This window comes from Phycisphaerales bacterium AB-hyl4 (genome assembly GCA_041821185.1).
In the GTDB taxonomy this organism is placed as follows: domain Bacteria; phylum Planctomycetota; class Phycisphaerae; order Phycisphaerales; family Phycisphaeraceae; genus Natronomicrosphaera; species Natronomicrosphaera hydrolytica.
On the sequence record JBGUBD010000002.1, the window covers coordinates 285,905 to 400,618 of the forward strand.

At 63.2% G+C, this 114,714-nt stretch carries 99 protein-coding genes, 3 tRNA genes and 1 pseudogene (2 of these 103 only partly in view); 39 read left to right on the forward strand and 64 right to left on the reverse strand.

Annotation, left to right across the window (positions count from 1 at the left end; all coding sequences use genetic code 11):
• From ACERK3_03740 to rpmI, 4 genes are all read right to left on the reverse strand, one after another.
• Window positions 1–933, reverse strand: partial view of a Gfo/Idh/MocA family protein gene (locus tag ACERK3_03740; GenBank protein ID MFA9477403.1) — the 5' portion only. 195 nt of this gene lie to the left of the window's left edge; 933 of the gene's 1,128 nt are visible here — the first part of the coding sequence; it begins with the start codon at window positions 931–933; the stop codon falls past the left edge of the window.
• Window positions 934–993: 60 nt separating this feature from the next.
• A complete protein-coding gene (locus tag ACERK3_03745) occupies window positions 994–1,749 on the reverse strand; it encodes a TIGR00730 family Rossman fold protein (GenBank protein ID MFA9477404.1) in 756 nt (251 codons plus the stop codon).
• A gap of 169 nt (window positions 1,750–1,918) precedes the next feature.
• Window positions 1,919–2,296: a 50S ribosomal protein L20 gene (rplT, locus tag ACERK3_03750; GenBank protein MFA9477405.1), complete on the reverse strand. Its 378-nt coding sequence runs from the start codon at window positions 2,294–2,296 to the stop codon at window positions 1,919–1,921.
• 120 nt (window positions 2,297–2,416) lie between these two features.
• A complete protein-coding gene (gene rpmI, locus ACERK3_03755; GenBank protein MFA9477406.1) occupies window positions 2,417–2,629 on the reverse strand; it encodes a 50S ribosomal protein L35 in 213 nt (70 codons plus the stop codon).
• 152 nt (window positions 2,630–2,781) lie between these two features.
• Here rpmI and ACERK3_03760 point away from each other — a divergent pair.
• Together ACERK3_03760 and ACERK3_03765 are read left to right on the forward strand one after the other, a co-directional pair.
• A tRNA-Phe gene (locus ACERK3_03760) sits at window positions 2,782–2,854 on the forward strand.
• A gap of 124 nt (window positions 2,855–2,978) precedes the next feature.
• On the forward strand, window positions 2,979–3,560 hold the full coding sequence (locus tag ACERK3_03765; protein MFA9477407.1) for a hypothetical protein: 582 nt from the start codon (window positions 2,979–2,981) through the stop codon (window positions 3,558–3,560).
• A 12-nt stretch (window positions 3,561–3,572) separates the two neighbouring features.
• Here ACERK3_03765 and ACERK3_03770 read toward each other — a convergent pair whose 3' ends face one another.
• Window positions 3,573–5,810 (reverse strand): ATP-dependent DNA helicase RecG, encoded by a 2,238-nt coding sequence (locus ACERK3_03770; protein MFA9477408.1) that lies wholly within the window; start codon window positions 5,808–5,810, stop codon window positions 3,573–3,575.
• A 22-nt stretch (window positions 5,811–5,832) separates the two neighbouring features.
• The gene (locus ACERK3_03775; GenBank protein MFA9477409.1) at window positions 5,833–6,786 is read right to left on the reverse strand and encodes a YegS/Rv2252/BmrU family lipid kinase; all 954 of its coding nucleotides are present in this window, start codon (window positions 6,784–6,786) and stop codon (window positions 5,833–5,835) included.
• A gap of 145 nt (window positions 6,787–6,931) precedes the next feature.
• On the opposite strand from ACERK3_03775, the gene ACERK3_03780 reads away from it, so the two are divergent.
• Entirely contained in the window at window positions 6,932–9,466 is a 2,535-nt protein-coding gene (locus ACERK3_03780) for a recombinase family protein (GenBank protein ID MFA9477410.1), read from the forward strand.
• A gap of 451 nt (window positions 9,467–9,917) precedes the next feature.
• On the opposite strand, the gene ACERK3_03785 is transcribed toward ACERK3_03780, so the two are convergent.
• Genes ACERK3_03785 through ACERK3_03800 form a run of 4 tightly spaced genes read right to left on the reverse strand, consistent with a single transcriptional unit; the run spans window position 9,918 to window position 13,964 of the window.
• Complete coding sequence (locus tag ACERK3_03785) at window positions 9,918–11,438, reverse strand: hypothetical protein (protein ID MFA9477411.1); 1,521 nt, start codon at window positions 11,436–11,438, stop codon at window positions 9,918–9,920.
• 23 nt (window positions 11,439–11,461) lie between these two features.
• Entirely contained in the window at window positions 11,462–12,925 is a 1,464-nt protein-coding gene (locus ACERK3_03790; protein ID MFA9477412.1) for a hypothetical protein, read from the reverse strand.
• 23 nt (window positions 12,926–12,948) lie between these two features.
• Entirely contained in the window at window positions 12,949–13,482 is a 534-nt protein-coding gene (locus ACERK3_03795) for a hypothetical protein (GenBank protein MFA9477413.1), read from the reverse strand.
• Window positions 13,461–13,964: an RNA polymerase sigma factor gene (locus ACERK3_03800; protein ID MFA9477414.1), complete on the reverse strand. Its 504-nt coding sequence runs from the start codon at window positions 13,962–13,964 to the stop codon at window positions 13,461–13,463. The genes ACERK3_03795 and ACERK3_03800 overlap by 22 nt, the downstream gene beginning before the upstream one ends.
• A 284-nt stretch (window positions 13,965–14,248) precedes the next feature.
• Here ACERK3_03800 and ACERK3_03805 point away from each other — a divergent pair, with 284 nt between their 5' ends.
• A complete protein-coding gene (locus tag ACERK3_03805; GenBank protein MFA9477415.1) occupies window positions 14,249–14,581 on the forward strand; it encodes a PadR family transcriptional regulator in 333 nt (110 codons plus the stop codon).
• 3 nt (window positions 14,582–14,584) lie between these two features.
• Entirely contained in the window at window positions 14,585–16,456 is a 1,872-nt protein-coding gene (locus ACERK3_03810) for a hypothetical protein (GenBank protein MFA9477416.1), read from the forward strand.
• A 103-nt stretch (window positions 16,457–16,559) separates the two neighbouring features.
• On the opposite strand, the gene ACERK3_03815 is transcribed toward ACERK3_03810, so the two are convergent.
• Complete coding sequence (locus tag ACERK3_03815; GenBank protein ID MFA9477417.1) at window positions 16,560–17,360, reverse strand: PD-(D/E)XK nuclease family protein; 801 nt, start codon at window positions 17,358–17,360, stop codon at window positions 16,560–16,562.
• A gap of 259 nt (window positions 17,361–17,619) precedes the next feature.
• On the opposite strand from ACERK3_03815, the gene ACERK3_03820 reads away from it, so the two are divergent.
• From ACERK3_03820 to ACERK3_03835, 4 genes are all read left to right on the forward strand, one after another.
• Window positions 17,620–17,973: a hypothetical protein gene (locus ACERK3_03820; protein MFA9477418.1), complete on the forward strand. Its 354-nt coding sequence runs from the start codon at window positions 17,620–17,622 to the stop codon at window positions 17,971–17,973.
• Between the two features lie 68 nt (window positions 17,974–18,041).
• Window positions 18,042–18,968 carry a hypothetical protein gene (locus ACERK3_03825; protein ID MFA9477419.1) on the forward strand — a complete coding sequence of 309 codons (927 nt, stop codon included), beginning with the start codon at window positions 18,042–18,044 and terminating at the stop codon, window positions 18,966–18,968.
• A 157-nt stretch (window positions 18,969–19,125) separates the two neighbouring features.
• Window positions 19,126–19,365 (forward strand): hypothetical protein, encoded by a 240-nt coding sequence (locus tag ACERK3_03830; protein MFA9477420.1) that lies wholly within the window; start codon window positions 19,126–19,128, stop codon window positions 19,363–19,365.
• Window positions 19,366–19,483: 118 nt separating this feature from the next.
• Window positions 19,484–20,713, forward strand: coding sequence for a tyrosine-type recombinase/integrase (locus ACERK3_03835; protein ID MFA9477421.1), 1,230 nt, complete (start codon window positions 19,484–19,486; stop codon window positions 20,711–20,713).
• A 162-nt stretch (window positions 20,714–20,875) separates the two neighbouring features.
• Here ACERK3_03835 and ilvD read toward each other — a convergent pair whose 3' ends face one another.
• Both ilvD and ACERK3_03845 read right to left on the reverse strand, forming a co-directional pair.
• Entirely contained in the window at window positions 20,876–22,600 is a 1,725-nt protein-coding gene (ilvD, locus tag ACERK3_03840; protein ID MFA9477422.1) for a dihydroxy-acid dehydratase, read from the reverse strand.
• A gap of 107 nt (window positions 22,601–22,707) precedes the next feature.
• A complete protein-coding gene (locus tag ACERK3_03845; GenBank protein ID MFA9477423.1) occupies window positions 22,708–23,073 on the reverse strand; it encodes a hypothetical protein in 366 nt (121 codons plus the stop codon).
• A 369-nt stretch (window positions 23,074–23,442) separates the two neighbouring features.
• Here ACERK3_03845 and glsA point away from each other — a divergent pair, with 369 nt between their 5' ends.
• Entirely contained in the window at window positions 23,443–24,375 is a 933-nt protein-coding gene (gene glsA / locus ACERK3_03850; GenBank protein MFA9477424.1) for a glutaminase A, read from the forward strand.
• Between the two features lie 45 nt (window positions 24,376–24,420).
• On the forward strand, window positions 24,421–25,068 hold the full coding sequence (locus ACERK3_03855) for a MarC family NAAT transporter (protein MFA9477425.1): 648 nt from the start codon (window positions 24,421–24,423) through the stop codon (window positions 25,066–25,068).
• A 129-nt stretch (window positions 25,069–25,197) separates the two neighbouring features.
• Here the strand turns inward: ACERK3_03855 and ACERK3_03860 are convergent, their stop codons facing one another.
• From ACERK3_03860 to ACERK3_03870, 3 genes and pseudogenes are all read right to left on the reverse strand, one after another.
• Window positions 25,198–26,295, reverse strand: a complete 1,098-nt coding sequence (locus tag ACERK3_03860; protein ID MFA9477426.1) for a hypothetical protein — start codon at window positions 26,293–26,295, stop codon at window positions 25,198–25,200.
• Between the two features lie 56 nt (window positions 26,296–26,351).
• Window positions 26,352–27,371, reverse strand: a complete 1,020-nt coding sequence (holA, locus tag ACERK3_03865) for a DNA polymerase III subunit delta (protein MFA9477427.1) — start codon at window positions 27,369–27,371, stop codon at window positions 26,352–26,354.
• 170 nt (window positions 27,372–27,541) lie between these two features.
• A pseudogene (locus ACERK3_03870) lies at window positions 27,542–27,673 on the reverse strand (sulfurtransferase).
• A gap of 482 nt (window positions 27,674–28,155) precedes the next feature.
• Here ACERK3_03870 and ACERK3_03875 point away from each other — a divergent pair.
• Window positions 28,156–28,857: a hemolysin III family protein gene (locus ACERK3_03875; protein MFA9477428.1), complete on the forward strand. Its 702-nt coding sequence runs from the start codon at window positions 28,156–28,158 to the stop codon at window positions 28,855–28,857.
• A gap of 109 nt (window positions 28,858–28,966) precedes the next feature.
• Here the strand turns inward: ACERK3_03875 and ACERK3_03880 are convergent, their stop codons facing one another.
• The 8 genes from ACERK3_03880 to ACERK3_03915 all read right to left on the reverse strand — a co-directional run bounded on the left by ACERK3_03880 (window position 28,967) and on the right by ACERK3_03915 (window position 38,667).
• Window positions 28,967–29,164 carry a cold-shock protein gene (locus tag ACERK3_03880; protein MFA9477429.1) on the reverse strand — a complete coding sequence of 66 codons (198 nt, stop codon included), beginning with the start codon at window positions 29,162–29,164 and terminating at the stop codon, window positions 28,967–28,969.
• Window positions 29,165–29,405: 241 nt separating this feature from the next.
• Window positions 29,406–30,362: an amidohydrolase family protein gene (locus ACERK3_03885; GenBank protein MFA9477430.1), complete on the reverse strand. Its 957-nt coding sequence runs from the start codon at window positions 30,360–30,362 to the stop codon at window positions 29,406–29,408.
• Between the two features lie 36 nt (window positions 30,363–30,398).
• A complete protein-coding gene (locus ACERK3_03890) occupies window positions 30,399–31,445 on the reverse strand; it encodes a zinc-binding dehydrogenase (protein ID MFA9477431.1) in 1,047 nt (348 codons plus the stop codon).
• A gap of 14 nt (window positions 31,446–31,459) precedes the next feature.
• The gene (locus tag ACERK3_03895; GenBank protein MFA9477432.1) at window positions 31,460–33,610 is read right to left on the reverse strand and encodes an acetate--CoA ligase family protein; all 2,151 of its coding nucleotides are present in this window, start codon (window positions 33,608–33,610) and stop codon (window positions 31,460–31,462) included.
• Between the two features lie 62 nt (window positions 33,611–33,672).
• A complete protein-coding gene (locus ACERK3_03900; protein MFA9477433.1) occupies window positions 33,673–34,050 on the reverse strand; it encodes a Zn-ribbon domain-containing OB-fold protein in 378 nt (125 codons plus the stop codon).
• A 61-nt stretch (window positions 34,051–34,111) separates the two neighbouring features.
• Window positions 34,112–35,296 (reverse strand): thiolase family protein, encoded by a 1,185-nt coding sequence (locus tag ACERK3_03905; protein ID MFA9477434.1) that lies wholly within the window; start codon window positions 35,294–35,296, stop codon window positions 34,112–34,114.
• Complete coding sequence (locus ACERK3_03910; protein MFA9477435.1) at window positions 35,293–36,075, reverse strand: GntR family transcriptional regulator; 783 nt, start codon at window positions 36,073–36,075, stop codon at window positions 35,293–35,295. Before ACERK3_03910 ends, ACERK3_03905 begins: the two co-directional genes overlap by 4 nt.
• 147 nt (window positions 36,076–36,222) lie before the next feature.
• Window positions 36,223–38,667: a response regulator gene (locus ACERK3_03915; protein ID MFA9477436.1), complete on the reverse strand. Its 2,445-nt coding sequence runs from the start codon at window positions 38,665–38,667 to the stop codon at window positions 36,223–36,225.
• Between the two features lie 493 nt (window positions 38,668–39,160).
• Here ACERK3_03915 and ACERK3_03920 point away from each other — a divergent pair, with 493 nt between their 5' ends.
• Together ACERK3_03920 and ACERK3_03925 are read left to right on the forward strand one after the other, a co-directional pair.
• Window positions 39,161–39,709: a methanogen output domain 1-containing protein gene (locus ACERK3_03920; GenBank protein MFA9477437.1), complete on the forward strand. Its 549-nt coding sequence runs from the start codon at window positions 39,161–39,163 to the stop codon at window positions 39,707–39,709.
• Window positions 39,710–39,722: 13 nt separating this feature from the next.
• A complete protein-coding gene (locus ACERK3_03925; protein MFA9477438.1) occupies window positions 39,723–42,071 on the forward strand; it encodes a PAS domain S-box protein in 2,349 nt (782 codons plus the stop codon).
• Between the two features lie 430 nt (window positions 42,072–42,501).
• Here ACERK3_03925 and ACERK3_03930 read toward each other — a convergent pair.
• The 6 genes from ACERK3_03930 to ACERK3_03955 form a co-directional block, all read right to left on the reverse strand.
• Window positions 42,502–42,575 (reverse strand) — tRNA-Pro (locus ACERK3_03930).
• A gap of 137 nt (window positions 42,576–42,712) precedes the next feature.
• Complete coding sequence (locus ACERK3_03935) at window positions 42,713–43,798, reverse strand: DUF4432 family protein (GenBank protein ID MFA9477439.1); 1,086 nt, start codon at window positions 43,796–43,798, stop codon at window positions 42,713–42,715.
• 102 nt (window positions 43,799–43,900) lie between these two features.
• Window positions 43,901–45,088, reverse strand: a complete 1,188-nt coding sequence (locus ACERK3_03940; GenBank protein MFA9477440.1) for a carbohydrate kinase family protein — start codon at window positions 45,086–45,088, stop codon at window positions 43,901–43,903.
• The gene (locus ACERK3_03945) at window positions 45,085–46,296 is read right to left on the reverse strand and encodes a hypothetical protein (protein ID MFA9477441.1); all 1,212 of its coding nucleotides are present in this window, start codon (window positions 46,294–46,296) and stop codon (window positions 45,085–45,087) included. Before ACERK3_03945 ends, ACERK3_03940 begins: the two co-directional genes overlap by 4 nt.
• Before the next feature lie 114 nt (window positions 46,297–46,410).
• Window positions 46,411–48,036 (reverse strand): ribonuclease Y, encoded by a 1,626-nt coding sequence (gene rny / locus ACERK3_03950; protein ID MFA9477442.1) that lies wholly within the window; start codon window positions 48,034–48,036, stop codon window positions 46,411–46,413.
• Between the two features lie 624 nt (window positions 48,037–48,660).
• On the reverse strand, window positions 48,661–49,998 hold the full coding sequence (locus tag ACERK3_03955) for a beta-ketoacyl synthase N-terminal-like domain-containing protein (GenBank protein MFA9477443.1): 1,338 nt from the start codon (window positions 49,996–49,998) through the stop codon (window positions 48,661–48,663).
• A gap of 185 nt (window positions 49,999–50,183) precedes the next feature.
• On the opposite strand from ACERK3_03955, the gene ACERK3_03960 reads away from it, so the two are divergent.
• From ACERK3_03960 to ACERK3_03980, 5 genes are all read left to right on the forward strand, one after another.
• Window positions 50,184–50,600, forward strand: a complete 417-nt coding sequence (locus ACERK3_03960; protein ID MFA9477444.1) for a hypothetical protein — start codon at window positions 50,184–50,186, stop codon at window positions 50,598–50,600.
• A gap of 97 nt (window positions 50,601–50,697) precedes the next feature.
• Window positions 50,698–51,189 (forward strand): cupin domain-containing protein, encoded by a 492-nt coding sequence (locus tag ACERK3_03965; GenBank protein MFA9477445.1) that lies wholly within the window; start codon window positions 50,698–50,700, stop codon window positions 51,187–51,189.
• A 348-nt stretch (window positions 51,190–51,537) separates the two neighbouring features.
• Window positions 51,538–51,807 carry a 30S ribosomal protein S15 gene (gene rpsO / locus ACERK3_03970; protein MFA9477446.1) on the forward strand — a complete coding sequence of 90 codons (270 nt, stop codon included), beginning with the start codon at window positions 51,538–51,540 and terminating at the stop codon, window positions 51,805–51,807.
• Between the two features lie 442 nt (window positions 51,808–52,249).
• On the forward strand, window positions 52,250–54,397 hold the full coding sequence (gene pnp / locus ACERK3_03975; GenBank protein ID MFA9477447.1) for a polyribonucleotide nucleotidyltransferase: 2,148 nt from the start codon (window positions 52,250–52,252) through the stop codon (window positions 54,395–54,397).
• A 468-nt stretch (window positions 54,398–54,865) separates the two neighbouring features.
• Window positions 54,866–55,084 (forward strand): cold-shock protein, encoded by a 219-nt coding sequence (locus ACERK3_03980; GenBank protein MFA9477448.1) that lies wholly within the window; start codon window positions 54,866–54,868, stop codon window positions 55,082–55,084.
• Window positions 55,085–55,298: 214 nt separating this feature from the next.
• Here the strand turns inward: ACERK3_03980 and mamK are convergent, their stop codons facing one another.
• The 4 genes from mamK to ACERK3_04000 all read right to left on the reverse strand — a co-directional run bounded on the left by mamK (window position 55,299) and on the right by ACERK3_04000 (window position 59,811).
• Complete coding sequence (gene mamK, locus ACERK3_03985; protein ID MFA9477449.1) at window positions 55,299–56,426, reverse strand: MamK family actin-like protein; 1,128 nt, start codon at window positions 56,424–56,426, stop codon at window positions 55,299–55,301.
• Window positions 56,427–56,580: 154 nt separating this feature from the next.
• Window positions 56,581–57,423 (reverse strand): hypothetical protein, encoded by an 843-nt coding sequence (locus ACERK3_03990; GenBank protein ID MFA9477450.1) that lies wholly within the window; start codon window positions 57,421–57,423, stop codon window positions 56,581–56,583.
• A 287-nt stretch (window positions 57,424–57,710) separates the two neighbouring features.
• Window positions 57,711–58,559: a sugar phosphate isomerase/epimerase family protein gene (locus ACERK3_03995; protein ID MFA9477451.1), complete on the reverse strand. Its 849-nt coding sequence runs from the start codon at window positions 58,557–58,559 to the stop codon at window positions 57,711–57,713.
• Window positions 58,560–58,641: 82 nt separating this feature from the next.
• A complete protein-coding gene (locus ACERK3_04000; protein ID MFA9477452.1) occupies window positions 58,642–59,811 on the reverse strand; it encodes an ROK family protein in 1,170 nt (389 codons plus the stop codon).
• Window positions 59,812–59,959: 148 nt separating this feature from the next.
• Between ACERK3_04000 and ACERK3_04005 the strand changes: the two genes are divergently transcribed.
• The gene (locus ACERK3_04005; protein MFA9477453.1) at window positions 59,960–60,874 is read left to right on the forward strand and encodes a UbiA-like polyprenyltransferase; all 915 of its coding nucleotides are present in this window, start codon (window positions 59,960–59,962) and stop codon (window positions 60,872–60,874) included.
• Window positions 60,875–60,892: 18 nt separating this feature from the next.
• On the opposite strand, the gene aroF is transcribed toward ACERK3_04005, so the two are convergent.
• Window positions 60,893–61,921: a 3-deoxy-7-phosphoheptulonate synthase gene (gene aroF / locus ACERK3_04010; protein MFA9477454.1), complete on the reverse strand. Its 1,029-nt coding sequence runs from the start codon at window positions 61,919–61,921 to the stop codon at window positions 60,893–60,895.
• Window positions 61,922–62,381: 460 nt separating this feature from the next.
• On the opposite strand from aroF, the gene ACERK3_04015 reads away from it, so the two are divergent.
• A complete protein-coding gene (locus tag ACERK3_04015; GenBank protein ID MFA9477455.1) occupies window positions 62,382–63,161 on the forward strand; it encodes a hypothetical protein in 780 nt (259 codons plus the stop codon).
• Between the two features lie 6 nt (window positions 63,162–63,167).
• On the opposite strand, the gene fmt is transcribed toward ACERK3_04015, so the two are convergent.
• The 5 genes from fmt to ACERK3_04040 form a co-directional block, all read right to left on the reverse strand.
• A complete protein-coding gene (gene fmt / locus ACERK3_04020; protein ID MFA9477456.1) occupies window positions 63,168–64,127 on the reverse strand; it encodes a methionyl-tRNA formyltransferase in 960 nt (319 codons plus the stop codon).
• 12 nt (window positions 64,128–64,139) lie between these two features.
• Complete coding sequence (locus ACERK3_04025; GenBank protein ID MFA9477457.1) at window positions 64,140–65,582, reverse strand: glycosyltransferase; 1,443 nt, start codon at window positions 65,580–65,582, stop codon at window positions 64,140–64,142.
• Window positions 65,583–65,761: 179 nt separating this feature from the next.
• Window positions 65,762–67,174: a type I glutamate--ammonia ligase gene (glnA, locus tag ACERK3_04030; GenBank protein MFA9477458.1), complete on the reverse strand. Its 1,413-nt coding sequence runs from the start codon at window positions 67,172–67,174 to the stop codon at window positions 65,762–65,764.
• Window positions 67,175–67,272: 98 nt separating this feature from the next.
• Window positions 67,273–67,875 (reverse strand): hypothetical protein, encoded by a 603-nt coding sequence (locus ACERK3_04035; protein MFA9477459.1) that lies wholly within the window; start codon window positions 67,873–67,875, stop codon window positions 67,273–67,275.
• Between the two features lie 102 nt (window positions 67,876–67,977).
• On the reverse strand, window positions 67,978–68,187 hold the full coding sequence (locus ACERK3_04040; protein ID MFA9477460.1) for a hypothetical protein: 210 nt from the start codon (window positions 68,185–68,187) through the stop codon (window positions 67,978–67,980).
• 92 nt (window positions 68,188–68,279) lie between these two features.
• On the opposite strand from ACERK3_04040, the gene ACERK3_04045 reads away from it, so the two are divergent.
• Both ACERK3_04045 and ACERK3_04050 read left to right on the forward strand, forming a co-directional pair.
• Window positions 68,280–70,586: a hypothetical protein gene (locus ACERK3_04045; GenBank protein MFA9477461.1), complete on the forward strand. Its 2,307-nt coding sequence runs from the start codon at window positions 68,280–68,282 to the stop codon at window positions 70,584–70,586.
• Window positions 70,587–70,600: 14 nt separating this feature from the next.
• Window positions 70,601–71,530 (forward strand): ABC transporter ATP-binding protein, encoded by a 930-nt coding sequence (locus ACERK3_04050; GenBank protein MFA9477462.1) that lies wholly within the window; start codon window positions 70,601–70,603, stop codon window positions 71,528–71,530.
• An 84-nt stretch (window positions 71,531–71,614) separates the two neighbouring features.
• Here ACERK3_04050 and ACERK3_04055 read toward each other — a convergent pair whose 3' ends face one another.
• Window positions 71,615–72,208 (reverse strand): PH domain-containing protein, encoded by a 594-nt coding sequence (locus ACERK3_04055; protein MFA9477463.1) that lies wholly within the window; start codon window positions 72,206–72,208, stop codon window positions 71,615–71,617.
• Between the two features lie 50 nt (window positions 72,209–72,258).
• The gene (gene hpt / locus ACERK3_04060) at window positions 72,259–72,834 is read right to left on the reverse strand and encodes a hypoxanthine phosphoribosyltransferase (GenBank protein MFA9477464.1); all 576 of its coding nucleotides are present in this window, start codon (window positions 72,832–72,834) and stop codon (window positions 72,259–72,261) included.
• Window positions 72,835–72,967: 133 nt separating this feature from the next.
• On the opposite strand from hpt, the gene ACERK3_04065 reads away from it, so the two are divergent.
• The gene (locus ACERK3_04065; protein MFA9477465.1) at window positions 72,968–73,243 is read left to right on the forward strand and encodes a hypothetical protein; all 276 of its coding nucleotides are present in this window, start codon (window positions 72,968–72,970) and stop codon (window positions 73,241–73,243) included.
• Between the two features lie 15 nt (window positions 73,244–73,258).
• On the opposite strand, the gene ACERK3_04070 is transcribed toward ACERK3_04065, so the two are convergent.
• The 4 genes from ACERK3_04070 to ACERK3_04085 all read right to left on the reverse strand — a co-directional run bounded on the left by ACERK3_04070 (window position 73,259) and on the right by ACERK3_04085 (window position 76,459).
• A complete protein-coding gene (locus ACERK3_04070) occupies window positions 73,259–73,948 on the reverse strand; it encodes a phosphoribosyltransferase (GenBank protein MFA9477466.1) in 690 nt (229 codons plus the stop codon).
• Window positions 73,949–74,085: 137 nt separating this feature from the next.
• Window positions 74,086–75,468, reverse strand: a complete 1,383-nt coding sequence (locus ACERK3_04075) for an anthranilate synthase component I family protein (protein MFA9477467.1) — start codon at window positions 75,466–75,468, stop codon at window positions 74,086–74,088.
• A gap of 143 nt (window positions 75,469–75,611) precedes the next feature.
• A tRNA-Arg gene (locus ACERK3_04080) sits at window positions 75,612–75,685 on the reverse strand.
• Window positions 75,686–75,823: 138 nt separating this feature from the next.
• Window positions 75,824–76,459 (reverse strand): hypothetical protein, encoded by a 636-nt coding sequence (locus ACERK3_04085; protein MFA9477468.1) that lies wholly within the window; start codon window positions 76,457–76,459, stop codon window positions 75,824–75,826.
• A 552-nt stretch (window positions 76,460–77,011) separates the two neighbouring features.
• On the opposite strand from ACERK3_04085, the gene ACERK3_04090 reads away from it, so the two are divergent.
• Window positions 77,012–78,547, forward strand: coding sequence for a diguanylate cyclase (locus ACERK3_04090; protein ID MFA9477469.1), 1,536 nt, complete (start codon window positions 77,012–77,014; stop codon window positions 78,545–78,547).
• 120 nt (window positions 78,548–78,667) lie between these two features.
• On the opposite strand, the gene ACERK3_04095 is transcribed toward ACERK3_04090, so the two are convergent.
• The 4 genes from ACERK3_04095 to ACERK3_04110 all read right to left on the reverse strand — a co-directional run bounded on the left by ACERK3_04095 (window position 78,668) and on the right by ACERK3_04110 (window position 85,129).
• Window positions 78,668–81,064 (reverse strand): hypothetical protein, encoded by a 2,397-nt coding sequence (locus ACERK3_04095; protein MFA9477470.1) that lies wholly within the window; start codon window positions 81,062–81,064, stop codon window positions 78,668–78,670.
• 56 nt (window positions 81,065–81,120) lie between these two features.
• Window positions 81,121–81,954 (reverse strand): tryptophan synthase subunit alpha, encoded by an 834-nt coding sequence (gene trpA, locus ACERK3_04100; protein ID MFA9477471.1) that lies wholly within the window; start codon window positions 81,952–81,954, stop codon window positions 81,121–81,123.
• Window positions 81,955–82,048: 94 nt separating this feature from the next.
• Entirely contained in the window at window positions 82,049–83,407 is a 1,359-nt protein-coding gene (locus ACERK3_04105; GenBank protein ID MFA9477472.1) for a hypothetical protein, read from the reverse strand.
• Between the two features lie 177 nt (window positions 83,408–83,584).
• Window positions 83,585–85,129 carry a transglutaminase family protein gene (locus ACERK3_04110; GenBank protein ID MFA9477473.1) on the reverse strand — a complete coding sequence of 515 codons (1,545 nt, stop codon included), beginning with the start codon at window positions 85,127–85,129 and terminating at the stop codon, window positions 83,585–83,587.
• Between the two features lie 68 nt (window positions 85,130–85,197).
• Between ACERK3_04110 and ACERK3_04115 the strand changes: the two genes are divergently transcribed.
• Window positions 85,198–86,034, forward strand: a complete 837-nt coding sequence (locus ACERK3_04115; GenBank protein ID MFA9477474.1) for a ferredoxin--NADP reductase — start codon at window positions 85,198–85,200, stop codon at window positions 86,032–86,034.
• Between the two features lie 77 nt (window positions 86,035–86,111).
• Window positions 86,112–86,846 carry a DNA repair protein RecO gene (gene recO / locus ACERK3_04120; protein MFA9477475.1) on the forward strand — a complete coding sequence of 245 codons (735 nt, stop codon included), beginning with the start codon at window positions 86,112–86,114 and terminating at the stop codon, window positions 86,844–86,846.
• 13 nt (window positions 86,847–86,859) lie between these two features.
• On the opposite strand, the gene ACERK3_04125 is transcribed toward recO, so the two are convergent.
• Window positions 86,860–87,366: a hypothetical protein gene (locus ACERK3_04125; GenBank protein ID MFA9477476.1), complete on the reverse strand. Its 507-nt coding sequence runs from the start codon at window positions 87,364–87,366 to the stop codon at window positions 86,860–86,862.
• A gap of 160 nt (window positions 87,367–87,526) precedes the next feature.
• Here ACERK3_04125 and ACERK3_04130 point away from each other — a divergent pair, with 160 nt between their 5' ends.
• Both ACERK3_04130 and ACERK3_04135 read left to right on the forward strand, forming a co-directional pair.
• Entirely contained in the window at window positions 87,527–87,946 is a 420-nt protein-coding gene (locus ACERK3_04130; GenBank protein ID MFA9477477.1) for a hypothetical protein, read from the forward strand.
• Window positions 87,947–87,994: 48 nt separating this feature from the next.
• Window positions 87,995–89,002: a UDP-glucuronic acid decarboxylase family protein gene (locus ACERK3_04135; protein MFA9477478.1), complete on the forward strand. Its 1,008-nt coding sequence runs from the start codon at window positions 87,995–87,997 to the stop codon at window positions 89,000–89,002.
• 61 nt (window positions 89,003–89,063) lie between these two features.
• Here ACERK3_04135 and ACERK3_04140 read toward each other — a convergent pair whose 3' ends face one another.
• The 4 genes from ACERK3_04140 to ACERK3_04155 form a co-directional block, all read right to left on the reverse strand.
• Complete coding sequence (locus ACERK3_04140) at window positions 89,064–89,783, reverse strand: lactate utilization protein C (protein MFA9477479.1); 720 nt, start codon at window positions 89,781–89,783, stop codon at window positions 89,064–89,066.
• 96 nt (window positions 89,784–89,879) lie between these two features.
• On the reverse strand, window positions 89,880–91,346 hold the full coding sequence (locus tag ACERK3_04145) for a LutB/LldF family L-lactate oxidation iron-sulfur protein (protein MFA9477480.1): 1,467 nt from the start codon (window positions 91,344–91,346) through the stop codon (window positions 89,880–89,882).
• Window positions 91,347–91,410: 64 nt separating this feature from the next.
• Window positions 91,411–92,145: a (Fe-S)-binding protein gene (locus tag ACERK3_04150; protein MFA9477481.1), complete on the reverse strand. Its 735-nt coding sequence runs from the start codon at window positions 92,143–92,145 to the stop codon at window positions 91,411–91,413.
• Between the two features lie 112 nt (window positions 92,146–92,257).
• Window positions 92,258–93,064 (reverse strand): PilZ domain-containing protein, encoded by an 807-nt coding sequence (locus ACERK3_04155; protein MFA9477482.1) that lies wholly within the window; start codon window positions 93,062–93,064, stop codon window positions 92,258–92,260.
• Window positions 93,065–93,339: 275 nt separating this feature from the next.
• Between ACERK3_04155 and ACERK3_04160 the strand changes: the two genes are divergently transcribed.
• Both ACERK3_04160 and ACERK3_04165 read left to right on the forward strand, forming a co-directional pair.
• Window positions 93,340–93,552 carry a hypothetical protein gene (locus ACERK3_04160; protein ID MFA9477483.1) on the forward strand — a complete coding sequence of 71 codons (213 nt, stop codon included), beginning with the start codon at window positions 93,340–93,342 and terminating at the stop codon, window positions 93,550–93,552.
• A 124-nt stretch (window positions 93,553–93,676) separates the two neighbouring features.
• On the forward strand, window positions 93,677–94,936 hold the full coding sequence (locus ACERK3_04165) for an RnfABCDGE type electron transport complex subunit D (protein MFA9477484.1): 1,260 nt from the start codon (window positions 93,677–93,679) through the stop codon (window positions 94,934–94,936).
• Window positions 94,937–95,143: 207 nt separating this feature from the next.
• On the opposite strand, the gene ACERK3_04170 is transcribed toward ACERK3_04165, so the two are convergent.
• From ACERK3_04170 to argJ, 3 genes are all read right to left on the reverse strand, one after another.
• On the reverse strand, window positions 95,144–95,635 hold the full coding sequence (locus ACERK3_04170; GenBank protein MFA9477485.1) for a 3-hydroxyacyl-ACP dehydratase FabZ family protein: 492 nt from the start codon (window positions 95,633–95,635) through the stop codon (window positions 95,144–95,146).
• A gap of 114 nt (window positions 95,636–95,749) precedes the next feature.
• Complete coding sequence (locus ACERK3_04175; protein MFA9477486.1) at window positions 95,750–95,932, reverse strand: histone H1; 183 nt, start codon at window positions 95,930–95,932, stop codon at window positions 95,750–95,752.
• Window positions 95,933–96,081: 149 nt separating this feature from the next.
• Window positions 96,082–97,359 (reverse strand): bifunctional glutamate N-acetyltransferase/amino-acid acetyltransferase ArgJ, encoded by a 1,278-nt coding sequence (gene argJ, locus ACERK3_04180; protein ID MFA9477487.1) that lies wholly within the window; start codon window positions 97,357–97,359, stop codon window positions 96,082–96,084.
• 105 nt (window positions 97,360–97,464) lie between these two features.
• On the opposite strand from argJ, the gene ACERK3_04185 reads away from it, so the two are divergent.
• Complete coding sequence (locus ACERK3_04185) at window positions 97,465–98,538, forward strand: class I fructose-bisphosphate aldolase (GenBank protein ID MFA9477488.1); 1,074 nt, start codon at window positions 97,465–97,467, stop codon at window positions 98,536–98,538.
• Here the strand turns inward: ACERK3_04185 and ACERK3_04190 are convergent.
• A complete protein-coding gene (locus ACERK3_04190) occupies window positions 98,525–99,166 on the reverse strand; it encodes a MarC family protein (protein ID MFA9477489.1) in 642 nt (213 codons plus the stop codon). The genes ACERK3_04185 and ACERK3_04190 overlap by 14 nt on opposite strands.
• Window positions 99,167–99,398: 232 nt before the next feature.
• Here ACERK3_04190 and ACERK3_04195 point away from each other — a divergent pair, with 232 nt between their 5' ends.
• Entirely contained in the window at window positions 99,399–101,492 is a 2,094-nt protein-coding gene (locus ACERK3_04195) for a BCCT family transporter (protein MFA9477490.1), read from the forward strand.
• 10 nt (window positions 101,493–101,502) lie between these two features.
• On the opposite strand, the gene ACERK3_04200 is transcribed toward ACERK3_04195, so the two are convergent.
• Together ACERK3_04200 and ACERK3_04205 are read right to left on the reverse strand one after the other, a co-directional pair.
• Window positions 101,503–102,633 (reverse strand): LptF/LptG family permease, encoded by a 1,131-nt coding sequence (locus tag ACERK3_04200; protein MFA9477491.1) that lies wholly within the window; start codon window positions 102,631–102,633, stop codon window positions 101,503–101,505.
• A 126-nt stretch (window positions 102,634–102,759) separates the two neighbouring features.
• Window positions 102,760–103,743 (reverse strand): zinc-binding alcohol dehydrogenase family protein, encoded by a 984-nt coding sequence (locus tag ACERK3_04205; GenBank protein MFA9477492.1) that lies wholly within the window; start codon window positions 103,741–103,743, stop codon window positions 102,760–102,762.
• 171 nt (window positions 103,744–103,914) lie between these two features.
• On the opposite strand from ACERK3_04205, the gene ribF reads away from it, so the two are divergent.
• From ribF to dapB, 3 genes are all read left to right on the forward strand, one after another.
• Window positions 103,915–104,862 (forward strand): riboflavin biosynthesis protein RibF, encoded by a 948-nt coding sequence (gene ribF, locus ACERK3_04210; protein MFA9477493.1) that lies wholly within the window; start codon window positions 103,915–103,917, stop codon window positions 104,860–104,862.
• Window positions 104,863–104,930: 68 nt separating this feature from the next.
• Complete coding sequence (locus tag ACERK3_04215; protein ID MFA9477494.1) at window positions 104,931–105,971, forward strand: bifunctional oligoribonuclease/PAP phosphatase NrnA; 1,041 nt, start codon at window positions 104,931–104,933, stop codon at window positions 105,969–105,971.
• Between the two features lie 61 nt (window positions 105,972–106,032).
• Entirely contained in the window at window positions 106,033–106,821 is a 789-nt protein-coding gene (dapB, locus tag ACERK3_04220; GenBank protein ID MFA9477495.1) for a 4-hydroxy-tetrahydrodipicolinate reductase, read from the forward strand.
• A 27-nt stretch (window positions 106,822–106,848) separates the two neighbouring features.
• On the opposite strand, the gene ACERK3_04225 is transcribed toward dapB, so the two are convergent.
• Window positions 106,849–107,802: an ATP-grasp fold amidoligase family protein gene (locus tag ACERK3_04225; GenBank protein MFA9477496.1), complete on the reverse strand. Its 954-nt coding sequence runs from the start codon at window positions 107,800–107,802 to the stop codon at window positions 106,849–106,851.
• A gap of 152 nt (window positions 107,803–107,954) precedes the next feature.
• Complete coding sequence (locus ACERK3_04230) at window positions 107,955–109,391, reverse strand: MATE family efflux transporter (protein ID MFA9477497.1); 1,437 nt, start codon at window positions 109,389–109,391, stop codon at window positions 107,955–107,957.
• A gap of 358 nt (window positions 109,392–109,749) precedes the next feature.
• Here ACERK3_04230 and ACERK3_04235 point away from each other — a divergent pair, with 358 nt between their 5' ends.
• The 3 genes from ACERK3_04235 (at window position 109,750) to proB (ending at window position 113,415) form a co-directional block, all read left to right on the forward strand.
• The gene (locus ACERK3_04235) at window positions 109,750–110,793 is read left to right on the forward strand and encodes a deoxyhypusine synthase family protein (GenBank protein ID MFA9477498.1); all 1,044 of its coding nucleotides are present in this window, start codon (window positions 109,750–109,752) and stop codon (window positions 110,791–110,793) included.
• Between the two features lie 105 nt (window positions 110,794–110,898).
• Window positions 110,899–112,227: a 3-deoxy-D-manno-octulosonic acid transferase gene (locus ACERK3_04240; GenBank protein MFA9477499.1), complete on the forward strand. Its 1,329-nt coding sequence runs from the start codon at window positions 110,899–110,901 to the stop codon at window positions 112,225–112,227.
• Between the two features lie 45 nt (window positions 112,228–112,272).
• Window positions 112,273–113,415, forward strand: a complete 1,143-nt coding sequence (gene proB, locus ACERK3_04245; protein ID MFA9477500.1) for a glutamate 5-kinase — start codon at window positions 112,273–112,275, stop codon at window positions 113,413–113,415.
• Between the two features lie 36 nt (window positions 113,416–113,451).
• On the opposite strand, the gene trmD is transcribed toward proB, so the two are convergent.
• On the reverse strand, window positions 113,452–114,714 hold the 3' portion of the coding sequence (gene trmD / locus ACERK3_04250) for a tRNA (guanosine(37)-N1)-methyltransferase TrmD (GenBank protein ID MFA9477501.1). It continues 3 nt past the right edge of the window; only the last 1,263 of its 1,266 coding nucleotides appear in the window; its start codon lies off the right edge, out of view — the gene reads right to left on this strand; its stop codon occupies window positions 113,452–113,454.

The window sequence follows — 114,714 nt, forward strand, 5'->3', positions numbered from 1 at the left end:
GTGAGCCATGTCGGCGACGCCGAGGCTGCGGCCGTTGGGGTGATCGTGCTCGACCGTGACTTCGCGCCACTCTTTGTCGGCGACGCCGCACACGAGCACGCTACCGTCGAAATTGTTGGGGTCGGGCACTTGCATCGTGCCTTCCGTGCCGAAGATCGTGATGGGGTGTCGGCGATCGTGCGGCGAGTGAGCGGCGGCGAAGCTGGTGATGATCGTGCCGATCGCGCCTTGGGCGAACTCGATCGTGCCGGCCACGTGGTCGGGGGTTTCGACGTCGATGGTCTGTCCGTTGAGCGGCTGACTGGTAATGGTGCGCGGGTCGATCTGGATGCCGGCGGAGCCGGTGACGCGAGCGATGGGCCCGAGCAGGTTGATCAGCGCCGTGAGGTAGTAGGGGCCCATGTCGAACATCGGCCCGCCGCCGACCTTGTAGTAGAACGCGGGGCTGGGGTGCCAGGTTTCGTGGCCGCGGCAGAGCATGAACGCGGTGGCGGCGACGGGGCGGCCGATGACGCCCTCGTCGATCGCCTTGCGGCAGGCCTGATGCGCCGTGCCGAGGAACGTGTCGGGCGCACAGCCGATGCGGACCTGCTTTTGTTCCGCTGCGGCAAGCATCTGGTTCGCCTCGTCGACCGTGACGGCCAGCGGCTTCTCGTTGTAGACATGCTTACGGGCCTCGATCGTCTTGAGCGCAACCGAGGCGTGCGCCGCGGGGATCGTCAGGTTGATGACCAGCTCAATACGATCGTCGGCCAACAGCTGCTCGACGGTGCACGCTTGCGGCACGTTGTACTTCTCAGCTTGTGCTCGCGCGGCGTCGAGGTTCAGGTCGGCGCACGCGGCGATGTCGAGGATGGGAAACTGACGAGCGAGTTCGAGGTATTGGTTACTGATGTTGCCGCAGCCGATGATGCCGATTTTGACTGGGTCCATGCCGGAAACTCCTTGTGGCAAAAAAGGGCGGGACGTCCTGTCCCGCGCGGGGGGGGAAGGTTAGCGATTGACGCGGCCGTGCGGGCCGAGGTGGGTGATCGGGTCGATGCCCTGGCGTGTGCCCTCGGCGGTGGTGGTTTCGTCGAGGCTGGATTCGCCGACCTGGGTCATGCGTGCGCGATGGTCGACCATGATCTGGATCGCTTCGTCGACGTCGTCCGTGACGCGGAAGAGGTTCATGTCGGGCGGGCTGATGGTTTCATACTTTTCGAGCAGCGTGGCTCGCATCCAGTCGATCAGACCGTCCCAGAACGCGTGGCCGACGCAGACGACGGGGAACGGTTGAATCTTGAGGGTCTGGATGAGGGTGAGCGATTCGAAAAATTCGTCCATCGTGCCGAAGCCGCCGGGGAAGCAGATGAAGCCGGAGGCGTACTTGACGAACATGACCTTACGGACGAAGAAGTAGCGGAAGCTCAGTTCGTGGGTTTGGAAGTCGTTGGGCTTCTGCTCCATGGGCAGGGCGATGTTCAGGCCGATGCTCGTGCCGCTGGCTTCGAACGCGCCGCGGTTGGCGGCTTCCATGATGCCCGGCCCGCCGCCGGTGATGACGGAGAAGTCTTGCTCGACGAGCTTGCGGCCGCAGGCGGTGGCCTGGCGATAAAACGGGTCTTCGCGCGGCGTGCGTGCCGAGCCGAACACGCTCACCGCCGGTCCGATGTCGCTCATCAACTCAAAGCCATCGACGAACTCTGAGACGATGCGGAACAGCCGCCAGGTTTCACGGCCGAGTTGGGTGTCTTTTTCGAGGGTCATGGGGATGGGTCCTTGGTGAAGAGAGCGATTTTACCGATAACGGAAGATGAAGCCCAACAGGGTCGGCGATCATCCATGAAAGCCTGAGTCTTATGAAAAAAACCGCCGCACCTGGCAGCAGGCGCGGCGGTCATTAATTTTGGAAGTCAGCAAGCCGGGTTGGCTCGGCTCAGGCAGCCTTGGGCGCGGCGACGGGGAGGCCGGCCTTCGCCTGTTCGACAATCTTGTCGAACGTGGCGGGATCGTGAATGGCGATCTCGCTGAGCATCTTGCGGTTGAGGGTGATGTTCGCCCCCTTCAGGCCCGCGATGAATCGGCTGTAGCTGATGTCGCGCATCTGGCACGCGGCGCTGATGCGCGTGATCCAGAGCTGGCGATATTCCCGCTTGACCGTGCGGCGGTGCTCGTACTGGTACGCGCCAGCACGGTAGACCGTCTCCTTGACACGGCTCCAGTGGTTGCGGCGAGCGCCGCGGTTACCCTTTGTCTTCTTAAACCAGCGGACCTTCGACTGTCGTCGGGCCGCACCATTCGTGGCACGAGGCATGGCAATCTCCTTCGCGATGGCGGGGGTTCAGCTAGGCTGAACGCTTGTAGGCCCGGCTCGCAGATGGTGTAGGATTTCGAACGCTCGAAATCCGAAATCGTCCCCGGAATCGCCCCGGGGTCAATCCCGCGGGGTCAGCGGGCGATGCAGCATGGCACCGAGGCGCTTCATGTCGCCCTTGGCGGCAACGGAGCGCTGACGAAGCCGACGCCGTTTGTCGCCGCTTTTGTGGCTGAGCAGGTGGCCTGAGCCCACCCGACTGAACTTGACCTTGCCACGCGCGGTGACTTTGATCCGCTTGGCCAGGCCTTTATGAGATTTCAACGTCGGCATGATAAACACTCCAGTTCGCAAGTCGCGAGCCCAGTATTGTAAGCCGGTTGCCGACGGATGCAAGCCGGGGTGATTGAAGCGTGGTTGACAGGTTCTTCCGCCATGCTAGGCTTATCCGCTCGCAAGTCGTTGATCGGTATGATCGACGTCTCGGCCAGGTAGCTCAGTTGGTAGAGCACGGCATTGAAAATGCCGGTGTCGCCGGTTCGAATCCGGCCCTGGCCACTTTCTAAGGGCCGCTGAACCAAAGGTTTGGCGGCCTTTTTTATGCGCGGGTCGGCGTACGCGGGCCCGGCTGTTCAACGGCGCAATTGCCCGGCGAGGCACGCGCGTTGCATGGCTGTCATGCATGGATGCGCCGCAACCAACTCTGACGTGGCATCGCTGGTACTTCAGCGTGGCGGTGGTCTTTGGCGTGCTCGCGCTGTGCGCCATGGTCGCGGCGACGGCGTGGGCGCTGCTCGGCCAACCACGCACGGCGTTGCTGTTCACCGCGGTCGGCGGAGGTATGGTGGGTGTGTTGCTCGTGTGGCAGGCCTGGGTCTGCCCCTGGTGCCGAGCGGGGGATGGGCCCAGCGGGATGGTGGAATCGCCACAACACGAGTTGCGCGATTTACATTTTGCTATCTGGCTGCTGCCGATCAGCCTGGCGGTGGTGGGCGGGCTGGTCTGGTTCGGCGAGCCGAAGTTGCGGCAACATCTTGAAGCGTACTTCTTCTGGTGGGGCTACCTCGATCAGCTTGCGTTGCTGCTGCTGATCACCGCTGGAGCGCTGGCGATGGGGTCGGTGGGGTTCAGTTGGCTTGTCGCACGGCGGTACCGTCGGCGGACGGCGGCGATGCACGTCTGCTTTGACTGCGGCTACGACCTGCATGCGTCGCCCGGCGAGACTTGTCCGGAGTGTGGCGAGGCGCGACGGTCGGCGGTATGAGGTGGTGGGTGGTCAGCCGACGTCGATGAGGCCGAGCGCTTCGCCGTACTGTTGCAGGAGGATGCGGCGGAGCATGGCCCGGCCCTCGCGGGCGAGGTCGGGGTCGGCGTCGATCATGGCGATCGCGTCGCGGCGGGCGAGCATCAGCAGGTCCATGTCTTCGGGGATGCGGGCCACGCGCAGCGGCGGGAGGCCGCTTTGTCGCGTGCCGAAGAACTCGCCCATGCCGCGGATTTCCAGGTCCATCTCGGCGATGCGAAAGCCGTCGTTCGTGTTCGCGATCGCGTCGAGGCGTTTGCGGGCGTCGTCGGTGGTGGGGTTGGCGATGAAGACGCAGAGGCTGCGTCGGCCGTCGCTTGATCGTCCCACGCGGCCGCGTAGCTGGTGCAGTTGTGCGAGGCCGAAGCGCTCGGCGTGCTCGATGACCATGACGCTGGCGTTGGACACGTCGACGCCGACTTCGATGACGGTGGTGGCGACGAGGACGTGAATCTTGCCGCGGCGGAAGCGGTCCATGATGCGTTCGCGCGTGTCGCGTTTGAGTCGGCCGTGCACGGCGGCGACTTCGTAGCCTTCGAAGAAACGCTGTTCGAGCAGCTTCGCGTGCTCGCGCACGGTTTTGAGTTGGGCGGTGGTCTCCGTGCCCGAGGCGTCGATGGCGGGCACGACGACGTAGGCCTGCTCGCCGCGTTCGAGTCGTTGGCGGACATAGCTGTAGACGTCGTCTGCCTTGCCGGGGTCGACGAGGCGGTTGACGATGGGCGTTCGGCCGGGCGGCAACTCGTTGATGAGCGAGACGTCGAGATCGCCGAAGATGGTGAGGCTGAGCGTGCGCGGGATGGGGGTCGCGGTCATGACGAGTTGGTGGGGGACGTTGAGTTTCGAGTTTCGAGTTTCGAGTTTCGAGTTGGGGGGCGTGCCCGTGGTCGATGCGGGCGCATCGTCTGAACTCGAAACTCGAAACTCGGAACTCGAAACCCGCCGGAGTGCGGCGCGCTGGTGGACGCCGAAGCGGTGTTGCTCGTCGATGACAGCGACGGCGAGGTCGGCGAAGCGCACCGCGCCGCCGAGCAGGGCATGCGTTCCGACGAGTATGTCGAGCTCGCCGGCTGCGATCTTTTCAAGCAATGCTTTGCGTTCCGCGCTGTTGGGAGCGGGCTGGCTTCCGGTGAGCAGAGCGGTGCGGACGTTTGCGCCGTCGAGCATGTTGGTGATGGAAAGATGATGCTGCTCGGCGAGCAGTTCGGTGGGCGCCATGAGCGCGGCCTGTTTGCGTTCGGAGACCGCCATGAGCATGGCATAGAGTGCGACCACGGTTTTGCCTGAGCCGACGTCGCCTTGGAGCAGGCGGTTCATGGGGCGTGTTTCGCCGAGGTCGCCGACGATTTCGTGGACGACTTTGTCCTGGGCGCGGGTGAGCGGGAAGGGGAAGCGCTGGCGGATGTGCTGGTCGATCGCATCGTTGTGCTTGAGCACGGGCGCGGCGAGGTGCTCGCGCACGTGGGCACGTTTCATGGCTATGCCGAGCTGCAACAGCAACAGCTCGTTGTACGCCAGCCGACGGCGGGCCGCCTTCCACTGCTCTTCATGCTCGGGCATGTGCGACATGCGGAACGCGTCCGCGAGGCTGGGCATGTTGTGATGCTGGAGCAGGTCGATGGGGATCGGGTCGCGGACCTGGTCGATCACACTTGGCAGTACGTCACGGACGATCTGCTCGATGGCGGTGGAGGGCAGGTCTTCCGTGGCGGGATAGACGGGGCGGAGGCGTTCGTCCTCGGCGGGCGTGGTGTCGAGCTCTTCAAGCGGTTCCCACTTGGGGTTGACCATTTGCAGGTAGTCGCCGAAGCGTGTGACCTTGCCCTGCACGCGGAGGTGCATGCCGGCCATGATTCGCCGACGCAGGTGTCCGCCGCTGAACCAGGTGAGCTTGAGTCGGCCGTTGGGGTCGGCGAGGGTGGCTTCGAAGCGGCCTTTGCCGCGACCCCCGCGCCCGTAGCCGGGCACGAAGCGGGTGGCTTCGATCGTGCCGCGGGTCATGCCGACGCCTTCGACGGGCAGTTGGGCGATCTGGTCCTCGGCGGCCTCGAATTCGTAGCGCATGGGCAGGTGACGGAGCAGGTCGCTGACGATGTTGATGCCAAGTCGACGCAGCAGCGCCGCCCGCCGTTCGCCCACGCCGGTGATGTCGCGCACCGGCGAGGTGAGGCGAAGATCGCTTGCTGAGTTGTCCGTCGATGCGTCGGCCATGCGATGATCTTAATCACAAGATTCACGCTTGGCGCGGGCCCATCAGCACGGGCAGCACGCGGGGGTGGACCTGGAATTGGCAGCGGCGTTCGCTCGTCGGCTCGCCGTCGAGGTTGAGCGTGACGGGCTGCTCGGTTTCGACGGTGAGCGATGTGACGCGTTGCTGGATGACCGCTGGGTGGTGAGGTGTGCCGGTGGTGAGAGCCTGCGTGAGGACGTCGGCCAGATCGGCAGCGGGGGCGTTGGCGACGAGGGTGAGGTCGAGCTCGCCATCGTCGAGCTGGGCATGTGGGGCGATGACATGGCCGCCGCCGGCGGTGCGGGCGTTGGCGACGATGAGCATGAGCATGTCGCCTTGCCAATGGAGATCGGGGTTGGTTTCTGGTTTCCGGTTTGTGGCTTCTGGTTGGGGGGAGTTGGCGGTAACGGTGGCGGGGCGGTGTGCGTCGGTGGTGAGCTTGGTTAGTGCGTTAAGTGAGTAGGCTGCGCCGCCGAGCAGTTGCTTGAGCGACTTTGGGGTGTCGGCGGTGATCTCGGCGTTGAGGCCGACGCTGGCGGCGTTGATGAACCAGCGGTCGTTGACCCGGCCGAGGTCGATGGGGCGTGACGGAGCGGTGGCGATCAGTTGCAGCGCGGCGACGGGGTCGTCGGCGGGCATGCCGATGCCGGTGGCGAAGTCGTTGGCCGTGCCGTAGGGCAGCACGCCCACGGCCGGCGGGCGGTCGGGCGCGGCGGCCATGATGCCGTTGACCAGTTCGTTGAGCGTACCGTCGCCGCCGCCGACGACGATGGCGTCGAAGGTGTGATGCGTGGTGATTTCGTGGGCGAACTGCTCGGCCTGGCCGGACTCCCATGTGGGGCGGACTTCGATGCGGTGGCCGGCGGCACGCAGGCCGTGCACGGCGGCGCGGAGCTGCTCGTCACCGGCGGCGCGGGGGTTGAGGATCAGGCACAGCGATCGCGGCGAGGCGGGCATGCCATGACTTTAGGCGGGCGCGAGCGTGCCGGCAGGGGCGCAGAGAAAACCCACGGCTTCTACTGGCACGCCTGGGGATGTTTCGGAACATTCCGCGACCGATAGGAAAGCTCCTGAAAGTCAGAGGTTTACCGATTCAGGACCTTTGGGAGCAGATGCCAAAGAATCGGATCTTTTGGCATCGGACTTAGGCAATTTTCAGGAAAGCCCAGTCCTCGATAAATGGTCCGAGTGGGAGACACCAAGGCAACGCCGTGCCCGGACACGCGGGCTGCCCAAGGATGAGAACCTGCTCAAGCTGGCACGGGTTTGGCTGACCGCTCAGCACAAAGCGTGGCCGCAATTGGCCGAAGCTGGCCAGATTCCCGCGAATACTCCCGAAGCTGCCGGGCAACTCGTTGAACAATTCGTACAGCGGTTCAGTTCGCGGGGGGGCAAGCCGTTCGAGCATGGCTTGCCTCAGGTGCCCTGGAACTCGCTCGGGACGGTCTACCTCCGCTACTCCAGTGCGCACCAGAACCCCCGCTCATTGGACGACCAATTGCAGATTGTCCTCTCCCGGGCTGAGCAGGAAAGGGTTTTCATCCCATGGGAATACACGTTTGCGGACGCCAGCGTTACCGGGACAACCTCCCGGCGCACCGGTTATGTGATGGCCCAGCGCGTCCTCGAGTTCACCGGGACCGGGGCCATCTCCACGATCTACCTGGACGAAATTGATCGAGCTTCGCGTGACGGGCTCCAGATTCTGACCTTGGGCACCATTGTCCAGAATCATCGTAAGCGAATGGTCGGGGTCAGCAGCAATTTTGATTCAACGACCGAACAAAGCCGCATCATGCTCCATTCGGTGGCGATGTTCAACGATTACTATATCACGCAGCATCGGGCCAAAGTTGACCGGGGGAAACGCGGCGCTGCGAGGCGTAAGACCATCAATGGCAAGCCGCCGGTGGGGATTAAGGCGGTGCCAGCGTACGACAAATATGGCCAAGCGCTTCGGGGGCGCGCAGGGATGCACGCGAAGACCGCCGCCGTGGATGAGCAGTGGAGTTGGGCCATTGTTCTGCTCGCCGAGCTTTTTGTCGACAAACGCTGGTCGGCCAACCGGATTGCCAAGGAGTTCAATCGCCGTCAGATCGGTGGGAAAACGTCTTGGTACGCAGCGCTCATCACAAAGATGCTTCGAAACCGGGGATATGTAGGGATTTTCATCTACGGCATGAGTCGCCAGGTCAGGGACCCGCTGACCGGAACGATCCGCCATGTCCCCCAGCCACGGTCAGGCTGGATTGTCTCCCGCATCCCGGAGGCTCAGATTTGGTCTTGGGGCCGCTGGAAGCAGATCCAGGCAAGGCTCAAGGAAGTTTCCGAAACCTCACCGCATGCCCGAAACCGGAAAAGAAAACCCAAACCAGCGGGTTTGGTCTACCCCAAAACGCTCTTCAGCAACATCCTCCATTGCGGCTATTGCGGGCGGCGCCTGACACTCAGACGTGGCGGTGGATATCCATGCTTCTATTGTATGGCTGGTCCGGAAGGACGCGACAACTGCCAGTTAGGAACCTCAAAAGCCGCCAGCGTGTTCGAACCGTTTTTGCTCCGATTCATCCTCGATAGCATTTTGACGGATGAGCGAATGGCCGAACTGGTGGACCAAGCAAATCGGCATGTCAGTGCCGAAGCCGCAAAACCACCGGTCGATGTCGCCGGTCTGCAAACGTCGCTACGGGACGCAAAGGCGAAACGTGATCGGCTAATCGAGTTGGTCGCCGACGATGTGAGTGCCAACCTCTCTGCGGTGAGGACGCGCATCAGTTCACTGGAAAAGGAGGTCCGGGAGTTGACTACGGCCGTGCGTGAGGCCGAGCGTCAGAAAGAGGAGGAGGTCCCACCTCTCGACCTCGAACAGATGAAAGTGTTGCTCGCCGACCTGCGCCAGGTTCTGAATCAGCATGTGCCGGCGGCCAACGAAATGCTCAAAAAACTACTCGGGCGGGTGTACGTCACCCAAAAATCCGTCCCTGACGCTCGCAGGCCGGTCTGGGTGGCCCATTTTGACACCGATATGGTTCCGGCTCTGGCAGATCACGCTGCGCGGAGGTGTCTTCCATCCTCATACACTTTGATGAAGCTAACAGTATGGGAATGGAAAATGCCAATCAAAGGTGAGATCGAAATCGGCGGGCGAATGCCTGTTTACGAGCGATTAGCGAAAAAAGCAGGAGCGATGCGTGCTGAGGGCGCACTGATCAAGCAGATTGCTGAGGAATTCGGCGTTTCGGTGAACATCATAAGGAACGCTATCCGTTTCAACGACACCGGGATTCGACCTGCGAGAGCCAAGAAACAGCCACGGAAGAACATCTACCACTGGATTGCGAAGGAGACCGTGAGGCTTAAGAAGCAAGGGCTGACTTACAGACAAATCGCGGACCGACTTGGCGTCACGAAACGGCAGGTCGGCAACGCCTATCACAAGATGGTGGGCCGCTATCAAAAGCCTGCGATACCTGGCTACCAACGCATCGCCGAACGAGCCTACCAACTGCGTCAGGAGGGGATGACGCACGCACGAATCGGCACCATCCTCGGGTACAACAAAGTTACCGTAAAACGGGCGCTGCGATGGTTTTGCCGGCAGCAGCATAAAGGCGGCACCTACACCGACGCCGCTTGATGGCGACGCGACCTTTTACCCCCCCCCTTGGAGCCAGCCAACCGGCTGGCTTTTTTCATGCGCACAAACAGGGTGATCTCATGACGAAACCTACTGAAACCGAACCCTCGCCTGAACGTGAACGGCCTTCTTCTGATCAGCAATTGGAGCAGCAGTTTTTGACGCAACTTGCCAAGCTTCTGGCTCAGGAACATGTCCGACGTTGCCGGCGCAAACGGAACGGCGATTCGTCTCCGGAAAGAGTTGGAGGCACCGGCCAATCAAAGCCATGAGGGCGTTGCTACGTGAAACAGCGACTTGATCTTAAGCGCACGATCGTGGCGCTTCGGTCGTTCCGGCCACACCTTCACAAACGCGAAAACCGCTGACGTGGGACGGGTGCTACGTTTAAAAATTTGCGATTAGGCGTACTCGGGCCTGGTTGCCGACCGGCACTGCGGTGCTTGGCGTATCACTCGCTCGCTTCGTCCTGCCCTCGCTGTGCCTGCTGCTCGGCCAGTTCCTCCAGCGTCATGCCGGTCTGCTCCTCGATCAACGCCCGCGCCTCGTCGATGGGCACGTCGCGCACCCGGTTGTCGTTGAACACAACGGCGATGTGGCGGCCGTCGGTGACCTCCGGCTTCTCAAAGCCTGCGACGCGCGTCCCGTCGAGGTCTTCCACAAGCCCGGGGATCAGCACGTACGAGGCGTACTCGTTCACCCATTGCCGCCGCCGCTCATCAGACCATTGGTTGAAGTCGGCCGGTACACGTACATCAGCTAAAGGATGAAGGACGTATTCCGCAGTGAAGTAGTTGCCCAGCAGCAGGATGCCCGGTTCCGACGCCATCGGTCGGCGCTGTTCCCCTTCGCGTGGCTGCTGGCCCTGAGCCCAGACGACTGAAGCCTGATGCAGCCCGCGCAAATGAGTACGCGACTGCATCCGCATCGCCTCCAGCCTCACCTGCAGGAACACACCTGCGCTGGTCGTTGCAGCCTCCCGAAACGCTTCCGCATCCGGCTCCACCCGTAACTGTCGGCCCTCCACCGTTGGCTCGAGTTGTTCCAACAATGCCGACAGCGGCCCCACCATCGCGGGCGCCTCGCGCTCGACTTCGCGTTCCAGCAACGGCTGCACCTGCGCAATCAGATCCGCCAAGTCTCGCGCCGCTTCGGCATCCTCACCTTGCACACGCAATCGCAACGCCGGCTCCGGCGGCAGGTTCAGTCCCATCGCCAGCCACTGCATGCCGCGATCCACGATCGGCCCCGGGCGCGTGCCGTCAGGCAGGGCCGGCAGCAGTTCCCGCATCACCCGTCGCGTGTCCCCCGTCGGCACCATCAGCAGTTGCACCGCCCAGCCGTCCACCGCGCTGAACGCCTCTGCCAAGTCCGGCAGGGCATGGCCCGTCTGGTCGCGCAGCCGCGCGAGTGTGTGGTTCATGCCCAACACCACCGCGTCGTCGAAGGCCGCCGTGGTCCAGCCGGGCAGCAGCGGATGCCGCACCTCGTCCTCGGCCGCTTCCGGCCCGTCCACGTCTCCACTGAACAGCAGCCGTTGCACACGGGTGGCATCGACTTCGTCGACCATGGGCACGACCACGAAGAGGGCCGGCTCCAAGTTGGGAAAGAAATCAGCCAGCGAAAGCAGCACGTAGGCTTCCTCGACGCCTTCATTCGACAAGGCTTCGAGCCATGCCGCGGCGGCCTCGCGCATGGGCTCCGTTGGAAGCCCCCCCAGCAGCAGCGCCCGCTCCCGCTCATTCAGTTCGCTGGCTTCCAGCGTGCGACGGATTTCGTCGAACAGGGCAGGCATGTCAACCTGCCCGACAATCACACGGCCAACAAGCATGGTGGACGGGTCGGTGTACCGCTCCAGCAGCGCCGCTGCCGCGTCCGGGTCGCGTGCTTCGCCCTTGGCTGGGGTGATGCAGGTGGTCAGCAGCAGGGCCGTGATGGTGCCGGCCATCCAGATCGATCGGGCAAGTCGCATCGTGTCGCTCCACAGGTTAAAAGTCAGTTCTCATCATTCGCCACCGTCACGCGCAGGCGATCCCCGACCAGCATACGCAGTCTGGGACCTTCGCCCGGTTCAGGTTCGAGGGTGAACGTTCGGCCATTGTCCTCAAGGTGATAGCGGAATGGCAGATGACTGCTCGGATCGCGTGGTGCGGGGACGACGGTGATGTCATCGAGCGAGGCGGGCAACTGGCCGTCGTTTGCGGCTACGTGCATCCGCACCGCTTCGACACAGCGCAACAGGGCGAAGCGCCGCCGCATTCGCTCTTCGCTGCCGCGAGCGGCACCCAATGCCGGCAAAACGTTCAGGAATGGGTTGGTAGCTGAAGCGAGGCGACCTCGATGATGTTCAAATGCCTGGTCCGACCGGCGCGCGCCCTCCCACGCCTCCGCGTACGGCAGTTGATGCCACTTGAACAGTTCGTCCGCCCAATGCTCCAGCTCAATCAGCCAATGCAGCAGGATCGCCTGCTTGACGGGCATGGCTTCGACGGCCTCGGCGTCGTGGCCGCGCTCGACAAGGCCCGCTTTCGCCTCGCTATAGACAGCCGTGCCGAGCGCCATGGCCGGCAGCGGGTGTTCCCACGTGACTCCGCCAAACTCTGAAGCCAAGCCCGAAGTGAATACGTCATGCCAGAGCCGATCAGCCTGCTCGATGCTCATCGGCACGTCCGAGAGGTGACTCAACGCCGGAATGTTCCAGTGAACCCAGTACCGCTCGAACTCGGTCGCTGCCCGAAGGTCGATGTAGTCGCGTCCAACATCCGCCAGCGCCCAGTACAGGTTCGGACTGCCCGGCGAAGCCATCAGTTCGCGGGCTGCGTCGCTCATCATCACTGCAATGCTGATGCCCACAAGCCGGCTGATGACAATGGGTTCCTCCGCTACATGAGCCGCCATCGTATAGCCGGTACGAAGCGAAGCGATGGCTTGCTCATGATCGCCTTCACGGATGTGCACGCGGGTGCGCAATGCAAGCAGACGAGCGTGGTTCCGCATCTGGCCCAACTCTGGCAGCAGCGCGGCGACGCCATGCTGGCGGGCAGCGGTTTCCCACGCCGCATGATCGTATAGGGCTGCCTCATCAAGAAACGCCAGGTGTTGCCCGAAGATGGTCGACCGGATCTCGTCGACCGGAAGTTCGTCAAGCGCAAGCCCTTGCCAATCACGAACTCTCGGCCCCACATCCTCCCAGTCGACAAAGCCGAGGAATATCATGGCGCGAGCGTACATGGGGACCGCGTTGCCGCGCCGCTGGTCCTTGATCGGCGCCCGAAATCGGTGCTGTAACGCAGGGCTTGGCTCAGGGGCCGGGGTTACCGTCAATTCCAACCACTCCGGCTCGTCGACGGGCTCCGCATTTGCCTTCACGCCCATGCTGGACAGCAGCGCAAGGCACACAAACGCCACAGGCACGATCACACGGGGACGATCGATCCAATCAGAAATAATCTGCATCATCGTTGCTCCTGCCCAACATTCGGTCACAGCGTATTCCGGTCGGCCGGGTCGACGGTGAAACGAAGCGCCGGCTCCGGCAAAGCATCGATCCCATGTTCCTGCACCAGCCGACTGAGGTGACCGACACTCTGGCGAGGGGCGATCGGCGTATCGGTCGACGGCGGGCGCGACTCAGTGTGCCCCAGCCATGACCACGCGTTCGCCACCTCCGGTCGCGCATGCTCGGCATCCACCGATGGGTCGGCCGGCGGGGTCGAGGCGATGGCTTCCCGCTCGCGCTCGACCGTCGGCTGCGGGGCCGTGTGCTGGACCGCCATCATGCCCGCCTCCGGCGATCGCGTGCCGACACTCAGCACGTTCACACCCAGGCTCACCGCCAACAGCAGCCCCAACCCGCCCACGCCGGCCTGCCAACGTCGACAGCGTCGCCGCTCAGCCCGTCGCCCGAGTTCAAACATCAAGGCCGACGGATCACGCTGCGGCGACTGCGGTGCCAGCCCGGACAGGGCCGCCTCCATCTCGCGTTGCTCCGTTGTCAGTCGCTCGGCTTCCTGCATGGCTGCTCCAATCGTTGCCGGAGATTCTCAAGTCCACTGCGGTATTGGCTGAACGTGGTCGACACCGGCCGACCGACAAGATCCGCAATCGCCTGCCAGCCCAGTTGCCCCCAGATGCGAAGCACGATCACCTCGCGTTGCTCGTCGGGCAGGCGGGCAAGGGTGGCCTCGGCAGTGCGGGCGTCGAGCATCGCCGCGGGGTCCGCCTGGAACCAGTCGACCTGGGTGGTGGCGCGGGCGGCTTCGTGCCGGCTGCGTCGCCCTTGCGACCGTCGGGCGTTCAGGGCCGCATGGCGAGCCGCGCGAAACAGCCACGCCTGCACGGCGTCGGGCGGTCGACGTTGCCGCATCAGCTTCGCGAACACCTCCTGCACCACATCCTCCGCCGCCGCCGCATCGAGCCATTGCCGCACATAAAGCACCAGCGCCGGAGCCAACCGACCGTACCAGCAGGCCAGACTCTCCGGCTCAATTCCGCTCATCCGCCTCCTCGCTCTACCAGTAAGACACCGCCGAAGGTGTATTTTCCGAATGGTGACCGAAAAAATTTGGCTTGACCAACAAAATCAGGGGCGGAATATCTCGTGATGACACCCACATCGACATTGCGATTGTCACGCGTCGCAAGGCGATCATAAGTCGGCCGACTCCTGCAGGCAGATTCCAAGCACGCCCGATCACAACAGTGTGGAATCTCGACGGGTATTTTCAGCTTGCATCAATGCTACCGCCAGTATACTATGTATCGCATAGTCAGGAGCCGATCATGAAAATCGAACGCGAACTGATGCGTGGGGCCGGGCCGGTGGCGGTGCTCAAACTGCTGGCCACCGGCGAAAAGTACGGCTACGAACTGGTCGGCCTGCTCGACCAACGATCTGACGGCGTGCTCGCCATGGGGCAGTCCACGCTCTACCCCATGCTCTACAACCTCGAAGCCAAGGGCCTGATCGCCTCGCGCGTGCAGCAGGTCAACGGCAGTCGGCCCCGCCGATACTACCGCCTCACCGCCCGGGGCAAGAAGCAACTCGCCCGCGACGCCGCTCAATGGGAAGCGCTGTCTGTGGCGATGGGCAAACTCGGTGTCACCGGAGCCTGAACCATGAGCATGACCAGCGAGCAGACCCTCTGGCGACGGATGCGGTTCACGCCGGTGAGCGACGCGCTGCGCGGCCGACTGACCGGCCGACTCGACGTGGACCAACTGATCGCCGAAGCCCGCCTGCCTGCCGGGCCGGCCCAGCGCGTGCGGGAGGTGGTCCATCGCACCCGGCTGTGGCGCGGCGAGAAGATCGATGTGGCCCATGAGTTGATCGCCCACTTCCGGGACGGGCTGGATCACGAAGTGCCCGTCGAGGAACTGGTCAGCAGCTTCGGCGATGCGAAGCAGGCGGCCCGGCTGATTCGGCGGGCGAAGAAACGCAATCGACCCTGGCCGTGGCATGTCGCGCGAGCGATGAGCCTGGCGGTGTGCGTGCTGGTGGGCGTCTACGTGGTCGCGTCGCTCTTGCTGATGCTGGACCGGCCGGCGGTGACGGTGGATTACGTGACGCAGCTCAACGAGCGGGCGATGGCCGTGCCGGAGGAAGACCGGGCGTGGCCGATCTATCGGGAGGTGCTCCTGTCGGGCGTCTTGCGAGACGGTATCGATCCAATCACGGTCCGGCGGCAAGGCCGCAGTCGGTCCGTGATCCGTGCCGGTGAGCCGGGGTGGGACGAAGCGGTGGCGTTTTTGCATGATCGGCGCGAGGCGCTCGACATGATCCGCGAAGCGGCGGCGAAGCCGGGTTTGGGTTTGCCCATCGGGTACGTACGGGATTTCACAGGTCTGGATCGCGAGGCACTGTACGGGCCGGACCATGGGGGGTTGAGCCGACCTTCCGAAGGCAAGGCCAATGTCAGCTATGTCGACCAACTAGCGGACGAATCGATCGTCAACGTGATTTTGCCCCACCTTGGGTACATGCGCATGATGGCCCGCCTGCTCTCAGCAGATACGGAGCAGGCGTGGGAGCAGGGCGATCATGAACGTGTGCTGGTCAACCTCTCCACCATGTTCGGCCTGGCCCGCCACAGCCGCGAAACCCCGATAGTGCTCAACAGTCTCATGGCGGTCAGCATCATTTCAATCGCCCAGCAGCAGGTGGCCGACCTGTTGCACCGCGATGCGCAGCGATGGAGCCGAGCGGAACTGGCGAAGCTTGCTCATCTGCTGGCGGGCGTCGACCCGCTGGTGCAGCCGGCGTTCGAGGGCGAGCGGATGTTCATGTACGATTGGCTCCAACGGTTCTACAGCCAGCGGGGATTCGTCACCCGAGACGGTCTGCGTTTTTTTCATACAGCCGAATTTCATGGACCGCATCGCGAGGATACGCGACCGTATGCCTGGGCCATCTCCACAGCAGGGCTGCCACTAGCCAACATCCTGATGGCGTCGCGCAGCGAGGTGAAGCGCGAGTACGACGAGTTGATGACCATCCTCGAAGCCGAGTCAGCCATGCCGTATTGGGAGCGCATGCATCGCTCGCCAACGGACGAAGCCGTGGAGGCGCTCGTCACGGACACGTTCCGTGGCATACGCTATCTGCCAATCGCCATATTCATGCCCGCTCTTACAGCTTCGCTGGGGACGCGGGATCGTGTGCTCGCCCTGCGTGACGCCCTGCACGTCGTCATCGCCATGGAACTCCACCATCGCGACCACGGCGAGTACCCCGCCGACCTCGCCAGCCTCAGCCCGCGCTACCTGCCGACGCCACCGGTGGACCACTCCACCGGCGACCCGCTGCGCGTGCGCTACACCGACGACGGCGACTTCATCCTCTACGGCCTGGGCCACAACGGCGAAGACAACGGCGGCACGCTCAGCGACGACGGCCGAAACCGCTGGCCCGGCGTGTCCAACACCGGCGACTGGGTCCTCTACCCGCCGGTGATCCGACCTGTCCAAGCTGAGGACGATCCGCAATCCTGATTCAACCCTGCCGGACTTATCCATCCGGGTCCAAGGCAATCTTTCGCAGGAGCACGGAGATCCATATCCGTGCACTTGCGTTGAGCCTGCAATCATGCGTACCTCAGGCGGCTGACGTCGTTCGGACCAGCAATGTTTCACCCACTTGGTCGTGAATGCAGCACTCCTCTCCAACATCATTGCGATAGCCTGCCGTCGCCTGTTCATGAAGCGTCTCGTAAAGCTCCGTTAAGCGGGCGCAGTCCACACACCCGTCCTTCGCGTCTGGAGCGGATTGCTCGTTGAGCATGTTACGCACAAGGAGAGTGAGATCCGGGATGATCGCCGAATCGCGCTCGACTTCTACCGATTCCATTTTGAACCGCATGACAAAACCGTCATCCTGACGTGCTTCAACATCGGCAGCCGCCGTCGCATCGGCCTGAACGCGTGCAAAGACCAGGTATATCTTGCGTACCTTGAGGTCGTAGTTGCGTTCGAGAATGTGGGCGTAGGCATTCGTCTGTGCCGCATACCACCCGAACATCGCGTCGCCCGGCGTTTTTGGCTTGCTGGTCTTGAAGTCGATCAACATCGCGTCGCCATTATCAAGTTTATAAACACCATCGGGATGGCCGCGCACCTCAATGTTGCTTCCCGCAAATACATGCTCCAGACGTTTGGGCGTGATGTCAGCCCGCACTTCCTTGGCCAGCGGCATCCAAGGGGGTGCTTGGCCGTGCTCATCGATATACGCCTCGACGTGTTTCTTCGTGAACAGGTCGATCTGGTTGTAGATCGGGCCGAACTTCTCCCACACGCCCTTGAAGCCGACGCGAAGCGCCAGCCAGTAGCAGCGGGGGCATTGCGTGTCGGTCGCCAGCAAACCCAAGTTCTTCGCTGAGATTTTGAATGGAACACCCATATCCGTATTCCTCTTCGTGAATTGCGGACGGATGAAGCACAGGCCACAGGTCAATGGATGATCATGACTGTGATGGGGGCTTCGGCCAGTATCTACTTTCTTTAACGACGAAATGAGCCGGCACGTTTACTTACGAGGTAAACCTTTCGCTCGACAGGGGGGCGGTTAGTTTCGAAACATTCTCAACATTTAGGAACACCTGTGATCGTCAATGCCAGAGCGGTTCTGGCGTTGACGTGTTTTTTTAGGGAGACATGAAATGTCGGATGATCGTTTGGTGACTGAAGAACTGCTTAACATGGTGCGCGACGAGTGCGGTAGTCGATCGATTCGCAACCAGCTTGAAGAACTCGAAGCGATCGAACCCGAGTTAAAGAACTGGGTGGCGAGACGTACCTGCCATGTGACATTATTACTTGAAGCTTCCGGGATCGCGTCGGAATTGGTGAGTCAAGTTGACGAGCAGATGGAATGGATGGCCGTCGTTCTGATCGAGGCACTGCGGCGGGCGCACTACGAGTTATGGCTGGAAATGGCCATCGGCAGCCGAATCGAGCAGTTGGATCCGGAGCTATCCAAACGGGTTCGCAAACGTAAAGGGAGAGACCGCTGATACAATTGTGATCCATCGCCCACGACGTGAAAACGCAACCAGCATGTGGCCTTTACGGGATGAACCCAATGAGCAAGCATGAAGCCGAATCCACCGCCGGAGAGAGCCATCCGTTGGAGCCGGTGACGTATCGGATCGAGGAACTTCAGCCCAAGCGACCGATCACCCCCGCGTTGACGCGAGCACTCCGGATCCACCGCTCACTCGTGCTGTATTTTACGCAACCGCTCTGCAAGGAGCCCAATGGCAGGCGGACGTCTGGCCGACACGGTTTCGAATCCTGTGGCGGGCTTGATGGTTCCGCCGAGAAACCGGCCGGTGAAATCCTGCAGCACGAAACCTGCCTTCTGGATTATCTCGATCGCCTCGATCGCCTTGGTCGGCCGCTCGACCATCTGAGCACTTGGCATGGCAGTGAACCTGTACCGCCTGAAATTCCTGACAACGTACGGATCAATGTTGGCTGGCGCTTGCATCCCATCGGTGAGGAGCCGCTTGCTGTCAACGGCGCGCAGATCCGGCTGCTCGTGGATGTGTTGCTACAGGCCGAGCCGGACGAAACGATGCGTGCCATGCTTGACCTCATCAGCCACTTGGGCGAAAGCCGCCGTGGAACACCTATTGGCTGGGCGGGCGTGGAGGTATTTCGCTGGCAGTATCCCCATGAAATCAGCAGAGGCGTCGAACAGATGGATGAGGTGCTGACGTTCGAACAACAAATGACCATGGCCGGGTGGAAACCGCTCTGGCCGAATGATGGTGATCGTGCTCCCTCACGGGAGCACGGTGAGCCTGCTCCAGCGATGTCCACGCCCATGTCCAAAACAGAATGCGCGCGGCGTTACCTGAATAATCCATCAGCGCGAACCCGCGATTTCGACGATTATGTAATGTCGGCGTGCCGCGTCGAACAGGTTAGCAAGTACAAATGGTCGATCGATCTCAGCACGCTGGACGAGGCGACGCGACGTCGGGTGGAAGAGCCCTTGCGGTGACCGGTCGCATTTCAAACCCGAAGTTGATTTCAGCCGAATTCAACCAATTCCCGCCATATTCAGCCAACCTAAAGAAAACCTATTTCATTACTTACGAACTTCTCCGATGATTGGGGTGAAGCTTGGAACAGTCACCACAATCCTGAGGAGTTCACCGATGTCCGCCGATGATCTGGATCGCTATCTCGCCGAATACGCTTCGCAGTATCCCACCCTGATTACACTTAAGCAGGCCGCCGAGATTGCCCAGCGGCCGCTGGCGACGATCTACGACTGGTCGTCTCAGGGCTTCTTCGACGAGTTCAAAAAGCCCTGCGGCCGCGAGCGGCGATTGATCCGCGACCGGTTCGTCCGCTTCATGCTCGGCCTTGAACCCACGTCTGCATCGGCTGAATAGGCCTCCCCTTTACCTGAACCAGGTGTCTCGCATGAGGCACCGCTAACCCACGCAGCAGGCGTACCCCCGTCGCCCGTGCGCGATCGGTGCGCCCGTTGCCAGCGAAAGGAATGCCGCAATGGCACGACAGCAGCCCGAAAGGGTTCGTGAGCAGGTCGGCAGCGTCTACCTGATCAAGACACCTGCCTCCCCGAAATGGTACTTGGAGTGGTGCCACGAGGGGGACCAGTACCGCCAAACCACCCGCACCCGGAGTAAAAAACAGGCTCTCAAACTGGCCAAGGAGAAGGACGCGAAACTCGTGCTCGGCCAGTTGGAGGAGCCGAGGCGACGCGGCGTGACCATCGAGCAGGCAATCAGCAAGTACGTCGCGTCACTGCGCAGCCAGGACATCACCGAGAAGACGCTTGATCTTTATCAGCGGGATCTGATGCAGTTCCAACACTTTGCCGCCGGGCAGGGTGTGAAACGGCTGGATCGGGCCGACGCCGACCTGCTGGAGGCATTCGTGCAGCAACTGCGTGATGCAGGGGCGCCACGCACTGCACAACCGAAGAAGAGGCGAGGCAAGCGTTCCGGCCCCAACCGCCCCCGCACCATCCGGGGCAAGTTGAAGACCGTACGGCAGATGATCCGGTGGGCTGTCAAGCGCAGCCTGATCAAGAAGGATCCCGCTTCGGGCTACCGGCTCCCCCGACCCGTCAACACCTTGGCGCCGCACTTCACGTCCAAGGAGATCGCTCACATCCTGGAGGCCAGCGAGGAGCCGTACCGGACGATCTACGAGTTCCTGGTCCTGACTGGGCTGCGTTCCAGTGAACTGCAATGGCTGACGAAAGAAGATCTCGCCCCTGAAGTTGCCTACGTCCGCATTCGGGAGAAGACCTGTCCGTTCACGGGGCAGGTCTGGAAACCCAAGCATGGCCGTGAGCGGACGGTGCCGTTGCCTGCACGGGCGTCAGCGATCGCCCGCACGGCGGCGACCGCATCTCCAGGTCCGTGGCTCTTCTGCCGGGCCACGCCAGCAGACGGCGAGCCTGGTCGCTACGACTGCCAGCAGTTGCTGCGTCCTCTCAAGGCGGTGCTCAAGAACCTGAAGATCAAGCACGGTTCCGTCCACACGTTCAGACACAGCTATATCACGCACCTGGTCAACGCCGGCGCCAGCATCTTCGAGGTGAAGGAACTGGTGGGCCACGACAAGATCACCACCTTGGAGGCGTACTACCACCACCAGGCGGACCGCTTGTCCGAGACGATCCGCCGCGTCGACTTCGCCGGCCTCGTGGGCACCTCATCGAACGGCGATGACAGCCCCGCCGGCGGTTCCAGCAGTTCAAAACGCTAATCAGGCAAAAACCAGCCAACCGCCCGACGGTCGAGCGGCTACTCATGTTGAAAGTTTCAATACAGAAAGGGTTTACAGATGACTCACGACAATGAAAAGAAGAAGCCCACGGATGCAATCCGTGGGCTTTAAGGGTGGTTGGAGTTGGTGGTTTGAGGCGCGTTATTCGTCGGTGACGCAGCCTTCGCTGGCGCTTTTGACGTTTTTGATGTACTTGAACAGCGTGCCGCGCTTGGCTTTGTAGGGGGGCATCTGCCACTGGGTCTTGCGCTTGGCGAGTTCGTCGTCGGTGAGGTCGACGTCGATGCGGTTGGTCTCGGCGTCGATGGTGATCTTGTCACCATCGCGGACGAGGGCGAGCGGGCCGCCTTCCTGGGCTTCGGGCGTGATGTGGCCGACGATGAAGCCGTGGCTTCCGCCGGAGAATCGCCCGTCGGTCAGCAGGGCGACATCATTGCCGAGGCCCGCGCCCATGATAAGGCTGGTGGGGTTGAGCATTTCGGGCATGCCGGGGCCGCCCTTGGGGCCTTCGTATCGGATGACGACGACATCGCCCTTGCCGATCTTGCCTTCTTCGACGCCGCGCATCATGTCCTCTTCGCAGTCGAAGACGCGGGCGGTGCCGGTGAAGGCGAGGCCTTCCTTGCCGGTGATCTTGGCGACCGCGCCTTCGGGGGCGAGGTTGCCCTTGAGGATGGCGATGTGGCCGGTCTTTTTGATGGGTTTGCTGAGCGGGTGGACGATGTCCTGGCCCTTTTTCAGGCCGGGCAGGTTGGCGAGGTTTTCGGCGATGGTGTGGCCGGTGACGGTGGGCAGGTCGCCGTTGAAGTAGCCTTCTTCGAGCAGGTACTTCATGACCGCGGGCGTGCCGCCGACGTGGTGGAGGTCTTCCATCACGTACCGGCCCGAGGGCTTGAGGTCCGCGAGGAAGGGCACACGGTTGGAGACGCGCTGGAAGTCGTCGATGGTGAGTTCGACGTCGACCGCGCGGGCCATGGCGATGAGGTGGAGCACGGCGTTGGTCGAGCCGCCGAGGGCCATGACGATGACCATGGCGTTTTCGAACGCGGGGCGTGTCATGATGTCGCGGGGCTTGATGTCGTCTTCAAGCAGTTTGCGGATGGCTTCGCCGGCCTTTTTGCACTCGTCGATTTTCTCGGCGCTCTCAGCGGGGGCGCTGGACGAGTATGGCAGGCTCATGCCCATGGCTTCGATGGCGCTGGCCATGGTGTTGGCGGTGTACATGCCGCCGCAGGCACCGGCGCCGGGGCATGATTTGCGGACGATTTGTTGACGCTCGTCTTCGTCGATGCGGCCGGCGAGCAGTTCGCCGTAGCTCTGGAAGGCGGAGACGATGTCGCGTGGCTCTTGCTTGCCTTTGACGATGGTGCAGCCGGGCTTGATGGAGCCGCCGTAGACCATGAGGGCGGGGCGGTTGAGTCGGCCCATGGCGATGAGGCAGCCGGGCATGTTCTTGTCGCAGCCCGGGATGGTGATCAGGCCGTCGTACCACTGGGCAGCGGTGACGGTTTCGATGGAGTCGGCGATGAGGTCGCGCGACTGGAGGGAGTAGCTCATGCCCTCCGTGCCCATGGAAATGCCGTCGGAGACACCGATGGTGTTGAAGCGCATCCCCACGAGGCCCGCGTCGCCGACGCCTCGCTTGATGTCGGCGGCGAGGTCGTTCAGGTGCATGTTGCACGGGTTGCCCTCGTACCACATGGCGGCGATGCCGACCTGGGCCTTGTTCATATCGTCCGGCGAGAGGCCGGTGGCGTAGAGCATGGCTTGCGAGGCACCCTGGCTTTTGGGCTGGGTGATGCGGCGGGAGTATTTGTTGGTCTGGCCCTCAGCGGCGGGGGGCGTGGTGGCGTCGGTAGTGGTCATGGTCAGGCTCCGTGAATCGGGAGCCGACTATTGTAGCGGATTGGGGTGAGAGGTTGTGAGAGGCGTGGCTCAGAGACCCACGGCGGGACGCCGTGGGCGTCGAGTCCTCAGCTTTGGTCTTGTTTCTCGGCGGCGGCGAGCAGTTCGTCGCAGCGTTCGCGCGGCACGCCGAGCTGGTCGGCGAAGTGCTGCAGAATGACCCGCTGTTCGAGCGTGATCTCCTGATTGGCGGCGGCGACGTCGAACATCAGCTTCAGCGCCGCCTCCGCGTCCTTCTGCAGGACGAGGAACATCTCGCGGTAGAAGTTCGGGTCGTTCTTGGCACGGCTGAGCATCGCTTCGAGCGACGCCCGGCCGACGCCGGCTTCGTGGGCGAGGGCTTCGAGCAGCGGCCGTTCCTTTTCGCAGATTTCGCGGTCCAGGCCGGCGATACAGCAAGCGGCCCGCAGCAATTCCACCTGGCTTCTCGGCATGATGGAAACCTCCCGGTTGGTGTGGCGAACGCCATCAAGCGTATCGAGCCGCGGACGATCAGGCAATGGAGAAAGGCGGCCGGGCACGTCGGGCGGCGGCACAAACGGTCCGGCCCCACCGGGCGAGGACACGACGCGCTGAGGGGCGGGATGAGGCTGGCCAAGGAAACCGTTTAAGGTACTGCCGGGACCCCTGCGACCGAGAGTAAGACCGGGCCACTGCCTTGCAGAGCCTTTGATGCGTGTCTACGCAAGCTTCAATCCGCAGCCCTTGCACCTCGGGCCGATGCGGACGTCGCGTCTTGACCCATGGTCCGTGGGAATGAACAATGCCGGCACGCCTCAGGCGTAGGCAAAGGCGGTATAGCCATGGACCAGCAACACGACATTCACGCGATGCTCCGCGAGATCTACGATCAGGCGGCGACCGTGCAAGACGGCCAGCTTGCGTCGTACATCCCGGAATTGGCGGCGGTCGACCCTTCGCATTTTGCGATATCGATCTGTGACATTCACGGCAACACGTTCAACGAGGGCGCGCACGCCCAGCCGTTCACGCTGCAGTCCGTCTCCAAGGTGCTTGCCTATGCGTGCGTACTCGCTTGCCAGGACGAAGCGGTCATCATGCAGCGCGTGGGTGTGGAGCCGACGGGCGAGGACTTCGATTCGATTGGCAAGCTCGATCGCTACCGGCGGGCGTTCAATCCGATGGTGAACGCCGGGGCGATCGCCGTGACCGATCTGCTCATGTCCGTCTACGGGCGCGGTGCGTTCGACCGAACGCTGAACTATTTCGCCGCGGCCATGGGTTGTGACGCGCTTGAGATCGATGAGGCGGTCTTCCGCTCCGAGCAGCGTACCGGTGAGCGCAACCGCGCTATTGCGCACCTGCTGAACAACTACAAGCTGCTCGATCATCCGGTTGAGGATGTACTCGATCTTTACTTCCGGCATTGCTCCATCCGCGCCACCACGCAGGATCTCGCGCGTCTCGGTGGCACACTGGCTAACCGCGGCCGCGTTCCGGGCGCCGGCAAAGCGGTGCTTGAGCCTGACTGTGTGCGCAAGGTGTTGAGCGTGATGCTTTCGTGCGGCATGTACAACTCCGCCGGCCAGTGGGTGTACGAGGTCGGCCTGCCCGCCAAGAGCGGCGTGTCGGGCTGCTTGCTCATTGTCGTGCCCGGCCGCATGGGCATCGCCGCCTATTCCCCGCGCGTGGACGAGCGTGGCAGCAGCCCGCGCAGCGTGCTCGCTGCTCGCCTGCTCTCGGACAAACTCCAGTTGCACATCTTTGCCACCTGAGCGACATGCCACGTCCCCACCTGCCCGTAACGGAACCTATGAATCATGGTCGAACTGGTGTTCTTTACCGTTGCTGCTTTGCTGCCGATTGTGAATCCGTTCAGTACGGCCCCGCTGTTCCTGGCAATCACGGAGGGCTACGACCGCGAGACCCGCAATGCTCAGGCGAAAATGGGTGTGATCTACATGGTCGCGATTCTCGCTGTTTTTCTCGTCGCTGGCACGCTGATTATCACCTTCTTCGGTATTTCTTTGCCGGGGGTACGGATCGCCGGGGGGATTCTCATCGGCAGGGTCGCCTTCAGGATGCTCTATCCGCCGGACCAGGTCGGCCTGAGTCCGGAAGAAAAACGCGAGGCCAAAAAGATGGCCGACATTTCATTTTTCCCTCTGGCTATGCCCAGCCTCAGCGGACCCGGCTCGATCGCCGTGACCATCAGCCTTGCCACGCTCGCTCAGAACGTCTGGGAATACCTGGCCATCTTCGTCGGTATCCTCATCATCGCCGCCATCGTCTGGGGCACGTTGCGTCTCTCGGGCCACCTCACACGCTTCCTTGGTGTCAACGGTACAACGGCCATGACCAAGATCATGGGCTTTCTCATCTTCTGCATTGCCATCCAGTTCATCGTCAACGGCGTGACCGATCCGGAACTGCTGCGACTATTCCGTGAGCCCCTTTCGGCCGAGTGAAACGCTCCTCGTCGGGGCTTGCCCATTGGTCGTTCGCTAACCATGCGGGCACGCGACGTTCACGGATAAGGTCGACTCGATTCGCAGTACGGGTTGATCACCGCGAACCTGACGTCCTTGGCGAACGGCTCATTGGTTACGGCTACGGACGAGCGAGGCGTCGGCGACGAATTCCAGGGGAATGGTCGTTTCGTCCAAGCTGTTGCCGTGCTGGTCGGAGATGCGGACCTTCAGGCGATACTTGCCCACGGAGATGCGGGCCGGGAGCGTGATCATCTGCACGACGAAAAAGTCGCGGCGCGGGTTGCGCGACTCGTCGGTGATGCGGACCGGTTCGTGCCGCCACACCGCGAGGCCGTCGGACTCGTTGTAGAGCACGACTTCCTGTTCGAGTTCGACTTCGTAGTTGCCGTTGGCCAGGCGATTGTGGCGGAAGTGTTCGAGTTCGCTGTAGGCGATCACGCGCTGGTCGCGTCCGGCGAGGAAGGTTTTGCTTTCGAACGGCTCGTAGACGCCGTAGCCGGAGACGCGCCTGCAAAGGGCGAAGGTGCGGATCTCCAACGGACGATCGCGAAACAGTTCGTCGAGTCGGCGTTCGATGTCGTAGCGTTCGAGGTCGCCGCCCTGGGCGAGTTCCTGGCCGAGGGTCAGCAGCAGCTGCTGGAAAAGTTCGACGCGGTCGCGTTGCGAGCCGCTGAGCTGGCCGAGGATGGCGGGGTCGATTTCGTGATTGGGGTCGGCAAGGCTGATGGCGGCGGCGATGAGGGCCTTGGACATCGTGGAGTTGTCGCTCTCACGCAGCCGTTCGCGCAGCAGGGCGAGCAGCTCGCGGCGGGTGAGCGGGTCGGGCTCGTCTTCGATGTCGGTGACGGTTTTGGCAGACGAGGGGCCGTGTGCTTCGCCGCTACGGTCGGGTTCGTCTTCCGATTCTTCCGGCTCGGGTTGCTGCCGCGCCTGGCGGGCGGCGCGGATCTGTTCCCACTGCTCGTCGGTGAGCTCGAGGTCTTCGGGGAGGCCGCCGCCTTGCGTCAGCGCCTCGCTGAGGCGGTCGGCCAGGGCCTGTGTGGACGCGGTCACCTCATCGTCCTGATTGTCGGCTTCGGTGATGACGGTGCGTTCGCGCTCTTCGGGCTTCTCCGGGGCGACACAGCCGACGAGGGTCAACGTCAGGGCCACCGCTCCGGCGAGCGTCGGTCGCAGCCACGCGCGCGGCGAAAGATTCAACATGGTTCGTGCCTCCTGCACCTTGCACGGCCCGCTCCATGGGCCGAGATTTTCGAGTCTTATCGGGTGTTATCGGTCAACTGGACGCTGAAACATTCGAGATTTCGCACGGCCTCGCCCAGGCCCGACTTCGACCGCCGGTCGGCCTGGAGCACACCGTCGAACAGCGCCGCCGCCCGCGCCGGCGACATCTGCCGCAACGCATTGAAAAACAACGCCTGTCGCGGCCCCCACAACTTCAACTGCTTCGCCGCCGCCGCCTCCGGCACGCCCGCCTGCCGGAGCATCCACGCCACATTGAGCTTGCGCATCAGGTCCGCGAGGAAGTATGCCACCAACGCATCCGGCTGGCCGGCGAGGTCGATCAACTCCCGCAAGCTGGTGATTAACGCACCGGGGTTGCGCTGCTGCATCGCCTGGAGCGCCACCTCCTGCACCGCCCACGCCTGCTCTTCGCTGCTTCGGCCGACCACGTCCTGTACCAGCTTCGGCTCGATGGGCGAACCTTCGTCGACCATCAACGCGAGCTTGGCCAACTCCGTGTCCAACTGCATCAGCCGAGGGCCCAGCCGATCGATCAGCGCCTCGGCCGCGGCGGGGGTGATGGTGGTCTTGTGCTGCTTCTTTGCCCGGGCGACGAGCCACGCCTTCGCTTCGGCAGGGGAGGGCGCGTCGCATTTGATGATCGCACCGTGTTTGGCAATGAGCTTGTCGAGGTTGCCGCGATTCCACGTTCCGCTGCGAAGCAGCAGCGTCGCGTGGTCGACGGGGTTCTCAGCGTATCGCTCCAGGGCTTCGCGATGGGTTTTGACGAACAGGTCCGCTTCGTCAACGAGCACGAGCTTGTACGTCTGCATCAGCGAGTAGCCGCGCAGCTCATCGAGCACATCGGCGAGCGGGGCGGTCTTGCCTTCGAAGCTGAAGGTTTCGACTTCGCCATGCTCCGCTGCGAGGGCGGCGCGCAGCTCATGCAGGCGGGTCTGCTTGAGCATATCGTCGGGGCCGTGGAGCACGACGAGGCGCATGGACGCATCGAGCGTGACGTCGGCTTTGCGGGCTGGGGCGCGGCTGCGGGCCATGTGGAGGATTGTACCGCAGTCGAGCGAAGCCGACTTGAGCCGAAGTTGGTCGGTCGATGGGGCGGTCGTCGGCTCAGCGTGGCAGTGTTCGCAACGTCCCCGCTGCGGCGTCAGGCGAGGCCTGTTAAAGCTTGGGGCATTGCTTTAAAAGTGAGGAAGGTCGTGCCCGATTATTGCGCCGTTTTCAGTCCAATCGCATCACAGCTGACCAGGTTCCACGGCATCTTCGCCAGCACCATGGCCATGCCACAAAAGTCTGTGATGCCCGCGAACATCAGTCCGCCGCCCACAAACGCAGACAACCAGCCGCGTCGCCTCGTCCCGCTGCTGTTGTGCTGCCAACTGCTCGGGCTGAATCGTCTGCAAACTCATTGCGATCGCTCCAATCCGCTGGGCCTGCGCGTCGTTCATTTCACCCGTCCGCCCGGACTTAATGTGCCATGCTCCCGACGGAATGCATGATTTTAGCCGAATCAGAAGATTTACGAGCAGGTCATGTGTCGAGAGGTCGCAGTGATTGACACCTTTCCAAAGGTCATCTCCATGCCGACGCCAGATCAGGATTGAACTGCTCGAGCGTTGCATTTCACTGTCTTCAAGACGCCAAGGAGAAATAGGCATAGAAATGGGCGTACAATAAAAGGGACGGAAGGATGGAAAAACGGAAGCGATAGGGATTGAACTGCGGCCGAGGTTTGCATAAAGATACCCACAGGCCTGCTCTTTTTCGATGCGTCCTGACAAATGTGATGGACTTGGTTTAGTTGGACGGTGGTGGTGTTTGTTGTCTACGGTCCAACGTTGGTACAAGCCATTATTGAGGGGAGATAAGATTAAGGCTGAATACCAAGAGACCCGGCAGGAGGAGTGGGCGAGCGCGCTGACGCACGCGGTTGGCGTGGTGCTGGCGGTCGTTGCGGCGGTACTGATGCTGCAGCATGCACGTCAGCATGGAGATGCCTGGCATATTGTGACGGTGGCGATCTTTGGCATCACGTTAGTGGCCGTTTATCTCGCATCAACGCTCTATCACGGCGTATGTCACCCGCGATGGCGGCGGGCTCTGCTCACCTGCGACTACGTGTGCATCTATCTGTTGATCGCTGGCTCCTACACGCCGTTTGCACTGGTCACAATCGGCGGGCAGGTGGGGTGGAGCATCTTCGGCGTGATCTGGGGGCTTGCAATCATCGGCGTCCTGCTGAAGCTGCGATTCTGCGATCGCTTTCCGTTGGTGTCCACCGGCATCTACCTGGCCATGGGCTGGATGGCGGTGTGCTTCAGCGTGCCGGCCATCGAGGCTATGAGCACTACGGGCCTGGTCTGGCTGGGCGCCGGCGGCCTGGCGTACACCTTCGGTGTGGCTGTCTACCTCTGGCGTCACCTGCCGTTCAACCATGCGATCTGGCATCTGTTCGTGATCGCCGGCAGCGCCTGCCATGTCACGGCAATATTCCACGACGTTCTGCCAGCTCTGCCAGCATAGCGGCGACCGCGTTATCCCACCGATCATAGTAGGCGTGAACCTCCATCACCCGCCGAGCCAGGGGATGGAGCGGGATGGGCGATGCGATCAGCGTCCGGTGGACGCTTGTTCAGGCCAACGTGACGTTCTCGGCCTGTGGGCCTTTTTCGCTCCGCTGTTCGTCAAAAGTGACGCGTTGCCCCTCTTGCAGGTCTTCGAAGCGTGCATCCTGAAGACTGTTGGCGTGAAAGAATATTTCCTGACCGGACTCCGTCTGGATGAATCCGAAACCTCGGTCGGTCAACTTTTTGATCTTGCCTTCTGCCATGGTGTCTTCTCCTGAAGCGTGTTTGAGTGAATGCCCGGACCTGTCCTGACGTTATCGTATCAGATCGAGGTTCGTCGAGGCGCGGGCTCGATCAATACGGCGGCGATCCACGTCGAACTGTCCGAACCGTCCGAACCGTCCGAGTCGTCCGAGTCGTCTGGATCGCCGGATGCGCCACGGCCTCGACGTTCCGCGGCATGAGCCGGACGTGGCCGCGGGTCCTATTGCGTCGTTACGGGTATCAACTGGACGAAGTATCAATCGAGCCGAGCCATGCCAGCGTGTTCCGGTGACAAACCCGCTCGCGTGCGGGGGCGGGCAGTGCATCCAGGCAGGCTACCTCGCGGCGGTAGGAACTGCGGATCTGCAGCCGATCGTATTCGATCGAGTAGTAGGGCACATCACTACCCCAGATCAGCTTGTCCGGGTATGCCTGTGCCAGATCCTGCAGTACTCTTTCGGGCGACATATAGTCGGACTCGAAGCGGTCGACTGGTGCCGCAACGGCAGGCAGGTCTCGCTGAGCGCAGATGCAGTGCGTGATGAATGCGGAACAGTCGAACCACGCATTCGGCAACTGGGCCACACGATCCAGCGTGGGCTGATGAAATCGGCAGGAGTGGGCGAGTACGAACCGCACCTTCGGCCGCGACTCCACCACGCGAAGAATATCGCTGCACTGCGACCACTTATCTTCCGCTCGAATGCTCGTATGAATGAGCAGCGGCAGGTCATGCGCTTCAGCATAATCGAGCATGCACGCGCCCTCGTCGAGCAACGCCAGAATGGGCGATTGAATTGTGTGCGTCTGAAACTTCAGCCCATAGATTCTGTATTCCGACGGCAGCGCCTGCCATGCACGCACTTGCGCTTCGGGCTTGCGGGATGGGTCGGCAATGAGGAACGGCCACAACCGCGATTGCCAATCCGCTGGACAACGCAGGATGTCGTTGCACAGTCGACGATTCTCAAACTCATAAGGCACAGCGTCAGCATCGGCGGCGAGCTGGATTCGGTTACGCTTGATCGCCGCCATGTCCAGTGCCGTGTACGCGACGAATGGGAACACGACGAAAGCGTCGATGTTGAATCCATCCGCTTCGTTAAACAGCCGTGGCAGGTCGAGGCAGTAGGGCGACCAGCCCTGCATGTAGAACAGCGGGTCGAAGCCGACGTGCGTGTGGTTGTCAATCCGCATTAACGCTCTCCATCCGGAATCGCAAAACCAGCCAGCTCAGCCGACGTTCATGCCGATGGGAAGTACGACCGCTTTGATGATCGGCTCCGTGCGATCCGCAATCGCATGAAAGACCTTTTCGGCTTCGGCGGGGGCGACCTGGTGTGTCACCAGGTCTTTCGCAGGGATCAGGCCGCGCTTGAGCAGGTCGAGCGATACGCTGAAGTTGATCGCCGGCTCGGCGAAGACTGGGCGCAGCGTGATCTTGCGGAAGATGAGGTGGTTGATGTCGATCTCGATTCGGCTCCGGTCGCCGAAATGCAGGCCGTAGAAGGTGATGATCCCGCCGTAGGCGATCGCCTTCAGCGCGTCATGCATGCTCTCCGGCGGGGCGCTGACGATCACGCGATCCACACCGTCGGGGAATCGTTGCTTGATGACAGCTTCGACGTCCTCTTGCGCGGCGTCGATGACCTGGTCGATGCCCATCTTCTCCGCCAACGCGGTACGTGCTTTGCCGAGGGTGCTGTTGGTATTGATCTGCGTGGCTGCGACGAACCCGGCCCCCTGCAGCTTGGCGACCTTGGCTGACATCAGCCCGAGCGGTCCGCAGCCGATGACCAGAACGCTACCACCCAGCGGCACGTCCGCCTGGAGCACGGAGCTCAGCGACACCGCCAACGGCTCGGTGAGGCAGGCCGCCACGGGCGACAGGCCCTCGTACTTCACGAGATTGTTGCAGCGGACGCGCATGTACTGGCCCATGCCCGACTGCCCGCCGAGATCGTAGAAGGATACGCACAGGTCGGGTCGGCCGCCCTTGCACTTGTCGCACAGGCCACACATGGCGCAGTCTTCGACAATGACATGGTCGCCCGGCTGAACGTGGCTGACACCGTCGCCCACCGCCACGACCTCCGCGGCGATCTCGTGGCCGAGCGGCATGGCATCGTCCGACCACTGCTTGAGAAAGTTCATGTCCGTGCCGCAGACACCGCAGGCATGCACCTTGACCACCGCGTCGTTGAAGCCAGGCTCTGCGATGTCCACTTCACGGCGTTCGACGACCATGTCTTTCTTGCCGTACAGGCCGATGCTTTTCATATACCGCCTCCTTTTTATGCGGGGCACTGTTCAGCGCTGGACCCGACGGGTTGATCGGCCAGTGTGATCATCCGCGCGTCCAGCACGAGCAAGCCTTCAGCGTGCACCTTGATCGGGTTCAGATCCACCTCAGCGATGTAAGGATTGTCCATCAGCAACTGCGAAACCTTCATCAGTGCTTCGCGGATGGCTTCGAGATCGACGGGTCTCGTACCTCGAGCGCCGGTCAGCAGTGGGAAGGCTGCGATCTCGCGGATCATCGCGTCTGTTTCGGTGTGATCGAGCGGGCAGACACGGAAGGCGACGTCCTTGAGCACTTCGACAAAGATACCGCCGAGGCCGAACATCACCACCGGTCCGAACACCGGGTCGTTCAGGCCGCCGATGATGACCTCGACGCCATCAGTAACATCCATCCGGGTAACGAGAACACCCGCCAACTCGGCGGTTGGATCATATCGGCGTGCATTGGCAATGATGTCGTCGTACGCTTGCCTCACATCGTTCTCATTCCCGAGCGTCAGCTTGACACAGCCAGCGTCGGACTTATGCGAAATATCTTTCGAGATGATCTTCATCGCGACGGGGTAGCCAATGGTCTCGGCGTATCGCACCGCCTCGTCCGGCGTCTCGGCGATGCGCTCGTCAGGGTAAGGCAGGTCGTAGGCCCGCAGCAGTTGCTTCGCCTCGGGCTCAAGCAGTGAACCCCGCCGGGCCGATTCGCGGATAGCAGGGTCAATCTCGATAGCAGGTTGTTCATCCCGCTTCGCCAACCACGTTCCCTGCCTGGATTGATTTTCGTGCTGCTTCACCAGCGCAGCCATCGTGTTGACGGCATCGTGATGGCTGTAGAACAGCGGAACGTTGTGTTTCTGAAGAATGTCCACCAGTTCGCTGGGCTTGTACGAGGCGAAATAGGAGTAGATCAGAATCGGCTTGGAACTTCGGCCGATCAGGTCGCACATGCGTTCGACATAAATCCGTTCTTTGTCCAACTCTTTTGGGCTGATATTGAAAAAACCTGCAAAGCCGCCGACGATGATTACGCCATCAATCGAGGCATCATTGATGGCGGCCTCTGTCGCTTCGACCACGTTCTCCCAGCCGGCGAGATCGATCGGGTTGACGACCGAGCCGTTGGGCGGGATGAATTGCTTGAGTCGATCCTGCGTGGCTTGCGACAGTTCCGGAACGACCAGCCCTTTCTGCACGCACGCGTCGCTGGTCAATGCGCAGTCGCCGCCGCCTTCGGAGATCACGCACACGCGATTGCCCGCGGCTGTCTTTTGCTGATTAAAAGCCATCAGCAGCGAGGTGAACTCGGCGATATCGTGCACTTGGATCGCGCCCGCCTGCTTCAGTGCAGCGCTGTAAATCGCATCATTGCCGGCGATCGACGCGGTGTGGCTGGCGACCACCTTTGCGCCGGCTTCCGTGCGCCCGCTCTTCAGTACCACAACGGGCTTGACCTTTGCCGCCTCGCGAACCTCCTCCACGAACTGCCTTCCGTCGCGTAGTCCCTCGATGTGGATCGCGATGCTTCGCGTGTGTGGATCGTCACGAAAGTATCGGACGAAGTCGTGAACCTCGACGTCCGCCTGGTTCCCGAGGCCGACGACGTAGCTGAATCCGAGCCCGCGTTCCGCACCGGGGAAGGTCAGCGAGGTGGTCAGGTTGCCGCTTTGCGTGATCAGGGCCGTGTGGCCGGGCTTGATGAAGCCGGACATCAGCGCATCGAGTTTCGCTGGTGCGCTGTAGTAGCCGAGCGTGTTCGGGCCGACGATGCGGATCCCGCGCGTTCTGGCTTTCTCAACCAGCGCAGTCTGCAGCGCGCCGCCATCTGCCCCGTCCTCGGCGAAGCCGGCGGTGATGATCACAATGCCCTTCACGCCTTTGGCGGTACAGTCTTCGACGGCAGCGCTGGTGAGCTTCTTAGGCACCATGATCAGCGCGACGTCGACCTCGCCGGGCACGTCCAGCACGCTGTCGTAGCATTTCAGGCCGAGGATCATGTCGGCGTTCGGGTTCACCAGATGCAGTTCGCCCTCGTAGCCGCAGCGTTGCGCGATCTCAACGAGCGGATAGCCGAAGCTGTCCGGGTTTCTCGAGATGCCGATGACTGCGACGGACCGCGGGTTTAACAGGGCATGCAGGTTATCTGCCATGAGGGCACTCCGGTTGTGGGCTAGCTGGCTGTGTCATCGCGATGCTTACGGCATGCTGATTATTAAGCTGGGGTGAAGCGGGGAATGCTTATCGCCGGGGTGACGTCGTCGAACATCACCTTGACGGGCATATCAATGGTCACGGCCGCGGGTTCGACGCCGACGACGTTCGAAATCATCCGAATGCCCTCATCCAGATCGATAATCGCGTACACGTAGGGAACCTCTGACGCGAAGCTCTCGTGAGCCGCCTGATGAACGATCGTGTAGCTGTAGACCGTGCCGCGGCCGGCGGAAGGGATCCACTCCACATCCTTCGACAGGCATTGGTGACACATGAGCCGGGGGAAGTGCATTCGCTGCCCGCAGGCGCGGCACTGCTGAAACACCAGTTCATGTCGCTTGGCCGCTTGCCAGAAAGGCTCCGTCTCAGGCAGCATTTCGGGCACGGGCTTTGTGTTTGGCTGGGCCATGTTCATCACGTCCGTGATCCTTTATTCCTTACGGCGTTTCGTTGCCCAGGATGATGGTGCATTCGTTGGCCATGGAACCACCGTTGCCGCTGGCCAGCCCGAACCGCGCGTCTTTTACCTGTAGATCGCCCGCCCGCCCCATTAACTGCCGCACCGCTTCGACGATGGGCATGAAGTGGCAGGCGCCATACGGCTGACCTCGTCCGAGTTGCCCGCCATCCGTGTTCACGGGAAACGAACCGGTATACGTCAGGTCGGTCTTCTCGATGTATTCAGCGCCCTGTCCCTTTTCGCAGCGGCCGATGTCTTCCAATGCGATGACGACCGTAATCGTGTAGCAGTCGTACAACTGGGCGAAATCCATGTCGTTAATCGTCAGGCCCGCCATATCGAACGCCTTGCTGGTGGCCTGCTTGACGGGCGACGTGGTGAGCGACTGGTCTCGGCCGTAGGCGGGGTTCCACATGCCGCGGTCAATGCTCTGCCCGCCGCCGAGCAGGTACACGGGCGGCCGCTTCACATCTTTCGCCCGGTCGGCGGATGTGAGAATCAGTGCGGATGCCCCGGTGCATGGCATGACGATTTCAAACAGGCGAAGCGGATCGCAGATCATCCGCGAATCAACCACTTCCTCTGCCGTGATCGGTTTCTTCAACAGGGCGTTGGGAAACTTTGCCGCATGATGGCGGGCGTTGACGACCACCTGCGCGATCTGTTCATCGGTCGCATTGAACTCGTGCTTGTATCGCTGCTTGATGAGCGCGTATGCGGAGTTGTCGGTCATCGGCCCGTAGATGGTGTCAAAGTCGCGTTCAAACGGTGTCGCGACTTCCGAACCGAACTCGAACATTCGCTTGGGATCCATCGTCGAACCGCCGACGAGCAGCACGGTGCTGCATAGCCCGGCGTCAATCGCCGCGGCGGCATAAAGCATGCCCGCGGCACCAGACGCGCCGCCGAAGTAAAGGTTGTCGAGGAATGTCAGCCGAAGCTGCAGGTATTCGGCAAGATCCATCGACCAGCTGACCTTCTGGTCCAGCGGCGGGATCGCGATCAGGCCGTCGATGGCATCCTTGCTGATGCCCGCGTCTTGGATCGCGAGGCGAGCTGCGTCGCATTGCTCGGTGTAGTTGGAGCGTGTACCCGAATCGCGGTACTTGACGAACTCGGTCTCGCCGTATCCGATGATCGCGCTGTGACCTCGTAAACTCATGGACGCTTTTCCCTCGCCTCGGATTGATTGTTTCGCTTCGCGGCCGCAGTCTTGTCTGGTTCGTTCTGGCGGCGGTGACGGACGATGCTTTCGAGCCGAAAGACATCTGGTCGATAGTGCGTCACGAACAACCCGCCAGCGCGTTGATTGGTCAGGTAGGCCGTGCAGGTTTCGCGCAACGCCGGTCGGCCACGGCGCATCTGCAGCGACTGGGCCGTGGCGGTGGACGTCTGCACCGCCTCCACCGATTGGCGGACATATTCCAGTTCCACCTGCTGCACGTCTTGCCAGTGATTAAGGAAATCAACGTGGACCAGATCGTCCCGCGTGATGCGCGTGGCGACCGAGCCCTCCAGCCAGACCTCGTCGACCGCGACGGGATCGCCGCTGAGCAGGTCAACGCGTTCGGCCCAGAGCACGCTTTGCCCCGCCTTGATGCTCATGGCCGTCGCAATCGCTGGCGGCGCATCGACCCAGCGCATCGTCTTGACGCGCCGTTCGAGCTCATCGAGGTACGGCCAAACGCTGTCGAAGTAACCGCCGTGCACCAGCGGAATGTGCCGCTGCGGCTGTGCCGCGACACGGGAACCGGAGCCACGCCGGCGTTGAATCAGGCCCTGATCCTGAAGGATGCGAAGCCCTTCACGCACCGTCACCCGCGATACGCCGAACTTCTCGCACAGCATCTGCTCGGTCGGCAACTGCTGTCCGATGCCATATTCGCCGTGGAGAATCTGGCGGCGGATGACCTGGGCGACACGATGGCTCGCAACCTTCATGGGGGCTCGCTGTTCCTCGGGGTGGCAGCTATTCTGCACTAAGGTATAACACATCATCGATTGTATGACAAATTATTCGGCCGAGCACGGGGCCAGGGTTGACGCAGTGGGCACTGAGGGCTCCCTTCTGCGGATCGCGGAGACTCGTCACCTGGTCGGTGGTCCGGAAGGATGCGCTTGCGAAGCCGAGGGTTTCGTCGCCCCTGCAACGGTGCGAATCATCTCCACTAATGCGTCCCGATGGCCGGCCTTCGTGGTGTAGGCCACCGCGCCGGCATCCAGCATCGCGGCTGCGGTCTCCGGCTCTTCGTACATCGAGAGGCCAATGATGCACGTATCGGGCCGTTCAGCGATGATGGCGCGGGTTGCCTGGACGCCGTTGAGGATCGGCATGGAGTAGTCCATCAGGATGACGTCAGGCCGAAGGCGACGTGCCATCTTGACCGCCTCCTCGCCGTTGGCCGCTTCGCCGACGACTTCAATGGCGCTCTCGCCGGCGAGCATTGCCGAGAGGCCCTGCCGCATGACTGCGTGATCATCCGCCAGCATCAGGCGTATGGGGCCCGGCTGGCGATCGGGCCTCGCTGGTTCTGCCGCGGCGGGTGGGGAGGGTTGTCGCGGCGCAGCGCGGACCGCGTGGGCCAGTCCGCTCGATGGGGGGCCTTCGCCTTCGCCTTTGAGCTGTGCGGTTAGGGTGATGTGAGTCCCTTGGCCGGGCTTGCTCTGCATCTTGAAGGTTCCGCCGAGCAGTTCCAGCCGCTCGCGAATACTGAAGAGGCCGAAGCCGCCTGCCACGCGGCCAACGCTGTTGAACATCGACGCCGAGTCGAAGCCGCTGCCGTGATCTTCAACCGTCACCTGCAACTGTTGATCGTCATGCTGGGAAACGGTGACCTTAGCTTGCGAGACATCGGCATGTTTGGCGACATTAAAGAGCAGCTCTCGGACGGCTTGAAAGATCATCAGCCGTACGTCCTCGCGGTCGACGGCGATGTGGCCCTCCACTTTGAGGTTGACTGTCAGGCCGTGCGTTTCCTGCATCCACCGCGCCAGCCAGTCCAACCCTGCCGCGAGCCCCGCTTCGTGCAGAATCGGCGGCGATAATTCCACAGCCAGTGATCGCGAGACCTTGACCGATTCGTCCAGCAGCCTGTCGACCTCGTCCAGAGCCCGCTGCGGCTCCGGCGCCAGATGCTTGCCGATGCTTCCCAGGCCATACTTGGCGCCGACCAACAGCTGCTGGAGATGATCGTGAAGCACCTGAGCCAGCCGCCGACGTTCTCGCTGCTCGGTCATCGTCAGTTCCGAGGTGAGGTGGGCGAGCTGATCGGCCCGTTGTTTCAACTCGGCGGTGCGCTCCGCAACTCGGCGCTCCAACTCGTCGTGCGACTTGCGCAGGGCCTGTTCCTGCTGCTTGCGATCGCTGATGTCCCGGATGGCGGCGAACCATCGGGTCTGCTTGTTCAGGATACGCGTCTGGCTATGGGTTTCCACGCTGATCCGCTTGCCGTCTTTGCGGATTATTTCATGCTCGAAGGTGGCTTGGTGGGTCGATCGCATCGCCTGCACGATCCGATCGACCTGATCGGGGGGGATGAAATCCGTTAGCGAACGTCCGATCAACTCATCCAGATCGCAGCCGAGCATGTTCGCCAGTCGCTCGTTGGCGTCGCGGATCACCCCATCCTCGCTGATGGCGATACCTTCGGAGGTGGCGTCCGCCAAGGCCCGAAAATTCCCCTCGCTTTCGCGCAGCGCTGCGTGAAGTACGGCGTCCCACTCACCGTTCTTACTCGACGCCAGCCAAACCCCGACGAGCATGTAAATCGCACCGAGGTACGTCGCCGAGCGGCCCAGCCAGCCCACGAGACCGCCGATGACCGGGGCGATCAGCACCGCAAACAGGCCCAGTGCAAAGAGAGCCATCGCCATGGCGTACCAGCGGCCGAACGTCCAGGTCCGTTGTCGGCTGATCGACCCGACGACCACTGCGGCGAAAGCGAACATGCCCACCGCCGTCCCCAGCACCGTCTGTCGCAGGGGCGTGGGGCCCGTCACCGGATCGATGAACAGCGGTGTCGCCTCCACCGCCGCCGCGTAGGACAGTGCCGCGACGATCAATACCACGAGCGTGTACGCCGTGGTCACAACCATACGGGCATGACGTACGACGCGATTATCCCGGCCGAAGACAATCAGCACCATCAGGACGTGGCAGACGCCGGCGAACGCCATCCCCGTGTTGAAGACAGTCACCGCAAGGTTGACCTGCTGGAAGTGCACCGCCAGCCCCGACACCAGGCTGCTGACGCCGACTGTCAGCATGCCGCAGCCCAGCAGTAGCACGGACAGCGACCCGTTGCGACCGAAGCTGCGTGCCGCCAGGTAGGCGACGAACACGCTTGTCGCTGTGCGGAGGATGAAGTTAAGGATCGCGACAAGGTAGGGGGGCTCGATCGCGCGCGGAGCGCCCCAAAACCACACCGCCGCGATCGCAATCGCGAACAGTGGGATGGGGATCCACGCAAACCTCAGGGGGCGTGCCTTGACGCCTGAGGCCGTGGGCACAGCCAAGTCTACCCTCTCAAACATCGAGGCTTGGTCTCCTCCACGTGCTTCGCAGGGCTACTCGGCTGCCAGCGATGGCCGCTTCATGGTCGACCACGAGAGTTTGAAAGCGCAACAGCATGCCCTCCTCCCGGGTTCGACAATCTGAGGACACGTATCATAGCACCCTTATCGCCTGCACGAACGGAAGCGGAAGAAGTTGAGGGGAGCGTCGAACTGGCCCAGCTTCGTCATGTCTCGGCCCGACCGTACGGCTGTCCGCCCACGGTCACATGCGGCAGGGGGGAGCAACAATCTGAAACCGCAGTGTGTCGAATCAACTCGCTTTCCATCAACCACATAAGTGGTCACAAGGCAATTCTGGAATACAATGCTTGCTCACAACAGGCGCACCGCGCCATGGACCCACCGCCTGACCGGGGGCGTAGCTTCGATCCCATGAGCAGGGTCCGCGCCCCGGTTGTACCCTTACAACAGTTGTCCCTCAGCAGACCACCATCAGACCCAGGAGGCTCCTATGCCTGATTCGACATCATCAACCAGCAGCACGGCCGTGTCATTGGAGGTGCTGGATGTACCTTTGGAACGCGATGTGTTTTTGCGCACGCTCCTGCGTCACCTCGCCGGCACGTTGCAGGACGTGATCGGCCTGGACGATGCATCGGGCTTCGTCAGCGTGGTGGGGCAGGAGATGGGCGAGCAGATGGACCAGATGTACCGCAACGCGTTGGCGGTCGATCAATTGAGCGCGGATCAGGTCGCCGCAGTGCTGGTGGATCTGAAGCGGCGTATCCAGGGTGATTTTTACATCATTGAACACGACGATGAAAAGATCGTGCTGGGCAATCGCGCATGTCCGTTTGGCGACAAGGTCAAGGATCGGCCGGCGCTTTGCATGATGACGTCCAACGTGTTCGGCTCGATCACCGCAGAAAACCTGGGCTATGCCAAGGTACATTTGCAGGAAACCATCGCATCAGGCGACGACGGCTGCCGCATCGTTGTCTACCTGAAGCCAACGGATGAATCAGATAACGTGCATGGCCGCGTCTACGTGAAATCATAAAGGGTGTCCAAGCGTGAAACACCAGGCTTCATCCGCCGACTGGCTGCCATTGTTGAGCGAACCCGCGGTGGTGGTGACGACCGACGGGGAGATTGTGCGCGGCAACGATGCGTTTTCGTCCCTCGTTGGCGCAAAGACCAACTCACACGCCCGGCTTGACGCGTTCGTCGTCAGCGATGACCACAGCCTTCAACGGCAACTGCGCAAGTGGGCGCGAACCAAGCACCCCGTGCCCGGCGCCTTTTGTTTGCGCACGGCCAGCGGCGATACGCACGTCGCCGTCGAGGCGGGCCGACTCTCGCCCGCGGACGCCCGCGAGGGACCGGTGACGGTCCTGATTCGTTGCAAGTCCAACACCGGCGCGGTCACCCGATTTCGCACGCTGGGCGAAAAAGTCGATGCGCTGACACAGGAAGTGCTCGCCCGCCAGAAGGCCGAGCAGGACGCTGTGACAGAGCGCGAACGCTGGCGGATCACGCTCGCCAGCGTCGGCGACGCCGTCATCACGACCGACTGCGACCAGAAGATCACGTTCATGAACGAGGTCGCCGAGCATCTGACCGGCTGGACCTTGGCCGACGCCACGGGTCAGGACAGCGCCACGGTTTTCAACATCGTCAACGAACAGTCGCGCCAGCCTGTCGAGAGTCCCATCGTCCGCGTGCTGCGCGAGGGGGTCATTGTCGGTCTGGCCAATCACACGGTGCTCATCGCCCGCGACGGCCGGGAGATTCCCATTGATGACAGCGGCGCGCCGATTCGTGACAGCCACGGCGAAATAGTCGGCACGATCCTGGTCTTCCGCGACATCAGCGAACGCCATGCCGCCGACCAGACCCGCGCACGACTTGCAGCGATCGTGGAAAGCTCCGAAGACGCGGTCATTGGCATGGCCCTCGACGGCATCATCACGGAATGGAACCCGGCGGCCACGGAAATGTTCGGCTATACGACGGAAGAAATCGTTGGACAATCGGTGTTTTCAACGTTGGTCCCCGACGATCGCGAGAGTCAGGAGCAGCAGATTCTCAGCGCCATCCGCGACAGCCGACGGATCGAGCCCTTTGAAACAAAGCGCTGCCACAAAGACGGCCACCTGCTGGATATTTCGCTCTCCGCTTCGCCGATCAAGGACACCTACGGCCGCGTCATCGGCATCGCTACGATCACCCGCGATATTACTTTTCAGAAGCAGGCCGAACGCCAACTGCAAACGCTGAATCAGCAGTTGGAACAGCGCGTGGAGCATCGCACCAGCCAACTGCGCGAGCTGACGCAACAACTCACACGAGCCGAGCAACGCGAACGGCGACGCATCGCCCAGGCGTTGCACGACAATCTTCAGCAGATGCTGGTCGCAGCACGCATGCGTGTGGAGACGCTGGTGAATCACTCAACCGAGCCAAAGGTGGCGTCCGTCGCGCGGCATGTACAGACGCTCATCGACCAGTCGCTTGACGCGTCGCGGTCGCTGACGCTGGAGTTGAGTCCGCCGGTGCTGTATGACGGCGGCCTCAACGCGGCGCTGCCGTGGCTGGCGCGGCACATGAAGGAGCAATACGGCCTGAAACTCGCGGTGCAGGTGGCCACGGATGCGGAGCCTATCGATGAGGATGTGCGTGTGGCGTTATTTTTTGCAGCGCGCGAGCTGTTGTTCAACATCATCAAGCACAGCCGAACCGACCACGCCCATGCATCGCTCGCAACGGCGGAAGGCGGACAGGTTCGCCTCGTCGTGCAGGACGAGGGCGTTGGCTTCGATCCGCAGGGGATTCGGAATCTGAAGGATGAGGCCACCGGCTTCGGCCTGTTCAGTCTACGCGAGCGGATCGAGTTCATGGGCGGGCGGATGACCATCGAAAGCGCGCCGAGCCAGGGCACGCGCATTGACATCATCGTGCCCCAGCGCCAGTCCATCGCCGACGCGCCACCCTCCATTCGCGCTGCCGAGCGGCGGAAGCAGGCAAAGGGCGATCCGATACCACGCGCCAACACTTCCATTCGCGTCCTGCTGGTCGATGATCACCAGATCCTGCGCGAAGGCATCGCTGGCATTTTGATGGAGTACCCGGACGTTGAGGTCGTCGCGGAGGCGGCGGACGGAGAGCAGGCGGTGGAACTGGCTGCCGAATACGAGCCCGATGTGGTGATCATGGATATTACGCTGCCAAAACTCAACGGCATTGAGGCGACCCGTCTGATTACGCAGCAATTGCCCCACGTTCGCGTCCTGGGCCTGTCCATGCATAACAGCCAGGACATGATGGAGGCCATGACCGCCGCCGGCGCCGTTGACCTGCTCGTCAAAGACGGCCCCTCAGACGAACTGATCCAAGCCATCCGCAATGCAGTCGCCGACTGAACATTCGACCTCCTCCCCCGAGAGCTTCCGTCGTCGATGATGGATTGCGTCGATCGTACCCCATCCGTACCTGATCGCCCGAACGTTTGACCCGGTGAGCGCTGTTGCTCAGTGAACACCTGCATTGAAATTCCCGCACGGCTAGCCACGAAAGAGTATGCGCGCGCATTGTAGATTGTCAGTCACGCTCCGGTGCAGGGTTCGGCGGGGGAAGCATGAACTGTTCGATCACGCCGGTGAAGTCTCGGCGGCGATGATGCGTTGGTTGGCACACATCACGAGCTACGACGCACTGGCCGACCGCTACAGCGGCGAAAAGACCAAAGCCCACCCGCCTAAAAAGGATACGCCGGGGGATACGGGGCCAAGGGGATACGCTTTCAGGCCATCAAAAAAGCCCTTAAACCTTGAGGTTTAAGGGCTTAATAAATCGGGGCGACACGATTCGAACGTGCGACCTTCGCGTCCCAAACGCGACGCTCTGCCAAGCTGAGCTACGCCCCGTCTACGGCGAAAATGTCCGCCGACCGATGCCAGTATAGCCGAGTTCGGGTCGGGTTGTGCGATAGGTCGTTGATCACGTTGCTTGAGCGAAGAGTATTGCGATTGAGACGGCAAATCGCAGCACTTCGCCGACGGGATCAGTTTGTCGTCACCGCAGCGTCCCATTCCAGCAATGCGTCGATCTCGTTGCGTTCGGTGAGGACGGTGAAGTCGATCGCGTATTTGCGCGTTTCGCCGGCTTGGAGGGTGTTGGCGGTGTCGTTGCCGGCGGTGTCGGGTTTGTTGTTGACGAGTCGGCCTGAGAAGGGTTCGATGCCGGCGACGTAGCTACCGCCCGTGCCGTAGTGGAGCCAGTTTGCAAGCTGGGGCAGTTGGTCGGCGCGGTAGCGAACGCGGAAGGCACGGCGTTGCCGGGCGTCGAGCAGGCCGACCTCGACGTGGCCGGTGTCGTCAGGCTCGGGCTGCACGACGAGGCCGCCTTCGCCGCTGCCGGCGTGTTTGCTAAGGGGCGGGGGAACCTGCTTCCACGGGTCGAGGTCTGCCTTGTCGACGGAGCCCCATACATCGCTAAGCGAACCGCGATAGATGAAGCGAGCGCCGGGTTGGAGCAGGGGGTAGCCGAGGTTGACGTGGTAAAGCCAGTGGTGGGGGGCGGGCTCGTTGCCGCGGTTGGTGACTTCGTCTTCGATCCAGATGCGAGCTTCACCGAGGCGGCAGCGGATCGATCGGCGGGTTTCGATATTCGGGCCGAACACGCGCGTGTCGCGTACGATCATTTCGATGCGCATGTCGCGATTGCCGCGCGTCGGGTCGGGGTTGTGCACCGCTTGGACGGCGGCGGGCGTGTTGCTGTGGTGGCCGTGCTGGTTGAAGCGGTCGCGATCGTCAGCGTGGGGCGCGCCGATGTGCAGCGGGCCGCAGGTGGTCACCAGTCCGCCAGGCCAGGAGCGAAGCCAGTGGTTTTGTCGCTGGTACGCTTCCTCCGGCGGCATGAGATCGTTGGAAGTGAGGTAAGCCAGCGGACAGTCATTGTGGACGGCTTCGAAGATATCGCCGCCGCGATCGAGCCCGACGGTAAAGCGGAGCCCCGAGCCTGTGTCGACCATCGCGACGCGTACCTTGCCGCCGCCCATCGGTTGCGGCGAATCCAGTGTGCCTGTGCGGATGCCGCCAAGTTGAAGCGGGTTTTCACAAAGCGGTGCGTCGAAATCGTGGTCGGTCATGGAAGACTATCCTTGGAGGTTGGACGCGTATATCGCCCCGACGGAACGGTGATAGATTAGCAGACGCGGTCTGTCGGCGGGGGCAGTGGTGGCGGGGTGTGATCAGGCGCTCGCTTGCTGCCGGGGACGGTCATGCGGGCCGGTGCGGATGTCGCCGGCGTGGGCCGCCCAGTCGGCGAAGGCAGACGCAGGCTTGCGTCGAGCCCAGCCTTGCTTCAGTCGGGCTTCGACTTCGGGCCAGGGGCGGACGCCGGTGGTGGCGTCGGCGGATTCGACGTTGCACGCGCCGACGGCGGTGGCGGCGGTGGCGGCCTGCTCGGGTGTTTCGCCGCGCAGGATCGCCGCCAGCAGGCCCGCGATGGTGCAGTCGCCCGAGCCATTGGCGCCGACCACTTCGACTTCGAAGCAGGGCGAGAGCAACTCACGGCCGAGCCATGCGTCGATATCGCGCAACAGGTCGCCGGGCACTTGTTCGAGGCGGGCGCGGTCGTCGGTGGTTCGCAGGTACAGGCCATGCTCGCCGAGTTTGATGACCACCACCGCTGCGCCCATCGCGAGCAGTGTTTCCGCCAACCGTGCCAGACGCTCTGGTGTTGGCGAACCGACTTCGTTGGCCGGGCCTTGGAGCATGTAGCACAATTCGTCGAAGCTCGGTGCGAACACGTCCACATGAGGCAGCACGCGCTCAAGCAAGCTGCGCCAGTCGGTCTGGCCGGCTTCGGTGTCGGGATCGAGATCGCAGGTGTCCAGGCTTGTCGCCGTGCCGAGTTGACGGGCCTCGGACAGCAACTGCGCGAGTTCGCGTCCCCCTTCGCGGTACATTCGCTTCATGATCGGCGGGTAGCCGAAGTGCAGCAGCTTCGCGCCGGCGAGCCTGTCGGGGTTGATGTCTTCCGGGCCGAACGTGTCGTTCGCGCCGGGGCAATGCAGGAACATGCGGTCCACGCCCGGCGGGCTGACGACGATCGAGTAGCTGGTATGTTCGCCCGTCACGACGGCCATGCCCTCGGCGAGGGCCGGGTCGCGCTGGCGAAGCAGTTCGAGCACGTCTCGGCCGAACGGGTCGTCGCCGACTTTGCCCATGAGTGTGACGTCTGCGCCGAGGCGGTGTAGCGCGAGCCCGGTGTTGGAAACCGCGCCGCCGGTGGATCGCAACGCCGGGCCGACCTGTACGAGCGTGCCGGGGTCCAGGCGTACGCCGGTCTTGCCGGGTGCGAAAGTAGGGATCAGATCAAGGCAGATGTGCCCGGCGACGACGACGCGATCTGTCGGCTGTGCCGCCCGCGTCATCCGAGCACCTTTTTCCAGCGATTGAGGTTCCACTTGACCTTCTGCTCCGGTGTCATGGCGGCGAAATCCGGCGCGTCATCGGACGAGCCATTGCCGGCGGCGGGCTGCGCCGCAGTACCGGGCTTGGCGACGACCGAGGTTTTAGACTTGGTCGTGTCGTAGCTGCTGCCGCGGGGCGTGGCCTTGAGGTCGTCATCAAGCGGGCGGTAGGGCTGCACGCCAACCTTCTGCAACGCGCCGTGGTAGGAACGCACCGCCTCGGCGGGGTCGTTCAATTCGCCGTCGGCCAGCCAGCGCAAGTGTTGGATGAACGATTCCTGATGTTCGCTGTTGTTGATCATGCGGCCGTAGAGCGCGGCGCGGGCACCGTACTTGCGCGCCTCCCAGAGTTGATGGAAAGCGTCGAAGGTCGTGCCGCTCGATCCGCCGAGGATGCCGACGACCAGGTGCGGGTCATACGTGACGAGGGCTTCCATGGCTTTCGGGCCGTGGTAGGGCATCTTGAGGAACAGCGGTCGGGCGGAGGAGGTGACGCCGGCGAGGGTGCGTGCAATGTGGTCGTTGAGGAATCGGCCGATATCGGGCGGGCATGCGTCGCCGCAGGCGTTGGGGTCGAACAGTTCGAGGAAGTGTCGGAAGCCTTTCTGCTCGGCTTCGACGCGGAAGTCGCGGTACTGTTCGAGCATCTTGTGGTCGAGGCCGACGTTGTTGTTGAACGTCAGCGAGTAGAGGCCGAGGTCGACGCCGAGTGTGCGTTGCCCGGGCGCGCACTCGGCGCGGCCGCACATCATGTGGTCGATCGTGGCCGTGCGGAACGGTCGGCTGGGCTCCTGCCCGTAGCGGCCGCCTTGGGCAAGCCAGACTTCGGTGGTGTCGTTCGCGCGGCAGGCGGGGGTGATGTGGCTGTCGCGGAACAATTGGTCCTTGATCGTAAGTACCTCGCCGGTGGAGGCGCTCATGAGCATGATGTCGACCAGCCCCTGTTTGACGTTGCGACGGATCTGGTCGCGATACTCAGCCAGGGTGCGGTAGCGGGCTTCGCTGTTGTGCTGCTCGGGCGATTGGCCCGGTGCAGCGAGGCCGTGGGCCATGTCCGCATCCTTCGCGTCCGCGAGGATGAAATCCTTCGACCCGCTGGGGTCGGCGTGAATGCGCGCGAGCTTGGCGTCGAGGCTCTTGACGACGGTTGAACGGTTGGCGTGGTCCATCGGCTGAGTGTACCGACTGGCCAAAATCTGAACAAGTGTTCAAGCCGGGCCGCTATCGTTCGATTGACCCTATATCCCGCCACACCAACCGTCTGCGGTCGGCCTGCCGACGGATCAGCGAGCGTATTCGATCGTGCGCATCTCGCGAAGCACGGTGACCTTGATCTCGCCGGGGAAGGTCATCTCCTCGGAGACTTGCTTGGCGATGTCGCGGGCGACATACATGCAGTTGGCGTCGTCGACCGACTCGGGGTCGACCACGACGCGAACCTCCCGGCCGGCCTGGATGGCGTAGGCCTCGCGGACACCCTTGATGTTGCGGGCGATGCCTTCGAGTTGCTCCAGCCGGCGGACGTACTTCTCCAGCGTCTCGCGGCGAGCACCGGGGCGTGCGCCGCTGATGGCGTCGGCGGCCATGACGATGGGCGTGTAAGGCGTGGTGCTGGGGATGTCGTTGTGGTGGCCGCCGATGGCGTTGAGCACGGCTTCTTTTTCGCCGTGCTTCTTGCAGAACTCCATGCCGATGGCGGGGTGGCCGCCCTCGATGTCGTGGTCCATCGCTTTGCCGATGTCGTGGAGGAAGCCGGCGCGTCGGGCGAGGTCGCCGTCGAGGCCGAGTTCGTTGGCGATGACCTGGCAGAGGTAGGCGGTTTCGATGGAGTGTCGGAGGATGTTCTGGCCGTAGGACATCCGGTAGTGCAGTCGGCCGACCATTTCGGAGATTTTGGGGTGCAGCCCCTGGATGTTGGCTTCGATGCAGGCATCGCGGCCGAACTTGATGATGCGCTGGCCGATCTCCTTGCGGATCTGCTCGACGATCTCTTCGATGCGTGTCGGGTGGATACGGCCGTCTTCCAGCAGCTTGTGAAGCGCCTCGGCGGCGATTGCCCGGCGGACGGGGTCGAAGCATGAGACGACGACCACGCCGGGTGTGTCGTCGACGATGACGTCGACGCCGGTGGCCTTTTCGAAGGCGCGGATGTTACGGCCCTCGCGGCCGATGACGCGGCCTTTCATGTCGTCGCTGGGGATGGCGATCGCCGAGACAGTCGAATCGGCAGTGTGCTCGCTGGCGTAGCGCTGGATCGCCTGGAGGGTGATTTTCAGCGCGTTGTCCTTCGACTCTTCGTCGGCCTTCTCCATGTTGCGCTGGATGATCTGCGCCGCTTCGTGCTGGCTTTCGTGCTCCACGATCTTCAGCGCTTCCTTGCGGGCGTCGTCTTCCGAAAGGTTGCTCAGGCGAAGCAACGTCTGCTTCTGCTCCTTGCGGGCCTCTTCCAGCAGCAGCTTGTTCTGCTCGATGAGGTCATCAAGCTCGCCTTCGCGTTCGTCGACCTTCGCTTCGCGGTCTTTGATCTTGGCGTCGAGATCGTCGAGGTATTTTTCCTTGGTGGTCAGCGTGTCGAGCTTGCGGTCGAGGTTGTCTTCACGCTTGGTGACTCGGCGTTCCTGCTCCTTGATCTCGGTCCGCATGCCCTCGACTTCTTTTTCGAAGGCGTCGCGTTTTGAGGCCATCTCGTCACGCGCATCGAGTTCGAGCTTCTTTTTGAGGTTCTCGGCGTCAGAGCGGGCTTTTTCGAGAAGGTCGTCGGCTTGCTTGCGGGCCTGGCCGAGCGTCTGCGTGCCGAGCAGGCGGGCGAGCAGCAGGGCGACGGCGGCACCGATGGCCAGGCCGATCATTACGCCGATGAGGCCGGGGGTGAGGTTGGTCTGTGCAAGGATGGAATTATGAACGAACAACGGGCGAGCCCCTTTCGTCCGGTCATGGCCTGACGGTGTACCGTCACGGCGGAACCGGTGTTGGGGCACGCTCGAGCAGTGGGCCCGGTTCCCGCACAAGCGGGTCGGGCGCCAGCAGCGCGCAGTCGATCAGCGTGGGATTGACGATCGGCCCGGCAGTACGCTAAGTCGAGCCCTCGGACGCACCGCGACCACCGGGCATAATCTGCGCCCGGAACCAGCGAAACGTTCCAAAGGTCGGCAAGGCCCCCCGTCGCGCTGCAGATGCAGGGCAAGTGTCGAGAGCGGGGCAAACAAACGCGTCATGAACAGCCAGATCTTATGCATCGTCAATCTATCCCGTCTGGTAAACCAGACGGCCAGGCAGGCAACTGAAACGCCAGCCCGGCTGATCGGCCTCCACGCGGGCGAAAACTGCCCGGGGCGTGCCGTGTTGAGCCTGACAGTGGTACGACCGGCTACCGCTTTAAGATCGCGCCGCAAAACCCAACGCGCGACCCTTGCAGATTCGGTCGTGGCTTGTCGCAATCGCGGATGCTACCCCCAGCGGTTCCCCACCGTCAAGCGCAGCGGGTTACACGGACGTTGCTGGCGGACGGTTTTCGGCTACGGGTTGGAGGCAATTCAATGCCGCTGCACGACCGCGCCGGCGACGTGGCCGGCGAAGCCGGCGGCGAAGATGGCGTGCGTGCCGGTGCGGGAGCAGGGGCCGGCGTCTGCCGTGAGCGTGAAGCCCCGGGCCTCGGCCATCGGCTCGGCCAGCCAGGGCATCGGCGGACGTTGGCCGGTGCGGAGGGTCATGCAGGCGAGCACGAACGCCGTCAGGCCGGCGGCGCCGAGGCTGTGGCCCAGCGCGCCCTTGTTGGCGTAGAGCGTCGGCCGACGATGGCTCGACGGGGCGACCTCGTCGAGCACGTCGGCATAAATAGATAGTTCGAGCGGGTCGTGCTCCGGCGTGCCGGTGGCGTGGGGGTGGAGCATGTCGATGGCACGCTCGGCCAGCAGGCGGCGGGCGACGTGGCGCAGGGCCGGCATCGTCGGGGCCGGGCGGATGATGTCGTGCGTCTCAGCGGCGACGGCGGTGTCGAGCAACTCGATTTCGCCGATGCCCGGCTCCACACCCGGTGGCAGACGCTTGAGCAGCACGGCAGCGCCGGCCTCGCTGAGCATGAACCCCTGTCGCCGGCGGTCGAGCGGGCGCTGCCGATAGTCGGTTGTGGTCAGCGGAGCGAGCACGCCCAGCCGACGGTAGCTATGGATGAACGCCGGCAGCAGGGCGGCGTCAGCGGTGAGGACGAGGACGTGGTCGGGGGCGGTGGGGGGCGATTTCGGATTTCGGATTTCGGATTTCGAATTTGCAGCGGCGAGCAGCAGGTCGCGGGCGTAGTGGAGGGCGGTCAGGCTGGAGGCGCAGGCGGCGACGACGTGGCGGTGCGGCGGGGTGCCGAGGCGGTGGTGGAGTTGGCGGGTGAGGTGGCCTTGCGGGCCGTGCACGACGGCCTCGGCCTGGTGGGTAAGGCGGGTGGGCGGATCGTCCATCTGGCCGCGGGCCAGCGCTTGCAGCAGGGCTTCGCGGGCGTCGGTCATGGCTTTGACTGCGCCCTTGCTCGTGCCGAGCACCATGGGCACGTCGCGCGGCTGCCGGCCTGCCTGAAACATCGCCTCACGCCCGGCTCGCTCGGCCAGGTCGATGCTCGGGTCGCTCGACCCGTGCTGGGCGACCCGCACCGCCCCTAATGCCCGCACCAGGTCGACCCCCGCCACGTCCGCCGGGATGTGGTCGGGCCGCTCGGCACGCTCGGCCAGCGTGCGACCGGCCAGCAGGGCAGCGAACGTCTCCCACGCGGCGTGGCCCAGCGGCGTCACCAGACCCAGTCCGGCGATGACGATCCGGGCGGCGGGCCGGGGGGCGTTCCGGGGCCGACCGTCGCCTCGCGAAGGAGCATTCGTATTGGCAGGCATCTCATTCACAGGGCGGGCATTGTACTGGCATGGCTCAGCCGTCAAACCGGACGGTTTTGTCCTTGATTGAGGATCGGTTGATCCATTAAACTAGGGGCAGCCGTACCGTGGCGAGGTCGGCTCTCACGTCACGTCCGACCCCGCCGAGTTCGACGCCCCTTTCTCCCGGCTTCGGAGGTTCGCTCATGGCCACGCACGAAAAACGCATCCTTTCCGACGAAGAACTGCTCGCCAACGCCACGCCCATCGAGCCCGACGAGGATGATGAGGTGGTTGACATGGATGAGCTTCAGCCGATCGACATTGACGCGGCTAGCGAGCCCGCCCCGCCCGGCCGATCCCGGCGCATCCAGACATTCGACACCCGCGTGCCCCACGAAGACAACTGGCAACGCCAACCCAACATCACCGGCAAAGGGGCGATCCATGTCAAGACCTTCGTCGCCAAGCTTCGGCTCGACGCGGTCGAACACATGGACGAACAGATCAACCACTGGCTCGACGCCCACCCGGAGTACGAGGTGAAGTTCGTCACCACCAGCGTCGGCAAACTGATCGGCAAGATGACCGAGGACGCGATGTTCGTGAGTGTCTGGGTCTAGAATGAGATAAAACACCGGGGGCATCGGCTGCGCGTGGCAGGCGTTCTGCCCCCGCAATCTGTTGCGTACCTTTTGGGTTAATAAAGGAGGCACGCCGATGTCACGTCTGATTTTGACGTCCGTACTTGCTGGGGGCTTGTTGCTCACTGGTTGCCAGGCGAACGCGCCCATGACGCCGACAACGCTCGGGCCGGATCACCACATCCTTCACCTTGCCGACGATATCGCGTGGCAGGACGGTCCGGCGTCGTTGGAGGATGGTGCCGAGTTCGCGGTGCTCGAGGGTGACCCGAGTCAGCCGGGGCTGTTTACGATGCGGCTGAGGCTGCCCGACGGCTTCCACATCGCCCCGCACACCCACCCGGGCTACGAGCGGGTGACGGTGCTCTCGGGCACGTTCCTGCTTGGCCACGGCAGCGAAGCCGACCGCGACGCGGCGAACGTGATGGAGGCCGGCAGCTACACGACGATGCCGCCGGGTATGGAGCATTACGCGTACACCGAGGGTGAGACGGTCATTCAACTGACCAGCATGGGGCCGTGGGAGATCGATTACCTCGATCCGGCTGACGACCCGCGGCGGCGGTGAGCGGCGAGCGTTCGCGAGGGCGAAGGCGGGGGCGAGAGAGGATTGCTAATTGCTGATTTGGGGACCCTTCCCGATTCTGGCAGCGATTAGAAATCAGCAATTAGCAATTCCGACAGATCCGGCCCTTCGCTCGCGGACTCGCTCAGGGCTCGGCTTGGATATCCTCTTCCCCGAACCGGAAACGAGAAACCAGAAACGAGAAACCACAAACCCCTTCCCCCTGCATTGCCAGACGCGGCTTGCGGTGTTAAACTTCTCCATTCTTCGCAAATGGTGAAGATGCGGAATCTCCGCGCCGAGCCCGGTGGCCGGTGCATGATGTGACAGGAACACGCTCGAGACACGACGATGACGATTACGGCCGAAAAGAAGCAGTCGGTGATTGAAGATTACCGCCGTGAGGACAAGGACACCGGTTCGCCGGAGGTGCAGGTGGCCATCCTCACCGAGCGCATCACCGCCCTGACCGAGCACCTGCGAGGCAACCGCAAGGACTTTTCGTCCCGCCGCGGCCTGCTGACCATGGTTTCCAAGCGCAAGCGCCTGCTTCGCTACCTCGCCGCCAACGATCGTGAAGCGTACAAGGCGCTGATCGGCCGACTTGGGCTGCGCAAGTAAAACCTTAAGGCTGTTCGTCCCGCTCGCGCCCGTCGTTCGATCGGCGGCGGTTGAAGCGGTTGCACGGTGACGAACCGCCGACGTTGACGCCCGCTGTGCAAGCATGCGGGCATTGCCGATGGCGTTGGTGTGGTCGTCGGCCTGTCCGAGAAGAGTAAGTTTTCCGTCTCGACCTTGCCCCGCGGAAGCGGAAAAGGCTGCAGACGGCAGTGGACTCGACGCAGTGTCGAAGTCGTCAGGCAGCAGGCCGTATCGATCCGCTGCTGCCAGAATTTGTCGGCCGATTCTCTATCCGCGACCCGCTTCGCGACGCACTGCGCCCAGTCATCTGTCTTCTGCTTCCTGGCAAAGGTCGAGCCTCCCGGAGCGCGAACCGACGCGAAGGGTCTCGTGTTCGCACGTACGCTCCACCTGACCGACCCTGTCAAGGAAGAACAGAATTATGGCTTTCCACCGTGTTGAAATGGAACTCGGCGGCCGGACGCTCAGCATCGAAACCGGCAAGTGGGCCAAGCAGGCCGACGGCGCTGTGTTCGTGCAGTATGGCGAAACCGTCGTCATGGGCACCGTGACCCGCTCGTCGCCTCGCGAAGGCATCGACTTTTTCCCGCTCACCGTCGACTACCGCGAGAAGGTGACGGCGGCAGGCAAGTTCCCCGGCGGCTTCCGCAAGCGTGAAGGCGCGCCGAACCAGAAAGAAATCCTGACGATGCGGAACATCGACCGACCCATTCGGCCGCTGTTCCCCAAGGGCTTCATGGACGAGGTGCAGATCCAGTGCTGGGTCTTCGCCTACGACGGCCAGAACGAACCGGACGTGCTCGCGGGCATCGCGGCGTCGGCGGCGCTGGCGATCAGCGATGTGCCCTTCGAAGGGCCGGTCGGCAACGTTCGCGTCGGTCGTGTGGATGACGAACTGGTCATCATGCCGACCACGGCGCAAAATGCCTACTCCGACCTGGACATGCTGCTGTGCGGTCACAAGGACGGGCTGAACATGATCGAGGTCGGCGCTTACGAGCTGCCGGAAGATCAGATGGCCGAGGCCATCGAGTTCGGCTATGAGCAGGTCAAGCAGGTCGTCGGCCTGATCGATGAGCTGGTCTCCAAGGCCGGCAACGAGAAAGTCAACGACACGCCCGAGCCGGACGCCGACCTGGTCAAGCTGGTCAACGACAAGCTCGCCGGCCCGCTCAAGGCCGCCAAGACCACCGACGGCAACAAGCTCGAACGCCAGGCCGCCGTGTCGAAGGCGATCAAGGACTTCATCGAGAACGAACTGCCCGAGCCTGACGAAAACGCAGGCGTCGGCGTGTACAACAAGTGGCGCGACCGGCGCAAGCAGGCCAAGGGCATCATCCACGACCTTGAAGAGGTCATCACCCGCGAGATCATTCGTGGCGGCACGCGTACCGACGGCCGCAAGATGGACGAACTGCGAACCATCACCTGCGAAGTCGGCGTGCTGCCTCGCGTGCACGGCTCGGGTGTCTTCACCCGCGGCGAAACGCAGGCTCTCGTCACCGCGACCCTCGGTACGGGCAAAGACGAACAGATTGTCGACGGCCTTGGTGAGGAGTACGCTGAGAAGTTCTACCTGCACTACAACTTCCCGCCGTTCTCGGTGGGCGAGACGAAGCGAATCACCGGCCCGTCGCGTCGCGACATCGGCCACGGCAAGCTCGCCGAGCGTGCGCTGGCCCCCGTGCTGCCGGACGTGGCGGACTTCCCGTACACCGTTCGACTTGTGAGCGACATTCTCGAATCGAATGGTTCGTCGAGCATGGCCTCGGCGTGCGGCGGGACGCTGGCGTTGATGGACGCGGGCGTGCCGATCAAGGCCCCCGTGGCGGGCATCAGCATCGGCATCATCCAGGGTGACACGCCCGGCAAGGACGACGTCTACCTCACCGACATCCAGGGCGAGGAAGACCACTTCGGCGACATGGACTTCAAAGTCACCGGCACGCGGGAAGGCATCACCGCCATCCAGCTTGACCTGAAGATCCGTGGCCTGAATCTTGAGCAGATCAAGAAGACGTTCGAACTGGCTCGCAAGAACCGGGTCGAGATCATTGAGATGATCGAGAAGGCGCTGCCTTCGCATCGCGAGTCGATCAGCCAGTATGCTCCGCGCATCCTCACGACCAAGATCCATCCGGACAAGATCGGCAAGCTGATCGGACCGGGCGGCAAGATGATTCGTGCCCTGGAAGAAAAGACCGGCGCGAAGATCGAGATCGAGGAAGACGGCACGATCTACATCTCCGCCGTGGGCGCCGGCAAGGCCGAGCGTGCATTGGAAGAGGTCGAGAAGATTGGCGCCGAGGTCAAGCTGGGCCAGATCTACACCGGCACGGTGACGTCGATCAAGGACTTCGGTGCGTTCGTCGAAGTCATCCCCGGCCAGGACGGGCTCTGCCATATTTCCGAACTGGAGGATGGCTTTGTTCAGAACGTGCAGGACATCGTCAAGGTCGGCGACGAGGTTCGCGTGAAGGTGATCAACATCGACGATCAAGGCCGAGTCAAGCTTTCGCGCCGAGCGGCGATCGAGGCGGAGAAGTCCACTGAATCGGTGGATGCCTGACTCTTTCGTTTGAAGGTGCTTATATCTGAAAAGTGTTCGAGGCCCCGGTCAATTAGACCGGGGCCTTTTCCTTTGGAGTGGCTTGGAGAGGGTGGTTGTCCAATTTGAGACTCATATATCAGGAAAAGTTGATCGAAATGGTTGTTTTGAGAAAAAGGGGGTTCCCCTCATGCAATAAAACGGGTACTATCTGCGCCAGCATTCACGCTTCGATCGGTTAGGGGGGCGCCTAGGGGGTGCCACCGGTTGGATGCGCCAGATTAACCTTGGGGGGCGTTGTAGTCGGCGATGTTTCCGCCGGTTTCAATGCCAGTTCACAGTTGGGGATCTCGGGATCGTACGCTGGTTCCCCGCGATGGCATCGCTCGTTGAGTGTGCATGGGCTGATTCTAGATGCGACGGGGAGCGACGCGGACGTAGTCTTCGGCGGTCCTTGCTGTGCGCCCTAGCACGACAGGAGAAGGGCTCATGTCTACTCGCGGGCAGGTCAAATGGTTTGACCCTAAGAAGGGCTACGGATTCATCCTCGGCCCCTCCGGGCAGGACGTATTCGTTCACTACAGCCAGATTCAGGGGGACGGCTTCCGCTCGTTGAAGGACGGCGAGTCGGTGAGCTATGAACTCATCGAAGGCGAAAAAGGCTGGCAGGCTCGGGCCGTCGAACGGCTCGATGAAGTCAACGCCTGAACTGCCGCCGATCGCGCGGGTGATCTGTACCAGACCGCGGCCGGGGGGTCGGCCTCGGTCCGTGTGCTTTTCCTACAGCAACTGAGTGAGCCTGCGGCACGGCGCTGCAGGTTTATCCGTGTTACCTGGTTACGTTGAGTACTAAAAAAAGACGGGCACAGCTTGCGCTGCGCCCGTCTTTGTTGGATTGCTGTGATGTCTGGCTGACGGCGGCTTACTTGAGCTGCTGCCAGTACTCGGCGGGCATGTCGGCCGCGAGTTGCAGGGAACCGTTGGCACCGGCGTACATCGGCTCGTCGACCACGGTGACGCTGCCGCCGCCGACGCGGTCGAGGCCGTCCTCGATCCGCTTGTTCAGGCCGTCGAGCGTACCGCCACCGCCGGCGAGAATGATGTTGTTACGCAGCTTCTCCTGGAACTCGGGATCAAAGCTGGAGACGAGCTTGTGGATGCCGTCGAGGATCGGCTGGACGATAATCTCGCAGGCTTCCTTTACTTCCTTGGTCAGGTCGTGCTCGGTGGGCTTACCGTCCACGGGCAAGGTCACCATGATGCGATCCTGTGCGGAGGACACGAAGCCGTACTGCTCCTTGATCCGCTTGCACATGGTGATGGTGATCTGCGCTTCGGGGTGGTTTTTCTTAATCAGTTCGAGGAGTTTACGGTCGATGGCGTCGCCGGCGATGTTGAAGCTGACCTGATCGTCATCGCCGGGCATGGTGCCATGCATGCGGACGAGGTCGGTCGTGCCGGCACCGATGTCGATCACGAGCACGTCGCTGGTGCGTTCCATGCCGTATGCGACGGCGAACGGCTCGGAGACGATCATGACGCTGTCGAGCACGCCCTGGCAGATTTCGAGGATGGCCTGCTTGTTTCGCTTGGTGGCCTGCGCGGGCACGCCGACGACGCCGTAGAGCACGTCATCACGTCCGGGCTCGGTCATGTGGACGATGTGGCGGACGAGTTCCTGCGCGGCTTCGAGGTTTTTGTTGTATTCGTCGTTCTTTTCGTCGCCGTCGCCGGTGTGCTTGATCACACCATGTTCCAGCGGGCGGTAGAGGTCGACGGAGAGGCGATTATCCAGAGCTGCTTTGCCGAAGATAATGTCCCGGCCGAGGTGCTTACGGCTGACGGGGTCCTTGGCCCAGCCGACGTAACTTTCCACGGTCTTTCGCACGCCGTTGATCGAAGCGATGCTGGTACGCGACGTACCAAGGTCGATGCCGATCAGCAGGGCGTTTCGCATGTCGCCCATGTCTTCGTCGCTACCTGAGCCGACGGGTCGGCCTTTGGTCTGGGGGTTCGGCTTGCCGCCGGCGGTCGGTTCGGTCTGAGTCATGGTGTGTCCTCTTCAGTGTGGGTTGCCAATTTTTTGAAACAACAATTACCTGTTCTGGCCGCCGGCGAAGCTGCGGCGTTGCAGTTCAGGCGATGGTACGCATGGTGAGGCGATGCGGTTATTTGATCGAGGTTACGTCTGAGCCTCCATTGGTCTACGAGGTCGCGTTTTCAGTATCCGAGGCGGCTCCGGTTTCGCCGCGCTCGATGCCGCGTTGAAGTTCGAGGTTGGTTTCGAAGATCTCCAGCAGCACCTTGTTCTGCTCGGGGCCGCGATCGCGGCGTTCGTAGGTGTGGCGGACGGGTCCGCCGTAACCACCACCGCCGCCGGAGCGCAGTGCGAGTGTGATGTTGCCGACGGCCTTCTCCAGCCCTTGAACCACGCGGGAGAGACGATCGATCTGTTTTTCGAGTGCTTCGTTTGTTGGCGCACCACTTCCGCCACCGCCGTTGGCGCCTTGGGGCGGCGCCTGGCTGGTGAGGTTCCGCTGATCTTTGAACATCTTCTCGATTGCGGTGGCGATGCGTTCTCGCACCTCTTCGGTGGATTCCTTCGCGGCCGCACCTTGTTGAAGGGCGCGGTCGATCAGGCGCATCACTTGCGAACGAATTTTTTCGCGATCGATCACCCATACGCGTTGCCCCCGAAACCGCTCGGCCAGACTGTCGACGGCGACTTGACGACTGGCGGAATCAAAGGCGCTTTCAAGCGCGTTGGCAAGGTCCCATGCCTGATTTGGCATCGGATCGAGTTGCGTCTCGAGTCTGGGCTCGGGGCGCAACTCTTCGGTGACCACGTTATTGCGGCCGAGCACCTCGTACGCGACGTCTTCTGCCGGCGCCTCGACGTACCCTTCGACCGGCTTGCCGGTGTCACGATGAAGTCCACGAAAACGGTAGCGCACCCTGATCTTCCCTGGCGAGGAACAATTGCAAACCCGCGAGCAGCATAAATGTTTTGGCCCGCAGGGGAAAGCGCGGACTTCCAACACAACCATCAATGCGGGCTCATCCCCACAAGGCAACCCCGGTTTCACCCTGATACGCCTATCGGATAATTGCGATCCCTGGGCCGACCAAAACGTCAGCATAACCTGTAAATCGAGCCGAACAGCGTTCGCTCAGGTGGAGTGTGATGATTATACGGGTCGCGCTGCTTGTTCGGATGGATTCTTTTATAAGCTGCCGGTCGACCCCAATAAAAGTGCCACGGCCGAAAGGCCGTGGCACCTGTTCGATGCTTACAACAAGGGTCGGTCATGCAACGCACGGCCAGGCGGTTGGATCAGGTTGCTTGAGCCATCCAGTCCTGCAACAACTGGCGAGCCGTACGGATGTCATTCATGCGGGTGTGAGGCTGGCCGCGTTCACGTTCGATGACCAGATCGCCGGTGAAGCTCGACTCATCGAGCACACGCAAGAAGGCGGGCCAGTCTACGTCGCCTTCGCCGACCGCCACCTCCTGCCCCCACGTGCCCGGCGAGGTCGTGCGGACGGCATCTTTGATGTGCACCTGTCCGACGTACGGCAACAGCCGCTGGAGGGCGGTGATGGGGTCGCCCTTGTCGTAGAGGATCATGTTGGCCGGGTCGAAGTTTACGCCGAGGTTGGGCGCGTCGACCTTGCGAAGAAAAGTTTCCAGCACGCTCGCGGTTTCCTGGCCGGTTTCCAGCAGCAAGGTGAGGCCGACCGACTTGAAGCGGTCAGTGACCCATCGAATACGCTCGACGAGGCGCTCGAACGCCTGTTTGTCGTCGGCGTCTGGAATGAAGCCGGCGTGCGTGCTGACGAGGCGCAGGCCAAGCGACTCGGCGGTGCGGATCGCGTTTTCGATGATCTTTTGATTCTCCGGCCAGGTCTGTTCGGGTACGAGACCGCCGGTTTTTCGGATGGATTCGAGTGAGGAGTAATCTTCGCCCACGCAGCCGAACATGCCGGAACGGATGCTCACACCCGCGGCGGCGAGATGCTTGTTCACATCGGCCCATTGCTCAGGCTGGCGGGCTAGTGGGTTCAAGGCGAGTTGCACGAAGGGCAGTTCACAGGCGGAAACGCGCTGCGCGAGGTCCGCGGCGTTTTCGGCTTGAAGGGACCAACTGCATACGCCCAGTTTTTCGTCGAGATTCAATGACATCGTGTAGCTCCGTTGGTGGGATGACTTTGTGTATGTGGTTGCGGAAGGTTTGTTACGCGTGGCTACGAATGGTTACGCATGGTTATGCAGAGGCACGCTGGCGTGGGGTGCGTCGGCGTCGCGGGCGATCGGTCTCGGCGGTGGGGAAAGGCTGCCAGCCGTGGCGGTAGAGGCTCGCCAGCGCCAGCCAGCCGGCGGTCTCGGCGAAGCCACCGTCGGGCCCGTTCCATGTTTCGATGCCGACACGGCTGGCGAGCACGGACAGCAGCCCGCTGCGCACCGACTCGGTCAGGCGGTCGCATACAGCAGGGTGGTCGGCCAACTCGCTGACAATCACCAGGCGATTGGGGCGGATGAAGTTGACCGCGTTGCTCAAGGCGATGGCCAGGTGATCCAGCACGGTTTGCACCGCCGAGTTGTCGCTCGTATCGCGGGCCAGCAGTTCGAACAGGCGCGAGTCGGTGGGCACGCCACGTTGATGGAGGAAGGCGGAGCTGACGATACGTTCGAGGCAGCCGACCTGTCCGCAGTAGCAGCGGTCGGTATCGATGAAAAAGCGCGTGTGGCCGAGCTCGTTGCCGCCGACGACGCAGCCGCGGTTGGGGCGTCCGTCCACGAGCACGGCAGCGCCGATCGCGCCGTCACGGACGAGCACGAGCAGGATGTCTTCCTCCGGCCCGGCGGCGTGGGTGAGGCTCCACTGTGCGGCGAGGGCGTGCATGTCGTTTTCGAGAATCAGCGGTAGATCGCCAAGCGCCTTGTGCACCGGTTCGAGGCTGATCGGCGTCGCGGCGGGCATGGCGGAGCTGAGCAGGATCGACGGGGCCACCGGGTCGACGAAGCCGGTGACGCTGAGTCCAACGGCGATCACCTGGTCCAGCCGATCGCTGGTGGCCAGCAGTTCGCTCGCCGCGGCCATGGTTTCGCTGACGTCGGATGCGGCGCGGAGTCGGACGTCGTCGATCCGCTCGCCGAGCAGGTTTAGCCGACATGCGCTGACCTGGCCGGGCTCGAGGGCCATGCCCAGCACCGCCCGGCGACCGGGGTCGATCGTCACGGGCACGCGCGGCCGACCGCGGCCGACTAGCTCGGCCTCGCCCTCGCACAGAAGCCCCCGCTCCAGCAGGCCGCCGACGAGGCTGCCCACCGTGTTTGGCCGCCAGCCGGTGCGCTCGTGCAGCTCCCGCCGACTTAACGGCCCGGCCTGTCGCAGCGTCGCCAGCAGTCGGCGTTCTCGGGGGGTGGGTAGCATGACTCGATATTATAACGCCGGCGGTAGTAAAGTGGGGCCCACGATGGGGCTTTGTTGGCCGATCCTGCTATCCTGTTCGGCTCGATCCGTCCTGAGTCGGTTATCCGCAGGCCCGCCGGCTGGCCCGGCCGTTCGAAGCAAAAGCACAATGACCACTGCGACCCCCTTGCCCGCGCGGGTGGCGATCCTCGCCCGCGACATCAAGTTGAGCCACTCCGTCTTCGCGCTGCCGTTTGCGCTGCTGGCGACGTTTCTCGCGGCGGCGTCGGCCGATCGGCTGCCGCGCGTGGGCGAGTTCGTGCTGATTGTCGTGTGCATGGTGCTTGCGCGGACGCTGGCGATGGCGGTCAACCGCTGGGCCGACGCCGGCTTCGACGCGGACAACCCGCGGACGGCCGGGCGTGCGATCCCCAGCGGGTCGCTGACGCGGCCGTTTGTGCTGGGGATGGCGATCGCCTTCGCGGTGGCGTTTGTCGTAGCGGCGGGGGGGTTCTGGTTTTTCTATGGCAACCCCTGGCCGATGGTGCTGTCGCCGGCGGTGGCGGCGTATCTCGCGGGCTACAGCTTCACGAAACGGTTCACCTGGCTTTGCCACATCGTGCTCGGGGTGGCGTTGGCGCTGAGTCCGCTGGCAGCAGTGATCGCGATTGAGCCAGGCTACCTCGCGTCGCCGACGCCTTGGCTGCTGGCGTTGCTGGTGACCTGCTGGGTCGCGGGCTTCGACGTGATCTATGCGTTGCAGGACGTGGGCGTCGATCGCGAGCAGGGGCTTTATTCGATGCCGTCGCGACTTGGTATTGCGTCCGCGCTTTGGATCAGTCGAATGTTGCACTTCGTCACAGCGGGGGCACTGGTCGCGCTGGCGATGACCAGTTCGCAGCTTGGCGTGACGTTCGCCATCGCAGCGGTGTTGACGCTGGGCTTGCTCGTGTTGGAGCATGTGCTCATCGCCGGCTCGAAGGCGCATCGCATTCCGCTGGTGTTCATCACCGTCAACGGGTTGATCAGCCTGCTGCTGGGCGCAGCGGGCATCGTTGACGTCCTGTTGCGCGTTAATGTGTGAGTCGAATTGACGCGCTGTTCACACCGCCAACGTAACCGGCTCACCGCATCGTCGGTCGACCGCCTCGGCGACGCGGCGGACGGAGGCAATCATCTCCGCGAGCACCGCTGGCGTGACCGATTGCGCCCCGTCGGTCAGGGCGTGTTCCGGGTCCGGGTGCACTTCGATTGCCAAACCGTCGCAGCCGGCCGCGACCGCGGCGCGTGCCATGGCGGGAACGAGCCGGGCATGGCCCGTGCCGTGTGAGGGGTCAATCACCACGGGCAGATGCGTACGGTGATGCAGTTCCGGCACGGCAGAGAGGCTCAGCGTGTTGCGCGTGTGGTCTTCGAACGTGCGAATGCCACGCTCACACAACACCACGTTGTTGTTCCCACCGGCGAGGATGTACTCCGTCGCTTGCAGGTATTCGTCAATCGTCATCGACATGCCGCGCTTGTATAGCACTGGCTTCGACTGTGCGCCCACCGCTTCGAGCAGCTTGTAGTTCTGCGCGTTGCGCGTGCCGATCTGAAGGCAGTCGGCGTACTTCGACACAAGCTCCACATCATCTGGTGTCACCACCTCCGTCACGACGGCAAGCCCTGTCTCCGCACGCGCCGCGGCGAGCAGCTTCAGGCCGTCTTCGCCCATGCCCTGGAACGCGTAGGGGTTGGTGCGCGGCTTGAATGCGCCGCCGCGCAGGGCATGAGCGCCGGCTTCTTTGACCATGCGGGCGGTCTGCATGATCTGCTCTTCGCTTTCGACACTGCACGGGCCTGCGATGATGCTGATGTCCTTGCCGCCGAACGTGCATTGCTCGCTCAGGCGGACGATGCTTCGCTCCTGCCGCGACTCGCGTGCAGCCAGCTTGTAGGGAGCGAGCACACGCATGACCCGGTCGACCCCCGGCGCCTGTTCGAGCCGACCCTGATCCTTGCGGCGGTCTTCCCCGATCACGGCGACAACGGTCAACTCTGTGCCGTGGATGACGTGGTCGGTGAGGCCCATATCTTTCACCAGTTGGCAGACGTGTTGCACTTGCTGTTCCGTAGCTTTGGGTTGCATGATGACGATCATGGGTTGAACTCCTGCGTATGGTCGGCTGTGTTTCAGGCAATAAAAAAACCCTGACGCGACGCCGCGTCAGGGTGTGGGGTGTTGGCGAATCAGTCGAGTCTTTCGACTACCACACAGGCCCTGTCGCGGGTGGCGTCAGGTTAAACCAGAAGGTGCCGAAAAAGAATCGCTGTGTGCGCTGCATGGCTTTGGAATTATGCCACGAAACGCAAGCTTGTCAATCTTTTTTTGAAACGGCTATCGCGCGCGATAGTTCACAGTTTCAGTGCGCTCATCCGCAGGCATTGCGTGATATCGGCGATTGCCGCCTGATGCGACGGCCGGGGAGAACCGGGGAGGTGGTGTGGGCGTAAAGCGTATGGAGAAATGATCAGCCTTTTGTGCATTCGGACCGATATGATGTGTTGGGCTTGCCGTGTTCGATCGCACTTGAATGGGGAGACTTGGCATGCGTTCGCCATTACGATTCGATTCCATTCGGCCGTTGGTGCGATATGTCGATGACGAACAGGCGGTGGTGGAAGCGCAGTTTCTTGCTGCCGCCCGCTTCCCGCATGACGCGACGCCTTGGCTGAATCGACAGGTTGAAGTCGCTGTCGAAATTCATGGCACGGACGGCTTCGAGGACGAAACCCGGCAGTTGGTGCAGCTTGAAGCGGGCCTCGGCAGTGTTCGGCTTGAACTGGTGCATCCGCAACGCTGGTGGCCGGCCGGCATGGGCGAGCAGTCGCTTTACGAGTTTGCGATGACCATGATTGCCGATGGGAAGACGATCGATCGGCGAAGCGTGACGCTTGGCTTGACGTCCGTGCGCGAAGACCCCGACACCGCCGGCGAGCCGGAGCCGCGCTTACTGGTCAACGGGCAGGTGTGTGCGATTCGTAGTGTGCTCATGGTCGACCGTGTGGATGAGAATCAACTGCTGCCCGCCGGCGGCGATTCGCTGCTGCTGGTGCGTGATCATTACGGGCCCGACCTGCTCTATCAGGCCGCGGACCGTGCGGGCGTGTTGCTCGTGCAGTGCGTGCCGGTGCATCCGACAGGTCGGCCGGAGGTGGACGTTGCGGCGCAGGTCGAGCGGCTGGGGACACACCCGTCGCTGGCGGGCTGGTTCGTCGGCCACCTGGGGCAGATCAGCGACGACATCGCCCGTTGTATTCAGGACCTCGATCCGACGCGCAGTGTGTTCCGCCAGTTTCCGGTGGATACGCTCGACACGGCGGCGTGAGGGCTTTCAGCGATCGAGCATTTCGAGATGATCGCCCGGCGCGAGGTGATGGCCGTTAGCGAAGGCATGTGCGTTCATGGGTCGCGTGCCGGCGGCTTGCAGTTCGAGCAGTTTGATCACGCCCTGGCCTGTCATGACGAGCATGCCGTCGAGCACCGTGCCGGGCGGCGTGTCTGTTTTGACGAAGTCGGGCAGGTTGGGCATGGCATCGGCGCGGCGGAGGGTGAGCGGTTGTGTTTGGCCGGTGTGCTGGCAATGCCAGTTGACGCGGCAGCCGGGCCAGGGCGTCAGGCCGTGGATGCGGTTGCGGACCTGCTCGGCGGGCTGGGTGAAGTCGGCTGTGCCGTCGGCTTTGCTGAGTTTGGGGGCGCGCGTCGCCTGTGTGTCGTCCTGATGTTGCGGCTCAAGGATGCCTTGCTCGAAGCGATCGAGCACTTGTTCGATGATGTCCGGGCCGAGTTGAGCGAGGCGGTCGTGCAGTTCGCCCGCGGTTTCGTGGGGGGTGATCTGCAACTCGGCCTGGGCGTACATCGCGCCGGCGTCCATGCGTTGCGCCAGGCCGATGACGGTGACGCCGGTGCGTGTGTCACCATTGATCAGTGCCCAGTTGACGGGCGCGGCGCCGCGGTACTTCGGCAACAGTGAGCCGTGCAGATTTACGACGAGCTTGCCGAGCGCGTCGATGAGGCCGGGCGAGAGCTTTTGTCCGAACGCGACGACCACGGCCGCGTCGGGCTGGTAAGGCGCGAGCTGCTCGATGAAGGCGTTGGTGTTGACGTCGTCGGCCTTGAGCAAGGGCAGGCTTTGCTGCTGTGCCCATGCAGCGATGGGTGTGGGCGTGAGTTGCCGTTTACGGCCGGCGGGCCGATCGGGTTGACTGACCACGGCGACCACATCGTGCTGCTGATGCAGCCGTTCGAGTGTGGGCAGGCCGAATTCTCCAGAGCCGACGAAGATGATTCGCATAACGGAAACACTTTATACGGGCATCGCGGCGATGGCATCCTCGTACACGCGGTAGACGTGACGGGCGGCGTCGGTCCAGGTGAGCTTGCGGACTTCGATCTCGGCGTTCTGACGCAACTCGCTGGCCAGCGGCGGGTGGCGGAGCACGGCGAGGATCTTGTCGGCAATGTCGTTCACGTCCCAGAAGTCGACCTTGAGCGCGTGTTGAATCACTTCGCTGACGCCCGACGACCGCGAGACGATGACCGGCACGTCGTGGCGGATGGCTTCGAGCGCTGCGATGCCGAACGGTTCGCTGACCGAGGGCATGACGTACACGTTAGCCATGCGGAAAACACGCGCCACGTCCGCTTGGTCGAGGAAGCCGGTGAACAGGATCTTGTGAGCGAGGCCTTCCCGCGCTGCCAGCCGAATCACCTCCGGCACGCGATCGCCCGCCCCGGCGACGAGGAACTTGACGTTTTCGTCGTGTTCGAGCACCTTCTTCGCCGCCGCGACGAAGTACTCGGGCCCTTTTTGCATCGTGATGCGGCCGAGGAACAGCACGATGCGATCGCTCGGCCGAATCGCCGCCGCCTGCGTATCGTCCGGCCAGCGGATGTCGGGATGGTCAATGCCGTTGTATACCACATCGATCTGCTTCGGCTCAACGTCGTACCGGCTCATCAGGATTGAGCGCGTGAGGTGACTGACCGCGACGACGCGCACCGCCGCGTGCACACCGCGTCGTTCGATATCGAAGATGCGGTAGTCGATCTGCTCGCCCGCGCGGTCGAACTCCGTCGAGTGCACATGGGCCACCATCGGCTTGCCCGACTCGGCGGCGACCGTCATCGCGGCGGGGAAGGTCATCCAGTCGTGAGCGTGGATGACATCGAACTTTTCATGGCGGGCAAGCTGCACGCACATGTGGGCGTAGCGATGACAGGCGGCGAGGTGGCCGTGGTCATCCGGATGCGCTGCGGCGCGGTTGGTGGAGGTGTGATCGCCAAGGCCGACGTCGTGGGTTTGCCGCGGCGCGTCGGGGGGTGTGGGCGCGGCGGGCGTGGTGTGACGCGTGGTGGTTGTGGTTGCCGTTGTGGTGGATGTGAGTGCGGGGCCGCGATGGCCGTACGCGCCGGGCAGGCCACCGGTGGCGGTGAGGCCGATGGGCAGGTGGTGGAAACGCACGTGTTCAAACGGGGGGCCTGACGGCGCGATCGCGGGCGTGGCCGGGGGTGTGACGCCCGGTTCGAGGGTGTCGTAGGCGATGGGCGACTGTGGCGTGGCATCGCTGCGTGTGGGCACGACGCGGACGATGGATGCGGGGTCTGCCTGGACGGGTCGCGGCAGCACAAACGTAATCTCGACCGGCAGGCGATGCATCGCCTTGGTCAGACCGTAGCAGGCGGTACCGAGTCCGCCGGTGATGTGCGGGGGGAATTCCCACCCGAGCATGAGCACGCGCATCGCCATCTTCCTTGATTCACGTATGCCAACGCAGCCGCTGCACCTTAGCAGGGCGCGACGCCGGCCGCCAATACGGTCGCGGTGAGTCAACGCAGCTTAGCCGTGAAGCGCAGCGGAGCGCGGACGCATTTGTGCCGATGATCGTACATTCAGGTCCGCGCTCCGCTGCGCTTCACGGCTAAGGTTCAAATATCGAAGTACATGCAGAATTCAAACGGGTGCGGGCGTTGTCGCAGCGCTGCGACCTCGTTTTCGCGCTTGTACTTGATCCAGTAGTGGATGACGTCTTCGGTGAACACGCCGCCCTCAAGCAGGTAGTCGTGGTCGGCAGCGAGCGCGTCGAGCGCTTCGGACAACTCGACCGGCGCGGCGTCGATCGATTCATATTCCTCCGGCTCAAGCTCGTAGAGGTCTTTATCGATCGGGTCGCCGGGGTCGATCTTGTTTTTAATGCCGTCGATCGCCGCCATGGTCATCGCGGCGAAGGCGAGGTACGGGTTGCAGGACGCATCGGGGCAGCGGAACTCGATGCGGCGTGACTCGGGGTTGTCGGAGTAGACGGGGATGCGGATGGCGGTCGAGCGGTTGCGCGACGAGTAGACCAGGTGCACCGGCGCTTCGTAGCCGGGCACGAGACGTTTGAAGCTGTTGGTGGTCGGGTTGGTGAACGCGAGCAGCGAGCGGGCGTGCTTGAGCAGACCACCGATGGCGTAGAGGCCTAGTTGCGACAGGCCGGCGTATCGCGGGCCGGCGAACAACGGCTTGTTGCCTTTCCACATGGAAAAGTGCGTGTGCATCCCGCTGCCGTTGTCTTGAAACAACGGCTTGGGCATGAACGTCGCCACCTTGCCGTGCCGGGCCGCGACGTTCTTCACCACGTACTTGTAGAGCATGCACGTGTCGGCCATCTTCAGCAGGCCCTGGTAGCGAAGGTCGATCTCGGCCTGTCCGCCGGTGGCGACTTCGTGGTGATGGCCCTCGACGGGGATGCCGAGCTTGATCATCTCGCTGACCATCTCCGAGCGGAGGTCGGTCATCGTGTCCATCGGCGGCATGGGGAAGTAGCCTTCGCGCTGGCGGACCTGATAGCCGAGGTTGGTCGGGTCCTGCTTGCCGCGGTTCCAGATGCCCTCTGCGGAGTCGACGCGATAGTGGGCGCTGTTGACGCCCTGGTCGTACCAGGCGTTGTCGAAGATGAAAAATTCGAGTTCGGGGCCGAACATCGCGTGGTCGGCGATCTTTGAGTGCTTGAGGTAGTCCTGCGCCTTTCGGCCGATGGAGCGTGGATCGCGGCTGTACTCTTTTTTGGTGACCGGGTCTTTGATATCGCAGATCAGGCCCAGCGTGGGAAACTGGAGGAACGGGTCGAGGTGAGCCGTGTCCGCGACGGGGACGATGAGCATGTCGGATTCGTTGATGGCCTGCCATCCGCGGATGGCCGAGCCGTCGAAGCCGAAGCCGTGGTCGAACGAGTCTTCCTTGAGTTCGCTGACGGGGAAGGTGATGTGCTGCCAGAGGCCGGGGAAGTCCATGAACCGGCAGTCGATGAACTCGATCTTGTTCTGCTTGATGAACTGGAGGACCTGTTTGGGTGTCATGGCGGTTCCTTGCATCTGCACATCGGGCTCAGGCCTGCGATGGCGGACAAGGATACTTCGCCGGGCGCGATGTCACCAATCCCGCGGGGCCTGTGCGATTACTCCTGCACCGCCAGGCGATCGAGCACGCGTTCGTAGAGTTGGTCGAACTGTTCGTAGGTATCTTCCAGGTATGCCCGGCGGGCGGATTGCGGCTCGGCCTCGGCGAGTTGCCGGGCGAGGTGCGCCGCGTAGCGAGTGGCCTCGGTTTGCGAGAGCAGCAGGTAAAGCTCGAAACGGTTGCGATCGCCGGCGAGCAGGGCACGCTGCGTGGCGCTGGCGATCGAGTCGCGGGTGGCGGTTTCCAGTGTGGGCAGGCCGTCTTCGTCGAGGCCGAGCTCTGCTGCTGCATCGGCGAATTCGTATAGCCGATCGGCGGCGTCACCACTGGCGCTGGCGATGTCTCCGAGCAGGGCGCGCGTCTCATCGCTGACCGATCGGAATGGGATGCGCACCGCCTGGTCGATCTGCCGATTCTCTTCCAGCAGGTCGTAGAGCAGGGCGTAGCCTTCGCTCAACTCGCGGTTGCGCTCGTCAGGGTCGGCGCTGACCGTCGGCCGACCTGGTGCACAGCCGGCCGCCGTACAAAGCATCAACGCCAACGCGACACCAAGGGTCCATGTTGCAACATGCCGTGCCGATCCGGGGGCGTATCGCATCATTTCGTCCACCTCCTGTTATGCAGAAGCGTAGCAGGGCGGCGGGCGAGTATCTACATACGACACAATCCGGGCGTTTCGAGAGGGGGAGATCTGTCGATGTTCTCACACCAGTTCGACGTCTTCGTCGCTGGCAGGGCCGTTGTCGTTGAGCTTGTCGAGGTAAGCTTTTCGCCGTCGGCGGGCCTCGACGACCAGGTCGTGCCGATCACGCTCGTTTTTCACGCGCGACGCCAGCGTGCCCACAACACACGTGACCAGCACGTACGCCAGGCCCGCGATCAGCAGCCAGATGACCATGGTAAGGTCGACCATGTGGGCATTATCGGTTCAGGCGAGGGGTGGGCTTGATGGATGATGCGGAAGTTGCGTGCCAAGCCATGTCGGGGCGGGTAGACTTCAGGCATATGAACTCGGGGCCAACCGCCCAAGCTCGTTTCTGGAACTCGGTCGCGTGGGTGTTGGCAGTACTGCTGCTGACGCCGATGGCGTGGTCGCAGGTGGACACGGTGACGTTGCAGGTCGAGCCGGGCGACGTCGGGCTGGACGGCTACGTTCGGCCGGGCGTCTGGACACCGCTGCGGCTGACCCTGCGCAACCAGTCCGCCGAACCGCGCGAGGTGATCTGCCGGTGGGTGGTGCGCGATTTCGACGGCGACACCGTGCACGTCGAACGCCGAGTCACCCTCACCCCCGAGCGGACGCAGCAGGTCTGGCTATACGCCGCCCCCTCCGCCACGCGCGCCGCCCGCGACGGCTGGCCCGTGCAGGTGCTCGACGCCGAGACCGGCAGTCTCCTCGCTCAGCAGCGGATCGCCCCGCGTCAGTCGCTCGAATCGACCGACAACCTCATTGCCGTCATGAGCTCCGCCGACCTCGGTTTCGAGCCCTATAGCGAACGTTATACCCAGCACGAAGCCCTCCGTTCGTTGCGCGGCCTCACCCTGCACAACCTGCCCGACCGCTGGTACGGCCTGTCGACGCTGCAAGCCATCGTCTGGACCCGCGAAGGCGGCGAACCCGACGACGCCCGCTTCACCGCCGCCCATCAGCAGGCCCTGCGCGAGTGGGTAAGGCGCGGCGGACATATGGTCATTGTCTGGCCCACGGTCGGACAGGCATGGACCGCCTCGCCCCTGGCAGACATGCTGCCGATCAACGAGCGACAGGTCCGGCAGGTGCAGCGGCCGTTGCCCTCGTGGGCTGGCTCGCCGCGTACGGGTGAGCTGAGGCCGGTTGAGTATGCGACGTTTAACGTAAGCGGCAATGACGGGCCGCGCGTCGACGTGCTGCGTCGCGACCGCGAGGGCGACCCGACCGTCGTCGCCCGGCGGTACGGCTTCGGACGCGTGACGGTCGTGGGGATCAACTTCGCTGACCGTCGGCTGGTACAGTTGGGCTTGCCCAACGGCCGATTCCGCATCTGGCATGATGTGTTCCACCTGCAATCGCCGGTGTATGAACGCGACGTGATCGATGCGGAGATGCGCGAAGGCAACATCGCTCGGCCGACCGGTCGCGAGGCGGTCGAGCTCGGCCGATTCGTGCCCGGTGCGATCGCCATGCGTAATACGGCTGGCCCGGTGCTGGTATTGGCCATCTTTGTCTTCGGCATCTACTGGCTGCTGGCCGGGCCGATCGGGTTCGTCGTGCTGCGGCAGAAGGCGTGGCTGCATCACAGTTGGCTGGCGTTTCTTGCGGTGGTGGTCGTGTTCAGCGTGGTCGCGTGGGGCGGGGCGATTGTCATGCAGCCGCGCCAGGCGGGCATTGCCCACTTCAGCGTGCTCGACCTCGACGGCCGAACGGGCGAGAGTCGTACGCGCAGTTGGCTGTCGCTGTTCGTGCCCGAGTTCGGCCGAGCGAACATCACCCTCGCCGAGCCCGACGGTACGGGGCGCAACACCCTCGCCAACCCTGGCTGGCGTGTGGGCGGGCCCGACGCCGCGGGTTTTCTCGATCCGCAGACTTACACGCTATCCGCAGGCGACCCCGCGCAGGCCGACGTACCTATGCGGTCGACCGCCAAGCAGTTCACCCTCGACTACTTCGGCAACGTCGGCGAAGATCAGCCCGGCATGCGTGAACCCTTTCCCACGCCGCGCGGCCGACTACGCATCGAAAACGCCTGGCCCGCCGGCCAACTCGGCCATGCGCTGCCCGGCACGCTGCGCGATGTGCTCATCGTCTACTGCCCCGGCGCGGACGGATCGGACCAGCACCGCTGGATGCCCTGGGTCTGGCGACATGGCGACTGGGCACCGGGCGAGCTGCTCGAACTCGGCGGCGCACCCACCAACGCCGACCGGCTTGTCGACCGTCGACATGACTTCGACATCGAGCGCAACTGGTCGAACGAAGGGTTCCTCGGCCAGCTTATCGCCCGACGCACTGGCCAGCGCTTCGTTGACCTCGAGCCGCTTCAGGTTGCCAACGCGAATGAGATGATGCAGGCAGTGGAGATGCTCAGCTTCTTCAGCGCACTGCCCGCGCCCAACTTCCGCGCCGGCGTGACCACGCTTGGCGGCCGACGAAGCGTCGGCTACGAACGCGAGCTCGGTCGGGCACTTGACCTCACCCCGCTGATCGCGGGTCGGCGTATCATCCTCATCGGCTACCTCGAGAACAGCGCGCTGCCCGCGCCGCTCACCCTCAACGGCCGACCGCTGCAAGCCGAGGGCTGGACCGTGGTGCGGTGGGTTTACGACCTCGACTGAGAATCAACATGGCCATGATTCAGACCATCAACCTCACCAAGCGCTACGGCGACCTCATGGCGCTGGCGAATCTCAACCTCGAAATCGAGGAAGGCGACTGCTTCGGCTTCATCGGGCCAAACGGGGCGGGCAAGACCACGACCATCAAGATCCTCGCCACGCTGCTCAAGCCCACATGGGGTGAGGCCCGCATCGCCGGCCTGAGCGTCGGCCCGGTTAACGCAAGGCAGGTTCGTTCGCTCATCGGCTACGTGCCCGACTACTTCGGCAGCTATGACGACATGGTCGTGCAGGAATATCTTGAATTCTTCGCCGCCGCCTATGACATCCATGGCGACAAACGTAAGCAGGTCGTCCACGACGTGCTCGACCTCACCGATCTTTCGTACAAGATCGACGCCGAGGTCAACTCGCTGTCGCGCGGTATGCAGCAGCGGCTGTCCGTGGCACGCGTGCTGTTACACGATCCGAAGGTGCTGCTGCTTGACGAGCCGGCGTCAGGCCTCGACCCGCGGGCCCGCATTGAGATGCGCGAGCTACTCAAAGAGCTGCACCGCATGGGCAAGACGATTCTCATCAGTTCGCACATCCTGCTGGAACTGGCGGACCTGTGCAACAAGGTGGGCATCATCGAGCAGGGGCAGCTCCGTTTCGTCGGCACGACGGACGAGCTGCTGGAGCGCACGCGTGGCGAGCGCGTGCTGCATGTCGCCGTGGCCGACCGGATGCAGGCGGCGCTCGAGTTGCTCAAGGCGATGCCCGGCGTGAGCAGCGCCGAATTGCAGAACAGCCACATCCGTCTCGCGCTGGAAGCCGACCAGACCGGCCCGGCGGCGATCGCGCAGCAACTGGTGCAGCAGGGCTATGCGCTGACCCGGCTTGAAGAAGAAAAGGCGAATCTGGAGACGGCCTTCATGCGGCTGACGAAGGGGTTGGTGCAGTAGTGATGTTGTGGGTGGGAAGTGTGAATCCGGGGCTTCACTTTGCTCAGCCCCGGATCGCCCCCAAGTTCCCAGTCGGCCTGCCATTCATCGCCGATAGCGGCGCAGGGTTTCGACCACGCGCTGGTGTACTTCCAGCGGGCGGGCGACCATTTGCCAGTAGGCTTCCGAGACAGCGGTGCCGGCGGTGGCGAAGCCGAGCGTGCCCAGGTTGAACGGTCGTTCGCGGAGGCTGAACAGCAACTCGGTGTGCTGAATTTCACGTAGATGGGCTTCGAAAACGAACACACGCAGCACACCGCGTACGCGGATGACGCGCTGGTCGGTGAGGACGTAGACGCGTGAGAGCCATTCGAGAAAACTCCAGAACAGTCGTGCACCGACGAGGCCGACGCCGACGAGTATGAGGTCGCGTCGGTCGATGTCCAGGCCGAACTGGTTGTTGATCGCTCCCGCGGCGATGACCAGCAGCACGAGCATGAAAAGGGTCTTAATCGGCGCGAGCAGGATGAACCACGGGCTCGGCTTGAGCAGCAGGATGATGATCTCGCCCGGCTGAAGCAGTTCGGTCGGCAGCATCGCGGCGGCGCGAAGCGCAGCGGCGTCCTGCCCAGCCTGGCCGGCGGCGCCTTCGGCGAAATTCAGCTTCGCGTTTCGCGTTTTGAGTTTCGAGTTGTTCATGTTGTCATTGAAATCTTGCGGGCAAACGATGAACTTGAAACTCGGGTTTATTACGCTTCGACCACTTCGCGTTTGAGCGTGACGATATCGGGAAGGTTGCGATAGTAGTCGTCGAAGTCCAGGCCGTAGCCGACGACGAATTCGTCGGGGATGTCGAAGGCGACGTAGTCGACGGGCGTGTGCATGGCGTCTTCGCGTTGCTTTCGCAGCAGTACGCAGGTGCGGAGGCTGGCGGGGTTGCGATCGCGTAGGGTTTGCGTGGCGAGTTGGAGGGTCTGGCCGGAGTCGAGGATGTCGTCGATCAGCAGCACGTGCAGGCCGGCGAGTGATTCGGGCAGCCGCGTGAGGCCGGCTACGACCGAAGCGCCGCGGCTGGCGGTCGATCGGCCGGGGTACGACGTGATCGACATCATGTGAATCTGCATACGCATCGGCAGGCATCGCATCAGGTCGGCCACGAACATGAAGCTGCCGGTGAGGATCGGCACGAGCGTCACCTCCAGCGGTGTGGCGGCGTCCGCGTCGGCTTCGGCGGCGAGCTCGTCGGCAATTTCTGCCGCCAGTTCGTTTACACGCTGGGCGATGGCGTTGCGATCGATCAGCACACGGTCGATGTCACGTTCCATGGTGGGCAGTGTACCACTGTCGACTGTTTGTGGGAGAGATCTCGGCGGCGCGTTTCGTGCGTAGCAATAACAGTGAGGTATGATCTGCTCGGGGGGTGTTCGGAAGTGAATCGCTGTCATGTGAGGGTCTGCCATGCCGTGTCTGCTTGCGTTGCTTGCCGTGTTCTTCCCGCGCGTGGTGATCGTGCTGATTTTTGTTTTCAGCCAGTACCTCAATAGCGCCTATGACACAGTGCTCTGGCCGGTGCTTGGGTTCATCTTCATGCCGTTTACGACGCTGGCGTATGCGTTTGCCGTCAACAATACGGGTGGCAATGTGGCCGGGGTTTACTTGGCGGTGGTCGTTATTGCCGTGCTGATGGATCTGGGGTCATGGAGCGGCGGGGCGACGGCCCGGCGGCGGTGGTGACCGAGGAGGCGGCCGTCATCGCCGCGTCGGCGAGGCTTTGGGGTCGGCCTGTCCCACAGCCGGCGCGGCGCGGGCGAGCAACTCCCGCACCTGCTGGTCCGACGTCGGCTCAAAATTCTCATACCACTGCCCGACGCCCGCAAAGTCGTGGGGCGTCATGACGAACACGACATCGTCCGCCCGGTTCGCCAAGCGGTCGTGCATGTCGGGCGGTGCGACCGGCGCGGCGACCACCACGCAACGCGGATGCTGCTGTTGTACGGCGTCGACGGCCGCGAGCATCGTCGCCCCCGTCGCCAACCCGTCGTCAATCAGGATGGCGCAGCGGTCACGTACTGTCGGCGGCGGCCGATTGCCGCGATAGGTCAGCTCACGCGCTTGCAGAACTTCTCGCTCGCGAGCGGTGACTTGCTCGATCGTGTCGTTGTTGATGCCGATCTGTTCGATCAGCGGCTGGTTGAGCACGCGTACGCCGCCGGAAGCGATCGCCCCCATGGCCAGTTCTTCATGTCCCGGCACGCCGAGCTTGCGAACCAGCAGCGCGTCCACCGGCGCGCGCAATGCCTGTGCGACTTCATACCCCACTGGCACGCCGCCGCGCGGCAGGGCGAGCACAATCACGTCCGGCCGAAAGGCGTAACGGGTCAACGACCGGGCCAAGGCTTGGCCCGCATCGCGACGGTCAAAAAATGGTGGGCGAAACACGTTTGGCTCACTTTCGTCAAAGACGTTGCCGCAGGCTGGTTGCCTTATCTGACGGTAGGCGTGTGATGGGTTGATGGCGATGGGGGCAAATCATGGAGGGGATACGGAGTCCCGTATTTCGCAGGCCGTATTGTCCCCTAAGACGCGCGACGGACGGTGGCGGAACCTTCCGCCTGCTCGAGCGCCCGCATCATGGCGGCGGCCTTGTCGAGCGTTTCCTGGTACTCCGCCGCGGGCTGCGAGTCGGCGACAATGCCGCCGCCGACGGAGAAATCCACCCGCCCCGAGCGGCTGCGGGCGTCAGTTTCGACCAGGAGCGTGCGGATGGCGATATTGAATCGGGCGGTGTCGTTGTACAGGTAGCCGATGCTGCCACAGTAGGGGCCGCGGCGGACGGGTTCGAGTTCGTCGATGATCTGCATGGCCCGGACCTTCGGCGCGCCGGTGATCGACCCGCCGGGCATGGCGGCGCGGAGCAGGTCGATCGCGTTTTTGTCGGGCTGGAGTCGGCCGATGATGGTGGATACGCCGTGGTGCACCGTGGGGTGCGTTTCGATCGATCGGGCCTCGACTACCTCCACCGAGCCGTACCGGCACACCCGGCCGAGGTCGTTGCGCAGCAGGTCGACGATCATGTGCAGCTCGGCGGCGTCTTTCTCGCTGCCGCGCAACTCGTCGGCGGTGGCGCTGACCGGGCGCGTGCCCTTGATCGGCCGAGTGGTGACCTGCCCGCCGGGCCGCACTTCCAGGAACAATTCGGGAGACGTTGAGACGATGCTCCGCCTTGGCTCGTCCGTGTCAGCGGGCATCAACTCGAGCATTGCTCCGTACCATGCAGGCGAAGCCTCGGCGAGCGCCTGGAACAGCGCCCTTGGCTCGCCGGTGAACGGTGCGGTGAAGCGTTGGGCGAGGTTGACCTGGAACACATCGCCGGCTGCGATGTACTGCCGGGCACGTTCGATCATCGACTCGTAGTCGGCTCGGCTCATCACGCTGCGCGGCTGGTCGGCGTGAAAGCCGAGGTCGTCACGCGGCGACAGTGCGGGCAGGTTCGGCGGTTCGCCGTCGCGCCACGTGCCATGGGCGTGCCACGCCTGCTCCACCGAGTCATATACCAGCCAGCCGCGGCACTGGTGCATCTGCACGACCGGCCAGTGGCGGTCGATGCTCGCCTCCGTGGGAAGATTTTCAATGGATCGTGCCAGGTCATAGCCGAGGTGGCCCAGCCAGAGCACGTCCTGCTGCTGTCGAAGGAGGTTCAGGTCGGCGAAGGGGTCGTCGTGCCAGTCGGCGGTGGGGGCGGCGTCGGGGTTGCCGACCCAGCGGCCGCGCGGCGTGCCGTCTTCCAGCAGGTCGAAGCGATACGCTCCCGTCGGACTGGCGAGCAGGCTGTAGCGGGCCCAGCGCGGGTGCAGTCGGCCGGAGTGGAGCATGAGCAGCGGCCGGTCGGCGGGCCATCGCCGCATGGCTTCCAGCGGGTCGAGCTGCCAGGGCAGGCGTAGGCCGTGAGCAAACATCATGGGGCATGATAGCCGCTTTGATCGCTGCTGACCTTGTGCGTGTAATGCTCGTAGGGCTTATGCGTCGAATTGCGGTGCAAGCCAAGCACTGTGGTTAGTTAAATGTTGCAATTGTGAAACCGCGATGTGGTCCTGAGCCGAAGCGTGCACGGGTGGGCTCGAACCACCGACCTGCGGATTAGAAGTCCGCTGCTCTATCCAACTGAGCTACGTGCACAACGCGAAGTTTCCAATCGCGCCATTATTGCATTGGCTCAGGAGCATGTCGAACGGTGGTCGGGCAGGGTTCCGTGGTCGGTGACGGAACTGAACATTGATTATATAGATGAAGTCTATAGCCGTTGTGCTCGGCTGCTCATCGGCGGTCGTTGGACTGAGTCAGCAGGGAGGGACGTTTGGGTTCGGGGTCGCGGGGTTGTCGCTCGATGTACTGGGGGTTGAAACGTGGGCGGTTGGCGTCGTCACGGACGTGGATGACGGTGGAGCCGGGCTCGTCGTGGGCGATTGGCCGACGACGAGCGTCGACAGTCTGCGGAAGACCGGTGAGCTGTGTGCCGTTTAGATCGTTATAGAGGCGGATGGTGGCTCGCTGACTGATCTGAGCCGGCACACGGGCGCGGAAGACGCCAAGGTTAGCGTTGTACCACAGGCCGGCCTGGGCCGGGTGGGTGAGCACGGGGTCCGGGGGGTGGCTTGCCATGTCGTCCGGGGGGGCGATGTCCATCCAGGGGTGTGGTGGAGGGGCGATGGCGTTGCGTGGGAGCCCACTGCTGAACCATGTTGGCTCGACAATGCGCGGGAAGCCGAGGTCGCTTTGCGCCACTCGGCCAAGCGATCGCTGGTAGAGCACCTGCTCGTGAAGTTGGTTAAGCGATCGATGGACGGTCTGCCGGTCCAGGGTCTGCTGTTCCTGGTAGCGATGGTTCCAGATCAGGCCGCCGAGCAGGGCGGTGAGCATCAGAGCGATAAGCGTGTCGATAAGCAGGCGCATGGGCGGACTCCCGCGACGTTCGTGGATTCGGGGCGTTATTGTCTATCTTCGGCGGTCGGCTGAGGGATATTAAGTTGGATATGCGGGGAAATATCGGAAGTTGTGGTTGAGGTGTGGGGGTGTAGGAGCGTTGACGATTGTCCGTTCTGCAACGACTGAAGCAGCTTGATCGCGGGGCTTGGCCAAGCGTCAGCGTAGAGCGAGCTGAGGCTGGTTCAGCACGGGTTATGAGGCGAGCGATGGGCTGGCGATGTCAGCAGCGTGGGGTGCTGACGAGCGAGTTTCGGCAAGCATTGTGCGCGTTGTGCCGATTATGTCGATAAGCAGTTGTTGCATGGTCTGGATGGTGTCGGCGTCGGGTGAAAAGGGTGAAACGCGGCTCATGGTCAGTCGATAGTTTTACTTCAGAGGCCGGGGCGAATTTTGTGCGTGGGGTGGGAGGTCGATTTGTTTTTAAGTGGACAGCAAGCAATGCCGAGCAAAGCGGACAGTTCGGGCCCGGGCCTGGAGGTTTCGGCGAAGCGAGAGGCGACGCTCCGGCAGGTCGGTTTCATGCCAGTGAATCCGGGACCGTTGCTGTCGGTGTTGCGTGCATCGCCGAGCGATCCGGACTCGGTGGTCAGCGCGTTGGGGCGGTGTCCGGCACTCAGTGCGCGGCTGTTGAGTGTGACGAACTCGGCGGCGTTCGGGGTGACGCGTGAGATAGACAATGTTCGTCGTGCGGTGCTTCATCTTGGTGCGAATCGGGCGCGGTCGATTGCGCTGGCGTTCGGGTTGCGGGCGCTGCATGAAGGCATCGGGCTCGACGAGCCGTGGATGAGCCAACTGTGGATCGCGTCGCTGCGGAAGGCGGCGGTAGCGGAGCTGGCGTGCGAGTTGATCGATCCCAGCCGAAGTGAGAACGCCTTTTGCCTGGCGTTGATTCAGGATCTCGGCCTGCCGTTGCTGGTGGGGCTGGACCCGGGGCATTACGAACGTGTGATTGCGGCAGAGCGGCAGGGGCAGTGGTGTGCGATGGAGCGGGAGCGGTTCGGCATTGATCACATCGAGTTGAGCATGCGTCTGCTGCGGTCGTGGGATGCGGGGACGGAGCTGCGGCAGGCGGTTTATCGCCATCACGAACCCCCGCAATTGCCTGACGTGGAACGCAAGCGGCTCAGTGCCGTGCTGGACCGTCGCGCGGCGATGCGGATTCCGCTGTATCTGGCGAGCATGATGCCGCACTTTGACGAGGACCTTTCACCCGAGCAGCAGGAGTGGCTTGTTGCGTTGCACGCAACGTTTCTCGCGCCGACCTATGCGACGCCGGATGTGTTTTTCCAGGCGGCGGTGGATCGTGCGGAGCCCTTGCATGCTCAACATGGTGAGGCCATGCCTCGTCGTGCGCAGTTGACCCGCGAACTGGTGGAGGCGGTAACCACAGACACGATGGGCATGGTCACGCAGTTGAGTCGGCTGGAAGTGGCGGTCGGCCGGCAGCGCGAAGACCTGGATAACCTGCGTTTTCAGGCGTTCACCGATCCGCTGACGAAGCTGCTGAATCGGCGCGGGTTCATGCACTTGGCAGAGCGTCGGCTGGAGGTCGCCGGTGCGCAAGGGCTCAGCGCCTGCCTGATGATGTTGGACATGGATAATTTCAAGCCGGTGAATGACCGCTTCGGCCACGAAGCTGGCGACCGGATGCTGCGCGGTGTGGCCAAGTTGCTGCGACGAAGCCTGGACCGCAACGACCTGATTGCACGCATCGGCGGTGACGAGTTCGTCGTGCTGCTGTGCAGCCTGGACGAGGCGCAGGCCCGCGAAGTGGTTGAGCGGGTGACAAGCGTTTGCCTCGATCGACGGATCAAGGTCGTTCGCGAGCCCGAAGGCGAGGCCATGGTGCGGTTCAGCCTTGGGGCGGCGTACGCGGACCGGGTCAGCTCGACGCTCGGGTTGGAGCAGTTGCTTCAGGCGGCGGACGAAGCGATGTACCAGCGCAAACGCGAAGGCAAACATGGGGTGGTCTTCCGCAGCCTGGCGCCGATTCAAACGACAGAGATGATCGGCGAATCGTGTCCGCTGGACATGACGGCCATCGAGCCGGCATGACGCCCTGCGATGAGGGGGAAGTAAGGTCCGCCAGGCGGCGATCTCATGTGAACGCGAGAGCGGAACCTACTCCTCTTGAGGCATTTTCAACAACCCCGGTATCCCGCAGAGTTAACTTGGTCAGGAGGCGTTGTTCTGTTCGTCTTCGTCTTCGTCGCGCGCGTCGGCCGCGTCGCGAAGGGCCTCGGCGAAAGTGCGAATCGTCGTGTCGTCATGGCGTAAGGCGGCGTTGAGCGCGGATGACGCGCTGCCGTCGAGGTGGGTGGCCATGAATGTAAGGCGGACGATCGAGTCATCGCTGCGCTCAGCGGCGTCGAGGATGCGGCGGAACAGATCGCGACTACGATCGCTGCGGGTGAGCATGCGTACGGCCCACGCCTGCTGCATCGTATCCCATTCAGCGAACTGCTCGTTAATCGGCTCGGCGATGCGTCTGCGGACGGCCCGCGTGTCCAACTCATCGGGCAGGTGGTCGATACTGCGCAGCAGTCGAGCCAGGGCACGCATGCGGGTGACGGGTTGTTCGCTGTCGAGTTCTTCGAGCCACTGATTGATACGTTCTTCGTTGATGGGCGTCCCGCGGGCGGTGATGGCGCGAACGGAGTCGACGCTGCCGACGGGTTCGGCAGTGACCCCGCCGGTGCGGGTGGGGCGTGGGCCGAGCACGCCGAGCACATTGATGGCGAGTGTGCGTGCGGGGTTGGCTTGCATGAACTGGCCGAGTTGTGAGCGATCGAGCCGAACGGTGATTCGCATGGTTTCGCCGGGCTCGAGTGTGAGGCGTCGGCGGACGTCGACGATGATGGGTTGGGGCCGCGCCAGCGGTTGGCCGCCTGCGCTTGGGGCAGGTGAGAGCAGGGCGCGTTCGGGAACGCCGCGACCGGTGCGGACGGGCATGGACATACGGCTGGTGTTGCGCAATTCGATGGTGGCGTATAGTGGCTGGAGGTAGTCGACGCTCTCCGGCGAGACGCGCAGGTACATGCTCGTCCACGGCGAGGTATTGAGAGCCGGGCGCCACAGCTGGAGGGGGCCTCGGTCGATGTCGTTGTCGATGGATCGGCCGGCACGTGTGCGAGGGACTGCCTGGTCGTTTGCGAGCAGTTGCCGAGCGGCGAGCAGGCCGGCGAGCCCGCCGCCGTCGCGGTGGAGGACGGCTTGAAGGGCTTGGGTATGTTCGCTTGAGCCGACGTCGAGCAGGCAGGTGAGGCCGAGCGCTGCGAGCGGATCATCGTCAGCGATGAGCTCGAGTTGCTCGGCGGCTTCGTCGGGTTCGTCGCGTTGCAGGTGCATCCAGCCGCGGGCGCGGCGGACCAGCGGCTCGTCCTCGGGCAGCTCTGCCAGCAAGTCAGGCAATTCATCGAGTTGCTGATTGAAGACGGCGGCTGTCCAGGCGAGCATGACGTTGCGGCCGATGTCGGGGGCCGGGGCGTCAGGGCCGTCGAGCCAGTCGGGCAGTTCATCCTGGTCGAAGGAGGAGTTGATCAGCCTGCGGATGCGGGCAAAGCTGCGCTCGGCGGGCTCGGGCTGGTCACCGAGCATGGCGAGGCGGAGTATTTCGAGGCTGAGGCGGATGTCGGGATAGGCTTCGGGGTCGATACCGCGCGGTTGCTGGTCGTCGGCGTCATTGGCGTTCTGCTGAGTGGGGGCGAGTTGATTGAGCAGTTGGCGCGCGCTGTCGGCGTCGCCGCTGGCAGCGAGGGCAATGACCCAGTGTGCGTAGACGTCGATCGGCAAGGGGCCGCCGACGAGGATGGCGGCGGTGTCGAACTGCTGGGCGGCGGTGTCGTAGACGGCCTGGGTGGTGAGCCAACGCGCGAGGCGCAGGCGCGCCATCGGGTCAGCCGGGCTGGCTTTGACCATGTTGATCAGGGCGTCGCCACGCTCGGCGGGCGAGCTGTCGTTTCGCTGAGTGCGGGCGTAGGCGAGCTCGGCGGCATCGGCATTGGCTGAGTCAAGTCCGAGGGCCTCGTCGAGCCAACGACGGAGGCGATCGTCGTCGCCGAGCTCATGCGCGGCGAGGGCGGCGTGCGTGGCCAGCCGCGACCGCAGTGGAGCGGAGAGCCGTTGTGTGGAGCTGGCTTGGAGAATGGCTTCGAGGCGGGCGAGGCGTTCGTCGAGGGTCTGCTGCTCGCCGAGGCCTTCAAGCAGGCGTTCGAGCTGGGCGACGTCGTCCGTTGGCTCGAGGCGGATGTACTGGCGCATGGCGGCGCGGTAGGCGTCGCGGTCCTCCATGCGGTCGGCGAGCTCGGCTCGCAAACGCCAGAGCTCGGCCTCGTCTTCGCGCAACGCAAGGGCCTGATCGATGAGAATCTGCGCCTGGCGAAGCTGATCGGGTCGGGGCGATTCGTCGCTGGCGAGCGCGCTGTACATCATCATGACGAACTGGTCGGCCATGAGTGCGTCAGCGTCACGCTCCGCGTTATCTGCCATCGCGCGGGTGTGGCCGAGGGCGATGGTCAGCGACAGAATCGCCAGCCATGTGAACGAATTGGTGAGGTGTAAATGGCGGGGCATGGGCGGCTCCGGTCTGCCGTGTGGCGGTGCGGGGGCGGTCGGATCTTACGGCCCGATCATCGTACGACACTCGGCAGGCCGGTGGCGAGCTGACGGGTGAACGAAGCGACTGCGTCGACGACGGCGGTGGAGCCCTTGTCGCGGTTGGCGGCGACTTGTCGCACGATGGCCGAGCCGACGATGGCAGCGTCGGCGACGGCGACAACCTCACGCACCTGGTCGGCGGTGGAGATGCCGAAGCCGACGGCGATGGGCAGCTCGGTCGCTTCACGCAGGCGGGCGATGCGTCGCGGCAGCTCAACGGGCAGCTCGCTCCGCTCCCCGGTGATGCCGGCACGCGAGAGCATGTAGATAAACCCGCTGCAGCTCTGAGCGATTCGGCGGGCACGCTCGATCGGCGTGGTGGGGGCGATGAGCATGCTGAGAATCATGTCCGCGTCGCGAGCGGCCTCCACCGCGGGCGGCGCTTCTTCAAGCGGCAGGTCGGGGAAGATGAACCCGTCGAAGCCAGCCGACTTCGCTTCATTGATGAAACGCTTAAGGCCCAGCCGGTGCACGATGGAGTAGCTGACCATGGCGACGATGCCCAGGTCGACTTTGTCGCGCACAGCGGCGACCTGTTCAAAGACATCGTGCACACGGACGCCTTTGCCCAGCGCGTGCGCCATGGACGCTTCGATCACCGGGCCGTCGGCGATCGGGTCGGAAAAGGGAATGCCAAGCTCGACGATACTCGCGCCGGCTTGTTCAAGCGCGGACAGCAGTGCCGCGGTGGTGGGCAGGTCGGGATCGCCGGCGGTGATGAATGGCATCAACGCCTTGCCCGCGCCGGCTGCACCAGAGTCGACGGTGGCTCGCAGGTCGTGAAAGATGCGGTCGATTCGGTTCATCGCACCAGCATAGACGGCCCCCGCAATCGCGGCAACGCGGCGGCGCGTTGAAGAGCGTTCTTGCGGAGTCGGTGATGAATGGCCGCAATCGGGCTCAGCCCGCCAGGCGGCTGTCGCGGAGGCGATCGCGTTGAGCGTTGAGCCAGTCGCGGTGGGCGGCGGCAAACTCGGCGATGGTTTCACCTTCGCCAAGCAGCTCGTCGGCCAGCTCAAGAGCCGCGTCGATGAGCAGTTCGGCTTCCTCGGCAAGACGTTCTTGCCGGTCGACCAAGTCGCTGAAGCCTTCTTCGAACGGGCGGACGGCGTCGGGCTGGGTTGCCTCGACACGTTCGACGACGATGCCGAGCACGAGCCCGAGCCCACTGATCGCGTCTGCATGGTTGACGAAGGCTCGGATCTGATCACCCTGACGGGCGAGCAACTCGGCGCGGGCGGCGGGACGTTCACGGCCAGAGGCCATCTGGGCGGCCTGGCTGGCCTGGTCCGCGGCTTCGTCGGCACGTTCGCTGACGCGTTCGTAGCGGTCGCGCACCGATGCGTGGTAGGCCTCGATCAACTGCTCGAACTCTTCACGCAGTGTTTCGAAGGCTTCGTTGCGATCGGCCTCGGCCTCGTCACGCCAGTCGGCGGTCTGCGCGGTTTGACCTTCAACCTTCTGTACCTGATCACGAAGCTCTTCCACCAGGCTGTCGATCAATTCAATCCGCTGATCTGCCAGCAAGAGGTCGGCTTCGCCAATCGTGATCTGGCCTTCAAGCTGCTCGGCCTCGGCTGCCTGCTTTTCGGCACGGAGCACGAGTTGGGCCGCTTCCTCCTCCAGCTCATACTGCTCATCACCCTCGGCGACGAACGCCTGATCGCGCAGGTCCCGGGCCTGGCCATGGGCGTCGTCGATCTGATCGCGAAGCTGCTGCCGTTGCTCGCGCAACTGTTCCAGCTCGCCGGCCACACGCTCGCGGCGCTGCTGGGTTTGCTCCCGACTGCCACGCTGTTCGCGGATTTCCTCGTTGAGCTGTTCGATCATCAACGCGTCGTCGCGGTCAAAGCGGCGGACGCGGGCGTTGGCCAGCTCGTAAGCACCCAGTTGGGTGATAATTGACCCGGCCCGCAGCCGAAGTGCGGCGTCCTCCCGGCCGGCGTCGCGAAGCATGCCCTGCGTCGCGGTGGCGTGAATGTCAGCCAGCAGGCGGCGGGCGATGACCTGCTGATCGCGGTCGCCATCGGTAATGACGGCGCGCAGGTTGTTCGCTGCTTGACCGAGTGTTTCGAGCCGATGCTCGGCCAGATTGCTTTCTTCCACGTCGGACACGAAGCCAAGCTGCGCTTCGTTGATCGTGGCGACCGCGGCGTCGAGCTGCCGCTGGGCCGAGCCTTGGCGTTGTTCGTCGCAGCCGACGAGGGGGGCAAGGGCAAACAGGCTCGTCGCAGCCAGAACAAGTGTGGGTTGACGCACGAGGCAGCTCCTTTTTCGCAACAAAAACACCGCATCCGGACGGGGTTAGCAGAATACCCCAAATTTGCCCGGTGGGAAAGTTGAGTCGGGTACGGATCATGCGTGGGTTGGGTGTGGGGCGTGGGAGTGGGGCTTGAGGCTTGGGGCGTGAGGCTTGGGGGCAAGCCTCGGGAGTTATCAGTCCGATGTCGAGCCTGTGTCGACGACGCTGATCTGCATTCGGCCGAGCACGGGGGCCAGCGCCACCATGTCGTTGGTCATTTCGTCGTCCGCCATCGACGAGACGCCGAGCGTGATGTGGGCCGCGTCGTAAGCGGCGTCCCACAGCGTCGCGTCGAGGTCGACCCATCGTCCGCCGACCTCGTTTTCGCCGGGCAGCCAGGCCTGTGTCCACATGTGCCCGCCGAAGACCTCCTCAGCACCGATGAATGCGTCAACGTAGATCAGCCCGGTCGCTGTGCGGGCGGGGATGTCCGCGGCGCGGAGCAGGGCGGCCAGCAGCACGGCGTGCTCGGTGCAGTCGCCCTGTGCGGTGCGCGCCACTTCGCTGGCAGTACCCAGGCCGACGGACAGGTCTTTTTCGGTGATGAAGTGTGCGACGAAGTCGCGTAGCCGTTCGGCGATGGCTTGCTTGTTAAGCGTGCCAGCCTCATCGCCCAGGGCGCGGTCGAGCAGCTTGCGGACTTCCGGGTCTTCGTGATCCATCATGGCTGAGGCGGCGCGATCCGCGTCGCGCGGCAGGTCGTCGCCGGGCTCGACGGGTCGGCTAAGGTCGACGGTGACGATGGCGGTGCGCTCGTCGCCCCATGTGACGCGTTGATAGCCGGTGCGTGGCAGTTGGATCGCGTCGAGGTTGATCTCGTCGTCGAAGGTCACGCGGTACACGGCCGACTGTAGCTGCCGAGGGGCGGGCAGCGGCTGATCGGGGGTAATGAACAGCGACGCGAGCAGCTCCGGCGGGTCGATATCGCTGCGGGCGAGCTGTTCGTCAGCGGCGAGCATGGTGATTTCCATGCCCGGCATGAGGTTGGTCGTGCTCTTGAGCTTTCGGCCGCGGTGGTCGACATGCTCGCGTACGCGGATGCCGGGCATGATCGACATCTGCGACTCCCATACCACTGCCGGCGCCACACGGCCGAACACTTCGACTTCCTCTTCGCCGACGATCTGCATCGTCGCTTCGAACGGCTGCGGACCGACGGAAAGATCAAGCGTTTTGAAGCGGATGGTTTCGTCGCCCGCCTGCATGCGCTGTTCGATGTAGCGCTGCGCCGCGGCGGGCGTCAGCCAGTCGTCTTCGAATGGTTCGAGTTTTTGCGATTGCGTTCGGCCGGCTTGCTCGCGGACCAGTTCCACGCCGCTTTCGGTGAAGCGCAGCGTCTGTTTCTGGGTCATCTGTCCGCTGAGAGTCGTGGAACTGGCTTCCACCGGCTGGCCGTCTAGCGTTTCGATGAACTGTGAGCCTTGCTCGATGTTCAGCGTGACCGGCCCACGGCGGATGGTGAACCGGGTCTGGGTATCGGTGGTGATCTTGCCGTCGCGCTCGGTCTGCCGGGTGTGCGACCAGCCGACGCGATCGTCGCCGAGCTTGACGACGAACCAGCGGTCGGCGTGGACTTTCTGGTCCGCCTCGGCCGAGGCGGCTGGCAGCGTCAACAGCACGAGCAGGCAAGGCAGCAGCCAGAGGCGATTTTGCCCCTTTACGCGTAGATTTTGCTTCATGGGCTGCCATTGTACCGTGGTCCGCGGGGCCCGCGACAGGTGCAGGTGATTTGTATAAGATCACGGTTATGACTGAAACGCTTACTGCGAAGATGCTCAATGCGACGCTCGTCAGTCGGGAAGACATCAACGACGAGTTGGCGGTGATTCGCGTCAAGCCGGACGACGGCGAAGTGCCCGATTTCAAGCCGGGGCAGTACACGACGCTGGGTGTAGCCTTGTCGCCGGAGGAAGCGGACGAGGTCATGCCCACGCGCAGCGGCAAGCCGCATCCCAAGCCGAAGCTGCTCGTGCGGGCGTATTCGATTGCATCCTCGCCGAAGCAGCGGGAATTCCTGGAGTTCTTTCTCGTGCTCGTGCCCGAGGGGGCGTTGACGCCGCGGCTATGGAAGCTGCGCGAAGGCGATCGCCTGTTCATGGGCCCGAAGATCACCGGCAAGTTCACGCTCGACGACGTGCCCGAAGGCAAGGATCTGATCATGATCGCCACGGGCACGGGTCTGGCGCCGTTCCTGTCAATGCTCAACGAGTATCGGGGGACGAATCGTTGGCGTCGCTTCGTGGTCATTCACGGCACGCGACTGTCGGCCGACCTCGGCTATCGCGCGGAGCTGGAGCGAATCGCGGCGGAAGATCCCAGCGTGTTCTACATCCCCACCGTCACGCGAGAGCCGGAGGACAGCAACTGGCAGGGACTCAAGGGCCGCGTCCACGTCGCCCTCGAGCCGAGTCATTACACCGAGATCACCGAAGGCGGCGAGATCACGCCCGAGCAATGCCACGTCTTCCTCTGCGGCAACCCGGCGATGATCGAACAAGTTACCTCCGAGCTTGGCGAACGCGGCTTCGTGACCAAAGACCGCGAACACCCGGAGGGGAACATCCACTTCGAGAGCTACTGGTAAATCACCGTGGCCTGATCTGTGATTCGGGCAGTGCACCTTCAGGTGCACCGCTTTCGTTGTGCCCTACAATTCTTCCAATGTCGCGGTTCAAAGATCAGGCAATCTGCATCCGGCACGGCGAGTGGTCGGAGACGAGCCAACTCGTCGTGCTCATGACCGAGCAACTGGGCAAGGTGCGCGGCCTGGCCAAGGGCTCGAAGCGCACCAGCCCCTCGGCAGTGCAGCGATACTCCGGCGGGATCGAGTTGCTCACCCGTGGCGAGATCGTCGGCGTCCTCCGCTCCAACACCGAACTGGTCACGCTCATCGAGTGGGACTTGCAAGACGACTTCCGCCATCTGCACACCGACTTCGCTGCGCAGCAGCAGGCGTTTTATGCCGCCGACGTGGTCAATGCCCTGATGGCGGACCAGGACGCGCACCCTCGCACGTTTCACGCCCTGCGCAGCTACCTCGAAGCGTTGCGGCAGCCGAGCGGGTGGTCGGCTGCATTGCTGCGGTTTCAATGGACACTGCTGGATGACGCCGGCTATCGGCCGGAGCTATTCGATGATGTGCACAGCGGCGACGCGCTGCCCAACGTCGACGCGTATACGTTCGACCCCGTCGGCGGCGGACTCACCCAACGCGACGGCCGCAAGGACTGGCGCGTGCGACGGCAGACGGTGGAGCTGCTGCGGCATGTTTCACAAGGCGACGAGCCCGCCGCGACGGAGGACGCGCTGTCGCGGGCGAATCGCCTGCTTTGCGTGTATCTGCGGACGATCCTCGATCAGGAGCTGCCGACGATGCGCGTGGTGCTCGGCCGGTAAGGTGGGCTGCTGATCATTTGCCTTCAATCCGCTGCACGTAGAACATCGAGTCGGCCGCGCGCGGGCCGATCATATGCCAGCTCAGCGGAAACTTCGGCCCCTTCGCGACGTAGCTTTCGAAGATGTGTCTGCCCCAGGCGTATTGCTGCTCGATGTTTTTCTCAACCTTCGCGGTGTCGGTGCTGGGGATGAAGGTGCGGGTGAGGTAGTTCCAGTTGGGGTCGAGGCGGATGAGCAGGTGGCCTTCGTCCCACTCGATGGGGTAGCCGTGCACGTAGCCTTCGCCGGTGTCGGGGGTGTGAAACCAGAAGCAGAGGAACTTGTCTTTGTCAGCGGTGGAGGTGTCCTGCGTGCCGCCGACGAGCAGCCGGGCGTGGCTGACGCGGACGGGGACCGTGCCCCATCGTTTCTTGGCGATCCAGGTTTCGCGTGTTTTCACGTCATAGAGCCCGACGTGGGCGTAGTCCACGCGGATGCGGTTCGTGCAGTACGAGCGATTGATCTTGCGGTCGGGTTGCACGGAGGTTCGCGAGTGTGCGGGCAAGGGGCGGCAGGGCGTGGCCGGTCTCTGTCTGACCGACCGCTGATCCCTGTGCACCGAACCCCGCTCGGTGACGTCAGGCCGATGGGCTGCTATCTTATTCGTCTTAGCCACCACCTGCACGAAGGAGCGACTCGCGATGAATCAGGCTGCCCCGCCGAAGCTGCCCACCGTCACCGGCCGACTGGAAGAGAAGTCGGACGACCAGATCGTCCTGCACGTGCTCGGCAGCGACTATCGCCTGCACCTGGTTACCGAAGGCCCCGTCGACGCGGAAGTGGGCGACCGTATCACCGGGACCATCCACCTGCACCCGCGCCGGGTGGACGTGTTCCCCTCCGGCGGGCGTTTTGTGGAGCCTGTGTTTGGCAGACCCCGCCGTATGCAGGGCCGGGTCGCCGGCGGCGATGTCTCGGCCAATACGCTGTTCGTCCAGTGCGGGCCTGGGGTCATCGCCCACCTGATGGCCTCACAGAAAGCCAGCGACTTCGCCATCGGCCAGATCGTCGGTGCCGACGTCCAGCGCGGTGCGACGTTCCAACTCGTCGAGAAATCGTAAACCCGCGTCACTTGACCCTGTCCGTGCACCCGCGATGCTTCTTCTGCCATGCCTGAAACTCTTAAACGCATCCTCGTCACCGGCGGCGCCGGCTTCCTCGGCTCGCACCTTTGCGAACGCCTTGTCGATCAGGGACACGACGTCATCTGCCTCGACAACTTCTTCACCAGCCAGAAGAGCAACGTCGAGCACCTGCTGGGCAAAGCCAACTTTGAACTGATCCGCCACGATGTGACCCACCCCCTCTGGCTAGAAGTCGATCAGGTCTACAACATGGCCTGCCCCGCAAGCCCCGTGCACTACCAGTTCAACCCCATCAAGACCATGAAGGTCTCCGTCATGGGTGCGATCAACGTGCTCGGCATGGCCAAGCGATGCAAAGCCAAAGTCCTTCAGGCCTCCACCAGCGAAGTGTATGGCGACCCCGACGTTCACCCGCAACCCGAATCCTACCGCGGGAACGTCAACCCCATCGGCATCCGTGCCTGTTATGACGAAGGCAAACGCGCCGCCGAGACCCTCTTCTTCGACTACCACCGCGCCAACGGCGTCAACATCCGCGTGATCCGTATCTTCAACACCTACGGCCCGCGCATGCACCCCTACGACGGACGCGTCGTCTCGAACTTCATCCTCCAGGCACTCCGTGGCGAAGACATCACCATCTACGGCGACGGCTCGCAAACGCGATCGTTCTGCTACGTCGATGATCTCATCAACGGCATCATGGCCATGATGAACGGCCCCGACGACTTCCCCGGCCCGGTCAACCTCGGCAACCCGCACGAGTTCACCATCCGTCAGCTTGCCGAACAGATCCTTGAAATGGTCGATTCCAAAAGCGAATTGCGCGAGTTGCCTCTGCCTGCCGACGATCCGACGCAGCGTCGGCCGGACATCTCACTCGCAAAGAAAAAGCTTGGCTGGGAGCCGAAGATCGAGCTGCGCGAAGGCCTGGCGAAGACTATCGACTACTTCGCGAACCTCGATTTGCGCAAGTTTCGCAAGCCCACCGACCACACCGCCCACAAATCGTCAATGCTCGCGACGTCATAAAGACACAGCAGAGCAAAGCCCAGGCATGGCTATGCATGGGCGTTATGCCGTCACCATGACGTCACCCATCAATCAACAGGATGTGCACCGCGCCCGGCCCGTGCACGCCCGTGACGAGTTCGCCTTCGATGTCCGCGGTCTTGCTCGGGCCGGTGATGAACGCCTGCGAACTGGGCAACTCGGTGTTCGGCATGCCTTTCAGCCGAGCCCAGTAGTCGATCATGTCGGGCAGAATGTCGCTGACGCGCACCAGCGCGATATGCACCGGCGGAACGAGCGACAAACCCCGACTCGACCGCGAACCACTGCAACACACCAGTGTGCCCGTCTCGGCGATCGCGGCGTGTACGTCGGTGATGCCTACATCAAGGTCATACTGGGCGCTGACACCTTCGCGTGCTTGCCAGTCGATCTGCTTGACGCCGTCGGCTTGCAATGCGGCGTCCAACTCCAACTCAAGTCGTTCGCCCACGCTGCCCGCAGCGACGCCGATGCGACGCGCTTCGAGTTGGCCCAGCAGTTCACGCAAGCGCGGCACGACTTGTTCCAAGCTCACACGATGCACTTTCATGCCGACCGATTGTGCCCGCTCGGTGAACAGCGCGGGCAGGTCCGCGTCGGATGACGCAAGTCGAGCGATCGACTCATCGACGACCGGGGCGGGCTCGCTTGGCGCTTGTGTCTTGTCACGTCCGAGCGCTGCGTGCACGCGAGCGAGCAGTGCAGCGCGACCTTCACCCATCGTGGGCAGTTGTGAGCGATCGGAGGTGGTTTTCTGCATGGTCTGCCTGTCGTTCCGGGGCTTCGTCGCGATGTCCTCAGCCCTCGGCTTGGATTTCTTTTCAATCAGCGATCACAAATCAGCAATCAGCGATTCCTATCGGCCGTGCTCCTTCCGCCACCAATGCCGGAAGCTTTTGGCGGTGGGTGTGGGCATGTCGCGTTCCTGGGTCCAGCCTTTGACGGGGCCGGGCGCCCATGTCAGCCAGCCGCGGCTGGCGTAGGGGTCGTCTGTTTCGAGTGTGCCGCCGAACTTCGCCTGCATGCGGGCGAAGGTTTTCTGCATCCAGCCGCCGATGCGGTAGCTCCATTCGTGCTGGAGGCTTTCGCCCCAGAGTCGCATGGTCACGCGGTCGCCGGTGCCGCTGAGATGGTTCTGCACCATGTCGCGGCGGAGCTGGATGAGATACTTGGGGATGTTGATCTTCACCGGGCATGCTTCGTAACAGGCACCGCAAAGCGAGCTGGCGTGGGGCAGGTCGGTGTAGTTTTCCAGGCCTTTGAGCATCGGGGTGAGGATCGCGCCGATGGGGCCGGAGTAGACCGCGCCGTAGCTGTGGCCGCCGATCTTGCGGTAGACGGGGCAGGAATTGAGGCAGGCGCCGCATCGGATGCAGCGGAGCATTTCGCGCGTGTCTTCGTGGAGCACGTCGGTTCGGCCGTTGTCGACGAGGACGACATGGACCTCTTCCGGGCCGTCGTGTTCGTGCTCGCGTTTCGGGCCGGTGATGGTGTGGGTGTAGCAGGTCAATGGCTGGCCGGTGCTGGAGCGGGCGAGCACTTTGAGCATGACGCCGAGATGTTCGAGTCGTGGGACAAGCTTTTCGATGCCGACAAAGGCGACGTGAATGCGCGGCGCGGTGGTGCAGAATCGGCCGTTGCCTTCGTTGGTGCACAGCACGACCGAGCCGGTCTCGGCGACGAGGAAATTGCCGCCGGAGATGCCCAGGTCGGCTTTGCGGTACTTCTCGCGCAGATGCTTGCGGGCGATCTGCGCCAGCGCCTCGGCGTCTTCGGTGTATTCCGCACCGAGCTCGCGCTGGAACGCGCGGGCCACGGCAGTGCGGTCTTTATGGATCATGGGCGTGACGATGTGCGACGGCGCGTCGTTGTCCAGTTGCAGGATGAATTCACCCAGGTCGGTTTCCACTGTCTCGCAGCCTACGGCTTCCAGGGCGGGCAGCAGGTGGGTTTCTTCGGTGACCATCGACTTGCTCTTGACGCACAGCCGACACTTGTTGGCCTCGGCGATGGCGACCGCGATCTGGTTCGCCTGCTCGCCGTCGCGGGCGAAGTGCACCTGCACGCCGGTGGCGGTGGCGTTGTCGATGAACTGTTCGAGATAGTGGTCGAGATGGTCGAGCGTGTGCTGTTTGATCTGGCCGGCGAGATCGCGTACCGCGTCGGTGTTTTCGCCGAACGCGCCGCCCATGGCCTGCTTGCGCGCCACGTCTTTCGAGTACGTCGCATGATTGACGAACTGCTGAAGCTGGATATTCACCGTGGCTTCATCAGCACGCTGCTTGAGCTTGTACGGCAGTTTGGGGAATAAGGTGTCACTCATGACGATACTGGCGCCTGGGTTTGCGGTTCGGGTGGTGAATGGCAGCCAAACACTTAACAAACATTCACATCAATCCCATTCCCTCCGCGATGATCTCGGCGAGTGATTTGAAGTTGACGTCGACCTTTTCGCGTCGGCACGAGCCGGAGATGTTCATGGTACAGCCGGCGTCGTTGCTGATGACGGTGGGGGCCTGGGTCGCCTTGATGCAACTGACCTTGTCACGAACCATCGTGCCGGAGATCTGGGGGTATTTCATCGCGAACGTGCCGCCGAAGCCGCAGCACTGCTCGGCTTTCTCCAGGGGCTTGTATTCGAGGCCTTCAATCTGCTTCATGACGCGGACGGCTTCGTCGGTGATGCCGATGCCGCGCAGGTGGCAGGAGTAGTGGTAGGTGGCCTGGCCGTCCCACTTGACGCCGTGCTTGCGGAGGTCGACATCGAGGACGTTGACGAGGAACTCGACGAACTCGAAGGTCTTGTCTGACAGCGCGGTGGCGCGTTTTCGCCAGGCCGGTTCGTCTTCGAACATTTCGCCGTAGTAGTCGCGGATCATGGCGGCGCAGGAGCCGGAGGGCGTGACGACGTGGTCGTAGGGCTCGAAGACCTCGGCCATGCGTTTGGCAAGCTCGCGAGCTTCGTGGTGGTGGCCGTTGTTCCACATGGGCTGTCCGCAGCAGGTCTGTGCTTCGGGGAAGGCGACCTCGCAGCCGAGCTTCTCGAGCACCTTGACCACGGCGATGCCGGTGCGGGGGTAGAACGTGTCCGTGAGACAGGTGATGAACAGGGCGACCTTCATGGGGGCAGTGTACGAAAAATCAGTTGGGCGTTCCGGGTTCGCGTTTCCGCCTTGGGGGAACGGGCAGTGATCGCCGAGTGCAAACTTGAAGCCTGAAACTCGCAACGGGAAACTAACTGCCGCGTCGTTTTCGGAGCGTTTCGCGTTCGAGGTGAGAGGTGAAGCGCGCGAGGCGGTCTTCGAACTGGCGCTGTTGGCCGGGGTCGTTGAACTCGAATTGCAGGCCGAGGTAGACCGTGCGGTTCTGCTGTGGCCGGGCGTGGATCAGGCGGACGATGACGGTGATGGCGTCGTCGAAGCCGGGCAGCGTGAACTGGCATTGGTATCGGCGGCTTTGAAGTAGCTGCTGAACGTGCTGGCCGGTCGGGTCGACGGCGAGGCCGAGGCCGCTGATGCTGATGTTCAGCAGTTGCGCTTCGACTGGCGGGGGCACGTGGGCGGGGGGTTGGCCGGGGGGGTGCTTGGCGATCGAGGCGAGTCGGGCGGGCGACAAGTCGATGGCGGCTGTGTTTGCGCGAAAGGCGCTGCGGCGCTGACTGGAGCGCACTTCGCTGGCGGCGTCGAGCTTGATGGCAGCGACGTGGGTGGTGGCGTTGAGCGAGAACCGGTCTGCGGTTTCGATGACCCGGCATCGGCCGAGCCAACGCTGGTTGTTGAATACCAGCAGCACGCCGATCCACGCGCCTAACTCAAGCCATCGCCGCTGCTCGCGATTGGCTGGCTGTTGAACGACGAGGCGACCATCGGACTCGGCCGCCAACAGGCGAACGCGGAAGCGTTGGTCGCCGTCCGTGCCTTCGCCCTCGGCGACGTGCCAAGGCATCAACTCGACGCCGGCGTTGCGGTCGGCGACGTCGTTGATGATCTGTCGCCAGATGGTCGACAGTGCGGCGGTGGTGTCTTCTTGCAGTGCGGGCACGGCTTATCGGTCCTCTTTAACTGGTCGGCTGGCGCGTCGGGCATGAAACGAACCGGCCACGATCTAACATCGGTCATGTGTGGGCGCGGGTTGATTGACGTTCGGCCGGGATGCGGTTGAAAAGTGGCGCGGTTCCGCCTGGGCGGACGATCTATTTCTTATGCAGTGGGGTCGGCTGGTTATTTTTCGGGGGGAGGCGGGAGTGCCCCGCCGTGGGCTGCGGGACTGAACGTGGTTGGGTTGGATGAGAGGTCATGTAGCTGGAGGCGCACGTCATGCACTGGCTCTTTTACGCGATTGGGATCTACGTGTTGATCTGTTATGTCGGCGGATTGTGCCTGGTGGCGCGGGCACTGTTCGTGATGCGGCCGCCGGGCCGATTGAAGCGTCGTTTGACACGTCTGCTGCCCGGCCGTGCGATCGCCCGGCCGGGGCTGGAGCGGACGGTGGGCCGGGCGCGCCCGATGGGTGCGGTCCGGGCCGCGTGAGAGGTGAAACGCTTCCGGTGGTGTGGGTTATGCGGAATATAGCGCGGATTTGATAAGGCTACCTTGTCAATCCGCCGGGCGTAGCAGTGGGCTTGCTTGGGAAATCTTGTAGCATCTTGTCATTGTGAATATTCCGCGAACCAGGTCGACGCCGCCGCCTTGGGTGGAGCCGGTGCATGATCGCCGGCGGATTGATCGCCAGTGGCTGCTGGTGGCGGTGTTGCTGTTGGCCTGGGGCGGGCTGTTTTTTGGTTACTGGGCTGTGATCAACGTCGCTGTGGCGGCGGTGGTGGCGTTGTTGGCGCATGTGCTGGGAAGCGTGGCGCGTCAGGCGGTGGGGCTGGGGCCGCCGTTGGAGTCGCGTGGGCATGTGTTGCTGCTGGGGATGCTGGGAGGGCTGGCGTTGCCGGTAATGTCGGCGGTGTGGTGGCCGGCGGTCGCGGGCGCGGTGGTGGGACTGGTGTCGGCGTGGGTGGGGCGGTCGCACGAGTTACGGCTGCATCCGGTGGCGGTGCTGGGGGTTGTGATGCTGTCGGCGTGGCTGGCGGGGCATGCATCGTGGTCGGAAGATCTGGTGTTGGATCGGCTGCGCGACGTGGGGGTGACGACGACGTTGCCTGCGGAAGTGCCTGTCGATTTCGTGGAGGCGGCGGATTCAGATGATGCGGGGCCGTGGTTCAGTCGTGAGCGGGTGGCGCGGGTGACGGAGCCGGTGGAGGCGGTGCTACGGCCGAGCGATACGCTGGTGGGTGACGTGCGTGACGTGGGCGAGCCGCGGGTCGGGCCGTTGTCGTGGTTTCGGTGGGAATCGAATGAGGCCGACGCGGTGGCACGGCCGTGGCTGGAACGGCAGGTGGCGCAGGAGCAACGCGCCTGGCTGCTGGAGATCGATGAGCTTCAGGAGATGCTTGGCGAAGCCAGATTGCCGCCGCTGGAGGACGTGCTACTGGGGGCGGTGCCGGGCGGTGTCGGAGCGACGGGGGTGGGGCTGCTGCTCCTGGTGTCGCTGTATCTGGTGTACCGTCGGCAATCGAGCGGGATGATGCTGGTGTCGGCGTGGGGCGGCGCGGCGGTGGCATTGCTGGCGATGCCGGTGGCGACAGCGGATGGCTGGCAGTTGGTGGGGGCGGTGTTGCTGGACAGTGGGCCGACGGCGGGGGCGATGTGGGTGACGTACGCGTTGCTGGGCACGTCGCTGGTGTGGTGCGTGTCGGTGCTGGCACCGATGGGGATGCCGATGGGCACACGCGGGCGCTTGGTGTATGGGCTGCTGGTGGGGGCGGGCGGTGTGGCGGCGTTGTGGTGGGTGGCGGAGCCCTGGGCGGCGTACCTGGGGTTGGCGGTGGCGGGCATTTTGGCGCGGCCGCTGGATGCGATTCGCTGATGGCGTCGGCGGAATCGTTCGAGCCTCTGGGATGAAGCGGATTGCGACGAATCTCCGAGCATGGGAGGAAGCCCACGGCGTGACGCCGTGGGCTTCGAAGCCGGAGCGAAGTGCGAGGAGCAAGCGTATCCGTATGAGGCGGGTGGACTGGTCGGAAGGTTTGTTTTCGTCGCGTGTCTTGTGCGAGTGACGGGTGGCCGTCGTCGGTCAGACGCTGGCTTTGACTTCCATGGGCATGCCGGTGATGACGGCCTCGAAGACGAGGTTGCCGTTGACGAACCCCTGTGTGTTGCAGACGCAACGACGTCGGCGGAACTCGGTTTCCTCACAGAGCAGGACGAGGCGGTCGCCGGGGACGACCTGTCCGCGGAACTTGACCTTGTCGACGCCGGCGAAGCCCATGAACGCTTCGTCGGGCAGGCGGATCAGGCAGACGAAACTGGCCAGTTGGGCGGCGGTCTCGATCATGAGCACGCCGGGGAAGACGGGGCTTCCGGGGATGTGGCCGGGCACCCAGAATTCGTCGTCGCGAACGTCTTTGTAGGCGACGGTGTGCTTGTAGTCTTCGGATTGCCAGATGATGCCATCGAGCAGACGCATGGCGCCGCGATGGGGGTTGACGCTTTCGATGTGCTTGGCATCGAACCGTGTCTTGTCCATGTCGACGTGTGAGATGTCAAAAAGCAGTGTGGGGGCCATGGGTTTACTGCATTCCAGTGTGGGCGGTTGGTTCGGCGGCCGGTCGATGCCGGGCGCATTGAGAAGCGGCACGACGGGGAGGTCGCGGCCGAGGTTCTATTTGTCGGAATCAGCTTACTGGGGGGCGTCGTCGCGATGTTCGAGCACTTTGACGCGCAGGTTCTGCGAGACGTTTTTGACTTCCTGGAGTTGCTTTCGCACGCGCGTGCCTGCGGCCTTGTTGCCACCGGCGGCTTTGCGCACGTCGTCTTCCAGCGAGTCGATGAGGTTCCGAAGCTGTTCGTAGGTTTCAAGCATTCCAGTCTCCATGTAAGCAGGCTACAAGGCCCAAGCGTGGGCGACGGTCCATCGCCGTCGGCTTCAATAAGCCCGCCATAGCCTACCGGGGCCGATGCCGGTCGGCAACAGGTCATAAGCGGGCACTGCGTTTGCGTGTCGCGGCCGAGTCAGGTGGTGTAGTCCGCGTTGATGGTGACGTACTGCCGGGAAAGGTCGCAGCCGAGCCATTGGACGCTCGCTTCACCCCGGCCCAGGGCCAGGTTGAACACGACCTCGCGACGGCGCATCAGCGCACCGAGGCGACGCATCTCATTGCCATTTAAAGAGGTAGGCGTGCCTGCCCGGTAAACGCAGATGCTCTTGTCATCGGGGTCGCCGATCAGCAGAGACATCTTTGCCGGCTGTAGCGCCACGCCGCTATAGCCGGCGGCGGTGACGATGCGCCCCCAGTTGGGGTCGCCGCCGTGCACGGCACACTTGACCAGCGGCGAGTCGACGATCGCCTTGGCGACCCGGTCGGCTTCCCGCTCGTTTCGGGCGTGGGTGATGTTGACGCGGAAGACCCGGGTCGCGCCTTCGCCGTCCTGCACGATCTGGTAGGCGAGGTTGCGGCATAGCTCGGTCAGCGTGTCGGCAAAGGCGCGGTAGTCGTCGCCTGTCGTCCGGCTGATGCGATCGTGGCCCGCGGCGCCGCTGGCGAGCACGAGCGCCATGTCGCTGGGGCTGGTGTGCTGGTCGACGCTGATGCGGTTGAAACTCGCGTCCGCAGCGCCGGTGAGGGCTTGCTGGAGCGCGGCGGGGGCGATGTCGGCATCCGTCGTAATGAAGGCGAGCATCGTGCCCATGTTCGGCGCGATCATGCCCGAGCCCTTGGCGATGCCCGCCAGACGGACGGTTTTGCCGGCGAGCGTGAGGCGGGCGTGGGCGGCCTTGGGAGCAAGGTCGGTGGTCATGATGGCGCGGGCGGCGTCGGCGTCGGCCTGCTCGTTACGGCCGAGGCGGGTGACCAGTGATGCAATGCCCCTGCCGATGCGGTCCATCGGCAGGGGGTGGCCGATGATGCCGGTCGAGGCGACGAGCACGTCGCTGGGCTTGAGCGAGACGTCGCGCATGGTGGTGAGCATGTTGTGGGCCAGTTCGTCGGCGACGTGCTTGCACATCGCTTTGGCGTCACGTTCGCCGGCCTTGCCGGTGGAGGCGTTGGCGTTGCCGGAGTTGACGACGACGGCCTGCGCCTGGCCGGCGCGAAGGTGGCGTTTGGAGACGACGAGCGGTGCGCCGATGGTTCGGCTACGCGTGAAGACGCCGGCGGCGGCGCAAGGGCGGTCGGCGACGATGAGCGCCAGGTCCGGCAGGCCGGACGCCTTGATGCCACAGGTCGCGCCTGCGGCGTAGAAGCCGACCGGGTCGGTGATGCTGCGTTTGCTTGCTTTGAGCTTGGCCATGGGTGCAAGTTGTAAACGAAACGGACGCTTCGCGGTAGAGCGCGCCTAGCATGAATTGATCGCGGCAACATAGCGCGTGACCAACGCGGGAACGGAGCAATTGCCATGGCCAGCCTGACTGTTGATACGGACCGGATCGCGGAACTGCTAGGCGACGAGGCGGAGGGCTTGCTGAGCTACCAGCCGCGCGGCTTTTCGCGTGACCAGTTGCACCTGCCGGGCCCGGATTTTGTCGATCGCATCCTGGCGGGCAGCGACCGTTCGCCGAATGTGTTGCGGCATTTTCAGCAGTTGCTCAACACCGGCCGACTGGCGGGCACGGGCTACGTTTCGATCCTGCCGGTGGACCAGGGCATCGAGCACACCGCCGGGGCGAGCTTCGCGCCAAGCCCGGCGTACTTCGATCCGGAAAACATCGTCAAACTCGCGATTGAAGGGGGATGCAACGCGGTGGCGTCCACGCTCGGCGTGCTCGGATCGGTGAGTCGGCGGTATGCCCACAAGATTCCGTTCATCGTTAAGCTCAGCCACAACGAATTACTGACCTACCCGAACCGTCACGACCAGTTCATGTTCGGCCAGGTGGATCAGGCGTTCGACATGGGGGCCGTGGCTGTGGGCACGACGGTCTACTTCGGCAGCGAACAAAGCGATCGGCAGATTCAGGAAACCTCGCGTGTCTTTGCCCGGGCCCACGAACTGGGCATGGTGACGATCCTGTGGTGCTATCTGCGCAACAGCGCGTTCAAGCATGATGGAACGGACTATCACCTCGCGGCCGACCTGACGGGGCAGGCGAACCATTTGGGAGCGACGATCGAGGCTGACATCGTGAAGCAGAAGCTGCCTGAGACGAACGGCGGCTTTCGCGATTTGAAGTTCGGCAAGACTCGGCCGGAGGTGTACGAGCAACTCACGCCGGGCGATCATCCGATCGAGCTTTGCCGATACCAGGTGGCGAACGGGTACATGGGGCGCGTGCCGCTGATTAACTCCGGCGGCGCATCGGGTGAGGATGATTTCGCGGAGGCGGCGCGGACAGCGGTGATCAACAAGCGGGCCGGTGGAATGGGGCTGATTTCCGGACGGAAGGCGTTTCAGCGGCCGATGGCGGAGGGCGTGAAACTGCTGAACCTGATACAGGACGTTTACCTGGATGAGCACATTACGGTGACGTGACGTTGGCTTCGTCGGGGATGGGCATGACGTCAACATCGCTGAAGGCGGTCTGGAGGCCGCCGACGATCATCTCGACGCCGATGGCGCCGATGAACAGGGCGTTGGTGCGCATGAGGATGGCAAAGTACTGGCCGAGGATGGTTTCCTTCTGCGTGGCGAGGCGGTCGGTGAGCGCCTGCACGCCGATGACGAAGGCCATATTGATCACGAGAATGCCCGTGATGCCAAGCAGGGCGAGCCCGTCGTTCATCTCCCGGCCGAGGAGGATGGCGGCCCAGATCGTGCCCGGCCCGACCATGTAAGGCAGCGAGATGCGTGGCGCGAAGTGGCGGATGTCACCTTTGAAAAGCAGGTTGCTGCCTGAGCCGAGCGTCACGTAGCGGTAGGCGATGAATAGGATGATGAGGCCGCCGAAGATCTGCAGCGCAGCGAGGCGAACCTGAAACACGTCGGTGAGAACGATGTCGCCCAGCAGGACGAAGATGGTGAACACACCGAGCGAAAGCAGGCTGGCCTGAAAATGCACGCGGGCGAACTCGCGAAAGCTCAGCCGGTGCATCAGGTCGGAGAGATAGAGCACCTGCGCGAACGGGTTGATGATGACGAGCATGTAGAGGAGCAGTCGCATGAGCCGGACATTCTACCGATTGGTCGGGCCATGGACAGCGGCGGGGATAACCCGTGGATTCGCATGGCCCATCTGCAGGTCGCGGAGGGGGAACAAGGTGGGAAAAGGTTGCATAGTGGTAGGGGATTCGCCTAGGCTCGGTGCGTGTGACAACGGGGCGTCGACGTTGGCGTGCCATTTCATAAGCCCATTCCGCTCGTTCACCCGAAGCTTGAAACGGGAGTGAAGATTCATGTTGGCCAGGCACTTGAAGCATTTCAATCCGACGGTGACGCTGGTTTCGGGGGGGCTGGTCCTGCTGTTTGTCGTGCTGGGGGCGCTGTTCGGCGGCAACTGGACAGAGAACGACTGGTGGCAAGTGCGCCATGCGATCACCGACTGGCTTGGTTGGTTGTACATCGTGTCAGTGGGCTTCTTTCTGTTGTTCGTGCTTTATCTGTGGGTCAGTCCGTTTGGTCGCATCAAACTCGGCCGGGACGATGATGAACCGGAGTTCACGAACCTCACTTGGTTTGCAATGTTGTTCAGCGCGGGCATGGGCATCGGGCTGCTGTTTTGGAGCGTGGCAGAGCCGATTGCGCACTTCACCGCGCCGCCAGGCGGGATGGAGGGCGAGTCGGAAACCGCCGCGCGGCACGCGATGACGCTGACGTTTTTCCACTGGGGCCTGCACGCGTGGGCGATCTACATCGTCGTGGGGCTGGCGCTGAGCTACTTTGCCTTCCGCCACGGCCTGCCATTGACCATCCGCTCGACGCTTTACCCGTTACTGGGCAAGCACATTCACGGTCCCATCGGCTACGCGGTGGAGATTCTGGCGATCTTCGGCACGATCTTCGGCGTCGCGACGTCGCTGGGCCTGGGCGTGCAACAGATCGGTGGCGGGCTGGCCTATCTCGGTGTGGCGGAGAATACGCCGGGCCTACAGGTGGTGCTGATCGCGATCATCACGGCTATCGCGACCATTTCCGTCGTGTCGGGCTTGAAAGTGGGCATCCGCCGACTGAGCGAAGCGAACTTGGTGCTGGGACTGCTGCTTCTGCTGTTCGTCCTGATCGCCGGGCCGACCATCTTCCTGTTGAGCATGCTCATTCAAAGCATCGGGCATTACGTATCCAGTCTCGCAACGCTGACGTTTCGTACAGAGGCGGTCCTGAGCATCATGCCGGGACAGGAAGATGAGCCCACATGGGGCCAGTGGTGGACGATGTTCTACTGGGCGTGGTGGATTTCATGGGCCCCTTTCGTGGGCATGTTCATCGCGCGCATTTCGCGCGGGCGAACGATCCGTCAGTTCATCACCGGCGTGCTGCTCGTGCCCACCATCCTTACGTTCATCTGGCTGGTGGTCTTCGGCGGCTCGGCGATCTACATGGAAATGACCCAGCCCGACGGCGCGGGCATCATCACGGCTTCCGGCGAAGGGCCGGAACTGGCGCTGTTCGCGCTGCTGGGTAACCTGCCGTGGGACACGGTCACGGCGATCGTCGCGATGATCGTGATCGCCACGTATTTCGTCACGTCATCCGACTCGGCGTCGCTGGTGGTCGACATTCTTGCGACGGACGGGAATCCCAATCCGCCGATGGCGGGCCGTATCTTCTGGGCGGTGACGGAAGGCGCGGTGGCGGCGGTATTGCTGCTGACTGGCGGGCTGATCGCGTTGCAGACCGGCGCGATCGCCACGGCCATCCCGTTCACGTTGATCATGCTGCTGATCTGCTGGTCGCTTGTGAAAGGCCTGCGCGCCGAACGCAAGGCCTCGTTGGTCGGCGCTACGTTCACTGCCAGTCCGCGCACCACGCTGGAAGCGCAGCGGCTGGACCCGATTGTCGTCGACACCAGCGACCTCGAAGCCGAAGGCGAGGCCGCGGCGGAAAGCGTGCCCGACGACTGGCGGCCTTTCCTGCAGCGCATGCTGGGCCCCAAAGCTGAGGCGACCGCGACGCTCACACCCGAGGTGCAGCAGGCGCAGCAACGCATGGCCGAGTTCGTCGAGAAGACGGTCTTGCCGGCGTTCAAGACGTTGCGCAACGAGTTGCAGCAGCACGGCAGGCAGATCGAAATCGACCGCCTGCCCTATCACGTTGCGCTGCGCGTGTTGCGGGATGGCGATGAAGAGTTCTTCTACGCGATCCGCTGCCGGGCGTATCGTCGGCGGGTGCTCACGTTCCCGGAACTGAGCGACGGCACGGGCAAGCCGATCGTGCGCGGTGAGGTGGTGCTGCGCGGCGGGATGGGGGCGAATCGGCCGATGAGCGAATGGTCGCGCGAGATCATCATCCGCGACTTCCTCAATGAATACAGCAAGTGGATGGGCTGGTAGGCCACGCTGCCTAGGTTCGAACGAATTGCAGCAAGCCTGCCGTCAACGGCAGGAACAGGACCACCGGCAGCCACGCGCTGGCGACGGGGTTCAGCGCTCCGCCGCCGGCTTGGATCAGCAGCAGGCCCGTGCCCCAGGCGCCGAGGCAGATGCCCGCTGCGATGACCGCCTGGTTGACCATGTTCACATGGCCAAGCCGAAGGAAGATCGCCAGCCCCATTACCAGCACCAGCACGTTGACCACGAGCAGGCTGAACCGGCCCCAGACGATCCGCGCGATGTGTGCCCTTTGATGCGGCTCGACCGCGGGGTTGGCCTGCATCTGCTGCAACTCGACCAGCGAGAGCAGCTGCGGGTATGACGTTGCCCGTCGCGCCATCAGCACTGTCGGCGACAACTCAGTCGCCAGGTAAGGGACCGACTCGGGGGCACCGTCGAATGCATCGCCCTCGCCGGGCGCGCCGAAATGTGGCGAAACCGCCATGCCCGCCGGCACCAGCCGCCAGTGCTCGTGCTCCTGGTCCCAGTAAGCTGCCTCGGTGGTGATCCGCCGTTGGGCCAGACCCGCTTCATTCCGCTCGATCACCGTCAGGTTCGACAGCCGCTGCTCTGATGCGTCAAAGTCCGCGGCCGTGAACAGCCGACCCGCGTCGTCGCGTGCGAAGCGAATGGGGAACGTGTCCACCAGTTCATGCTTCAACTGCGATTTGCTGCGCACCAGCTTCGACGCCATGCCCGGAATCACGAACTCCTGAATCGGCAAACTCAACGCGTTGAGCGCCATGCCGGCAAGCAGAATCGGCGCGGACACCCGGTAGAGGCTGATCCCGCCGGCCACCATCGCCGTCATCTCCCGTGTTCGTTGAAACGTGGCGATCGTGAAGCCCATCGCACCCACGACGATCAAACCGGAAAGGAACACATACACCATCACCAGAACCGGCGCGTAGTAGTCGATCATTACCACCAGCGTTGCCAGCACTTGTCCGCCGTACTGCTCCGCGTGCGCCTCGCCCGCCTGAACGAAATCCTCCAACCCCACGATCATGTCGATCACGACAAATAGCGTCATCAACACCAGCAGCAGCACGACGAAGTTAACGAAGAACTCGCGGAGGATGTAACGGTCTAGCGTCTTCATATCGGTTCAACAAACCCGGTAAAGGGAGGCCCCCAGAGCCCCATACTATAGCCCCCCGTGCTCCGCTTCGCGCACGCGCCGCTCAGCCGCCGGGGGCTTGTTGCACCTTTGCCGTCCCGCACCATATCACTTTACCGTCACCGCAATCTTGCCCACGGTATGGCGTGTTTCCTGCTGCCGATGCGCCTCGGCCAACGCCTCCAGCGGAAACACATGGCTGACGTGCACTTTCAATCGCTCGGCTTCCACCAGTTCCGTCACGGTGCGCAGCACCTCGCCCTGGGCGCTGAGTCGGGTCTTGTGCAGTGTAGCGGCGCTCATGAACTCCAACGCCAGTGTCGCCCCTCGGCTGAACAGCTTGTGGATCGGCGCGTCGGCGGGCGGCGGCAGCAGCGTCACCAGTCGGCCGTGCGGCGCGAGGCAGCGCATCGACTCGTTGAACACCTCACCGCCCACCGCATCGAGCACGACGGGGCAGCCCCGCCCGCCTGTCAGTTCGGTGACACGGTCGACCACATTTTCGTTTGCGTAGTTGATCACCGCATCCGCACCGAGTTGCGTGCACTGCTCGATTGACTCGTCACGGCTTGCGGTGGTGATCACCTGGCATTCGTGCAGCTTCGCCAGTTGAATTGCGATATGCCCCACGCCGCCTGCCCCGGCATGAATCAGCACGGTCTCGCCGCTGTGCAGGTGGGCCCGATGGTGCAGCGACTCCCACGCCGTAATGGTTACCAGCGGCATTGCCGCCGCGTGTACATGATCCAAATTCGTCGGCTTCAGCGCCGCCGTCCGCTCGTCAACCAGCACCAGTTCGGCATTCGCCCCCGGCCGAACCAGCGACGGCGAAGCATACACCTCATCCCCCACGCGAAACTGCTCCACCTTCGGCCCCACCGCCTTCACGACGCCGCTGACGTCATACCCCAGCACGAACGGCAGCGTCAGTCGCTTACCCAATCCGTGCCGACGCATGTGACAGTCTTTCGGATTCACCGATGTCGCGTGTACTTCCACCAGAAGATCATGCTCGCCCGGCTCAGGGGTGGGCCAGTCCCGCATCTGCATCACTTCCGGCTCGCCAAGCTCCGGCACAACCATCGCCTTCATCGCATTGCTCCTTCCCTGGATCATCATCATACGTTAGCCGTGAAGCGCCAGCGGAGCGCGTCAAGTCCGCATCCACCCACAAAACTCGCGCCGTTATCGCTACCTGGCCAACACTTGCCCCGCCCGCCTCTGGTCCGCTGCCGACCATGACGCTATCCTGCACGCTCGGCCATGAGCAGACAAACCATCCTCAGCATTGGCAACTTCGACGGCGTGCACCGCGGGCACCAGGCCATCCTTGCCCATGCGCGCCAGCTCGCCGCGCCACACGCCGCCGAGGTCGTCGCCCTGACGTTCGACCCGCACCCGGCCCGCACGTTGCGCCCCGGCACCGAGCCGCCACGTCTCACCAGCGTGCATGAAAAGGTCGACCGCCTTCGTGCCGCCGGCGCCGACCGCGTCGTCGTGCTCGAACCCACGTCTGCAATGCTCGGCCAGTCGCCACAGCAGTTCATCGGCAAGCTGGTCGACGATTATGCACCGATCGCCATCGTCGAAGGCCCCGACTTCCGCTTCGGCAAGGCCCGCGTCGGCGATTTGAACATGCTTCGCGAACTCGGCAAGCAGCATGGCTACGAAACCCACGTCGTTCCCAGCGTTGAGGTCACGCTCGGCGACTGGCGCAGCGCCATCGTCAGCAGCTCGCTGGTCCGTTGGCTCGTTGGCCGCGGCCGTGTGCTCGACGCCCATCGCTGCCTCGGCGCGCCATTCGAACTCACCGGCCCCGTCGCCACCGGGGAGCAGCGGGGCCGAACCATCAACGTGCCCACCGCCAACCTCGACCCCGCCGCCTACAGCGATCACATTGTCCCCGCCGACGGCGTCTACGCCGGCCTCGCCGTCACGCCTGATGCTCAAACACACCCCGCCGCCCTCAGTGTCGGCGTCAAGCCAACCTTCGGCCAACGCCAACGCGTCGTCGAAGCACACCTGCTCGACTACACAGGCAACCTCTACGGCGAAACCATCACCCTCCGCTTCACACGCTGGCTACGAGACCAATACCGATACCCCAACCTCGATATGCTCACCCGCCAACTCCATCGCGACATCGCCCTCGTCCGATACTGGCACGAATATGATCAACAAGCCCACGCCCATAACCGCCGCGCCGGATAGCAGGCGAAACCAGCCCTGGCCGCGAATGAGTAAACCCGCGGTCTCCTATAAGTGACACCCATACGACGATGACCACCTACACCGCCAACCTCAACCTCTCTGCCGTTGCCGACCTGCTCCGCAATGCCGACGAGCCTATCGTCGTGATTACCCACGCCAAACCTGATGGTGATGCGTTTGGCTCAGTGATCGCGTTGTCCGTCGCGCTCCGCTCGCTCGGCCGGTCGGTCACGCCCTGTTTTGTTCCCCCCGTGCCGGTAAGCCTGCTCGGCCTGCGCGGCGCGGATCAAGCCACGATCTACCGTGAAAGCTTGTCACTGCCTGACGCTGGCTTGTATGTCATCCTCGACACCGGCGCGTGGTCACAACTGGGCGAGTTGAAGCAGGTCATCGAGCCGAACCTCGAACGCACGCTCATTCTCGATCACCACCTCAGCGGCGATATTCCCGCCGCCCATCGCTACATCGACGGCAAGGCGGCCGCGGCGTGCGAAATCGTCGCCGAGTTGCTCGAACACTTTGACGCCACCACATGGGACGTGGAAACCACCCGAACGATCAGTGAAGCGTTATTCGTCGGCATCGCGTCCGACACCGGCTGGTTCCGTTTCTCGAATACCCGCCCGCGGACGCATGAACTGGCCGCGAAGCTTCTGCGGCAGGGCGTCGACCAGGCCGCGCTCTACCAGGTGCTCGAACAGACCGAACGGCCGGAAAAACTCGCGCTGCTCACCCGCGCGCTCGACAGCCTCAAACTGCTCGCCAACGGGCAGGCCGCTGTCATGACCCTCAACAGCGATGACTTCCTCGAAACCGGCGCACTGGAAGAGGAAACCGAACGCCTCATCGACGTGCCGCAGCAGGTGGGCACGATTCGCGTAATCGTGCTCGTCGCGGAAAAACGCGGCAACAATGAAGACGACGTGATCACCCGATTGAGCTTTCGTTCCAAGCCCGGTGAGGATGCGATCAACGTCGCCGAGCTAGCCAACCGATTCGGCGGCGGCGGTCACGCCCGCGCCGCCGGCGCGAAAGTGCCCGGTCCCGCAAATGAAGTCGTGCCAAAGGTCGAGCAAGCCCTCGTTGACGTGCTCAACCACCAACCCTGATGACATCCCCACAAGCCCCGGATCTTCCAAGGTGGAATTCCCCAACGCACACGGAGCAACCATGATCGACATCGGCATCAACGGCGCTGCAGGACGCATGGGGCGACGCCTCGTCGCATTGGCCAGCGAAGACGAGCAGCTTCGCGTGGTCACCGCACTCGAACGCGACGGCCACGAACTGCTCGGCAACGACGCAGGCGTGGTCGCCAGTGTCGACGCCATCAACACGCCGCTGGCTGCGCAGGTGCAAAACAAGCCCAAGGTGATGATCGACTTCACCGTACCCGAAGCTTTCCGCGAAGCGTTACGCGTTTGCCGGCAACAGAAAATCGCCATGGTCATCGGTACCACCGGCCTGACTGATGACGACTACAAAGCCATCGACGCTGCTGCCGAAGACATCGCCATCCTTCATGCGCCGAACATGAGCCTTGGTGTCAACCTGTTGTTCGCCCTCGTCGGCCAAGTCGCCGAACGCCTCGGCGATGACTACGACATTGAAATCGTCGAAGCCCACCACCGCTTCAAACTTGACGCGCCTTCCGGGACGGCGATGGGCCTGGCCGAGGCTATCTGCCACGCCACCGGCAAGCAGATCGACAAGGACTTTGTGCACGGCCGACACGGCGAAAGCACGCGCAAACGCGGCGAGGTCGGCATGCACGCGCTACGCATTGGTGACGAAGTCGGCCGACACAGCGTCCACTTCGGCACGCTCGGCGAAGAAATTACGCTCGCGCACAAAGCGTCCACACGCGACGTCTTCGCCCGCGGCGCTCTCCGCGCCGCCGCCTGGCTCGCTGACAAACCAGTGGGGCGGTATCACATGAAGGACGTGCTGGGGTTGTGACGCACGTGTTGGTAACCGCCGGGGCGTTTACTCGTAGCTGGCCCTTGGCCGCCTGACAAACGGCGCGGGATTGACCGGTTCGGGCAGTGCGAGCAAGTCGCCCAGCCGCCGGTCCCATTCCGGCGGACGGAATTCCAACATCCCATTGCCGGGGTACATCGTCATCTCACCGAAGACGATGCGCCCCTGTACCGAGTAAAGATCGACTCGGCAAAACGGGAGTCCGTTCGATAAAACACGCGCAACGTCGAACATCTCATCCAGGCAATCCGGCTTGCCCAACACATGGTCGGGTTTAGGGTACTGCAGTTCGAACGGCAACAACTGCCAGTCCAGATCGAACAACAACCGTGTGTGATTGCTGTATCGGGTCATGTCCGCTTGGATGATCTGTGGTTTTCCGTCGAAACAGTAAACCTTGTAATCTGTCAGGTCATCTTCACCACTGTCGAGGAAGGCTTCGCCGATGATGCGCGGTGGAACCTTTTTATAGGGCCACTCGCGCGTCGAAATGTAAAAATCCTGCTTTAACCAACCGTTCAGCTTGCGGACCGCATCGGGCCAATCGATCGCTTGCCGATCGGGGCAGATGATGTTCATGCCCGAACCATGTGTGCCTTTAAGCACGAACCGACGGGGCAGTACGTCCAGGTCGATCGATTCGGCACGATCCCAGATCCCAAGCAGATCATTGAGGTAATGTGCTCCGACCCGCGATTCGACAAACGCGCGTACCGCATATTTGTCGACCATCGTATGAAGGTCCGGCCGACGGTAGTTGAGCTTCAGCCACTGCAGCTTCTCATTGAATGTCTTTGGGGCGTGCAGGTTCGGCCAAACGCCGAATCGGTGGTGATACTGCCGGGGGACTGCCAGTCGGTCAGGTATAATTCGTCGACGCCACCGCGATACGGCACGACGTACACGCCGCGTGGGAGAACCATTAGGTGCTGAAGTTGCCATGTTTGAAACCGGAAACATTGTAAAACGAGCGATCTGCAACAGGTTGCTAACACTCACATCGGGAACATCGAACAATCGAAATGTGATCAGCTATCAAAATCTGACGTCGGCTGGTTCATTTCTGATTGGGCATTATATCGGACGAGCTTGGGTATAGGGATGTAATGTAGCTATGGGTCTATATGTTCATGAGGAGCATCCGCTTGGGTTTGCTCGTCGTTAAACAGGTCGATCCGCTCCCAAGGCCCGAACGTCCATCGTGCCCACAATGTCAACCCGAGCACGCAGACGTACAGCGTGGCCGCGATCCACGGTCCCACCGCGCCCAGTTGCGGCCACCACCACGCCGCGACGTAGCCGCCGCCGATGAGCACCGTTGCCGCCATGATCGCCGCCACCCACGCCGGCCAGTGGTTATCGCCCGCGCCGCGCAGGGCGCTGATGTGCGTGATACCCAGTCCGTCAAACACCTGGAACACCGCGCAAAGCAGCAGCAACTGCCCGGCCCAGCGGATGACGTCCGGATCATCGCTCAACAGCCCGGCCAACTCGTGCCGCAGAAGCAGATAGCCCATCGCGATCAGGCCCATGTAGGCGATCGCGAAGCCGGCGGCCCAGCGGGTGACGAGTCGCGCGTAGGCCGGCTGACCACGGCCGATCGCTTTGCCCACCGCTGCCGTGACCGCCACGCCAAGCCCCACCGCGGGCATGAACGCCACTTCGAGGAACTTGAACGCGAGGTTGTGCGCCGCCAGTTGCACCGTGCCGAATCGGCCGACCAGCAGCAGCGTGAAGACGGTGAATGCGAAGATGTCGACGACGAACTGCATGCCCGCCGGCACGCCGACCCAGATGATGCGACGCATGCGTGCGAGGTCGGGCCGCCAGGTGTGGCGGGTGTCGAACATGGCTGCGAGTTTCGGCCGAAGCATCCACGCGAGCATGATCAGCAGTTGCAGCCCGGCAGCGAGGTTGGTCGCCCAGGCCGCGCCGCCGATGCCCATGGCGGGAAAGCCGAAGTTGCCGAAGATCAGCGCGTAGTTGGCGATGACATTGAAGATGTTGCTGATGACCATCGCCCAGAAGCCGACCATCGGCTTGTGGATGCCGTTGAAAAAGTTGGTCACCGCATGCGCCGCGAGCATAGGGGCCAAGCCCAGCAGCCCGATCTGCACGTAGGCCACTTCCATTTCCTGCACCGCCGGGTCGTGGCCGACCCATGCGAACAGGCCCGGCACGACAAACCACACCGGCAGGGCGAGCAGGCCGAGCAATACGCTCAGGTGTACACCCTGCCATGCGTAGCTGCCGCAAGCTTGGCGGTCGTTTCGCCCCAGTGATTGCGAGACGAACGTGCTCACCGCCGTGAGCGATCCCATGCCGAAGGCGACGAAGCAGAACAGCAAAATGCCTGCTGGCATGATCGCGGCCTGCGCTTCCGTGCCGAGCTGCGAGACCATGATGAAGTCGACGAAGCTCATCACGGTGCGCGAGATCATCGACGCGATGATCGGCAGCGCCAGCAGCAGCAACGCAACAGGCACGCGCCAGCCCGTGGGCAGCGGCTCGTGTGATTCAGGGGCGAATTCGTTGGGGTGTTCACTCATGGCAAGGCGGTCGATTGCATCGGTAGACGTACACCGCTGCGCGGGTGGCAGCAGATTCGATGGCCGATGTATATTGCGGGATGCGTCGGCACGAACGCCAGCGGGCCGCGTTCGTGGTCACAGGGGGCAGGATGTTGCGTGACTCATCGCATCGGAAGATTCCGGAAGAACCATAGTGAACTTGCCAACTATACCCGGCTCCGCGGTGCAACGGAAGACCTCGGCTACAAATTTGAGCCTAAAAATGGCAGGGCGACGCGTTCCCCGGCCGACCCGATGTGCCGTGCGTGGCCGATCCGCATACGATAGTGGCTTGGCTTCGAAAGCTTTCCCGCCTCGCCGCATGGAGACACTCGCGATGGACTTGACGACCTTCACCACCCCCGCCGACGTGGACGCGCCCCAGGGCACGGGCACGGTTCGGGCGTTCATGGATAAGCATTTTCTTCACTTCAACAGCCGTGAGACTGTCGCCGCCGCGCGTGCGTTTGAGGCGCACATCGACGCGGGGGGCAAGATGATGGTCACCCTCGCGGGCGCGATGAGCACTGCCAAGCTCGGCCAGATTCTCGCCCGGCTGATACGGGCCGACAAGGTGCATGCCATCACCTGCACCGGTGCGAACCTGGAAGAAGACCTGTTCAACCTGCTCGCTTACAACGAGTATGAAATCATCCACGACTGGCGGGCGCTCTCGGCTGCGGATGAAACGGCGCTCTACGAACGCGGCATGAACCGCGTGACCGATACGTGCATCCCCGAAACGGTGATGCGCCACATGGAACGCCAGCTCATCGACCGCTGGAAGCAGGCGTGCGACAACAACGAGCGCAAGTTTGAGCACGAGTTCCTCTGGGACATCTTCCGCGACGGTAAGCTCGAAAAGCATTATCAGATCGACCCGGCCAACTCGTGGATGCTCGCCGCGATGGAGAAGAATCTGCCCGTCTACTGTCCCGGCTGGGAAGACTCGACGACGGGCAACATGTTCGCCGCCGCGGTGTTCCGCAAAGAGCTGCCACACCACCAGTGCGTCAAGACCGGTACGGAGGCGATGGAGCACCTCATGCGATGGTACCTGGATAACTGCGGGATTGCGCAAAGCAGCAACGAAGGCAAGCCCAGCGTCGGCTTTTTCCAAGTTGGCGGCGGCATTGCGGGTGACTTTCCCATCTGTGCCGTGCCCGCGATCATTCAGGACCTGCAACGCGACGATGTGCCGTACTGGGCCTACTTCGCACAGATCAGCGACGCCGTGACCAGCTACGGCGGGTACAGCGGGGCCGTGCCGAACGAGAAGATCACCTGGGGCAAACTCGATGCAGCTACACCAAAATTCATGATCCAGAGCGACGCGACAATCGTCGCGCCCTTGATCTTCGCGTATGTGTTGGGGGATTGAGAAACGGTTTCTAGTTCCGAGTTTCTAGTCTCGAGTTTCGCGATTCGGTCACGCATGGCAACTCGAAACTCGGAACTAGAAACTAGAAACTCATACAATCACCCTATGGGCCTGCCACATGACATCACGTACGCCGCCGCAGCACTTGCGACTTCGCCCGTGTGGGCCTATCGCATGTGGCGAACGGGCAAGTGGCGAACCGACTGGGGCGGTCGCTTCGGCAGGGGTGAACCGGTCGTGCCCATGCCCAATGATCAGGGCGGACGTCGGCGTCGACTGCTCATTCACGCCGTGAGCGTTGGCGAAGTCAACGCCATCCGCCAACTCGTCGACCTGCTCCATCGTGAACATGGCGACCGCGTCGAACTGGTCATCGCCACCACGACCGACACCGGCTACGCCCGCGCCCGCGAGCTGTTCGCGGCAGACCATTCGGTCGTGCGATATCCGCTGGACTTCACCGTCGCGGTTCGTCGGTTCCTCGACCGTGTTCGGCCGAGTGCGGTGGCGCTGGTTGAGCTGGAGGTCTGGCCGAACTTCGTCGACGAATGCAAGCGGCGCGACATACCGATTGTGGTCATCAACGGCCGACTGAGTGCCCGCAGCTTTTCGCGTTATCGCTACCTTCGTCCGGTGGTGCGGTCGATGTTCGCCAGCCTCGCCGCCGCTGCGGTGCAGACGCCCGACTATGCCCAGCGGTTCATCGCCATGGGCACACCCGCCGACCGCGTACACGTACTGGACACGATGAAGTGGGACACCGCCGAGGTCGCCGACGACGTGCCGAACGCCGGCGAGCTTGCCGAGCAGATGGGCATCGACCGCGCGCATCCGCTGGTCGTCGCCGGGTCGACAGGGCCGGGTGAAGAACGGCTGCTGATTGACGCCATCCGTGCCGAGTGTCCGCCCGAAACCCAACTGCTGCTCGTGCCGCGCAAGCCTGAGCGGTTTGACGAGGTGGCGGCACTCGATGCCACGATTATCCGCCGGAGCGACCGGAAGCCCACGGCTGCAGTTCGCGAGGGGCAGCCCGCACACACCCTGTTCCTGCTGGACACGATGGGGGAGCTTCGCAAGGCGTACGCGCTGGCGGACGTGGTTGTCATCGGTCGCAGCTTCAACGGCCTCGGCGGGTCGGACCCGATCGAGCCGATCGCGCTGAGCAAGCCCACGATCGTCGGGCCGGATCACCATAACTTCGCTGACGTGGTGCACGCCTTCGAAAAGGCCGGCGGCATTGTCGCCACGCGCCAACTCGGCCCCGCCATCGCGAAGCTGCTGGCCAACCCCGACCAGGCTGCCGAACTCGCACGCCACGGCCGCGACGTTATCCTGTCCCGGCAAGGCAGCACGCAACGCCACGCGGAGCTGCTGTTGAAGGTGCTCGGTCTAGCCGATACATCGATAGTAGATGCCGCCGCGCCCTCGCCATGATTACCCCAATCGGCAATCAGCCATTAGCAGTCAGAAACGCCACCCATGCCTTCGACCGAGCTCCGACAAACCGTCCTTTGCAACGCCCGCCGCATCGTCGTCAAGGTCGGCACGGGGCTGCTCACTTCGCCCGACCCGGACAGGCCGGGGCTGGATCTGAACTACATCCGCCGCATCGCCCGCCAGATCGCCGGGCTGCGCGAGCAGGGGTACGAGGTGACGCTCGTCGCCAGCGGTGCGATTGGCGCCGGCTGCCTTGAACTGGGGTTGAAGCAGCGCCCGCGCGACGTGGCCGACCTGCAGGCCGTCGCCGCGGTGGGGCAGCGGAAGCTAATGGCGCACATGCATCAGGCGTTCGCCCGGCAGAAGATTCATGTGGCGCAGATGCTCGTCACGCGCGGGGACTTCGACGACCGCGTCCGCTTTTTGAACATTCGCAATTGCGTCACTCGCATTCACGAGCATGGTTGCATCCCGATCATCAACGAAAACGACACCGTCGCTGTCGACGAGCTACGTTTCGGCGATAACGACATGCTCGCAGCGCTGACCGCCAACGCCATCCGTGCCGACGCGCTATTGCTGCTGACGGTGGTCGACGGTCTGCTGGACGAGCAAGGCAACCGCGTCGACCTGATCGACAACGTGACGGACATGCTCAGCCTGGCTCGCCGTGATACGAGTCAATGGGGCACGGGCGGCATGTTGTCGAAGCTCGAAGCGACGCGAGTCGTCACTGAAGCGGGTGAGATCGCGGTGATCGCCAATGGGCAAGAGAAGAACGTGCTCGCACGCCTGCTCGCGGGCGAGGCCCTTGGCAGCGTGTTCGTGCCGGCGACACGCAAGCTCGACAGTCGACAGCGCTGGATCGCGCTCACGGCCAGGCCCGCGGGGACAATCACCATCGACGAGGGGGCGGTGCGGGCCGTGACTGGCCGTGGCAAGAGCTTGCTCGCGACCGGCATCGCCGACATCACCGGCCGATTCGAGCGCGGTGACGTCGCACTCATTCGCGACCCGCGCGGCCGCGAGGTCGCTCGCGGACTGAGCAACTACAGTGCCGACGAGCTGCGGCTGATCCGTGGCAAGCGATCGACGCAGTTCGCCAACATCCTCGGCAGATCGGCATACGATGAAGTCATCCACCGCAACAATCTCGTCGTGCTCACACCCAGCGATGGGCGATAGAGCGAATCGCACATCGTTGAACGTGAGGATTCACGCTTAGAGTGATTGGAAAGATTTTGCGTATTGGATGTGGCCTTGCCATGTTGCTGGTAGCGGTCCGCGCAGCAGGGCAATCATGAACTCGGGGCCGCTGCCGTAGTCGCTGGTCAGGCCCAGCGGCGAGGCGGGCTCGAAGCCGAAGCGCTGGTAATACGTCGGCTCGCCGAGCACGACGACCGCGCGCGACGCGAGTTGCTTTGCCTCGGCCAGCGCTTGACGCACCAGCGCCGCGCCGATGCCACGACCTTGCCAGGTCGGCCGTACCGCCACGGGCGCCAGGCCGACCATGCCGCGCACCGATGGTTGGTCGGCGAATGTCACGGGGCTGAGCATGACGTGGCCCACCACTTCACTATCGACCTCGGCCACGAGCGACGTCACAGCCTCACGCTGATCGCGCAACGCGCGAACGAGCTTCGCCTCGGCATCGGTGGGGAAGGCTTCGCGAAGCACACGGTCGACAGCGTCGATGTCGCTCGGCTGTTCCGTGCGAAGGACGGTGATGGTGGATCGGCCGATGGCGGCGGGTTGGCCGAGCAGGTCGGGGCGGCGGTCAGCGGTGCGTTGGCGGGCCTGTTCGAGCCGCCATGCATTGATCTTTGCGTGATCGCCCGACAGCAGCACGTCGGGCACGTCACGGCCTTGCCAGGTGCGCGGGCGGGTGTAGTGGGGGTAGTCGAGCAGGCCGCCGAGTTCGGACGAGAAGCTTTCGTCGTGAGCGGAGGCTTGCGTGCCCAGCGCGCCGGGGATGAGCCGGACGACAGCGTCGAGCAGGACCATAGCGGGTAGCTCGCCGCCAGAGAGCACGTAGTCGCCGATGCTGATTTCTTCGAGGCCGGCCGGCTCATCGCGAAGGGCGTCGAGCACGCGTTCGTCAAAGCCTTCGTAGTGGCCGGCGATCAGCATGAGGCGTGGCTTTCGTGCGAGTTGCTCCACGATTGCATGGGTAAGCGGCTTGCCCTGCGGGGTCATGACGACGCGCGTGGCTGGGCGTGGGTCTTGCGCTTCGACGGCGTGGACCGCGTCCCAGACGACCTGGCTTTGGATGACCATGCCGGGTCCGCCGCCGTAGGGTGGCTGGTCGACTTTCTGGTGCTTGTTTGTGGTGTGGTCGCGGAGGTTGGCGAGGTGATACTCGACGACGGGTGGGCGCACGTTGCCCGTGGCCGGGTCTTTGAGCGGCTCGGCGGCGCGTTTGAGGATGCTCGAGCCGAGCACGCCAGCGAACATTTCGGGGAAGAGGGTGAGCAGGTCGAGGCG

Excerpts from the sequence above, each read along its gene's own strand:
- ACERK3_04085 (MFA9477468.1), bottom strand. The coding sequence starts at position 76,459 with ATGCGCCTGCTTATCGACACGCTTATCGCTCTGATGCTCACCGCCCTG.
- ACERK3_04170 (MFA9477485.1), bottom strand. The coding sequence starts at position 95,635 with ATGGCCCCCACACTGCTTTTTGACATCTCACACGTCGACATGGACAAG.
- ACERK3_03785 (MFA9477411.1), bottom strand. The coding sequence starts at position 11,438 with ATGCGACTTGCCCGATCGATCTGGATGGCCGGCACCATCACGGCCCTG.
- ACERK3_04025 (MFA9477457.1), bottom strand. The coding sequence starts at position 65,582 with ATGGCGATGCGCGTGCTCATGCTCGGGTGGGAATTCCCCCCGCACATC.
- ACERK3_04235 (MFA9477498.1), top strand. The coding sequence starts at position 109,750 with ATGGACTTGACGACCTTCACCACCCCCGCCGACGTGGACGCGCCCCAG.
- trpA (MFA9477471.1), bottom strand. The coding sequence starts at position 81,954 with ATGAACCGAATCGACCGCATCTTTCACGACCTGCGAGCCACCGTCGAC.
- ACERK3_04195 (MFA9477490.1), top strand. The coding sequence starts at position 99,399 with ATGTTGGCCAGGCACTTGAAGCATTTCAATCCGACGGTGACGCTGGTT.
- ACERK3_03900 (MFA9477433.1), bottom strand. The coding sequence starts at position 34,050 with ATGCTGCCTGAGACGGAGCCTTTCTGGCAAGCGGCCAAGCGACATGAA.
- ACERK3_03845 (MFA9477423.1), bottom strand. The coding sequence starts at position 23,073 with ATGCCGAGAAGCCAGGTGGAATTGCTGCGGGCCGCTTGCTGTATCGCC.
- ACERK3_03940 (MFA9477440.1), bottom strand. The coding sequence starts at position 45,088 with ATGACGCGGGCGGCACAGCCGACAGATCGCGTCGTCGTCGCCGGGCAC.
- ribF (MFA9477493.1), top strand. The coding sequence starts at position 103,915 with ATGAGCAGACAAACCATCCTCAGCATTGGCAACTTCGACGGCGTGCAC.
- ACERK3_03965 (MFA9477445.1), top strand. The coding sequence starts at position 50,698 with ATGTCACGTCTGATTTTGACGTCCGTACTTGCTGGGGGCTTGTTGCTC.
- ACERK3_04130 (MFA9477477.1), top strand. The coding sequence starts at position 87,527 with ATGAATCAGGCTGCCCCGCCGAAGCTGCCCACCGTCACCGGCCGACTG.
- ACERK3_04240 (MFA9477499.1), top strand. The coding sequence starts at position 110,899 with ATGGGCCTGCCACATGACATCACGTACGCCGCCGCAGCACTTGCGACT.
- ACERK3_04075 (MFA9477467.1), bottom strand. The coding sequence starts at position 75,468 with ATGATGTTTGCTCACGGCCTACGCCTGCCCTGGCAGCTCGACCCGCTG.
- fmt (MFA9477456.1), bottom strand. The coding sequence starts at position 64,127 with ATGCGAATCATCTTCGTCGGCTCTGGAGAATTCGGCCTGCCCACACTC.
- ACERK3_04065 (MFA9477465.1), top strand. The coding sequence starts at position 72,968 with ATGCCGTGTCTGCTTGCGTTGCTTGCCGTGTTCTTCCCGCGCGTGGTG.
- ACERK3_03795 (MFA9477413.1), bottom strand. The coding sequence starts at position 13,482 with ATGCAGGAAGCCGAGCGACTGACAACGGAGCAACGCGAGATGGAGGCG.
- rpsO (MFA9477446.1), top strand. The coding sequence starts at position 51,538 with ATGACGATTACGGCCGAAAAGAAGCAGTCGGTGATTGAAGATTACCGC.
- ACERK3_04190 (MFA9477489.1), bottom strand. The coding sequence starts at position 99,166 with ATGCGACTGCTCCTCTACATGCTCGTCATCATCAACCCGTTCGCGCAG.
- ACERK3_03820 (MFA9477418.1), top strand. The coding sequence starts at position 17,620 with ATGTCGGATGATCGTTTGGTGACTGAAGAACTGCTTAACATGGTGCGC.
- ACERK3_04205 (MFA9477492.1), bottom strand. The coding sequence starts at position 103,743 with ATGAAGGCGATGGTTGTGCCGGAGCTTGGCGAGCCGGAAGTGATGCAG.
- rpmI (MFA9477406.1), bottom strand. The coding sequence starts at position 2,629 with ATGCCGACGTTGAAATCTCATAAAGGCCTGGCCAAGCGGATCAAAGTC.
- ACERK3_04215 (MFA9477494.1), top strand. The coding sequence starts at position 104,931 with ATGACCACCTACACCGCCAACCTCAACCTCTCTGCCGTTGCCGACCTG.
- ACERK3_04230 (MFA9477497.1), bottom strand. The coding sequence starts at position 109,391 with ATGAGTGAACACCCCAACGAATTCGCCCCTGAATCACACGAGCCGCTG.
- ACERK3_03885 (MFA9477430.1), bottom strand. The coding sequence starts at position 30,362 with ATGCGGATTGACAACCACACGCACGTCGGCTTCGACCCGCTGTTCTAC.
- hpt (MFA9477464.1), bottom strand. The coding sequence starts at position 72,834 with ATGGAACGTGACATCGACCGTGTGCTGATCGATCGCAACGCCATCGCC.
- pnp (MFA9477447.1), top strand. The coding sequence starts at position 52,250 with ATGGCTTTCCACCGTGTTGAAATGGAACTCGGCGGCCGGACGCTCAGC.
- ACERK3_04000 (MFA9477452.1), bottom strand. The coding sequence starts at position 59,811 with ATGCTACCCACCCCCCGAGAACGCCGACTGCTGGCGACGCTGCGACAG.
- ACERK3_03810 (MFA9477416.1), top strand. The coding sequence starts at position 14,585 with ATGAGCATGACCAGCGAGCAGACCCTCTGGCGACGGATGCGGTTCACG.
- ACERK3_03775 (MFA9477409.1), bottom strand. The coding sequence starts at position 6,786 with ATGCCCGCCTCGCCGCGATCGCTGTGCCTGATCCTCAACCCCCGCGCC.
- ACERK3_03955 (MFA9477443.1), bottom strand. The coding sequence starts at position 49,998 with ATGCCTGCCAATACGAATGCTCCTTCGCGAGGCGACGGTCGGCCCCGG.
- ACERK3_03960 (MFA9477444.1), top strand. The coding sequence starts at position 50,184 with ATGGCCACGCACGAAAAACGCATCCTTTCCGACGAAGAACTGCTCGCC.
- ACERK3_03990 (MFA9477450.1), bottom strand. The coding sequence starts at position 57,423 with ATGGTTGTGTTGGAAGTCCGCGCTTTCCCCTGCGGGCCAAAACATTTA.
- ACERK3_03770 (MFA9477408.1), bottom strand. The coding sequence starts at position 5,810 with ATGGCCGACGCATCGACGGACAACTCAGCAAGCGATCTTCGCCTCACC.
- ACERK3_03945 (MFA9477441.1), bottom strand. The coding sequence starts at position 46,296 with ATGGACCACGCCAACCGTTCAACCGTCGTCAAGAGCCTCGACGCCAAG.
- ACERK3_03905 (MFA9477434.1), bottom strand. The coding sequence starts at position 35,296 with ATGAGTTTACGAGGTCACAGCGCGATCATCGGATACGGCGAGACCGAG.
- ACERK3_04095 (MFA9477470.1), bottom strand. The coding sequence starts at position 81,064 with ATGCCCCGCCATTTACACCTCACCAATTCGTTCACATGGCTGGCGATT.
- ACERK3_03980 (MFA9477448.1), top strand. The coding sequence starts at position 54,866 with ATGTCTACTCGCGGGCAGGTCAAATGGTTTGACCCTAAGAAGGGCTAC.
- ACERK3_04200 (MFA9477491.1), bottom strand. The coding sequence starts at position 102,633 with ATGAAGACGCTAGACCGTTACATCCTCCGCGAGTTCTTCGTTAACTTC.
- ACERK3_04050 (MFA9477462.1), top strand. The coding sequence starts at position 70,601 with ATGATTCAGACCATCAACCTCACCAAGCGCTACGGCGACCTCATGGCG.
- ACERK3_03825 (MFA9477419.1), top strand. The coding sequence starts at position 18,042 with ATGAGCAAGCATGAAGCCGAATCCACCGCCGGAGAGAGCCATCCGTTG.
- proB (MFA9477500.1), top strand. The coding sequence starts at position 112,273 with ATGCCTTCGACCGAGCTCCGACAAACCGTCCTTTGCAACGCCCGCCGC.
- ACERK3_04185 (MFA9477488.1), top strand. The coding sequence starts at position 97,465 with ATGGCCAGCCTGACTGTTGATACGGACCGGATCGCGGAACTGCTAGGC.
- holA (MFA9477427.1), bottom strand. The coding sequence starts at position 27,371 with ATGGCCCGCAGCCGCGCCCCAGCCCGCAAAGCCGACGTCACGCTCGAT.
- ACERK3_03935 (MFA9477439.1), bottom strand. The coding sequence starts at position 43,798 with ATGACCGACCACGATTTCGACGCACCGCTTTGTGAAAACCCGCTTCAA.
- dapB (MFA9477495.1), top strand. The coding sequence starts at position 106,033 with ATGATCGACATCGGCATCAACGGCGCTGCAGGACGCATGGGGCGACGC.
- ACERK3_04045 (MFA9477461.1), top strand. The coding sequence starts at position 68,280 with ATGAACTCGGGGCCAACCGCCCAAGCTCGTTTCTGGAACTCGGTCGCG.
- ACERK3_04150 (MFA9477481.1), bottom strand. The coding sequence starts at position 92,145 with ATGAAGGTCGCCCTGTTCATCACCTGTCTCACGGACACGTTCTACCCC.
- ilvD (MFA9477422.1), bottom strand. The coding sequence starts at position 22,600 with ATGACCACTACCGACGCCACCACGCCCCCCGCCGCTGAGGGCCAGACC.
- ACERK3_04015 (MFA9477455.1), top strand. The coding sequence starts at position 62,382 with ATGCGTTCGCCATTACGATTCGATTCCATTCGGCCGTTGGTGCGATAT.
- ACERK3_03835 (MFA9477421.1), top strand. The coding sequence starts at position 19,484 with ATGGCACGACAGCAGCCCGAAAGGGTTCGTGAGCAGGTCGGCAGCGTC.
- ACERK3_03745 (MFA9477404.1), bottom strand. The coding sequence starts at position 1,749 with ATGACCCTCGAAAAAGACACCCAACTCGGCCGTGAAACCTGGCGGCTG.
- ACERK3_03800 (MFA9477414.1), bottom strand. The coding sequence starts at position 13,964 with ATGAGCGGAATTGAGCCGGAGAGTCTGGCCTGCTGGTACGGTCGGTTG.
- ACERK3_04160 (MFA9477483.1), top strand. The coding sequence starts at position 93,340 with ATGCACTGGCTCTTTTACGCGATTGGGATCTACGTGTTGATCTGTTAT.
- glsA (MFA9477424.1), top strand. The coding sequence starts at position 23,443 with ATGGACCAGCAACACGACATTCACGCGATGCTCCGCGAGATCTACGAT.
- mamK (MFA9477449.1), bottom strand. The coding sequence starts at position 56,426 with ATGACTCAGACCGAACCGACCGCCGGCGGCAAGCCGAACCCCCAGACC.
- ACERK3_03920 (MFA9477437.1), top strand. The coding sequence starts at position 39,161 with ATGCCTGATTCGACATCATCAACCAGCAGCACGGCCGTGTCATTGGAG.
- ACERK3_04040 (MFA9477460.1), bottom strand. The coding sequence starts at position 68,187 with ATGGTCGACCTTACCATGGTCATCTGGCTGCTGATCGCGGGCCTGGCG.
- ACERK3_04135 (MFA9477478.1), top strand. The coding sequence starts at position 87,995 with ATGCCTGAAACTCTTAAACGCATCCTCGTCACCGGCGGCGCCGGCTTC.
- ACERK3_03895 (MFA9477432.1), bottom strand. The coding sequence starts at position 33,610 with ATGGCAGATAACCTGCATGCCCTGTTAAACCCGCGGTCCGTCGCAGTC.
- ACERK3_04035 (MFA9477459.1), bottom strand. The coding sequence starts at position 67,875 with ATGATGCGATACGCCCCCGGATCGGCACGGCATGTTGCAACATGGACC.
- ACERK3_03855 (MFA9477425.1), top strand. The coding sequence starts at position 24,421 with ATGGTCGAACTGGTGTTCTTTACCGTTGCTGCTTTGCTGCCGATTGTG.
- glnA (MFA9477458.1), bottom strand. The coding sequence starts at position 67,174 with ATGACACCCAAACAGGTCCTCCAGTTCATCAAGCAGAACAAGATCGAG.
- ACERK3_03915 (MFA9477436.1), bottom strand. The coding sequence starts at position 38,667 with ATGTTTGAGAGGGTAGACTTGGCTGTGCCCACGGCCTCAGGCGTCAAG.
- recO (MFA9477475.1), top strand. The coding sequence starts at position 86,112 with ATGTCGCGGTTCAAAGATCAGGCAATCTGCATCCGGCACGGCGAGTGG.
- ACERK3_03995 (MFA9477451.1), bottom strand. The coding sequence starts at position 58,559 with ATGTCATTGAATCTCGACGAAAAACTGGGCGTATGCAGTTGGTCCCTT.
- ACERK3_03805 (MFA9477415.1), top strand. The coding sequence starts at position 14,249 with ATGAAAATCGAACGCGAACTGATGCGTGGGGCCGGGCCGGTGGCGGTG.
- ACERK3_04145 (MFA9477480.1), bottom strand. The coding sequence starts at position 91,346 with ATGAGTGACACCTTATTCCCCAAACTGCCGTACAAGCTCAAGCAGCGT.
- argJ (MFA9477487.1), bottom strand. The coding sequence starts at position 97,359 with ATGGCCAAGCTCAAAGCAAGCAAACGCAGCATCACCGACCCGGTCGGC.
- ACERK3_03815 (MFA9477417.1), bottom strand. The coding sequence starts at position 17,360 with ATGGGTGTTCCATTCAAAATCTCAGCGAAGAACTTGGGTTTGCTGGCG.
- ACERK3_04090 (MFA9477469.1), top strand. The coding sequence starts at position 77,012 with ATGCCAGTGAATCCGGGACCGTTGCTGTCGGTGTTGCGTGCATCGCCG.
- ACERK3_04055 (MFA9477463.1), bottom strand. The coding sequence starts at position 72,208 with ATGAACAACTCGAAACTCAAAACGCGAAACGCGAAGCTGAATTTCGCC.
- ACERK3_03830 (MFA9477420.1), top strand. The coding sequence starts at position 19,126 with ATGTCCGCCGATGATCTGGATCGCTATCTCGCCGAATACGCTTCGCAG.
- ACERK3_04115 (MFA9477474.1), top strand. The coding sequence starts at position 85,198 with ATGACTGAAACGCTTACTGCGAAGATGCTCAATGCGACGCTCGTCAGT.
- ACERK3_03790 (MFA9477412.1), bottom strand. The coding sequence starts at position 12,925 with ATGATGCAGATTATTTCTGATTGGATCGATCGTCCCCGTGTGATCGTG.
- ACERK3_03890 (MFA9477431.1), bottom strand. The coding sequence starts at position 31,445 with ATGAAAAGCATCGGCCTGTACGGCAAGAAAGACATGGTCGTCGAACGC.
- ACERK3_03880 (MFA9477429.1), bottom strand. The coding sequence starts at position 29,164 with ATGGCAGAAGGCAAGATCAAAAAGTTGACCGACCGAGGTTTCGGATTC.
- ACERK3_03765 (MFA9477407.1), top strand. The coding sequence starts at position 2,979 with ATGGATGCGCCGCAACCAACTCTGACGTGGCATCGCTGGTACTTCAGC.
- ACERK3_04175 (MFA9477486.1), bottom strand. The coding sequence starts at position 95,932 with ATGCTTGAAACCTACGAACAGCTTCGGAACCTCATCGACTCGCTGGAA.
- ACERK3_03860 (MFA9477426.1), bottom strand. The coding sequence starts at position 26,295 with ATGTTGAATCTTTCGCCGCGCGCGTGGCTGCGACCGACGCTCGCCGGA.
- ACERK3_03910 (MFA9477435.1), bottom strand. The coding sequence starts at position 36,075 with ATGAAGGTTGCGAGCCATCGTGTCGCCCAGGTCATCCGCCGCCAGATT.
- ACERK3_04225 (MFA9477496.1), bottom strand. The coding sequence starts at position 107,802 with ATGTTTCCGGTTTCAAACATGGCAACTTCAGCACCTAATGGTTCTCCC.
- rplT (MFA9477405.1), bottom strand. The coding sequence starts at position 2,296 with ATGCCTCGTGCCACGAATGGTGCGGCCCGACGACAGTCGAAGGTCCGC.
- ACERK3_04110 (MFA9477473.1), bottom strand. The coding sequence starts at position 85,129 with ATGAAGCAAAATCTACGCGTAAAGGGGCAAAATCGCCTCTGGCTGCTG.
- aroF (MFA9477454.1), bottom strand. The coding sequence starts at position 61,921 with ATGCAACCCAAAGCTACGGAACAGCAAGTGCAACACGTCTGCCAACTG.
- ACERK3_04140 (MFA9477479.1), bottom strand. The coding sequence starts at position 89,783 with ATGCAGAAAACCACCTCCGATCGCTCACAACTGCCCACGATGGGTGAA.
- ACERK3_04005 (MFA9477453.1), top strand. The coding sequence starts at position 59,960 with ATGACCACTGCGACCCCCTTGCCCGCGCGGGTGGCGATCCTCGCCCGC.